The sequence below is a fragment of the Mesorhizobium escarrei genome (assembly GCF_935825525.1).
Taxonomy (GTDB): Bacteria; Pseudomonadota; Alphaproteobacteria; order Rhizobiales; family Rhizobiaceae; genus Mesorhizobium; species Mesorhizobium escarrei.
Map to the genome: position 1 here is coordinate 1 of NZ_CAKXZT010000113.1, position 111,858 is coordinate 111,858.

The window sequence follows — 111,858 nt, forward strand, 5'->3', positions numbered from 1 at the left end:
CAAAGCCCTCACAGGGGGAGAAGGCAAGAGGCGCCAGACTAGCCCCTTACGTATTCATCGAATCGAAGAAATCCGCGTTGGTCTTGGTCTGCTTGAGCTTGTCGATGAGGAACTCGATGGCGTCGGTGGTGCCCATCGGCGCCAGGATGCGGCGAAGCACGAAGATTTTTTGCAGGTCCTGCCGGGCGACCAGCAGGTCTTCCTTGCGGGTGCCGGACTTGAGGATGTCCATGGCCGGGTAGATGCGCTTGTCCGCCACCTTGCGGTCGAGCACGATTTCCGAATTGCCGGTGCCCTTGAACTCTTCGAAGATGACCTCGTCCATGCGGCTTCCGGTGTCGATCAGCGCGGTGGCGATGATGGTCAGCGAGCCGCCTTCCTCGATGTTGCGGGCGGCACCGAAGAAGCGCTTCGGCCGCTGCAACGCATTGGCGTCGACACCGCCGGTCAGCACCTTGCCGGATGACGGCACCACGGTGTTGTAGGCGCGGCCGAGGCGGGTGATCGAATCCAGCAGGATGACGACGTCACGCCCGTGCTCGACTAGGCGCTTGGCCTTCTCGATCACCATTTCGGCGACCTGGACGTGGCGCACCGCCGGCTCGTCGAAGGTCGACGAGACGACCTCGCCCTTCACCGAGCGCTGCATGTCGGTGACTTCTTCCGGCCGCTCGTCGATCAAGAGCACGATCAGGTAGCATTCGGGATGATTGGTGGTGATCGAGTGGGCGATGTTCTGCAACAGCACCGTCTTGCCGGTGCGCGGCTGCGCCACGATCAGAGCGCGCTGGCCTTTACCGAGCGGCGCCACCAGGTCGATGACGCGGGCCGAGATATCCTTCGAGGTCGGAACGTCCATTTCCATCTTCAGCCGCGAGGTCGGGTAAAGCGGCGTCAGATTGTCGAAATGGATCTTGTGGCGGATCTTTTCCGGGTCGTCGAAATTGATCGTGTTGACCTTGAGCAGCGCGAAATAGCGCTCGCCCTCCTTCGGGCTGCGGATCGGGCCTTCGACGGTGTCGCCGGTCTTCAGCGAGAACCGCCGGATCTGCGACGGCGAAATGTAGATATCGTCCGGACCCGGCAGGTAATTAGCATTGGCCGAGCGCAGGAAGCCAAAACCGTCCTGCAGCACCTCGACGACGCCGTCACCGATGATCTCGATATCCTGGGTCGCCAGCCGCTTCAGGATCGCGAACATCAGCTCCTGCTTGCGCATGACACTGGCGTTCTCGACCTCGAGCGATTCGGCATAAGCGATCAGCTCTGGCGGTTTCTTGTTCTTGAACTCGGTGAGTTTCATTTCTTGCATCATTAGACGGACTCTGAGTGAGTAAGTATGGGGAAATATCGGCGGGATGCGACAAATGCCGGGCGCGGCCGAAGCGATGAATGGGGCGGCGCATGACGGGAAGGAAGACCCGTCTTTTATCGCCGGTCGACTGAAAGAGCAAGCCGCCTTTTGTGGCCGCCAATCGCATCAGGTTTGCGCTGCCCCTCACCTGGCTGCCGGCATCCTTTCCCCGTATAGTGACGGGGAGAGGGGGCGCTCTCATTGATGGTTTCGCCAACCGTCGGCGTTACAAAATATTCGCTAAGCACGAAGCTTAAAACGGCTTCACGATTACCAGCACGACGATGACGATCATCAGCAATGTGGGGATCTCATTGACGATCCGCCAGTGCTTTGCGGGCTTTTCGTTGCGGTCCTCGGCGAATTTGCGCACCGCGCCGGCCAGATAGCCATGAACCGCCGAGAGGCCAAGCACCGCGGCGATCTTGGCATGCAGCCAGCCACCCTGAAAGCCAAAACCTTTCCAGGCCAGCCAGAGGCCGAACACCCAGGTGATGATCATGGCCGGATTGATGATGCCGCGCAGCAGCCGGCGCTCCATCAACTTGAAGGTTTCCGACTGGACCGAGCCTTTCTCGGCGTCGGCATGATAGACCAGCAGCCGCGGCAGATAGAGCATGCCCGCCATCCACGAGGTGACGGCGATGACATGGATCGCCTTTGCCCAGGGATAGAAATCATCCGGCCCGAACAGGAACAGAAGCGCCGCCAGGACGAGGAAGATGACGATGGCGATCGCTGCTCGACGCATCGCGCCCGCCCCGCTGCTGTCCGCCTTCCTGCTGGTCGTGTTCCTGTCGGTCATCGATGTGCCCGCACCAGTTTCACCATTGCCTCGACATGCGCGATCGGCGTTTCCGGCGTGATGCCGTGCCCGAGATTGAAGACCAGCGGTCGATCGCCCAGTGCCTTGAGGATCGTGTCGACACCGTCCGAAAGCGCCTTGCCGCCGGCCACCAGCCGCAACGGATCGAGATTGCCCTGCACGGCGCCGTCGCGCTGCAGTTCCTTCGCCGTCGTCAACGGCACGGTCCAGTCGAGTCCCAACCCGGTCACGCCGGTTTTCTGGCGATAGCTGCGGTAGTGGGCGCCGGCGCCCTTGGGAAAGCCGATGATCGGAATGTCGGGATGGACGGCCCGGACCTGCCTGACGATCTCCGCCACCGGCCTGACGCAAAACGCCTCGAAAGAGACTTCGTCGAGCACGCCGGACCACGAGTCAAAGATCTGCACCACATCGGCGCCGGCTTCGATCTGTCGGATCAGATAGGCAGCAGAGTGATCGGCAAGCACGTTCAGCAATTGTAAAAAAGCCGCCGGCTCACGATAGGCAAAAAGCCTGGCCGGGGCCTGGTCTGAGGTGCCGTGGCCGGCGATCATATAGGTCGCCACCGTCCAGGGCGCGCCGCAGAAGCCGATCAGCGTCGTTTCATCAGGCAGTTTTGTCCGCAATCGCCTGACCGTCTCGTAGACTGGGTCGAGATTCACGTGAAACGTTTCGCCGTCGAGAGCGGCAATCTCCGTGGCCGAGATCGGTGTCAACAGCGGTCCGCGGCCCTCCTCGAAGCGCACGTCGCGGCCCAGCGCATGCGGCACGACAAGGATATCGGAAAACAGGATCGATGCATCGAAGCCGAAGCGTTCGATCGGCTGCAGCGTCACTTCCACGGCAAGATCGGGATTATAGCAAAGATCGAGGAACGATCCGGCCCGCCGGCGTGTCTCGCGATACTCCGGCAGATAGCGGCCGGCCTGCCGCATCATCCAGAGCGGCGGCGGAGACAGAGGCTTGCCCTTCAACACGTCCAGCATGATGCGGTTTTCAGGCATTCAGCGCTCGCCTCTCCAGCCTTCTCTATAATTAAATATTCCATTTCTAGGAATCTTATGATTCTAAGAGTCTGTTGGTATCGGTGGTTGTCTCCTGTCCCGCCTTGCCCCGGAAAAGGCCAGCCAGCATATTGTCGCGTGCTTCTTCTGCCGGATAGGAGGAGTTTGGGGACAGTTGGAAATTTCCGACTGGGAACAATGTGTTACCGCCCGCCTAGAGAAAATGGCCTTGTGGATGGGGCCGAGTCGAAAAAGCCCGTCCCCGGATTTGTCCCCAGCCGCCCGACGCAGCCGACCGCGCATCGAATTGTGGACAAACTGGCATCTGATACAGTCGCCCCGAACCGGCCGATCTTTCCGACCGACCTTATCCACATCGGCCCACAGCTTGGAACGAACCCCTGTGAACAAACCCCAGAGCTTCTTTCACCTTCACCTGATTTCCGATGCCACTGGTGAGACGCTGCTGGCGGCCGGGCGCGCGGCTTCGGCGCAATACAAGGATGCGCGCGCCATCGAGCATATCTACCCGCTCATCCGCACCGAAAAGCAGGTGACGAAAGTGTTCGAGGACATCGAGGAGGAGCCGGGCATCATCCTTTATACGGTCGTCGACCAGAAGCTCGCCCGCGGCATCGACGAGCGCTGCGCCGCCATGGGCCTGCCTTGCGTCTCCGTGCTGGAACCGGTGCTGACCGTGTTCCAGTCCTATCTCGGCACGCCGGCCGGTCGCCGCGTCGGCGCCCAGCATGTGCTGGACGCCGAATATTTCCGCCGCATCGACGCGCTCAACTTCACCATGGAGCATGATGACGGCCAGCTGCCCGCCAATATGGATGATGCCGACATTGTGCTCGTCGGCATTTCGCGCACCTCGAAGACGCCGACCAGCATCTATCTCGCCAATCGCGGCATCAAGACCGCCAACATCCCGATCGTGATCGGCGTGCCGGTGCCGGAAAGCCTGGTCAACGCCACGAAGCCGCTGATCGTCGGGCTGATCGCCACCGCCGAGCGCATCTCGCAGGTCCGCCAGAACCGCATCCTCGGCAACACCAGCGCCTACGAGCCGACCGACTATGTCGACCGCGCCGCGATCAACGAGGAACTCGCCTACGCCCGCCAGATCTGCACCCGGCATGGTTGGCCGATGATCGACGTCAGCCGCCGCTCGATCGAGGAGACGGCGGCGGCGATCGTTGCCCTGCGCGGCAAGACGCGCTAGGGCGTGTGATATTCAGGTGATGCCGGCCTGCAAACGGCGGCTTCCTGCGCTTCCGGTGCTCACGTACGAAAAGTACGCTCCGCTCCGGTTCTCGGAAGCCACCATTTTCGGCTCGGCCTGACCTGAATCTCGACACACCCTAGTGAGCGTCAGAAATCGGGCGATAAAAATGACCGAAAAAATCATCCTTGCCTCGGGCAGCCCGTTTCGCAAGGCGCTGCTTGTCAATGCCGGCGTGGCGGTCGAGGCGGTTCCGGCGGAAGTCGACGAGCGCGCGCTCGAAGCACCCTTGCAGGACAGCGGTATCTCGCCCGAAGACGTCGCACTGGTGCTGGCCGAGGCCAAGGCCACCGAGGTCAGCGAGCGAAAGCCCGGCGCCCTGGTGCTCGGCTGCGACCAGACGCTGTCGCTCGGCGACGAAGTATTCCATAAGCCGGCCGACATGGAAGCCGCGCGCCGCCATCTCCTGGCGCTGTCGGGCAAGACCCATCAGCTCAACAGCGCCGTGGTGCTGGCCCGCGACGGCGCAGTTCTGTGGCGGCATGTCGGCGTTGCCAGCCTGACCATGCGAAAGCTCGCTCCGGCCTTTATCGGCCGCCATCTGGCGCGCGTCGGCGCCAAGGCGCTGTCCAGCGTCGGCGCCTACCAGATCGAAGGCGAGGGCATCCAGCTGTTCGAAAAAGTAGAAGGCGACCATTTCACCATTGTCGGTCTGCCGCTTCTGCCCGTCCTGGCCAAGCTGCGCGAGTTCGGAGCCATCGATGGCTGAGGCCGCGAAAAAGGCCTTCGTCACCGGTCACCCGGTCGCGCATTCGCGGTCGCCGAAGATCCACGCCTATTGGCTGGCGAAATACGGTATCGACGGCAGCTACCGGGCGATCGACATTGCGCCGGAGGCTTTTGCCGAATTCGTCGAAACACTCGAGGCGAATGGCTATCGTGGCGGCAACGTCACCATCCCGCACAAGGAGTCTGCCTTCGCGCTGGCGACGCGCCTGGACGCTGCGGCCGAACAGATCGGCGCCGCCAACACGCTGTGGTTTGAGGACGGAACTCTGTGGGGCGGCAACACCGACGCCTATGGCTTTGCCGCTAATCTCAACGAGCATTCGCCGGGCTGGGCCACAAACGGCCCGGCCGTGGTGCTCGGCGCCGGCGGCGCCGCCCGCGCTGTCATTCAGGCGCTCAAGCAGCGCGGGATTGACGATATCCGCGTCGTCAACCGGACGCTCGCCCGAGCCGAGGAACTGCGCCACCGCTTCGGCGCCGGGGTCTCGGCCCACGGCACGGCGGCGACCGGCGAGTTGCTTGCCGATGCCGGCCTGCTGGTCAACACGTCAGCGCTTGGCATGCATGGCAATGAAGGGCTGTCCGCCGATCCGGCCAGGCTGCCGGACCATGCCATCGTCACCGACATTGTCTATGTGCCGCTGGAAACGCCGTTGCTGGCCGCCGCCAAGGCGCGCGGCCTGAAAACCGTCGACGGGCTCGGCATGCTGCTGCACCAGGCGGTGCCCGGCTTCGAGCGCTGGTTCGGCATCAGGCCTGAGGTCACTGCCGAATTGCGGCAGATGATCGTCGCCAATCTCGGTGCCCAAGGTCTCGGTGCCCAAGGGATGACCAGGGAGTAAAAAAGCATGATCGTGCTCGGCCTCACCGGATCGATCGGCATGGGCAAGTCGACGACGGCCAGGATGTTTGCCGAAGCCGGCGTGCCTGTCCACGATTCGGACGAGGCAGTGCATCGCCTCTACGCCGGCAAGGCGGCTCCGCTGGTGGAGGCGGCGTTTCCCGGAACGACACAATCCGGCTTGGTCGATCGCACCACGCTGGCCGAGCGGGTGCTCGGCGATGCAGCCGCACTGAAACGGCTGGAAGCGATCATCCACCCGCTGGTCCGCGCCGACGCCGACGCTTTCCTGGCCAGGAACCGGGCCGCCGGCGCGTCGCTTGTCGTTCTCGATATCCCGCTGCTGTTCGAAACCGGCGGCCGCGACCGCGTCGACAAGGTCGTGGTCGTCACCGCGTCGCCCGACATCCAGCGCGCCCGCGTGCTGGCGCGGCCGGGCATGAGCGAGGAGAAACTGGCGTCGATCCTGGCTAGGCAGGTTCCCGACGCCGAAAAACGCAAGGCTGCCGATTTCGTCATCGACACCGGACAGGGTTTTGATGCGGCACGCGCGGCGGTCAATGCGATCGTCGCGAAACTGGTCGGGGATAAAGCCGGCAGGCCTGCTTAACGGCGCTTGCGTCCGGCGCAATATGTTGCCAATTTGTTCCCAAATTGATTCGGCTGGAACGACGCCGGACACAACGGACTGATTCGATGCGCGAGATCATCTTCGATACGGAAACCACAGGTCTCGATTTCCGCGATGATCGCGTCATCGAGCTCGGCTGCATCGAGCTGGTCAATCGCTTCCCGACCGGCCGCACCTTCCACCACTACATCAATCCGCAGGGACGACCGATCCATGCGGAGGCGCAGGCCGTTCATGGCATCAGCGCCGCCGACCTGATGGGCAAGCCGACCTTCAGCGACATCGCCGAGGAGTTTCTTGCCTTCATCGACGGCGCCAAGCTGGTCGCCCACAATGCGACTTTCGATATCGCTTTCCTCAATGTCGAGTTCGGCCGGCTTGGCCATCCGGTCGTTGATCCCGGTCTTGTCGTCGACACGCTGGCGCTGGCGCGCCGCAAGCATCCGATGGGCCCCAATTCGCTGGACGCACTATGCCGGCGCTACGGCATCGACAATGCCCGCCGCACCAAGCACGGCGCGCTGCTCGATTCGGAATTGCTGGCCGAGGTCTATATCGAGCTCATCGGCGGCAAGCAGGCGGCACTCATCCTCGACAGTGCCACGGCGCCGGCCGGCGGCAGGAGAAACGTCGACGACATCGACATCAGCATCGGCGCGCGGCCGATAGCGCTGCCGTCTCGCCTGACCGAGGCGGAGCGCAGCGCGCACGCGAGCATGGTCGGCACTTTGGGCGAAAAGGCGCTCTGGCTGCGCGTCGCCCGGGAAGCGAGTTCTGCGGCATAGTGATTTTGACGGGTTGAATGCCGATCGGCAGTGGCGTCGATAATTTTCAGCTGCCACTGTGGACGGTTCCTGCCGATCGGCATCCAATCGCTCAGGATCGAGCAGTTCGTCCCAAACAAAAAACCCGGCGTGAGGCCGGGTTTTTCAAGCCTACCGAGATAGCCTTCTCAGCTCACCTTGACCTTGCTGGCGGCCTGGTCCTCGGCCAGCTTCTGCTGGAACATCTGCGCGAAATCGATCGGATCGAGCATCAGCGGCGGGAAGCCGCCATTGCGGGTCGCTTCGGCGATGATCTGCCTGGCGAACGGGAACAGCAGCCGCGGGCATTCGATGAACAGCAGCGGCAGCATGTGCTCCTGCGGGAAGCCGCTGATGGCGAACACGCCGCCATAGACCAGCTCGACGTTGAACAGCACTTCCTTGTCGAAGGACGCCTTGGCGTTCAGCGTCAGATTGACGTCGAACTGTTTGTCCGAAAGCGGGTTGGCGTTGACATTGACGTTGATCGCGATGCCGGGGGCCTTGTCGCGGCCGCGCAGCGAGTTCGGCGCTCCGGGACTTTCGAAGGAAAGGTCCTTCACATATTGGGCAAGCACGTTGAGCGAAGGCTGCGTCGCGTCGCCATTGCCACTGGCCGCGCCGGTCGGCGCGTCGTCTTTGCTGGCCATAAGCCTTTGTCCTTTTGCCTCGGCAGCGTTGCTGACCGGATTGAAATCGGGCGTTCGCTACCATGGTCGGCATGACAAGACAAGGTTTGCCGGGGCAATCAAGCCGCAAGCGCGGCCGGCAGTGCATACCGACGCAAGATGACTTCGCCGGCGATCGACTGGAGAAAGGGATTGTCGTACAGCCCCGCCATGACCACCACCACCAGGTCCAAGCTTGGCACGATGTACATGCGCTGGCCGCCATATCCGACGGCGGAGATCCACCTGATCTCCTGACGATCGACAAGTGACCGACCCAAGCCACCACTGGAAACCGTAAAAGAACAGGCCTGCACCGTTCACATGAGGGCCGGTCGACTCTTCTATCCAAGCCTCCGAGATGACGGGCCCGCCCTTCCATATGCCCCGGTCGAGGACAAGCTGGCCAATTTTAGCAAGATCGCGAGGGCACATGCGAAGTCCCGACACAGCGTTGGGCGTGCCGTCTGCGTAGCGTACCCCATTCGACATCCTGAATACCGAGAGGTTCAAACAGCGCCTCCCTGGCGAGGGCATCGAGCGGGGAACCTGACCTTTTTTCCAAGATCGCGGCGAGGAGAGCGGTCAGGCCGCCATTGTAGCAATAGGCTGCACCAGGCGGCCGGATGATTGGCTGTTCAAGCACATAGCGATAGGGGTCTGGAGCATCGATCATCCGCCGTTCGCTGTTTGCCGGATTGCTGTAGGGGAGTTCCTCGTTCCATGCGAACCCTGCCGACATCGTGAGGAGGTGCCGAAGATCGATCCGCGCCTTATCTGGCGTGTTCAGATCCGCGTATTCAGGGAAGAATGAAAAGACCGGTCGTCCAGGTCGTCGATCCACCCTCGATCAACGCCAATGCCGAAGAGCAGTGACGTGATGCTCTTGGTGACCGAACGCAGATCGTGCCTGAGGCCGGCATGGTATGTGACGCGTCCGAGAGACGTTGCCCATGCCCTGTCCTCCCCGGTGAAGTAGCGCTCGCAAACCAGCTTGCCGCGGCGAACCATCAGTACGGCATGAGGGTTTGCCTCATCCCAGTTTTCAAACTGCGGAGCGAGCCCGCTGAGCATGTCGGCATCCATGGCCCCGGCATCAGGTGGAGAGATCTCCCAGCCGTCATCCCGATCATCGATGCTAGTCAATTCTTCCATCGGGGGAACCGAGCAGAGCCATCATTGGTGTTTCATCAAGACCTGTATCAATTTATTTCGATCGCGGTGAGGTCCGCCAGGGGTCGAATGCCGCTATTGAGCAGTGCAAATTCAACCAGATAAACTAGCTGCCGCTACTCGTCCTCAGGCCGACCTACTCGTCCTTGAGGCGGCGCCAGGGGGAATTGTGATCGGGGCCGTGCTCGTCGCCGCGCGAATAGTCGCTGTCGTCGAGGTCGATGGTCTTGTCGCGCGGCCTCGCCCGGAATCCGCCGGTGCCGAAACTGGTCGCCATCACGATGCGGCCTTTCAGCCGGCGCCAGGCGAGGTCACGGACCGGCGGCAGCAACAGCAGAATGCCGAAAATGTCGGTGATGAAGCCGGGGATGATGAGCAGGATCGCTGCCAGCACGACCATGGCGCCATGCGCGAGCTGGCGGCTTGGATCACGCCCGGCGTCCATTTCGGCACGGACCCGGGTCATCACGCCGAACCCCTGGTATCGCAACAACAGCGCGCCGGCGACGCTGGAAGCCAGCACCAGGCCGACCGTCGCCAGGGCGCCGACCTGGCGGCCGACAACGACGAAACCGGCGATCTCCAGCAGCGGAAGCGCCAGGATGAACAGGGGAAGCAGCGAAATGCGCAAATCTTGACCGATCGTTTCGATGTTTTGCTGGCCGGCGGGCAATCGCCGCTGGCCCTGAACCTTTTAGATAGGTATGGCTGCCTTTAATTTGAATGATTGCAGCTTGCGTTCTATATGCTTTGGATGTTGAACGCTATGCGACCGCAGCCATTGCCTGGCCGGGCGGTCCGGCCGGAGTAGGGATTGATTGGCGGAAGATATGGGATTCTTCGACTTCGGCACGATTTTCTTTCTGGTTGCGGCGGTTGTGATCTTTTTCCAGCTGCGCAATGTGCTCGGCCGCCGCACCGGCAGTGAGCGCCCGCCCTTCGATCCTTATACGGCGGGCCGCACCCGCGACGATGCCCAGAAGCCCGAGAACGTGGTCTCGCTGCCGCGTAAGCGAGCGCCGGGAGAGCCGGCAATCGACGCCTACGCGGCGATCGACGCCTTCGCCAAGCCTGACACCGATCTCAACAAGGGCTTGCGCGCGATCAAGGACAATGATCCGGGATTCGATCCCAAGACCTTCGTCGACGGCGCCAAGATGGCCTATGAGATGATCGTCATGGCCTATGCGGATGGCGACCGCAAGACGCTGAAGAACCTGTTGTCGCGCGAGGTCTATGACGGCTTCGTCGCGGCGATCGGCGACCGCGAGGCGAAATCGGAAAAGATCCAGTCCTCCTTCGTCGGCATCGACAAGGCCGACATCGTTTCCGCCGAGATGAAGGGCAGCGAGGCGCATATCACTTTGCGTATCGTCAGCGAACTGATTTCGGCAACGCGCGACAAGGCCGGCGCCGTCATCGACGGCGATCCTGAAACCGTCGCCGAGGTCAAGGATGTCTGGACCTTCGCCCGCGATACGCGCTCGCGCGACCCGAACTGGAAGCTCGTCGCCACCGAAGAAGAAGACTGAGCCCGGACTACGGCGGGGTCTGTCGTGCCGCTTTCTCAGGCGTTCCGGGAAAAATCCTTTGACGATCTGCCCGGCTGGGAGGAGGACGACCATCTGGCCGCGTTCGCGGCTTTCCGGCGTTCGGCTTTTCAGGTCTTGGCGAAACCCTATCGCTCCGGCGGGCTCGGTGTCGACTTCAATGCCTTCACCGAGGCCTATGCTGCAGCCCGCACCGTTTCGCCAACCGGCCGGCGCCAAGCCCGCGCCTTCTTCGAGCTCCATTTCATCCCGGCGCACATAGCGGCGGAAAGTGGCGGCGTCGGCCTCGTCACCGGCTTCTATGAACCGGTGGTCGACGCCTCGCCGGTGCGAACCGAACGATTTACAGTGCCGCTGCTGTCGCGTCCGGCCGATCTCGTCGACATCGACGACGCCAACCGGCCCGACGGCATGGACCCCTATCTCGCCTTCGGCCGCGCCACGTCGGATGGACCGGTCGAGTATTTCGACCGCGGCGAGATCGAGCGCGGCGCGCTCGTCGGCAAGGGGTTCGACGCCAAGGGTTTGGCGGGCAAGGGTTTGGAAATCGCCTGGCTCGCCGACAAGGTCGACGCCTTCTTTATCCACGTACAGGGTTCTGCGCGGCTCACCATGACCGATGGCCGGCTTTGCCGCGTCACCTATGCCGCCAAATCCGGCCAGCGCTTTACCGGACCGGGCAAGATCCTGAGCGAGCTGGGCGAAATCCCGCTGGAAGCGGTGACCATGCAGTCGGTCCGCGCCTGGTTCAAGGCGCATCCGCAGCGCATCGACGAGATCCTGTGGCGCAACCGCTCCTATATTTTCTTCCGCGAGATTTCCGTCAGCGAGGCGGCGGTCGACGACCCGGAACTCGGGCCGATCGCTGCCGCAAAAGTGCCGCTGACGCCGGGCCGCTCCGTTGCTGTCGACCGTCTGCTGCATACATTCGGCACGCCGTTCTACATCGACGGGCCGTCGCTGACCGCTTTCGACAACAAGCCCTTCCGGCGGCTGATGATCGCGCAGGACACCGGCTCGGCCATCACCGGCCCGGCCCGTGGCGATCTGTTCACTGGTACGGGAGATGCGGCCGGCGAGATCGCCGGCGTTGTCCGCAACCCTGCCGATTTCTACGCGCTGATCCCGCGTCGGCTTGTGCCGGGAGCCGGCCGATGACCCGGCGCATCGACAGGCTGAGCGAGGACGACCGGGTTCTGTGGAACCTGGTGGCGCGCACGGCCAAGCCGCTGAAGGGCAAGTCCGCCATCGACAACCCGGCGGACATCGGTGATGACGCCAAGCCACCGCCGCGTGCCCAGGCGATGGCTCCTGCTGCGGCCACGAAAGCCAAGACGCAGCATGTTTCGCATGCGCTCGACGAGCCGACGCTGGAAAAACTGTCGAAGGGCCGGCTGCCGATCGAAGGCCGCGTCGATCTGCATGGCCTGAGCCAGGACCAAGCCTATTCGCTTTTGTTTTCCTTCCTGCACCGGGCGCATGCCGGCGGCATCCGCTATGTGCTGGTGATCACCGGCAAGGGCTCCTCGTCGGGCGGCGACGGCATCTTGCGGCGCGCCGTGCCGGCCTGGCTGTCGACACCCGCATTCAGGCCGCTCGTCTCCAGCCACGACCACGCCGCCCGCAAGCATGGCGGCTCAGGCGCGCTCTATGTCCGCCTTCGGCGCGCGCGCTAATGCGGATGCGGGCATGAGAGTGCACCCCACGAGGATGGACTTGTGACCCCGTTCGGCGAAAAGCTTCGCGCCCTGCGGAGCGAACGCGGCGTCAGCCAAAAGGCCATGGCCAGGGCGATCGGCGTCAGCGCCGCCTATCTGTCGGCGCTGGAGCACGGCCGCCGCGGCGCGCCAACCTGGACGCTGATCCAGAAGATCATCGGCTACTTCAATGTCATCTGGGATGATGCCGAAGAACTCGCGCGGTTGGCCGAGACCTCGCACCCGCGAGTGAAGCTCGACACGTCGGGCCTCAGCCCCGCCGCCACCGAGCTTGCCAATGTCCTGGCCGAAAACATCGAAAAACTCGACGAGGCGGAGCTCCGCCGCATCACCGCATCGATCCGCGCCGCGCTGGGGCGGACGTAGGGCTTGTCCGACTCGTGTGGAGGCGATCGATTGTCGATGTTGGCGCCGCCCCTCATTGCCCTGCCGGGCAATTTCTCCCCGTAAACGGGGAGAAAGAGGCTACTGGACCGCGCCGACCAGAACCGGCTGGCCATCACGGATCGAGACCCAGCGACCGGTATTGTCGATCGCCTGCCGCTTGAGGAAGCGGTAGCCGGTCCGGTCCCATGAGCGGACCTTTCCGTCCAGATTGTCGAGGACGTAGTCGCCCTTGCTTGTGCGCACGGTCAGCACGGCATGGCCCTCGCCGTCCGGCTTGCGCACGACGGTCATCAGAAGATTGGCGTAGGACACGCCCAAGCGATTCAATTCGCGGCGCTTTTCCAGGACGTAGTCCTCACAGTCGCCGACGCCCCTGACGGGATAGGCCCAGACCTCGTCCTTGCCATAAATGTCGATGTCGCTTATCGGCTTGACGGCGGCGTTGACCCTGGCGTTGACGCCGAGCATCTTGCGCCAGAGCGCGCCGGTCATCGTGGCGGGGGCGAGATTGCCCGGGTGGATCGAGCATTCGGCCGGACTGGTCTTGCAGAAATCGTAATGGCCGATCGGCTGCGATGTCGGGCCGCCGGTTGCCATTGGTCCGGCCGCCGAAGCCGCGGTCGACCAGCCTGTCGCAAGAGCCAGCCCTAACAGGGCGCACACGCGCAGCCCTCTCGCCATTGGTGAGGAAATCATTGTCCCCCTCGTCCCTTGTTGTTAATGAAACGTTAAGGGCGATCTACAGTCCCTGTCAATTATACCAACGGCCAGATTTGCGATATGGTTACCCGCGCAGCCGAAAGCGCGGCTATTGTGCAACAGGTCGACTTGAACGGCGGCTGCCATCCGGGACATCTTTACTTTTTGGCGGTCCGAACCAGCTTCGGCCTCACCGCAACGCGGGTCTGGCGGCCATAGCTGGTGATGAAGTCGACGATGCGCGGCACGATTTCGGAGCGGAAGCGCGAGCCGTTGAAGACGCCGTAATGGCCGACCGCCGGCTGCATGTAGTGAGCGTGCCTGTCCGCGGGGATGTTGATGCAGAGGTCGTGCGCGGCCTGGGTCTGGCCGAGGCCGGAAATGTCGTCGTTCTCGCCCTCGACCGTGAACAGGGCGACATTGCGGATATCAGAGGGATCGATGACGACGCCGCGATGCGTCATTTCGCCCTTGGACAAGGCATGGCGGACAAACACGGTGTCGACCGTCTGCAGGTAGAACTCCGCCGTCAGGTCCATCACCGCCAAATATTCGTCGTAGAAATCGCGGTGTTTCTCGGCATTGTCGCCATCATTCTTCACCAGATGCATGAAGAAGTCCTTGTGGGCGATGATGTGGCGGTCGAGATTCATGCTCATGAAGCCCGAAAGCTGCAGGAAGCCGGGATAGACCTCGCGACCGAAGCCCGGTACCGGCCACGGCGCCTGCATGATGACGTTGTCGCGGAACCAGTCGACGCCCTTTTCCTCGGCCAGAAGGTTGACCGCGGTCGGATTGCGGCGGGTGTCGATCGGCCCGCCCATCAGCGTCATTGTCGAAGGAACGAACGGGTCGCCGCGCGTTTCCATCAGCGCCACCGCCGCCAGCACCGGCACCGAAGGCTGGCACACCGCCATCACGTGGGTGTCGGGGCCCAGCGCATGCAGCATGTCGACGATGTAATCGATGTAGTCGTCGAGGTCGAAGCTGCCCTCGCTGAGCGGCACCATGCGGGCGTCGACCCAATCGGTGATGTGGACGTCGGCATGGGGCAGCATCGCCTCGACCGTGCCGCGCAGCAGCGTTGCATAGTGGCCGGACATCGGCGCCACGATCAGCAGCTTCGGATCAGGCCGGCGTCCGACGGGAACCGCCCGCTCGAAACGGAGCAGATTGCAGAACGGCCGCGACCACACAGTCTTTTCGGTGACATCGACGCTTTTCCAGTCGAGCACGGTCTTGGTCAGGCCGAATTGCGGCTTGCTGTAGCGGCGCGTCGTGCGCTCGAACAATTCGGCCGTTGCCGCGATCGAGCGGCCCCAGGACGTGTGCGTGAACGGATTGAGTGGATTGGTGTAGAACATCCGCACCGCATCGGCATAGAGGCGGGCCGGCTGCACGGCGGCGTGGTTCATTTCGTAGAACTGGTAGAACATCGAAAACCCCGCTGCTGCGACCGAAGGGACGACGCAGCGCCGAGCCTTGAATCTCTCGCGCGAAGGTTAACAACAAACTGCTGCGATGCAATACGTCAAGTGAATTGATTTATACTGATACTTTCGTCTAAGGCGTTGAAAACCGACTTTGAACGGCGGCAGCCGGCTTATTGTGCAAGTGCGAAAGGTGCCGGAGAGGGCAAACTTCAGGTTGCGCCGCCCTTCATCCGCCTGCCTTCCGGGGCTGATGATTCGCGAAAGCCGAAGCGACGTCCATCGCCCCCTTGCCGGGGGATGTCCGGCAGGACAGAGGGGAAAAATCGCGGCTTCATTCCAGCTTGGGTTCCTCGCCCCCACGAAAGTGGGGGAGAGGTGGCTCGGCAAAGCCGAGACGGGGGGGAACCGCGCTCTACGAAAGCCCCCTCTCCGACCGCGGAGCCTGTCCTCGGGTTTGCCAGAGGCAAGACCCGTGGGCGGCCACCTCTCCCCCGCTTCGCGGTGGGCGAGGAACCCAGGTCTTGACAGCAGGGGCAGCGCGGCCATTCGGCCGTGAAGACATATCTCAGACGCGTGGCATCACACGCGGTCGGTGCACACAGCAGCATGGCCCGAGCTGATGAAGCCGAGCCGCCCCGCGGCGCCTTTCGACAGGTCGATCACGCGACCCTTGATAAACGGGCCGCGGTCGTTGATGCGCACGACGACGCTGCGGCCGTTGTTGCGGTTGGTGACCCTAAGCTTGGTGCCAAAAGGCAAGGTGCGGTGCGCGGCGGTCAGCGCCGACGGGTTCATGCGCTCGCCGGAAGCGGTCTTCGAGGTCAGAGCGTACCAGGAGGCGCGGCCGCATTGCGCGGCGGCAGGGGATGCGGCGACCATCAGGCCAGCCGCGATCGTCACCGCGACAAGCGCGGTCTGGTTGGGTTTGTTCATCTGTGCCAAGGGGCTCCGTTTGACAGACCCGGCCGTTACGGATCGAATATGGCACGAAATGCGGCAGTCGTCTGGCGGTTCCATGACTACAGTACACGTTTGGAGTCGGCTGGAAACAGTCTGTCATGGAATGTTGGGACTGCGCCGATGTATGTCTGGTGGTCTTCGCACCAGCATCGAGGTGTTTCCGGCAAGACCCGGCCCCACTAGGCAAGTAGATGTGAGAGCGATCGGGTCGCTTCCTTTCGCCTTGCCATTGCGGTCATGGCGGAATTGACAATCGACTTGGAAAGGGAATTCCGACGATGAGATTGATCAAGAATCTGCTGGCATTGATTGTGCTCGCCGTCGGTGCGCTGTGGTCGCTGCAGGGCATCGGCCTCGTCGGCGGAAGCTTCATGACCGGCCAGTCGCAATGGCTCTATATCGGTATCGTCACTGCGCTGGTCGGCCTGGGCGGCCTGGTGTGGGCGAACCGTTCGCTCCCCTGACACTCGATCCACCTCAGGCCTGGCGGCGTTACGGTCGACCGGCGAATGCGCGGCCCGCCGAAAGCAAGCATTTTCCTAATTCGCGCGCAGCTTCGGCAAATCAATGCTGCGAATGGCCGACGATTTGAAAACCGGTCGCTGTATTCGGGGCTAAGTATAGTAGTCTTATAGACATTGCAGGAATGAGAGAACGATGAGCGATGTCCATATCGCGGCGATCACCCGCATGAGTGTCGAGCGCTGGCTGTCCCCATTGGCGTGCCTCGTGGCTTCAGGAGGGAAGAACGTCCGGCAAATGGCCGCAGCGGCTTGAAAACGAAGCAAAATCAATGGCACCCGTCTTGTGTATCGAATTGCTAGAATGTCATACAAGCTTGGACGCGGTGGGGACGCACGCCAGGCGTTTCGCAACCGGTGGCCCTGCGCCATTGCATGACAGAGAAACGTTCGGTCTATGCTCACAAAAAAGGGCAAGTACGGCCTCAAGGCGCTCATCCATCTGGCGCGGCTGCCAGTTGGTCAGCTCGCCTTCGTTGGCGATATCGCCACCGGGAACAACATCCCGAAGAAATTTCTCGACGCCATCCTCGGCGAACTGCGCAATGCCGGTTTTGTCCAGAGCCGCAAGGGTAAGGAGGGCGGCTACCGCCTGGCGCGGCCGGCGGATGAAATCAAGATCGGCCACGTCGTGCGCGTGCTCGACGGACCGCTTGCTCCCATACCCTGCGCCAGTCGCACCCGATATCAGCGCTGCGAAGACTGCAACGAGGCGACATGCCAAGTCCGACATCTGATGCTGGAGGTCCGGCAAGCGATCGCCGAGGTGCTGGATCAGCGCAGCCTCGCCGAGATGCGCGATATCGCCGGCGACGACGACCTTTCCGCTGCGTTGAAAATCCAGGCCTGAGCCGGAACCGACGGCTCCTCAGGCAATTGGTCCGCGCATGACCGGCCGCGCAAATTCGATCGTCCCGAATTCGATCGTTATTGTCGGCGGCGGCGCCAGCGGCGTCGTCCTTGCCGCCCATCTCCTGAAGTCCCCCAATCCCGATCTCCGTGTCACGCTGATCGAAAAGCGCCCGCATTTCGGCCAGGGCATCGCCTATTCCACGCTGCTGTCGGCGCATGTGCTGAATGTCAGCGCGGCCGGCATGAGCGCCTATGCCGACGACCACGGCAATTTCTGGCGCTGGCTGCTTGAACGCGGCCTGGCAACCCCAGCGCAGGCGCCGGTCTACGCGCCGCGCAGCGTCTATGCCCGCTACCTGAAGGAATTGCTTGACGAGCTCGAGGCGCGCGAGACGGGGCGTCTTCGCCTGATCCGCGAGGAGAGCCTGTCGATCTCGCCGACCGGGTCCGGGGTCGAGGTGGCGCTGGCCAACGGCACCAGCGTTGTCGCCCACATTGCCGTGCTGGCGACCGGACATGACGAGGAGCCGGGCGCCGGCCACGGCCATGCCATCAGGATGGGATCGGACGCCGACACCGTGCTCGACCCGGAAGCCCGAGTCCTGGTGCTCGGCACGGGGTTGAGCATGGTCGATGCCTTCCTGTCGCTCGAACAGCGCGGCCATCGCGGCGAGATTATTGCGGTGTCGCGGCGCGGCCTGCTGCCTTCGCCGCATCGCAAGGGCAATCCGATCAAGCTCGACGTTGCCGACATTCCGCTCGGCACCCAGCTCTCCTATTTCGTCGGTTGGTTTCGCGACCTGATCCGGGAAAACCAGAAGGCCGGCATCGACTGGCGCGACATCGTCGACGGTCTCAGGCCGTTCAACCAGAAGATCTGGCAAAACTGGCCGTCTTCGGCCAAGCGCCGCTTCGTCGAGCACACCAAGGCGTGGTGGGACATCCACCGCCATCGTATGGCGCCGGAAGTCTATGGCCGTGTCACCGAGGCGGTCCAGTCGGGCCGCATCCGGCTTGTCGCCGGGCGCGTCGTCGGCATCAATGCGGGCGATGAATTTACGGTCGAGGTCCAGTCGCGCCACACGCAAAACATCGAGACGTTCGACGTTGCCCGCATCTACGATTGCACCGGCATCGCCAGGGACATCTCGACCACGTCGAACAGTGTGGTGCGATCGCTGGTCGATCGCGGGCTGGCCCGGCCGGATCCGCTGCGCCTTGGCCTCGACGTATCACAATTGCGAGGTGATCGCCAGCGACGGCACCGTCTCGGCCAAGATCCTGGCGGTCGGGCCGCTGACCCGCGGCACCTTCTTCGAGATCGACGCCATACCGGACATCCGCATACAGTGCGCGCGGCTGAGCCGGCGGCTGCTGGGTTAAGGTATGAGGTCGGCGCTCTACGGCGCCCCCTCTGTCCTGCCGGACATCTCCCCCTCAAGGGGGGAGATCGGCAGTTTCAACGCCCCGTGTCTCTTCAACGCTGGAGATTGGCGAAAGCCGATGTGAGATCCGATCTCCCCCCTTGAGGGAGATGCCAAGTTTTGGCAAAGAGGGCAGGCCAGAGGGGGGTGCTGTCCCGCGACCTTATCGTGATTAGCGTGACGGAGCGGCCCTACGGAATCCCATTCCCCGTCTGGCCAATGGAATGGCACGATCTATCTTCTTTCAGACTGCAAACGGCTGGAAAAGAGGATAGGCTGACAGCCTGCCCAAGGCGGTCGCTTGACCATGGAGCATCAGCATGAGCGTGCACAAGATCGCCCCCCCGGACAGGGCAATGTCCCGCCTGCGTCCGCCCTATGCATCGGTTCTCGACCTGATCGGGCAGACGCCGGTTGTCGAGCTGACCAAATTCGAGATCGGCAAGTGCCGGCTGTTCATCAAGCTCGAAAGCCAGAATCCGGGCGGCTCGATCAAGGACCGCATTGCGCTGTCGATGATCGCCGACGCCGAAAAACAGGGCAGGCTGAAGCGCGGCGGCACCATCGTCGAGGCGACCGCCGGCAACACCGGCCTTGGCCTCGCCCAGGTCGGCATCCCCAAGGGCTACCGCATCATTCTGGTCGTGCCCGACAAGATGTCGCGCGAAAAGATCCAGCATCTGCGGGCGCTTGGCGCGGAAGTCCGCATGACGCGTTCCGATGTCGGCAAGGGCCACGCCGAATACTATCAGGACATGGCCGAAAAGATCGCCGCCGAGTTGCCTGGCGCCTTCTATGCCAACCAGTTCGCCAATCCGGCCAACCCGGACGCCCATGAAACCACCACCGGTCCGGAGATCTATTCGCAGCTCGACGGCGACGTCGATGCAGTGGTCGTCGGCGTCGGCTCCGGCGGCACGCTGACCGGGCTTGGCCGCTATTTCGCAAAAATCTCGCCGAAGACCGAGATGATTCTCGCCGATCCGGTCGGCTCGGTGCTGGCACCGTTGATCAAGACCGGCAAGATGCAAGAGGCCGGAAGCTGGACCGTGGAAGGCATCGGCGAGGATTTCGTCCCGCCCAATGCCGATCTGTCGCTGGTCAGGAAGGCCTACTCGATCACCGACAAGCAGAGCATGCTGGCGGTGCGCGACCTGCTTTCCAAGGAGGGCATCCTCGCCGGCTCGTCCTCCGGCACGCTGCTTTCGACAGCGCTGCGCTATTGCCGCGAGCAGACCGTGCCGAAGCGGGTCGTCACCTTCGTCTGCGACAGCGGCAACAAATATCTGTCGAAAGTGTTTGACGATTTCTGGCTGATCGAGCAGGGCCTCGCCGAGCACGAGCAGCATGGCGATTTGCGCGACCTGGTGATGCGCACGCACCGCACCGGCGACATCGTGTCTGTCGGCCCGGACGAAAGCCTGCTCAACGCCTATGGCCGCATGCGCCGTTCGGATGTCTCGCAACTGCCGGTGCTGGACGACGGCAGACTGGTCGGCATCGTCGACGAAAGCGATATCCTCGCCCACGTCGAAGGCCCCTATGACAGCCGCTGGGACCGCTTCAAGGCCCCGGTGCGCACGGCGATGACCGCCAATCTGCACACGCTGCAGGCCAGCCAGACGCTCGATGCGCTGCTGCCGGTGTTCGACCGCAACGAAGTCGCCATCGTCTTCGACGGCGACGAATTCATCGGCCTGATAACCCGCATCGACCTGATCAACCATCTAAGGCGCCGCGCAAAATGACCATCAAAGCCACCGTATCGGGCAGCAACCGCCTGGCCTTCTCGACGCGCACGATCCATGGCGGCCAGAGCCACGACCCGACGACGGGCGCGGTGATGGTGCCGATCTATGCGACCTCGACCTACGGCCAGCAGAGCCCGGGCGTGCACAAGGGTTTTGAATATGCGCGCAGCCAGAACCCGACCCGCTTTGCCTTCGAGCGCGCGGTGGCCGATCTCGAAAGCGGCGCAGCCGCCTTCGCTTTCGCCTCGGGGCTGGCGGCGATCGCCACGATTTTCGAACTGCTCGATTCCGGTGCCCATGTCGTTGCAACCGACGATATCTATGGCGGCACGTTTCGGCTGCTGGAGCGGGTGCGCAAGCGCTCGGCCAATCTCCAGGTCGACTTCGTCGACTTCACCGATCTGGCCGCAGTCGAAGCGGCGATCCGCCCGGAAACGAAGCTGCTCTGGGTCGAGACGCCGACCAATCCGCTGCTGCGCGTCGTCGATCTCGAAGCGGTGGCCGCCCTGGCCAGGCGCAAGGGCGTGCTCTCGGTTGCCGACAACACCTTCTGCAGCCCCTATCTGCAGCGGCCGCTGGAGCTCGGCATCGACATATCGGTCCATTCGACGACCAAATACCTCAACGGCCATTCCGACATGGTCGGCGGCGTCGCCGTCGTCGGCGACAACAAGGATCTGGCCGACCGGCTGAAATTCCTGCAAAACGCCATTGGCGCTATTTCCGGGCCGTTCGACAGTTTCCTGGCGCTGCGCGGCCTCAAGACGCTGGCGCTCAGGATGGAGCGCCATTCGTCGAACGGCCAGAAGATCGCGCACTGGCTGGAAAGCCGCCCCGACATCCGCCGCGTCATCTATCCCGGTCTTCCAAGCCATCCGCAGCACGCCATCGCCAGGCGGCAGATGCACGCCTTCGGCGGCATGATCACGGTCGAGCTCGACCGTGACCTCGCCGGCACCAAGCGCTTCCTCGAGCACACGCAGCTGTTCACGCTGGCCGAAAGCCTCGGCGGCGTCGAAAGCCTGATCGAGCACCCGGCGCTGATGACGCATGGTTCGATCCCGGCCGGGAAGCGGGCTGAGATTGGGATTTCCGATTCGCTGGTGCGGTTGTCGGCTGGCATCGAGGATGGCGATGATCTGATTGCGGATCTGGACCAGGCGCTGGGGGGGTGAGGGCCCTGTGTTGGGGCGCTCGTTTCTGGCATTGAAACCGCTTACCGACGCTGAGGCGGTCAATCATCGATGCTGGCGCTGCCCCTCACCTGCCTGCCGGCATCCTCTCCCCGTAGAACGGGGAGAGGATGCTCTCGTCTATGATTTCAATTTCCAGCATTGCAGAAGAGTGCAGAAGCTGCGGCCAGCGGGCTTCTCCCCGTTTACGGGGAGAAGGTGCCGGCAGGCGGATGAGGGGCAGCGCAAACCTGAAGCGATTTGCGCTGAACCTCTGCGATAGCCGTTGACCTTCGCCGCATCCGGCGGAATTGTGGCTTCCCTATAATTGCCGACAGGCACGGTAGAAGTCATGACCACTCGAGAGCGAGACCAGCCAATAGCCGCCGCGGCCCCGCTCACCTTCGCCATCCTTGTCTTCCCCGGCTTTCCGATGATGGCTTTCAGTTCGGTGATCGAGCCGTTGCGTGCGGCCAACGTGCTGGCCAAGAAGGAATGCTACCGCTGGATCATCGTCGGCGCCGCCGAAGGTCCGGTCGCGGCTTCGAACGGCGTCGTCATCCAGCCCGGCTTTTTCGCCGGCGATGCGCCGAAGGTCGACCGCATCGTCGTTTGCTCGGGCGGCGACGCCGATCATCTTGTCGCCGACGATGCCGTGAGCTGGATCCGCAGGAGCCTGCGCGGCGGCGCCCATATCGGCGCGGTGGCGGATGCCGCTTTCTTCCTGGCGCGGGCCGGCCTGCTCGATGGTCATGCCTGCACCTTGCACTGGACCAGCCAGGCGGCCTTCACCGAAGCGTTTCCGGACATCGAGTTGAGGCGCGATCTCTACGTCATCGACCGCAAACGCTTCACCTCGGCCGGCGGCGTCGGCAGCCTCGACATGATGCTGGAGATCATCACCAAAGATTATGGCGCCGAACTCGCGGCCGGCGTCGCCGAATGGTTCGTGCACAGCCCACTGCGCTCCAGCGTCGACCGCAAGCTGATGCCGCTGCGGCTGCGCACCGGCGTCCAGAACGAGCTGGTGCTGGCGGCCATCGCCATCATGGAGGACGCGGTGGAGGAGCGGCTCGGCATGGCGGCGCTGGCCGAAAAGCTCGGCGTCTCCTCCGACAAGCTCGAACGCAACTTCCGCGCCGAGCTCAGCATCTCGCCCAACGGCTATTACCGCCGCCTGCGGCTGAAGCGCGCCGCCGATCTCCTGGCGCATTCGACGCTGATGGTGCGGGACGTGGCGCTCGCCTGCGGTTTTGCTTCGATGTCGAGCTTTGCGCGGGCGTTTCGGGAAGAGCATGGGCATGCGCCGAAGGTGATGAGGCGGCATTAGGGCTTGCGAGCGTTGGCGGGACAGCGCCCCCCTCTGGCCTGCCGGCCATCTCCCCCACGAGGGGGGAGATCGGCAGCTTCGGTGTTTCGCTTCTCCTGAGATGGTGCAGTTTGGCGAAAGCAGCGGTGACGGCCAATCTCCCCCCAAGTGGGGGAGATGTCCGGCAGGACAGAGGAGGGCGCCGTAGAGCGCTACTCCAAGCGGTATTCAGCATAACATCTGCGGTATCCCGCACAGCCTCTGAACGACGCATGGCTCATCTTCCCCGCATCCAGGAGGCCACGCCGTGAGCATCGTCGTTTTCGACCCCGACAGCACCGAGGACGTCGACTTCAAGGACCGCATGCGCCACCCGGCTGCGGCCGATCCGGCCGGCGGCATGTGGCTGTCGGATACCGAGCCGTCCTTCATCGATGCCGACGCGCTGCGCAAGGGGCGGCTGGCCAGGCTTCGCGCCTGGATGCGCGAGGCCGGCTACGGCGCCGTCGTGCTGTTCGATCCCTATAACCAGCGCTACGCCACCGGCTCGCGCAACATGTTCGGTTATTTTCTGCGCAACTCGACGCGCTACTTCTTCATCCCGACCGAAGGGCCGATCGTGCTGTTCGAATATCCGCAGAGCTATCATGTCTCGATGGTGCTCGACACGATCGACGAGGCACGGCCGTCCAGGCTGGTGTGGTCTTCGGTGTCGGGCCGCGACGACGAAACCGCAGGTCCATTCGCCGACGAGATCGGCGAACTGCTCAAGGCGCATGGCGGCGGTTCGATGAAGCTCGGCCTCGACCGCTGCGGCCATTTGCAGGCGCTGGCGCTGGAAAAGCGCGGCTGCGAGGTCCGGGATTGCCAGGGAGAAATTCTCGCCGTGCGCGCGGTCAAGACGCCCGAAGAAATAAAGTGCCTGCAGGTGTCGATGGCCGGCGCCGAAGCCGCCGTCTATGCGGTGCGCGAGGCGATCAAGCCCGGTGTGTCCGAAAACGACCTGTTCGCCATCATGTATCACGAGGTGATCCGCCAGGGCGGCGAGTTCATCGAAACCCGGCTGCTGACCTCGGGCCAGCGCACCAATCCGTGGTTCAACGAGGCGAGCGGCCGCAAGATCAGGCCGGGCGAACTCTTGGCGCTGGATACCGATACGATCGGCTGCTACGGCTATTATTCGGACTTCTCGCGCACCTTCCGCTGCGGGCCGGGCAAGCCGACGGATTATCAGAAGTCGCTCTACCGCATGGCCCACGATCAGGTTCAGCACAACATCTCGATCGTGAAGCCGGGCATGGCGTTTCGCGAGATTGCCGAAAAGGCCTGGAAGATCCCGGACCGCTTCGTCGACCAGCGCTATACATCTGTCATGCACGGCGTCGGCATGCATGGCGAGACGCCGTTCATCGCGCACGCCATGGACTACGAGACCTATGGCCGCGACGGCTTTATCGTGCCCGGCATGGTGGTGAGCGTCGAGAGCTATATCGGCGAGAAAGGCGGCCGCGAGGGCGTCAAGCTAGAGGACGAGATCCTGGTCACCGAAACCGGCACCGAGCCTCTGTCGCGCTTTCCCTATGAGGACGATTTTCTGGAGAAACAAGTGTGACGCTCGTTCCCTCGCAACGTTTTGATAGCCGGATGCGTTTGACCGGTCGCATGCTTTGGCGACTGTCGCAAACACCCTTCGCTTCGTCATCCTGGGGCGAAGCAAGGAGCGCAGCGACGCGGCGCAGACCCTTGGATCCATGCCGTGACTTAAGAGCGCTGCTGCGGTGCAGAATTCTGTTTCGCCGCATTCCTCGGCATCCCTCACTTCATGGATCCCAGGATTTCCGCGAAGGAGCTTCGCTCCTGCTTCGTTCTGGGCTGACGAAGCTGGCTTGGAGCCCTCCGAAAGGAGCAGCGTTAGCCGGGAAGCCAAGCGCGGTCGAATGAAAACTCCGGTCTCGATCAAACGCGGCACGGTGGCCGCAGTGTTCGTCGACCTCCAGGAGGAGCATCGCCAGGACAAGCGTTACCTGGTCGAGGGTTTTGGCGACATCCTCGCAAACGTCCAGCGCCTGCAGGCGGCGGCGCGGGCCAACGATGTGCTGCTCTATCATTCGGCCTATATCGTCGACCTCACCAGGGAGGCGCGGCGGTTCCATCCGGTCGATGCCAATGGCAGGTCGGCTTTCTCCGACAAGGACGATCCGCTGACGGCGATCTGTCCGGAAGTGGCGCCGGTCGCCGGCGAGATGATGCTGGTCAAGACTGAGGCCAGTGCCTTCGGTGCGGGCCCTGCCGCAGGCCGGCTCAAGGCCGAAGGGATCGAGTGGCTGGTCGTTGCCGGTGTGTGGACCGAGGCCTGCATCGACGCCACCGTCAGGGATGCGGTGTCATCAGGCTTTCGGGTGCTGCTGGTCAAGGATGCCTGCGGCAGCGGCACCACGGCAATGCACCAGACCGCTATCCTCAACCTTGCCAACCGGCTCTATGGCGGCGCCGTCACCACTACCGACGGCGCGTGCCGACTGATGGCAGGCGAGACGGTCTATGCATGGCAGGTCGTGGGTTCGGTGCCTTTGCGCTTCACCTACGAAAACGCCGCCCGGCTCTACGCCGAACTCTGACGCTTTGCCGCGCCTGGTGGTACGAGGAGCCGCGCGTCGTCCACAGTTTCCTGCGCGCCCGCAAAACCTTGCCGCGGGCCGGCGAAGCCTTCACCCGCATCGCCGCCGCCATCGCCACGCTCGGCAAGGGCGAGTGGTTGTAGGGAACCCGCGAATGCCCCCTCATCCGGCCGCTTAGGGGCCACCTTCTCCCCGAGGGGAGAAGAGATCGCCCACGCCGGTGGCAGCCTCTTCTCCCCGCCGGGGAGAGGGTGGCCCGAAGGGCCGGATGAGGGGGGCCTTTCAAGCACCCCGCTTCCACCGATGCGGAACAGCGCACAACAACTGCGGAAACCCGAACACTTTCCGGGCCACGCCCGCACTATCATTGCCTATCGCGAAAGGCGCCCGGCGGCCGCATCCGCCCCCGCGACGCGGTCGACCGGGCGCCGACAGGGAGGATTCGACGATGAAGTTGATGCTGACCGACAGAGCGTTGCATCCGCAGGCTGAGCCCGTCGCCGACGGCTTCAAGAAAGGCGGCATGAATAGGCGCGAATACCTCGCCACCATGGCCGCACTTGGCGTCAGCGCCGCCGGCGCGCTGGCGCTTGGCGGCCTTGCGCCCTCGCCGGCCAGGGCGCAGGAGCCGAAGCGCGGCGGCGTCTTGCGCGTCGCCATGAACGTCAAGGGCTGGAAGGACCCGCGCACCTTCGACGGCGTCGAAATGTCCAACATTGCCCGCCAGTGCAACGAGTATCTGGTGCGCTGGAACCGCGATTTCACCTTCGAGCCGTGGTTGCTCGAGAACTGGGAGACCAGCGACGACGCGCGCGTGCTGACGCTGCATGTCCGCAAGGGCATCACCTGGTCGAACGGCGACACCTTCAACGCCGACGATGTCGTCCACAATCTGACGCGCTGGTGCGACGCCGGCGTCGCCGGCAATTCGGTCGCCGAGCGGATGGGCGCGGTGGTCGACGCCGCCACCAAGAAGCCGATCGACGGCGGCATCGAGCGTGTCGACGACTTTACCGTCCGGCTCAATCTGCCGAAGCCCGACATTTCACTGATTGCCGGCATGACCGACTATCCGGCGCTGATCATGCATCGCAGCTACGACGGCGACGGCGATCCGCTGAAGGCGCTGGCGATCACCACTGGACCTTGCGAACTGGTGCAATGGGACGCTGAGGTTGGCGCCGAGGTCCGCCGCAAGGAGAAGCCTTGGTGGAAAGGCGACTTCTGGCTCGACGGCATCCAATGGGTCGACTACGGCTCCGATCCCAATGCGATGTTCTCGGCTTTCGAATCGGGCGAGATCGACACCAACCACGAAACCGCCGCCGATACAGTTTCGCAAACCGACGCCATGGATCTGAGCAACTCGGAGCTTGCCACCGGCTCGACCATCGTCGCGCGTTTCAACGTCGGCAATGCACCCTATGACGACATCAGGGTGCGGCGCGCCGCCCAGCTCGCCGTCGACAACGCCGCGATCCTGAAGATCGGCATGGGCGACCGCGGCAAGCCGGCCGAGAACCACCATGTCGGGCCGATGCATGCCGAATACGCCGATATCGGCCCGGCCGTTCGCAATGTCGATCAAGCCAAGGCGCTGCTTGCCGAGGCCGGCAAGTCCGACGACGAATACGAGCTCATCTCCGTCGATGTCGACTGGCAGAAGAACACCGGCGACGCCATCGCCGCGCAGATGCGCGACGCCGGACTGAAGGTCAAACGGACCGTGCTGCCGGCGGCGACGTTCTGGAACGACTGGAGCAAATATCCTTTCTCCTGCACCGAGTGGCTCGGCCGGCCGCTGGGCGTCCAGGTGCTGGCCCTGGCCTACAGATCGGGCGCCGCCTGGAACGAGACCGCCTACGCCAATCCCGAATTCGACGCCTTGCTCGACAAGGCGCTGGCCACACCTGATGCCAGTGCGCGCAAGGAGATCATGGCCAAGATCGAGCAGAACCTGCGCGACTCCGGCATCATCATCCAGCCCTATTGGCGCTCGGTCTACCGGACCTATCGCAAGGGCGTGCACGGCTGCGAGCAGCACCAGTCGCTGGAGCAGCATTTCGAGAAGGTTTGGCTCGAGGCGTGATCCGGGTGCCGTCCCTACAGCCTCTCAAGGCCTGGGTTCCTCGCCCACGCGAAGCGGGGGAGAGGTGGCCGCGAAGCGGCCGGAGAGGGGGCTTTCGTAGAGCGCGGTTCCCCCTCTCCGTCCCGGCTTCGCCGAGCCACCTCTCCCCCACTCTCGTGCGGGCGAGGAACCCAAGCTGGAATGAAGCCGCTTTCCCGCCAACCTCGGAGCATTGACGATCTTCGCGCCACACGGATCAGCGAGCGGCGCCCGATTTTAGAATCTCCTGCCCAAGCCGAACCGTCTCGCGCACCAGCAAGTCCAGATCGTCGCGCCGCGTGCGGTGGTTGTTGATCGCTACCCTGAGGCAATGCTGGCCGTGCACTGTCGTATCCGAAAGGGCGGCGATGCCTTCTTCCTGCAGCCGCAGCATGATCTCGGTGTTGAGAGCTTTCTGCCGCTCTCCCGTCAGCCCGTCGCCGCGGTAGCGAAAACAGACGATGTTGATGTTCGGCGGCGCGACCAGTTCCAGCAGCGGCTCGGCCTCGATCAGCGTGCCGAGCATGTGGCCTTGTGCGATGTTCTGGTCGATCAGGCGGCCGAATTTCTCGATGCCGTGCTGCTTCAGCGCCATCCACACTTTCAGCGCGCGAAAACCGCGTGACGTCTGCAGGCCAAAATCATGCAGCCACTGGCCCGAGGCGAGGCCGCGCGGCGTCGATTCGAGATATTCCGGCGTCACCGCGAACGTGCTGCGATGGGCCGCGGCGTCCCTAATCAGCACGCAGCCGACCTCGAAAGGAGCGTGCAGCCATTTATGCGGGTCGAGCGCGATCGAGTGGGCGTGCTCGATGCCGGCAACGCGGTGGGAATTTTCCGGCGCGATGGCGATCAGCGCGCCGATGCAGCCGTCGACATGAAACCAGAGGTCTTCCTGCGCCGCCAGCCTTGCAAGCGCCTGCAGATCGTCGATCGCGCCGGTGTTGACGGTGCCGGCCGTGCCGATCACGCAGGCCGGCCGAAAACCCGCCTGGCGGTCGTCGGCGATGGCCGACCGCAACGCATCGATGTCGATCCGCAATCCGGCATCGGTCGGGATGCGGCGCAGCGCCCGGTTGCCGAGGCCGAGCGCCTCCATCGCCTTGCGGTGGCAGGAGTGAAGCTGGTCCGAGCCATAGAAACGCAGCGGCTTGTCGATGGCGGCAACGCCATGCTCGCGCACGTCGATGCCGGCCTTGACATTGCGTGCCACGGTCAGCCCGATGATGTTGGCCATCGAGCCGCCGCTGACCAGCGTGCCGCTGGCTGATGGCGGAAAGCCCATCATCTGCTTGCACCAGTCGACGACCTGGCTGTCCATCAGCGCGGCGGCATGGTTGCCGCCGCCGAGGTTGGAGCCCTGGATCGCCGCCAGGAAATCGCCGAGCGCCCCGGTGAAATTGCTCGATCCCATATACCAGGACCAGAAGCGAGGATGGATGTTGCCCATCGGGTAGGCCATCACGTTCTCGACGACCTCGCCGTAGATTTGGGCAAGCGGTTGAGCCGATTGCGGTAGCGGTGCCGCGAAAAATTCTCTCACCTCCGCCGGCATCTCCTGCCACACCGGGCGTTCGCGGACATCGCGCAGATAGTCGACGGCGTCGTCGACGATCCGGTGCGACAACGCCTGCACATCGGCCCAGTCGACCGGATCGAGCGTTTCTTCGGCAACCATACCGGCAGTGCCGGCGGCTTTCAGCATGGCGTCCATCCGCATTGCTCCCGATGGCAATTATTCGGCCGGGAACTGGCAGCCCGGCGTTGAGCGCGACAGCGCGACCTCCTCGGCGTCCATCTCGGCTTCGATGCCGTCGAACAGCGGCGTCGTCATGTAGCGTTCGCCGGTGTCGGGAAGCATGCACAGGATCACCGAGCCGGGTGCGGCTTTTTCGGCGATCTGGCGCGCCACCGCAAAACTGGCTCCGCCGGAAATGCCGGTGAAAATCCCTTCCTTCTGCGCCAGCGCCTTGGCCCATTTGATGCCCTCGGGCCCGGCAATCGGCACCACCTCGTCGTAGAGATTGGCGTCGACCGCCTCCTGCAGGACGTTGGGAATGAAGTCCGGCGTCCAGCCCTGGATCGGGTGCGGCTCGAAGGCCGGATGGCTGGCGGCGGGTGCGCCGTCGGCGCCGCGCTCCTGTGCCTTGCCGCTGCCGATGAGCTGGGCATTGGCGGGTTCGGCCAGCACAATCCGGGTTGCGGGACGCTCGCGGCGCAGCACGCGCCCGACACCGACGACGGTGCCGCCGGTTCCGTAGCCGGTGACGAAGCAGTCGAGCCGCGATCCGGCGAAGTCGTTGATGATCTCGCGCGCCGTCGTCGCCTCGTGAATGGCGGCATTGGCCTTGGTCTCGAACTGGCGGGCCAGGAACCAGCCATTGGCCTCGGCGAGCTCGACCGCCTTATTGTACATGCCAAAACCCTTGTGGGCGCGCGGCGTCAGCACCACCTTGGCGCCCAGCATGCGCATCAGCTTGCGCCGCTCGATGGAGAAACTGTCGGCCATCGTCACCACCAGCGGATAGCCCTTCTGCGCGCAGACCATGGCTAGGCCGATGCCGGTGTTGCCGCTGGTTGCCTCGACGACGGTCTGGCCCGGTTTCAGGGCGCCGCTGCGCTCGCCCTCCTCGATTATGTTGAGCGCCAGCCGGTCCTTCACCGACGCCGCCGGATTGAAGAACTCGGCCTTCACATAGATCGTCACATGATCGGGGCCGAGATTGTTTATCCTGATCACCGGCGTGTCGCCGACCGTGTCGATAATGCTGTCGAACAGGCGGCCGCGGCCAGCCGTGGTTCTGATTTTCCGTTGCTGCAACATGTCTGCTCTCCCCTTATTGTTGTCGTCACGAGGTGTCGTCGTCACGAGCTGGTTACAAACCGGTGGCCTGGGCGGCGAGGTTTCGAGACCTTGCCGCAGTACGCTTGCTTTGCCGGCATGTGGCCCGGAAAAGGGCGATGCCAGCAGCCGGCGCGGAAATTCGTTGCCGGATGCACTCTATCGCTTTCGATGGTAGAACAGAGGACAACTGGCCAGCGTGGGAGCAAGCGTGGAAACGCACGTGGAATCCGCTCGATCGAGCCTGGACGGCGCAACGGCCGGGCTGTCCGTGCGGCTGCTCGGACCGCTGACGGTCATCCGCGACGGCGCCACCGTGCAACTGCCGGCATCGCGCAAGCTGCGCGCGCTCTTCGCCTATCTGGCGCTCGCGCCGCATGCCGTCGGCCGCAGCCGTCTGTGCCAGCTTTTGTGGGATGTGCCGAATGATCCGAGGGGCGAGCTTCGCTGGTGCCTCAGCAAGCTCAGGGGCGTCCTCGACGAACCGGATCGCCGCAGGATCGAAACGCCTGGCGATACGATCGAGCTTGATCTGAAAGGCGTTTCCGTCGACGCGATCGACATCGCCTCGGCCGCCGCTAGAGGAATCGAGACGCTCGATCTGCAGCGGCTGCAGGCCTTGTCCGGGCTGTTCCTCGGCGATTTCCTCGACGGGCTGGAGATCGACCGCAGCCCGCATTTCAACAGCTGGCTGATCGCGCAACGCCGCCGCTTCAGCTCATGGCATGCCGCCATTCTGGAACATCTCGTCAACAAGCTTCCGGCGGATGCCGACGAGATGTCCGCGCATCTGGAGAAATGGGTGGAACTCGCTCCCTTCGGCGGGCGTGCGCATCTGGCTCTTCTGACAAGGCTGGCGCAGCGCGGGCAGATCGCCGCGTGCGAGGAACATCTCGCTTCCGCGGCGCAGCTGTTTGCTTCCGAGGATCTGGATTTCGAACCCGTTCGTGAGGCATGGCGGACGATTCGCAGCGAACGCCCGACCGCGACGCTCTGGGCGCGACCGGCACTCGTGCCCGTGGTCCCGCAAGCGGAAATTATGCTTCCCGATTCCGGTGTTGCTGCATCGTGCAAGACCTCGCTCGCGATAATGCCGTTTGTCGAGGAGGCAGCTGTCGACGACCCTCGCGGCGGCCCCTTTCGCGGTGGCCCCTCTCGCGGTGGATTGGCCGACGGCCTCACCCACGACATCATCACCCGCCTGGCCAAGCTCAGGGATTTCTTCGTCATCGCCCGTGGCTCGGTCTTTGCGCTGGCGGAGAAAAACATCGCGCCGGAAGATGCCGGCCGGCGGCTCAACGTTGACTATGTCGCCACCGGGACGGTGCGCAGCCAGGTAGGCCGTGTCGTGGTCTCAGTCGAACTTGTCGAGGTGCGCACCGCCAGGATCGTCTGGGCCGAGACGTTCGAACGCAAGCCCGACGATATCTTTGCCGTCCTTGACGATATCGGCAACAGCATCGTCTCGTCGATCTCAGCCGAGATCGAGATGGTTGAGCGCAACCGCGCCATGCTGAAACCCCCCAACTCGCTGAACGCCTGGGAGGCCTACCATCGGGGTCTCTGGCACATGTATCGCTTCACCCGCACCGAAAACGAGCAGGCCCGGCATTTCTTCGGCATGGCCCTGAAGCTCGATCCGACCTTCGCCCGTGCCTATGCCGGCCTGTCCTTCACCCATTGGCAAAGCGCCTTTCAGCGCTGGGGAGACCGCGACCGGGAAAGCGCCCTCGCCCTCGAGACCGCCGGCCAAAGTCTTCTGGTCGACGATCACAATCCGGCCGCGCACTGGGCTATGGGCCGGGCTCTGTGGCTGCGCGGCGAGCACGACGGCTCTCTCATCGAGCTGGAACGGGCCGTGGACCTCAGCCCGAACTTCGCGCTCGGCCACTACGCGCTTTCGTTCGTACACTCGCAGTCGGGTGATCCGAACGCGGCGATCGGTTCATCCGACCATTCGCGTCATCTGAGCCCGTTCGATCCGCTGCTGTTCGGCATGCTCGGCGCCAGGGCGATGGCGCATGTCCGGCTCGGCCAGTTCGAAGAGGCCGCCGAATGGGCGCTGAAGGCAGCCGCCCGTCCCAACGCCCACGCCATCATCCTGGCAATCGCGGCGCACTGCCTTGCGCTGGCGGGGCGGCTTGACGAGGCCCGCACTTTCGCGGCCGCCATCCGCAAGACGTTGCCGAACTACTGTGCCGACGATTTCATCGCCACCTTCCGCTTCGAGCCGGACGCCGCAGCACTGTTCCGGCAAGGCGCCAGGCGCATCGGGTTGGGGTGATCACGCGGCCCTGACGGTGGAGAGCTTCCCTCCTCCCTTTTTGGGAGAAGGTGGATCGGCGCGCAGCGCCGAGACGGTTGAGGGGTGCTGGACGGATCGCCGTGGTGCCAAGCTGGAACACCCCTCATCCGACCGAGCTTCGCTCGGCCACCTTCTCCCACAGGGGAGAAGGGGGAGCATCTATATGCCGAGCATCGACTTGGCTTGGTTGAGCGCAGCCTCTGATCCTGCATGATCGCCGGCGGCGTGCAATTTCTCGCCCTGGGCGCGCAGTTCCTTGACTTTGGTCTTGTCCGCCTCGGCGATGGTCGCGGTCGGCAACGCCGCGTCGATCTCGGCCATGATGGTCGGGCATGAATTCGCAAAGGCTGTCGCAGGAACGACCGCCAGGAAAACCGCAAGCGAAATTGATCGTAACATGGACATTTCTCCCTTGCCGGAACACGCAATTTCGGCGACCGGCATAGGAACGGTACAGCGAATGCCCGAACGTGCCAATCACGATGATGCCGCTGGGTTGAGGCACGCTGCGGTCGGTCGGGCTTTTTCTCGCGGTTTCTGAACCTTTCACCACGGCAGGTCGCCAACTTCGTCACGTCCGAAGTCGACGCGAGGTTCGCGGCAATCGTCAGATCGCCGCGAAATCCTTCGACCAGATCGGATCAGGTGGGCTGAACGGATTTGACATTGCCGTCCGTATCGACAAGGCAGCTTGTCTTTTTGCCGCTGGCATCGAGTTCGACCTGATAGGTTTTGGAATCGATCTTGCCTGATGAAACCGGAAGTATTTTGGTGCTATCGGCGCCGCTCGCCTTGGCGACCGCGTCGGCACAAAGCAGCTGAATGTCCGCCGGGGCCGTCTCGACCTTGGTCCTGGACATCTGGTCCTGAGGCGGCGGCGGCGGCGCGCTGACGCAAGCGCTCAAGGCAGCCAAGAATCCAATTGCTATTGCCCGGATCGAAGATCTCACTGAAGATTTTGCCGACATTGCTTGTCCCTCTCCGAATGCCGCTTCACATACCCCGGCTTCACACACCCGGGCTTCACACACCCTTGTAAAGTGCCGCCCCCTGCATGAGAACGATGACCTTGGCCCCAACCTTGACGCGCGATGCCAGATCGGTGATGTCGTCGTTCCGCATCCGGATACACCCTGATGACACGTCGAGCCCGATCGTCCACGGCTCCGGCGTGCCGTGTATCCGGTAGATCGTGTCCTGGTCGCGCTCATACAGATAGAGCGCCCTGGCGCCGAGCGGGTTGTCCGGCCCCCCCGGCATGCCTCCCGCATGTTTGACCGCATTTGGATCACGAGCAATCATTTCGGCCGGAGGCGTCCAGGTCGGCCATTCCGCCATGCGGCCGACGCGCACGATGCCGGCCCATCCAAAGCCTTCCCGGCCCACCCCGATACCATAGCGCATGGCACGCTGCCCCGGCTGCACAAGGTAGAGAAAATGCTGGTTGCCGTCGATGATGATCGTACCCGGCACTTCCGCGGTGCGGAACTTGACCATCTGCGGGCGAAACGCCTCTGGCACTTCATTATGCGCGGCATAGTATTTGCGCGCCTTGGTACGGTCATAGTCCACCCATTTACGGGTTTTCGGATCGAAAACCTGTGTTCCCGCAGCCAGCGCCGCCACCGCGACAAGACCGAGCGCCATCGCGACAATTGCCGTAAGGGATTTCCGCTGGAGAGCGGCGCGTCCCGCGATCATCAGCTTTCCGTTCATGGATTTGCCCACCCGTGCACCCGAGCGCCCTGCGCGGCAACCCATTGTTTGGCGTACTCGTAAGGATCCTGACGCTCTACCTGGAGCGCATAACTCATCTTCGTGACGTCGTCGGGCTTGAAGTCGACCCGTTCCAGGAACTCGACCACCTTGGGATATTTTTTGCGCAATGAGGTGGCGAAAGCGATGTGGAAATGTGCGGTATCCCATGACACCGGCGCGCTGGACTTCGAGACCCAGAGCGGGTCCTCGGAAGGCAGCACGATCTTCCACTTTGCCGGGTCAAAAGGCGGCTCGGTAAGCCGGACAATGTCGTGCAGTTTAAACACGTGATGCGGCGCGTAGCAGGCAAACACCATCGGATGAGCCGTAGCAACCGCGGCATCGACAGCCGCCATTCCGACATCCTCCGGCGTCTCCAGCAATGTCATTGTCTTGGCGTAGCCATAGCTGTTGGCGCGTACGCGCTCGATAGCCGTCGAGGACCAACCCTCGGCGCCAATCCAGAGTTCCCCATGTCCGTCCCGATCAGTGTCCAACGCGGCGGTTTTGTGCGGGTCGGTGAGGTCCGAAATGTCACGAATGCCAAATTTGTCGGCAGTTTCGCGGGTAGCGCATATGCCTTGCCATGCCGGCACACCGATGGGACTGATGGCTACGGTGCCGGCGCCGTCGACATACTTCTTCACCAGATTGTCCAGGTTGGGCAGCCAGATTTCGGGATGAATATCCACCTCGCCCGAATCGAGGCCGGCAAAGGCAATAAGCGTCCCCATCTCGCGCACATCGGCATCGAGCCCGAAATGGTCCTTCAGGCTGACCTTGAGGATGTTCGCCGTCGCCTGGCCCGAGGGCCAGTTCGGCATTGCAATGACAAGATCAGCCGCGTGGACCGGGACCGCCAGCATCGTCAATGCCGCCAGCGAAATTTTCCGCAGGCACTGCCGAAATCGATTGTGCATTTCTCTCCCCTCGCTTCGGTGCTGAAACGAACCGGGACGGGACCAATCTGTCACGGCAAGCACCGAGTTGTGACAGCAGCCCCATCTTCTGACGGCAACTGCTGAAGGTGCGACAATGCATTCGCCAAAGAGAGCGCCGTCACGTGCCGCCCCTGCACGCTACTCGATGACATTCCGTATGGGAAGATGCTCAAACACGGCCGCCAGGCCCCGACTGGGCCGATGATCTCATCGGTCACTTTCCGATCCGAGAAGGCGCCGACAAGCGGATTGGATTGGGGTGTAATCTTTCAGCATGGAACAGCATGGAGACCTCGAACCTGGGAATCGCTCTCGCAAACGGAGAAACTGCTCCACCACGCCAATGCCGCAGTGTGGGTCCCGATTTCATGCTCCCGAAAATCGAAACTTAAGGAGACGGCCGTCTCTCCGTCGGGCACTGCACCCGTTGCCGGCCACGCGGCGTGGCGTAACGTAGAGCGTGGCGTGCCAGGAGTGGTTCATCCAAGGCGCGTGCGCGAGGCGGTACTTGCCGACGATCTGCGCCCACAGATGCAGTGCAGTACAAGTCTCAGCCCAGTCGGCGTAGGGCAGCAAGGGCCAGTCAGTCTTGTTGTCCTGGGTCATCGACCGGCTGCCTGTCCTGGCGCTTCTCCTGCGTTCCGAACCTCGGCAACGAGATGTTATCAGCACACGTCAAACTCGTTGTTTGCTTGATTTATGACGTCCGTGCGCCTTCTGATTAGCCCATCACCCGATCAAGATCTGCCGATCCCCAGGGCGGCTAGCGACCTCGGCGGCAGAACCTTGGGGCCGCGGGCGTTCTTCGCGGCCCAGTCGAGCGCGAAGTCCGCGACCTCCTCCCAGCCCGGCTGAATGCAGGTCCAGTGCGAGCGGTTGGGGTAGATTTGGAGCTCGGTGTGCGACGGCGCTTGCTTCTGCTTCTCGAACATGGCCTTGGTCATCTTAGCCTGGGCGATGAGGTCGATACCGCCGCCGATGAGCAGAAGAGGTGCGCGATCGGGGTTGTCCCAGCGGATCTTGCCTGCGGCCGAGACCAGACCGTCCCAGTAGACCTTCCCCGCCGTGGGGACGATGTAGCCGTCGTACATGGCATCGAGCTGCGCCGGCGGTACGGTCTGTGCGAAACGCGTGCTGAAGAACCTGCGCGACATGGTCATGACACGGCGCCAGCTTCCCCAGGAAAAGAACACGGGGAAGGTCGACTTGATGGTCTGCCACCCGACCAGCACGCCGGAGGTCGGCGCAGGGTCAATGACGACGCCGGCCGCGCCGAGCCCGCGGTCAAGCAGGTGCTGGGTGACCGTGCCGCCGAACGAGTGTCCAATTAGGATTGGCGGCTCCGGCAGCGCGCGGATGAGGCGATCGTAGTGATTGATGATCTCGTTGATGCCTACCGTGGAGAGAGCGGGGTTCGGGGACGCCCGTAGCTCGGCTGGAGAGCGGTCGTTGAGAGGCCAGGATGGGGCTATGACGGTGTAGCCCCTCGCTTCGTAGCGGGCCTTGAAGCCTTCCCAGCTGCGGGCATTCAGCCAGGCGCCATGGATTAGCATGATGGTCTTGGACATTGGTCACTCCATCGGGTCTGCTTAGTAGCTGGGCAGTGTCCGTTGCGTCGACATCCTGCCATCGGATCAAGCTTGCGGCCATCGTGAGGCTAATTTGACTGCCTTGCGACCTCCTGAGCTTTGCCGTAGCTCTCTACGACGGCCGCATAGTTCGGCGACACGTGGCCATAGAGTTCACCAATTTCTCTGGCTTCCGGACGATTCCAGGTGCGGTGGACTTCCGACAGCACAGCATTGGTTGTTACAGGGACGCCGCCGCCCTGGACGAGGCGCGCCAGTGTCGTCCGGTTCGCCATTTCGCTCACGTCACCCGACGCATCCATCACGGCGTAGACATTGTAACCAGCCAGTTTCGCATCCAGCGCCGGAAACGCCACGCAAACGCTGGTCCAGACCCCCGCCATGATGAGCGTCTTGCGACCCGTCGCGCGCACGGTCTTGACGAAGTCTTCGTTGTCCCAGGCGTTCACTTCGCCCTTGCGTGCGACATAGACTGCATGGGGCGCGAATTCGTGTATCTCCGGCATCAGCGGTCCGTTGGTGCCGTTCGGCTCGGACGCCGTTGTGATCACGGGGATTTTCATAAGCGTGGCGAGCTTCGCAAGCGTCACGGTATTGGACCGAAGTTCAGCGACCGTAATGTCCTTCACGGTTTGGAATAGACCCGCCTGGTGATCGAGCAGGAGAAATACAGTGTCCGACGGATCAAGGAGCGCTGCCCCACCTCCTGTGGGAAGAACGCTCGATCGAGCGCTGTCTTGAGCTTGAGCCGGCGGGACGGAAACAGGTGAAAGAACGCCGATTGATAGAATGCCGGCAAGTATCATCTTGTTGAGTGCGGATTTCTGTATTGCGAACATGGGGGAACCTCGTCCTTGGCCCTTCGACAATTGTCGATCGATTGCTATGTCGATGACACTACGGTTGAAGGATGGTTGTGGTCGATCGGATCAAGGAAGAGGGCGGTCGATACCGCGGCATAGGTTTGTCACCTCGAAGGACGCGGCGCACTGGCGTCAGCCGCGGGCCGAGCACAGCCGACCACGCCCTCCGCTGCGTCATCGCCACCGCTTTCGCCTAGAACATACCGGCGTTCACCGTCTGGACGGTAATCACCCCTCAACGGGCCTCATTCGGCTCTGGGGCTCATGGCGCACCGGTCCGCCCAGCTTGCAGGAGGGGCTTTCAGGTGATGACCTCTATGATCGTATGGATAGGTCCCCTGCACGTCACAGCCAACCAGGACGCGCTGCGGGGTGGCTGCAACTGTTTCGCTACCCCGAAGATTGGGAAGAAAGCTTCAAAGGCGCGAAAACGACCTGGTCACCGTTGCACATCGGAGGACTCTGTATAGACCGTCCTTAGCCGGTACGCGCGTCGGCACGGCTGCTTCGCCGGGTTTGCAAGACCGATGATCACGCACGTATATGTCGTAGAGCATCAATTTATCTACGCGTGCTGAGTGGTATCGAAGGATGGATCGGTGCTCCGATTGAAGGGCCCTACCGACCGCCTCGCGCGACATTTGCGACACGTTGTGCCTCTCGATTGCTGCTGCATGAGTGGCGAGAATGCTCATTGCAACAAGCATGGCTATCCGTCTCATGGATGCTTTTCCTTCCAGTCGATCTGGTCGTGCATTGTGTCGCTCAGTTCGATCGGAGCTTGCCACTAGCACGTGCTTCGCCGCTGCTGCCGGACGAGCAAGCACCCTGCACGCCACCGGTGGGAACCGTCCATTGCGCAGCGCCATCATTAGTCGTGCCTGACTGTCTGTCGGTGTGCGACATACCCGGTTCCTCATTTGCTCGATCGACCAGCATGGCGACCAGAGACCTGCGGAGAACGCTATGTTGAGGGCGCGCGTGCAGTCGACTGCGTCAAGGCCGTGGACGACTGATACCGCGGTATAGGATTGATCCCGATCCTACGCGCCGGGTCTACCGCCGGCATGCAAGAGGCACAGCCCGTTCTTCGCTGCTCAAGCGGCGTCTTCTGACGTTTGCCGCGAGATCACCCATGCTCGCAACGGGTCTGCCATAGACCTTCGTATTGCACGCCCGATGCTTCGGTTCGATGGCCGCGCAGGCTGCGGCAGCGCAACCTCCTCCCGCAGACGCCAGGTGGCCGATACGGCCGTGGGTAAGGCAGTCAACAGGAGAGAAACATGAGCTTAGCTGAGCAGCAGAAGACAAACGTGAGCTTGCACAACACCTCACAGCCATCGGTCAAATACTGCGCCGACAAGGTGAACGCGAGGCACATTCACGGTAGACCGGAGCACGAATTGGTTCCGTCGCGCTATGCGCTGAAGGTCGGCGCGATCGACGTGACGGTGATCAGCGACGGGGTGCTATCGCTGCCAGGCGCGATGTTGGGCCATAACGTCGACAAGACCGTCCGGGAGGCCTGGCTGGAGGACATGTTCCTGCCACCGGATGTGCTCGAGTGGGCGCTGAACGTGGTGCTGGTGCGTAGCGGTGACCAGACCATCCTCGTCGACGCTGGGATCGGGGCCGAGTTCCCGGACTTGAAGCGGGCCGGGCAGTTGGTCCGGCGACTGGACGACGCCGGCATCGATCTCTCATCCGTGACCGACGTGGTGCTGACCCACCTGCACATGGACCACATGGGCGGGCTGCTCGTCGACGGGGTGAAGGAAGTGCTGCGTCCGGATCTGCGGATCCACGTGGCGGCCGCCGAGGTCAAGTTCTGGGCGGAGTCGCCTGATTTCTCCCGCGTCTCCATGCCGCCGGGGTTCCCGGACGCGCTTCGGGCGTCGGCCAAGCGGTTCTTGAAGGAGTACCGCAACCAACTGCGGCCGTTCGAGGACGAGCACGAGGTGGCGCCGGGAGTGCGCGTCCAACGCACCGGCGGCCACACCCCCGGGCACAGCGTCGTTCGCCTGGCGTCCGGCGGCCAACGGCTGACGTTCGCCGGCGACGCCGTGTTCCAGGTCGGGTTCGAGCACCCCGACTGGTACAACGGCTTCGAGCACGACCCCGAGGAAGCGGCCCGAGTCCGGGTCCGTCTTCTGCGAGAGATGGCGGCGAACCGTGAGTCGCTGCTGGCCACTCACCTGTCGTTCCCAGCCGTCTGCCATGTGGCGGTCGACGGCGACGTCTTTCGTTGGGTGCCGGGCCCCTGGGAGTACTGACCGCTGGTCGGTTTGGGACCGAACGGGAGCCATCGCGCCATGATCATCTGTTCGTGCAATGTGTTGAGCGATCAGGATGTGCGCTCCGCCGTCGAGGCGGAGCGCACACGCTCGATCAGCCAGGTCTACGGCTGTCTCGGCTGCAGCGCCCAGTGCGGCCGCTGCGCACGCACCATCCGCCGCCTCATGGACGAGGCGCTCAACAGCGCCCGTGCGGCATCCTGCAACGGTTGCCCTCCGTCATCGCAATAAAGGAGAACAACGATGGAACCTGAACACATGGCAGGAACTCATGACCCAGGTCCATCGCAACTGGATGGACTTTTCGAGCCCAAAATGATCGTGCGGCGCAGGTTGCTGAAGTTCCTCGCAGCGAGCCCTCTCGTCGCGACGCCCACGGTCGCCTCCGCCATCGCCAGCTTGCTTGCCTCCGCGCCGGGCCAGGCGCTCGCGCAGAACTACGACGTGCTGCGCGGTTCTCGAAGAGCGCTTGGCCCGGACGGCATCATCACAGCGCCCGGCGACGCGCTGAACGTGTTCGAGTTCGAGCCGGCGGCGAAGAAGGCCGTCCTCAGCCAGGACGCGCCGGCGCACTGGGGGTATCTGGAGAGCGGCGTCGACGGCGACGTAACGCGCGATGCCAACCACACCGCCTACCAGCGTTACAGCCTTCGCGTTAAGCGCCTCATCGACGCGCGCAAGGTCGACGCCAGTATCAAGATCTTCGGTGAGACCTGGGGCAGCCCCATCTTCATTTGCCCGGTCAGCAGCCTTGGCGCCTACGACCCCGAGGCGGGGGTCGCTGTGGCGCGTGCGGCCGGCAAGCGCAAGCACCAGATGATCCTCTCCACCGTCGACAACGCGAGCATCGCCGACGCGAATAAGGCGCACGGCTCGCCGGCTTGGTTCCAGCTTTATCCGACCGACGACTGGGTCGTCACGCAGGCGCTGGTGAACCGCGCCGAGGCGTCGGGCACTCCGGTGATCGTCCTCACGGTGGACCGGCAAGGCGGCCGCAACACCGAGGACCTGTTCCGCGCACGACGTCTGGACGAGCGCGACTGCACGGCCTGCCACACTCCGGGCTTCACCAACGATGTCAGCCGCAAGGCCAACTTCTTCGATATCGATGTCTCGAAAGTCACCAACCTCTACGGCACCGGCATGACGTGGGAATTCGTCGATCGCCTGCGCGGGATCGTCAAGGGCAAGCTCCTACTGAAAGGTATCATGACAGGCGACGACGCCAGCCGGGCGCTGAGTCACGGCGTGGACGGCATCCTCGTTTCCAACCACGGCGGCCGTGCCGAAGAGAGCGGACAGGCGACGATCGGTGTTTTGGCTGAGGTCGTGGGGGCGGTGGACGGCCGCATCCCAGTGCTCGTCGACGGGGGCGTACGCCGCGGCACCGATGTGTTGAAAGCGCTCGCTCTGGGTGCAACTGCCGTCGGCATTGGCCGGCCCTATGTGTGGGGCCTGGCCTCATTCGGAGAAGCCGGCGTGGACCGCGTGTTGGAGATACTAGACGCGGAGTTCGTCACGATCATGCGGCAGGCGGGAGCGCTGAATATCAAGGAGATCACGCGGGGCAACGTGACCAGCGCCCTTTAGCCGTGATCGGCTGCACGCCGATGGCATGCCCGCCCAGTGAGCGGCACGCCTCTAGTGTTCTGTTCAAGCCGTGTTGACTTTGCCTCGTGGCCACAGGAACGTCCGAGCGGTTCAAAGCGCAATGGCTGTGTCTTATCCCATTCCGGGTAACGAATACGAGCGGAACGAAGCTGTTCGCTCATACCGGATCATGGATTCGCCGCCGGAGATCCTCTTTGATGAAATCGGAGAGATAGCCGGCCAGATCTGCGACTGCCCGATTGCAACAACTGTCAACAACTGGTTGGATTGCTCGAACATCGGCGGCGGGTAATCGAACTCGACGAGGCGATGCACAAACTAGACGCAGCTCATACAGCGCTCGCTGCGGAGAAGGCCAAGACGGAGAAGCTGCTTACCAGAATATTGCCTGAAACCATTGCCAACGAGCTCAAGCAGAATGGGAGGGTCGAACCGCGATTCCACGCTTCGGCGAGCGTGATCATTGCCGATGTCAAGGGCTGGCGGCCTCCAGGTCGATCGTTTAGTCTCATGGCGGAAGTTCGTCGGTTGTTGCTGGTACCGCGCACGGGGCCGCGTTTCGGGTCGCTGTGCCACGAAGGTCGCCATGACAGTGACTCAATCCCAAATAGGGCTGATCTCAAGCGCGCCGCCGAGCCGAGTGGAGAAGCGCGCGGCATTCGTCACAGCTATGGTGCTTCTGGTCGTGTTTTTTTCGGCGCTGCCGTTCGCCCATGTTCGCCTCGAACGGCTTGATGTCTTCCTTCCGATTTTCGCGACCATCCTGTTTCTTACCGACTTGATCTCCGCCACACTCCTGTATGCTCACTTCGCGATTTTGCGTTCTTGGTCTCTTCGATTGCTCGCGGGCGGCTATCTGTTCTGCGCGTTGACCATCATTCCATATGCTCTCACCTTCCCCGGAGCATTTGCACCAAACGGCTTGTTGCACGCCGGTCTGCAAACCTCGCCGTGGCTATTTACCATTTGGCAAATGGCCTTGCCGACGACCATCATCGTGTACTCGACCGCGCGGAATCTCGCGCCGCAGCGAATGGTCCGTAGCTCCGTTGCGACCGTCGTAGCCGTTGACGCTTGCATCGTGGCTGCCCTGGTGTGCGCCGTGACCTGGTTTCTCACGGCGCACGAGGACATGGTGCCACCCTTGATCGTCACCGTAACCGACACGGCTGCATTTGTGAAATTCGTCTCCGCCTTCATGCTGATGGTAAGTATAGCTGCATTGGTGTCGATTTGGCTTTCACAACGCTCGGTGCTTGACATGTGGCTGCTAATTGTCGCGCTGGCCTGGCTCTTGTCGTCGATCCTCTTGAATCTCGTCGACGTTCGCTTTGACGTCGCCTGGTATGCAAACCGCATTTTAGCGGTTGCGTCAGACAGCTTGGTCTTGCTCGTGTTGCTCGCCGAGTCGACAATGCTCTACGCAAGATTGGCCATGTCGGTGCTGGCGCGCCAAAGAGAGCGCGAAGGCCAACTGATCTCAATCAATGCGGTGTCCGCGGCAATGGCGCATGAGATCAGGCAGCCGTTGACTGCCATTGCGGCGAATGCCGGAGCCGGTTTGAACTGGATCAGAAGGACTCCGCCTAATCTCGAGAGGGCCCAACGAGCATATGAGCATATTATTTCGGATACCGGCAGGGTCGGCGAAGTCATTCAATCGGTGAGAGAAATGTTCGCCGGCCGCGAGCGACAAAGAACGCTGGTCGATGCCAACGACATCATCAGGGAGACGATCGCACTAACTAGGGGAGAACTGGAGGATGGAAACGTTGTGGTCGAGTTGGACTTGAGCGAGCCAATTCCGACGGTGCCAGGTCATCGAGGTCAGATTCGGCAAGTTTTGTTGAACCTTGTCAGCAATGCGATCGAGGCCATGCGACACGTGAGCGGTCGACGGCGAGTCCTTCGGATCAGGTCGGAACCGGATGAGCACAATGGCGTAGCGCTATCCGTGGAGGACAATGGGATCGGGGTAGCTCCGGAAAACACGGGGCAGATATTCGACGTGTTCTTCACAACCAGGTCTGATGGAATGGGCATTGGCTTGGCAGTCTGTCGATCGATTGTGGAAGCGCACGGCGGTGCATTGTACATTGCGCGGACTGGCTCTCACGGATCTGTTTTCCGGGTCGCGCTGCCGGGATCGATTGACCCGGATGCTGAGGCATCTCCAGCGCCAATTCGAACGCAGGATATGCGATGAGAGATAAGACAACATCCGGCCACCTTGGGGTCCGCTCCTGTGGCGCGTTCCGGAAGTGGCTCCGATCCAGACCGGCTTCCGGAGTTCAACCGAACCGGACTCTGGTTAGTCACCGCGCAACATGTTTATGAGTTCACGGTCTAGCTAGATCGTCCGAACGCGTTTGAACAACTGGTCGATCACTCCTCGTATGACAACGCCCGTATCTTCGCCGCTCAGGCTTAGGCTCCCACCGCAAGCAGGCCTAACATCTCGCGCCCCCGCCGCACCGGCTTGGGCTCCGGCAGCGGCGCGCAAGTTCGCGGAAGCCAGTTCGGGCCGATCCCGTTGACGTTTCCGCGATAGTCCGTCTCACCTTTGACCAATCAAGCAAGGAAAGCTCATGGCCTCAATTTCTTTCCGGCTGAAAATTGACGAAGTGGGTGAACTCCAAGTCGCTGCTCGGCCGTCCGGCGCAGCCTTTTATTCAGGAACCCATAGACCAACGTATCGGACGCACGCGTCCTCGGCACGATGGTCCGCACCCTGGAAAGGATGGCATGGTTGGGTTTCTTCGTAACCCGACCAAGGAGCATCAGAAATGAGGCTGGGACTCACTCTTTCAAGGATGCAGCAGCTCCTTCAGAGGCTCTGGGCTCTCGATAGTGCAGCGCAGCCAAGGCGCAGCAGCGGCGTCGACGAATTCGCTCGCGCGGCGGTTCGGCCGATCTACTCACGCAACGGGATCAGAGTGTCCGTCGCGTCGAGGAAGGTTCGCGACCCCGAGTGAACACGCTCATCCGTGGTGAAGGCGGCTGTCCAAGGGGCGCAAGCCGATGTCGATGCCGACAATTCGAGAACCAGAAGCAACGCGATGAGCGGTGGACATTCAACCTATGTTCCCAGGACAAGGATCGGACGCTGGTTTGACGCCCGCCTGCCGGTGCCGCGCCTGGTGCATGATCAGTTCATCGTCTATCCGGTCCCGCGCAACCTGAACTACGCCTATTCGTTCGGCGGCATACTCTCGATGATGCTGGCGGCGCAGATCGTGACCGGCGTCGTGCTGGCCATGCACTATGCGGCTGACACGACGCTGGCCTTCGACTCCGTCGATAAGATCACGCGCGACGTGAATTCCGGCTGGCTGTTGCGTTATCTGCATTCGAACGGCGCGTCGTTCTTCTTCATCGCGGTATACGTCCATGTCTCCCGCGGCCTCTATTACGGCTCGTATAAGGCGCCGCGCGAACTGCTGTGGGTTCTCGGCTGCACCAACCTTCTGTTGATGATGGCGACGGCTTTCATGGGCTATGTGCTGCCCTGGGGACAGATGTCGTTCTGGGGCGCGACCGTCATCACCGGCTTCTTCAGCGCCATCCCGCTGGTCGGCGATTGGGTACAGCAACTGCTGCTCGGCGGCTTCGCGGTCGATAATCCGACGCTCAACCGCTTCTTCGCGCTGCATTATCTGCTGCCATTCATGCTGGCGGGCGTCGTCATACTGCACATCTGGGCGCTTCACATCGTCGGCCAGAACAATCCGGCAGGCATCGATGTGAAGTCGGAAACCGACGTCGTCGACTTCACGCCCCATGCTACGATGAAGGACGGGCTCGGGGCCGTGGTGTTCCTGCTCGCCTTTGCGTATTTCGTCTTCTACATGCCGAACTATCTCGGGCATCCCGACAACTACACCGCCGCCGACCCGCTGAAGACGCCGGCGCATATCGTGCCCGAATGGTACTTCCTGCCCTTCTACGCGATCCTGCGCGCTGTCACCTTCAACATCGGGCCGATCGACTCGAAGCTCGGCGGCGTGCTCGCCATGTTCGGCGCGATCGCCGTGCTGTTCTTCGTGCCCTGGCTCGACACTTCAAAAGTGCGCTCGGCGGTCTACCGGCCCTGGTACAGGCGGTTCTTCTGGCTGTTTGTCGCCAATGCACTCTTCCTCGGGTGGCTGGGATCCAAGCCGGCGGAAGGTTGGTACATCCCCGCCATGCAGGTGTCGACCCTCTACTATTTCGCGTTTTTTCTGGTCGTCATGCCGCTGCTGGGCGTGATCGAGACGCCGCGCCGGCTGCCGAACTCGATATCCGAAGCGATCCTGGAGAAAGGCAAGGAATAACACCGAAGGATCGCTTGCCCCGATGCCCTGCTCTCGCTCAGAGGCGAGGATTGTGAGGATTATGTTGGATCCGAATCCGGTCATGAGCTGGTGGAACGCCCCCCATCTCTACATGGTGCTGGTCGGTCTCGCCGGCATAGTTGTATGGCACGTCATTCCGCAGCGGCTCTCCACCACCAGGCTGATCGTCCAGATCGCCTTCTTCCTCACCATGTCGGTCCTGCTTCTTGACGGAGCTGTGGTTCCCTACCAGCCGACAGGAGGCAATGACATAACCGCGGAAGCAATCCTCGTCGGGACCGCCAAGGTACTCTGGTGGATTCACCTCGCCTGGGCTCTGATCGGATTTGTTCGCATCTATCTCGTGTTCGAGCGAAAGCCGCGGGAGGCGCGCCTCCTGCAGGACCTCGTCGTCGGCATCGTCTACGTTGGAATGCTGCTGTCGATCTTCGCTTTCGTTTTCGGCGCACCGGTCGGAACGCTGATTGCCACCTCGGGCGTCTTTGCGATCATACTCGGGCTGGCGCTCCAGAATACGTTGAGCGACGTCTTTTCCGGCATCGCGCTCAATCTCGGCCGACCATATGTGCTTGGCGACTGGATCGTTCTCAGCGACGGCACCGAAGGCCGTGTCGTGGAGACCAACTGGCGATCTACCCACCTGCTCACTTTGGCCCACAACGTCGTGGCGCTGCCGAACAGCTTTCTCGCGAAGCTTGGGCTGACCAATGTCAGCAGCCCTGAAGAGAGCCATGGGCTGTCCGTCACGATAAGATTGGCTCCGACCAAAATGCCCGCCGTCGTCGCGGACGTCATGAACGCGGTTTTGCAAAGCAGCAACCTAATACTGAAAGAGCCGCCACCGGTGGTCGCTATCAAAGGTCTGGATGCGACAGCGATCGAGGTCGCCTTGTTTTTTCGCGTCGCAAATGTTGGCCAGCGAATTCCAGCGAGGAACGAAATCTTCGATCTCGTCTATCGTCATTCCAAGTCCGCCGGCTTGCCGCTGGCGATGCCACCCTCCTCTTCGATTTTCATGAGCAGCCTGCCGAGCGAAGAGACGGAAAATCTCCCGCGAGTCACGCCGATTAAGCTTATAAACGCCATACCGATATTCTCGGCCTTGACGGACAACGAAAAAGAGGCCCTCGCCGCGACGGCCACGGTGCGCACCTATCGCAAGGGCGACATTATAGCACGACAGGGAGAGATGCTGCCGTCCCTTATGGTCGTTCGGGCGGGCGTCATAGTCCGGGAACGCGGCGACGATGACGCCCATCCGCAGGAGATCGGCCACCTCGCTCCCGGCGACTTTTTCGGAGAGTCAGGTCTGCTAGCGGGCATCGGCGAGACCTCGACATTGCGGGCCATGAGCCACGTCGTGGTCTACGAAATTGACCAGCAAAGCTTTGCTCCCCTGCTGCTTGACCGGCCCGAAATGGCCGAAGATCTTGCGGCGATCCTGTCAGCCAGGATGTCGACCTTCGACGAAAGCGGGACAACCGGACAACAACATACGCGTTCGAAATTTGCGCTGCTCAAAGCCATGCACAAGGTTTTTCACGCCGTACCGTTCCGGCGCGTTTTGAGCGCCGACAGACAGGGCGCACAAGAAGGAAGAAAGCCATGACCATCCGACAAGGCGGCGTCATAGACATCGACACAGTCGTTTTGCCGGTGTCCAGTGAGCTGGTGAGCGGTTTCAAGGTGCGGCGCGTATTGCCCTCCAAGTATGGGCGAATGGTCGGGCCCTTTGTTCTCTTCGACCAAATGGGTCCTGCGGTGTTTAATACCGGTCAGGGTTTCGACGTGGGGCCGCATCCCCATATCGGCCTCGCGGCCGTAACCTACCTGATCGATGGGGAGATCGTTCACCGGGACAGTCTCGGGAAGGTGCAGGCTCTCCGCCCCGGTGAAGTCAGCTGGATGACGGCGGGTTCGGGGATCGTCCATTCCGAACGGACGCCGCCGGAGGCTCGGGCGTCCGGGAGCAATTTTTTCGGCATTCAGGCCTGGGTTGCCCTTCCTTGCAGGCATGAGGAAGTCGCTGCCGATTTTGCCCACTACAGTGAGCCGGAGATACCGAGGACGTGTGCAAGAGGAGTTGAGTTCACCTTGATCGCCGGAGCCTCGGACGGTTTTGTCTCGCCGGTAAGAACTTTCTCCGACATGGTGTTCGCCGAAATCGTCCTCACCAGCGGCGCGCGATACCAGGTCAGGCCCGAACATCACGAGCGGGCGGTCTATGTCGTCGCCGGCGAAGTTGAGATCGTCGGCCGGCCGGGCTCGTTCCGCGCGGCCGAACTGATTCTGCTGGAACCCGGCGCCGAGATCGTGCTCAAGGCGCCGGCCTTTCATTCATCACGACTGATGCTGATGGGAGGAGAGCCCTTTCCCGAACCCAGGCACGTCTACTGGAACTTCGTCTCCTCCTCCGCTGAACGGATCGAGCAGGCCAAGACCGATTGGCGTGAACGCCGGTTCCCGGAAGTGCCTGGGGAGGAAGAATTCGCCCCTCTGCCGAAGGATCTGGATCAGAACGCAAATGGCTTACCCTGATCTCCCTTGGCCGGCATGCGACCGCACGCGGCACGGCGGAATGTCCAGCTTGGCCAGACCGTCGAGAAAGCTGATGGGCGCGAAGCTTTCTGCCTCTTCGAGGGTGCGAGGCAACCGGCGATAAAGCGGATTCGCGTCATGGTGTCCTCGTCGAGCAAACCGTTGAACCAGACGTCGAACATGGTTTCGAACAGGAACTCGTCATAGCTGGCTTCGGAGAACAGCGTCAGCGACGCCTGCAGTTTGCGTGCATCGACATCGCCAAAGACGGTGCGGACGCTGACGTCGATCAGCCGCTGTAGCGTGCGGACGCTTTCGCGATTGCGTCCTACAGCAGCGGCGAGGAGACATAGGCATTGGCCTCGTCGAGCGATCTGATCGCGTAAGGCTCGAGCGTACAGTCGCTTCTGCGAGAGGCCAGCCCGGGGGAACATGAACTCCATGCAGGGAGTACACATCATTCCACGACGCAGGATGCGAATGGCATCTTCGTAACCGGATCCTGCGCGTGGACGAATCTCTGCAGGTTGTATTCGTCATCCATGACGGCTCACCCGATCTTCCCCGAAGCAGCAAATTGCGTCCAATCATCCAGCAAGAACGTCTGAATATTGCGGGTTCTTGACGAGGAACCGGTCCATGAACGGGCATTTCGGGATTGCTTTGCGGCCGGTTTTGCGCAGCAGCTCGAAAGTGCCGTGCGCCAACTGCGACGCGATCCCTGTCCGGAGAATTCCAACGGAATCTCCGTATGGATCAGGACAACCCGCCCGTTCTCGAGCCTGTAGTAGGCCGCAGCGAGCGCTTCATCTGCAATCGGCAGCTCGAACCGATGTTGTTGCGTATTTTCCGTGACCTTCATTTAAATGTCCTCGACTGTGTGCCGGATATGTCTCAGACGGGCGGTTGCAGGCGTCATTGTCGCTTGGTGAGAATGTCTGGGGCGCTGTGAGCGCCGGCGGATCAGGTCGGCCAGCGCCCGGAAGACGGTCATGCCATAGTCCTTCCGAGAATCGCTTGAACCCGACGAGGCTCGACACAAGAATACCTCTTAAGTTGATATCCGGGGTTCTTGTTGATGAAGTCGGCAGCCTTGGTTTGCCCCGTCATGAGGCACTCCGTAAACTGCATCTGTTCTCCTATCATCGGCTGGCATTGCTGCCCCGACGAGAGACATACCCATAATACGAGGATGCTGGTCATCGAACTCTCCTATCGGTTTGCAGTTAGTCATGCCAAGCCTGCATTGCGGGCAGCCGCAATATCACTGTCGTGCCCGACCCAAGGGTGCTCTCAATGTCTACACTTCCGCCAGTTTCCTCCGCGAAGCGTTTCACCATCGGCAAGCCGACGCCGCCCAGGCCTGCGCCCTTGGTGGTGAAAAAGGGATCGAAGGCCCGGAGCATGGTCTCCCGCGTCATTCCGATGCCGCTGTCCTCAATCCGCAGCTCGACGACGGTGGCCGGACCATGAACGACCGCAGCGGCGTTTATTGCGATCAACCCGCCGTCCGGCATTGCGTCGCGCGCGTTGAATACGAGATTCAAGACCGCGTTTTGCAAACCCAGGGGATCACATTTCGCAGCGGGTAGATCGCGCCCAACGCGAACCTCGAGACGGACGTTGGTGTCCCATGCGCTTCGGATGAGGTTTTCGACCGCGGCTAGGCAGGCGCTCACGCTTGTCTGTTCAAGCGTGTAATAGTTCTCTGCGGCACCGCCTACCGTCTGCTGGACGAGCACGCCGGCTCGCTGCAGGGCAGCCTTGGCGCTGGCAATCACGGGATCGAGAGTTGGGGCCGTCGAGACACTCGGGTCGCGAGCAATCCGATTTAGCGCGGATAACGCGACCTGAATAAGATTGCCCAGATCATGAACAATGCCGGCGGTGGACTGCTCTACAGGCGCGTCGGGCAGGGAAACATCGCTAGTCCGGGCAAAGACATAGTTGCCGGCCGTTCCTGATCTTGTTTCCGCGCCTGACATTTTCATGCCCCCTTCTGTTCGGTCGACACTTGGCGGCTTGGTCGTACGGGGACGCTATATTGAGGAGCATTCGCGGGTCGATTGGATCGAGGATGAGGACAGGCCATACCGCGGTATATGTCCCGCTGCAGTTTTCGCTGGATTGCTCGTCATAGCGCCCATGACGAGCGATGGAGCCAGATACCAGGGGGCGTCAGTCAGGGGCGCGACCAAACCTGCCAGCCCCGGTGCGCTGCCCGCGGAATGTCGACGCCTCCTTATTCCAGCGGTGCGGTCGATCGATGCCGTGAACCTCGTCCTCCGCCGACTACTGGCTACGCCTGCCAATCCCCGGGTGCAGCAGTCCTAGACTTTCGGATCACGTGACCGCGCCGTCCGTCGAATATTTTCGCGCGCCAAGTGGGCGCATTCTCCTCGGCATCGGACGACCGCCGCACAGGAGAAGACGCGTGCACACGATCATCAGAGTTCTGGCCCTTGTTTATGCATGTTGCGTGTCGGACAGCGCGACGGCGCAGGCCGCGTCTATCGTCGTCGAGGGCGGATCGCACGCGCTGATGGTCTCGCATCCCGGCGGGGTCGCCTCGCTCATCGAGGAAGCCGCATCGGCACCGTGACGAAACCGGCCGCCTTGCGCCGGCTGCGTTCGGCAAGTGCAAGCTCAGGAGACATTAACATGAAAATCGTGGTCATTGGTGGCACCCGGTACATCCGGTCAGCGACCGTCGAGAGGCTGCGCAGCCAGGGTCACGAAGTCGTGGCTGCGTCCCCTAGACCTCGTGTCAGCACAATAACCATAACCGCGGCGCCCCGCGACCCGGGCTACGCTGGTCGGCCGTTCAGGGAGTTCCTCGAGAAGCTATGGCTCGGCCGCTTCCAACCTCGCATCGGGGTCGTGAGTTCATGGCCCAGCGGAGGGGAGGCCGAGAAGACGGCATTTTGATGAGGCATGACCCGCGCCTCGACCGTCCAGCGCGCGACCGAGGCGTCGGCAGCATCCCAAGCAAATCATTTCTCAAGATCAGAATAGGAGAGTGACATGAAGATCGTGGTTATCGGGGGCACCGGCCTCATCGGCTCGAAGACGGTCGAGAGGCTGAGCGTAAAAGGTCATGACGTCATCGCGGCCTCGCCTAACACGGGCGTCAATACCATCACAGGCCAAGGCCTGACGGAGGCGCTTGCGGGAGCGCAGGTCGTCATCGACCTGGCGAACTCGCCCTCTTTTGAGGAAAGTGCCGTCCTGGAGTTTTTCGAGACCTCGGGCCGCAACCTTCTCGCCGTCGGGAAGGCTGCGGGAGTGAAGCACCACATCGCGCTGTCGGTCGTTGGCGCCGAGCGCTTGCCAAAGAGCGCCTATCTCCGCGCCAAAATGGTGCAGGAGCGACTGATCAGAGAATCCGGAATCCCCTACACGATTGTCCACTCCACCCAGTTCTTCGAGTTCCTTGGTGGCATCGCGCAATCCGGGACGGTCGGAGACACCGTCACGGTATCGTCGGCCTATTTCCAGCCCATCGCATCGGATGACGTCGCAGACTTCATGGCCGACGTGGCCCTTTCTCCGCCGATCAACAGCGTGACGGAGATTGCTGGGCCCGAGCCTGTCCGCATGAACGAGCTCGTCGCACGTTTTCTAATGGAAGCCAACGATCCGCGAAAAGTTCTCGGCGATCCGCATGCGCTCTACTTCGGCACGGAGCTCGACGACAGATCTCTCGTGCCGGGCAATCACCCGCGAATCGGCGCAATACGCTTCGAAGACTGGTTCAGCCACGCTTCGCCGCAGCGACACTGATCCGCATCCCCCGCGGCTCGGGCGTCGCCCCGATGCCGCGACCGCCTCACTCAAAGGATCGACACGATGATAGACGACTTCCTTTCTCCCGCAGGACCATCGCGGCGTGATGTCTTGCTAGGCGGACTAGCCGCCACTGTTGCAGCCGGTCTGCCCATAGCTGCGCAGGCGCAAACCCCTTCCTCCCCCAGCTCAACCAAAGGAGCAATGACCATGAGCACGATCACCACCAAGGATGGCACAGAAATCTATTACAAGGACTGGGGCACGGGTCCGGTCATAACCTTCTCGCACGGCTGGCCGTTGAATTCTGACGCCTGGGATGGCCAGATGCTCTTCCTCGCGCAGAACGGTTTCCGCGTGGTCGCACACGACCGCCGTGGTCACGGCCGGTCGAGCCAGGCATCCTCCGGGAACGACATGGACGGCTATGCCGAGGATCTCGCGGCCGTCATCGAGGCGCTCGATCTCAAGGACGCCACGTTGGTGGGTCACTCAACGGGCGGCGGCGAGGTCGCTCGTTACATAGGTCGGCACGGATCCAAGCGGGTCGCCAAGGCGGTTCTCATTGCTGCCGTTCCGCCGATCATGCTCAAGACCGAGGCCAATCCGGAAGGCTTGCCGATCGAAGTATTCGACGGCATTCGTGCCGGCGTCGCCGGCGATCGGTCGCAATACTACAAGGAGCTGGCCGTCGCCTTTTACGGCGCCAACCGGCCGGGCGCGAAAGTCTCGCAAGGCACGCTGGACCAGTTCTGGCTGTGGAGCATGCAGGCTGGAGCGAAGAACGCCTATGAGAGCGTCAAGGCATTTTCCGAGACGGACTTCACAGAGGATCTCAAGAAATTCGATGTCCCGACGCTGGTCCTGCACGGGGAAGACGATCAGATCGTCCCGGTCAAGGATTCGGCGCGGAAATCGGCGAAGCTGATCAAAGGCGCCAAGGATATCTACTACCCAGGCGCACCGCACGGCATCACCGCCACGCATCAGGATCAGGTCAACGCCGACCTGCTCGCCTTCATCAGGTCATAGGCTCACGCTGCACCCCCCTCAAGCGAGAGCCCGACCGCCGGCCGCCTCCCCTCCGGCCGGCGGTCACCCATCCTCAACCGCAAACCGGAGCTAAGACAATGATCAGGACCATACTCTACAGCACCGCCGCTCTCGCGACCCTCGTCGCCACCGCGGCGCTTGCCGAAGATTCGGCGGGCGTGCCCTTCAAGGGCGTGAAGCTCGTCTACGACCACCCGCTTCCGAACGTACCCGGCAAGAGCATGAGAGGCGTGCTTGTCGAATATGAGCCGGGCGGCACGTCGCCCGCGCATCTCCATCCCAAATCCGCCTTCATCTACGCCACGGTCCTTGAAGGGGCGATCAAGAGCCAGGTCAATGATGGCCCGGTAACCACCTATCGCGCCGGCGAAAGCTGGTCCGAGTATCCTGGCGATCGTCACAGCGTCAGCCAGAATGCCAGCGCAACCGAATCCGCCCGGCTGCTGGCCGTGTTCGTCGTCGACACCGACGAGACGGAACTGGTTATCCCGTACGACGAATAAACTAGGGGATTTCATCGCCTGTTTGAACGGGAGGAGCGCCGCGCCGTCGGAGCGTTTGAAGAATTCGGCGGCACGGCTAATCAACCAAGGACGGCAGCAATGCTTATCGAGAAACTGCATGCCTTCACGTCGTCGCGTCTTGCGGTGATCGACTTCAATGCAACTGTGCAAGCGGCCGCCCTTTCGCTTTCCAGGCCCGGCATCGGCCTCGTTGTCGTGTGCAATGCCGGCGGAAGCGCTGAAGGCGTGCTCACCAAATCCGACCTCGTGCGCCATCTCACCGGGCCAACGTCCTCAACACCGCCGGTGTCCGACCTGATGTGCAGATCCATCGTCTCGTGCAGTCTGCAGGACGATGTTCATGACGTATGGCAGACCATGGCCGCGCGACGCCTGCAGAACATTCCGGTGATCGACGTTGGCGTCAGGCCTCTCGGCATATTGGACATCCGGGACGCCATGAAAGTCCTGTTCGAGCAGGAAGAAATGCAGGAGAGGATGCTCTTCAACTACGTCACCGGCCTCGGCTACCGCTAGCTGTTTCCTGCAGCGGTGCCGCGCCTCCTCCAGGAATCCTCCCCGAAAGGATTGTGAACATGAAACTATACTACAGTCCGCTCGCGTGCAGTCTTGCCGATCACATAGCCTTGCTCGAGGCGGGCGCGCCATTCGAACGGGAGAGCGTCAATCTGAAGACGAAGCGAACGGCGTCGGGCGCCGATTTCAACGATGTGGCGTGCAAGGGCTACGTTCCGGCGCTGGTGCTGGACAGCGGAGAAGTCCTCACCGAGAACATCGCCGTCCTGGATTGGCTGGCTATGGAGTATCCGGCGCTCGGCGTTCCGGAAAATCTCGGCCGTACCCGCGTGCTGGAAGCGCTGGCTTTCATCTCGACCGAGGTGCACCGCAGCTTCAAGCCGATGTGGCATGCGAGCAGCGACGGTCAAAAGGCACAGGCAAGAGCGACGATTTCCAGGCTGCTGGACATCCTTTCGGGCAATCTTGCGGGCGACTACCTGTTTGGCGCAAAACCCAGCGTGGCCGACTTCTATCTTTTCGTGATGCTGCTGTGGGCCGAGCGCTTCGATGTCACCGTTCCCGCGCCATTGATTGCGTTGCGTAAGCGTATGGCGAGCCGTCCGGCCGTACAGGAGGCAATGCGGCACGAGGGCCTCATCTCGTTGATAGACAATGACCAAGCGTCTCGGGTTCGTGAGGCAAAGCCGCCGGTCGAAACTCGCTAAGGAGATTATGGACATGAACCGAACCAGCAGTCGGATGCTTGCGGAAATTTCGGTTCCCGATACGCCGCTCGTGGAACAGGCCCTCGACTATGCCCGCCGGGAAAGCGAGCCTTATCTGTTCAATCATGTTGTCCGCTCCTGGTTGTTTGCGGCACGGATCGGACAGCTTCGCAACATTGAGCACGACGCGGAAGTCGTCGCCCTAGGGACGCTGCTGCACGACATCACGCTCAACGAGCGGTTTGACGGTCCGCGCCGCTTCGAAGTCGAAGGCGCTGATCTGGCTCGGATCTTCGCCCGGCAAGGCGGGGTCGACGAGCGCCGAGCCCAACTGATCTGGGACAGCGTCGCCCTCAACTCCACACCATCCATCGGCCTCTACGAGGAGGCGGAGGTGGCGCTCTGTACTGCCGGCATCTGCCTGGATGTGATCGGCCTGCAATACGAGCTTATCCCCGCAGCAGAGATAGCGAGGATCGTTGAGGAATTCCCGCGGCTCGAAATGAAGCGGCGGATGAGCCGGTGCTTCTGTCACATCGCCGAGGCCAGACCGGAAACGACCTACGACAATTTCGTCCGGGATTTCGGTGAACGCTATGTATCTGGGTATCGAGTTCCTTCCTCCGTCGACCTTGTGTCGAACGCACCCTTCGAAGGGTGAACACGGCTAACAGCCAGATCGTCCGACAGTTCCGCGCATGGAACACAACATCGGGAACTCGTACGTTGCTGTAAGCTTGACTCAGGGCTATCGCATATGAACTGGTGGCAGGCTTACCTGTCCGCCTTAGTCCTGCCCTCATGCGATAGCCCTGGCCTTGACCCGACAAGTCCGCTGCCTTCAAGCCAACCTCCTCGTAAAGCACGAGAAGGAATTCCCTGCGCGCTAGGTGATCCTTTCGGACGGAAGCATCTATCCTGGCTTATGCCAAAGTCTTGTTCGCGCCGGCCTCGCGCATCGGCGCCGGCAGCGTCTCCCATGCCCGGATCAACTCGCCGATGGAAGCAGCCTCCATCTTGCGCATGACGTTGCCGCGGTGCAGCTTCACCGTAACCTCGCTGATGCCGAGATCGAAGGCGATCTGTTTGTTTAGACGTCCCCACGCGACCTGACAAAGAACCTCGCGCTCGCGTGGCGTCAGTGTCTCGAGACGTTCGAGGTTGCGTTTGACGACCGCGGACGCCGCCCGCCGCGCGGCATCCGCGGCAACACCGGCGATTACCGCATCAAGCAGCGTCTGGTCCCGCACCGGCTTCGTGAGGAAGTCCACCGCTCCGGCCTTCATTGCCTGCACGGTCATTGGAATGTCGCCGTGCCCGGTCAGGAAGATGATCGGCTTGGGGTTGCCCGTTTGGGCCAGATGAAGCTGCAGGTCGAGGCCGCTCGCTCCCGGCATGCGCACATCGAGGATCAGGCAACCGGAACTGTCCAGTACGTCGGCATTGAGCAATTCGCGCGTCGAGCTAAAACAGACGGGCTGAAACCCGGCAGAAAGTATCAATTCGGACAGCCCCTCGCGGACAGCCGCATCGTCATCCACAATGATGACGAGTGGCTGCTCCGCTTCGTTGCTCCGCTGCGATGACAACGGCGCCGATCTCCGTAAGTGCGGCTGCTCAAGTCTCATGCTAACCTCCATTTTTCGATTTGCGTAAGACATCGCCGATGGCTGCCAGCATGACCTGCGCATCGAAGGGCTTGCGGAAGCATCCGCTGACGCCCTGGGTTCGGTCCGCCTCGGCAATCTGGTAGCGCCCGGTGATCAGGAACACCGGCAGGTCCGGACGCACCTTCTTCACCAGGTCACAAAGTTCGAAGCCGTTCATGCCGGGCATCCCGATGTCGGTGATGAGCACGTCCATACCGGACAGCCCGCTGACGAGCAACGATCGCGCCGACGAGAAGCTGCGGGCCGCATAGCCTGCGGACTCCAGTAAATCCGCCAGGGACTCGAGCAGCCTTGGATCATCGTCGACAACCGCAACAACTGGTCTTCCCTTGGTCACGCCCGGTTTCCTTCCGCTCGGCGTGAGTGGGTGATCGGTATCTCCAATCGCTCAGCGATCCGCACGAGATCGGCGAGCGATGCCGCCGCCATTTTCTGCATCACGTTCCTTCTATGGATTTCCAGCGTGACTTCGCTGATCCCCAACTCGGCTGCGGCCTGCTTGTTGAGCAGACCGCTCACCACAAGCGGCAGCACCTCGCGTTCGCGCGGCGTCAGCTCAAGATAGCGTCGCTTCAGCACGCCCAGGTCGGCACGCGCGGACCTTTTTTCCCGATCCTCGGCGAGCGCTGCCTGGATTGCCGCCATGAGATCAGCGTCGCTGAAGGGCTTGGTCAGAAAGTCCACGGCGCCATGCTTGATCGCCCGAACGGATGACGGGATGTCGCCGTGCCCTGTTATGAAAACGATCGGCGGATGATCTCCCTTTGCGATCTGCCTCTGCAGATCGAGGCCGTTGATATCGGGCAGCTCGACGTCGAGGATGAGGCAAGCCGGGGTGTCCGGCTTGTCCGCGCTAATGTATTCGCCGGCCGATCCGAAGGCTTCGGTACGGATGCTGTGTGAAGCCAGCAGTTCGCTCAACGCCTCCCGGATGCGCGCATCGTCATCAACGATGAAGACGACATGTTCATCCATGGTCATGGCACCGCTTTCACTTCAACCGGCAAGGTGAAGACGAACGTCGCTCCCTGCGGTTCGTTCTTCTCCGCCCACAGGCGTCCGCCGTGCGATTCGACGATCGAACGGCAGATCGCGAGCCCCATACCCATTCCGGTTCCCTTCGTCGTGAAGAATGGCTCAAATATTTTGTCGGGAAATTCGATCCCCGCGCCGCGATCGCTGATTTCCGTCTGGACAACATCTCCCATGCGGCGCGCCCGCACCAAAAGAACTCGGTCGCCCTGGACGGAGTCCATCGCATCCATGCCGTTGCGCATCAGGTTGATCAACACCTGCTGAACCTGGACACGATCGAGCGCCACGAGCGGCAGGTCGTCTTCGATGCCCGTATCGATGCGGACACGCCGCCGCGCCGCCTCCTCGGCTGTAAGATCCAGCGCTTCGGCCATGGCGCTGTTGAGCGCCGTGCAGCTTCCGGTCTGTGTGGATTGCTTGAACACGGCACGGATGCGGCTCACGACATCGGCGGCGGAGTTTGCGTCACGGATAATGCGCTCGGCCGTGGTCTTCGCGCGCTCGAGGTTCGGAGGTTCCGCGGACAGCCAACGGTGGCATGCGTGGGAGTTGGCGACGATCGCGGCCAGCGGCTGGTTGACCTCGTGGGCGATCGAAGCCGAGAGCTCCGCGAGGCTAGTGGCCTGTGTCGCCTTGGCGAGCTCGTCGGCGGCTTGTCGCAGCGCCTCTTCGGCGCGCATCTGTGCCGCTTCCGCACGCTTGCGTTCGGTCAAGTCGAGAATGTAGGCGACTCCTTGCCTAGACTGCCCCTCAAAGCAGGCAGCTCCGATCAGTACGGGCACCCGGCTGCCATCCTTCCGGAAATACTCCTTCTCGCGAGCTTGCATCTTGCCCGTCGCCTTGAGCTCTTCAGCTTCCTCGCGGGCGTGCACGTCTTGCCATTCCGGAGGCGTCATATCAAACCATCGAAGCCCGGCCTCCACATCCTCACGCCCGTACTGGACCATGCGGAGAAATGCGTCATTGGCGTCGATAACCCGTCCGTCCAAGTCCCAGATAACGATCCCGATAATATCTGAATCGACCAGTCGCCGAATCTTCGCTTCTCGTTCCTCAAGGTCGCGGTAAAGGCGCATCTGATCGTCTATGTCGATGGAAATTGCGTACCAATGCACGATCGCTCCACTCTGATCTCGCAGCGGCTCCCCGCGGCCGTCGACCCATCGGTAGACGCCGTCCGCACGGAGCATGCGGTACTTCATGGCGTAGGGCTCGCCGGTGGCGAGGGAGTGCCGGACCGTCTCTAGCAGGCGGGTTGCATCTTCGGGATGGACGAGGGTCTTTATGGCTGCCGCCAGCCTGCTCATGCCGTGCTTGTCCAATTGCGCTACGTCGGACAGACCGAAGAAATCAAGCAGGCGCTTGTTGAAGAAGGTTGGCTCGCCGTCGGGCGTCAGACGTCTGATGTGGACCGGGACCATGTTCACGATCTGCGAGAGCTCCCGCTCACGCTCTCGCAGCGCCTCCTGCGCGCGCACTTCTTCATCGATGTCGAGAGACACGCCGTACCATTGCGCAATCGCTCCGGCTTGATCACGCCAGGGCTCCACCCTGCACTCCGCCCAGCGATAGACACCATCCTTTTCGCGCCAACGAAACCGCATAGAGGAACCGCCGCCGGTTTCGAAACAATTCTGTAGCGTGCGCTGCACCTCGGGAGCGTCTTCGGGATGGATCAGCTCCTGCAGCAATTCTTCGATGCGTGGCTCTTCGATGGCTTCGAAATTGGCGATAACGGAGCGGAAATGGTCCTGGTATCGCTTGTTGAAGTAGACCGGTCCGCCCGTAGGCGTGGCGCTCCAAATCCGGACCGGCACGGCGTCGATCATCTGCTGAAGTTGCTGCTCACTCCGCCGGAGCGCCTCTTCGGCGTGCACCTGATTGTCGATGTCGTGACAGAGACCGAACCACTGGACAATGCGCCCGTCCTGATCCCGCAAGGGCTCGGCGCGGCTCGACATCCAGCGATAGACACCATCGGCGCGGCGCAGACGGTATCGCAGCGCAAAGCTCTCGCCGATGGCGAGGCTGCGACGGAGCGCGTCGCCGAACCCTGCTGCGTCGTCCGGATGGACAGTTTCTATGACCGCCTCCAGCCGACTCATGCCGGGTTTGTCCAAATCCGCTACGTCCAGGCCTATGAAATCGGTCATGCGCTTGTTGAAGAAGATGGGCTCGCCGTCGGGCCTCAGACGCCAGACGTGGCTCGGAACCATGTCGACAAGCTGCGAGAGCTCCCGCTCGCTGTCGCGCAGCGTGAGCAGCGCCTGCTGGTGCTGCCGGGAAACGGCGGCCACGGTGAGCACGGAAAATGCCGAGATGGCCAGAAAAAGCTGCAGCGCAAACTGCATCTGCTTCTGGAACTCGGGATCGCCGACGAATTGGCTTGTGCCGGATATCGTAAATACCACCGTGATCAGGGCGAGAAGGGTCAAGGCGACGGCGGCGCCTTTGAACTCGAAGCGCACCGCGGCCCAAAGAAGCGGCGGCATGACGATGTAGGCTGAGGGCAGGTGACCGCTCAAGGAAAGGGCGGCGACACCGAGAAAGATCAGCCCCAGGACGCAGGCTTCCATCCAACGCGCGGCCGAGAGCTGGGTCCTGCCGCCACAGTTTTGCAACACGGCCAGCGCCAGTGGCGCCACAATCAAGACCCCGGTGGCGTCTCCGAGCCAAAATAGAGGCCAAGCGGCCGCGAAGGTTTGCATGCCAAACCACGCAAGCGTCGCGCTACCCACCGTCGCGCTTGCGACTGGCGCAATTCCCGCGCCCAATACGACCAGTGTAAGAACTTCCTGCAAGGTTTCCAGCCGAAACGGCCGTCTGCAGGCCCAGGTCACGAGCCATGCGCCGGCCACCGCTTCAAGAACGTTGCCGGTATAGATCAGCAAGGCAACGGACAGTGGATTATGGAACCACAAGGCGTTGCTGAACAGTTCAGCCAGGCAGCCCCCCAACACCCACCACGGCCAGCTGTGCCTGGAGGCGAGGATAAGCGTAGCCATGAAAAGCCCGCTGGGAGGCCAAATGGAAATACCTGTTCCAGGCACGATTGCGAGCGCCTGAGCGAATCCGCAGCCCAATACATATGCTGCAATGAAGAGCCCCAGGTGCAGGAAGTGGGGGCGGCGCGACCAGACTGACATCATCGACTTCTCCTGCCGGGCAAAGAAAGGCTGGGAACTGTCAGCGCTTGATGTAGCACTTCTCCTCGATGTCTGGGTCGGCAAATTCATACCTGCACTCTAGTCCCGCCATCCTGCGGCCGCACCTCATGGAAATCCATGAGCCGACGCGTATTTCTTAGCCGTCGGGATGGTGCTGCCTGGGTCATGAACTCATAAAATGGATTGAACGAAGCCACTGACGCGGCAGATGGGTGGCCGGTCCCATACGCATCTCAGGATTGATCCGAGACCTCACCCAGGACGTGGCCGGACCATGCCTGCCTGGTCGCCCCTGTTCTTTCCTTCGCGCGGACCAGGCTCCGTTCCGATGCCGGCTCATTGTCCTCGAGCCCTGCCGCCACCGGAGAATATTTCCAGAAGGTCTGTCAGGCTGGCAACCGCGCCTCTTCCACTTGCCTCGGATTCCCGTCGACGGGGACGTTCGAGGCCAAGTTTGGAGACGGCCAGCTTGGGGTCATATCGGGCGTCGGCGCGATCAGCATCGGGACCGCGGTCAGCTCCAGGGACGACTGTTCCGTGCGCTTTCTCATGTATCGGGAGAGGCCGATCTTGATCGCGACCAGCACGGGCGCGGCGATCACAAACAGCAGCGCGACTGCGTTGAACGCTGTGTCGAAGGCGATCACAGTGGACTGACCGGCGACCGCTCTGCCCAGCAGGCTCGTCGCTGCCAGGCCGGCTGCCACGGGATCCATTCCTTTTCCCGCGAGCATAGTTGTCGTCGTCGCCAGACGCTCGCTGACCGCGGGAATGCCAGCCGTGACGTTGGCGCCAAGCACCGCGACATTCGCGGCGACGTTATTCTCGATCAACGTCTGCAGCCAGGCGACACCCATGAGGCCGCCAAACTGGCGACCCGTGTTGAAGAGGCCTATGCCGGATGCGAGGTTTTGGTCGTTGAGCTTGCTGAAGGCGATGAGGGTGATAGACAGGAACAGGAAGCCGAGGCCCAGGCCACGCAACAGGATGGCCGGCATCATGTCGTCCGCGCCGCTCTCGATCGTCGAGCCGGACAGCATCCACATCGCGACCATGATCATCAGGATTCCAAACGGCACCGTGGCGATCGGAGGAACACGGCGGACCTGCATGAGGAAAGCAGCGATGAGAAGCGCGCCGATGAAAAGCGCGCCGCTCGGCAATAGGAGCAGGCCGGCGTCGGTTGGCGTCAATGCAAGGACGGACACGGCGAACGACGGAATCAGGAACGCGCTCCCGAACAAGGCGGCGCCGGCGACGAAACTGACGATGAACGCGAAGGAGAAATCCTCCGACCGGAACAAGGTGAAATCCAGCAGGCCCTGGCCTTTGGCCATCGCCTGTTGGCCGATAAACGCCAGCAGCGCGGCCGTGCCGATCACTGTCAGCCACAGGATGCGGGATTCCTCGAACCAGTCCCATCGGCTGCCTTGGCTGAACACATAGGTGAAGCAGTAGAGTGTGGCAGACACGAGCGAGAAGCCGAGCCAGTCGAACGGTCGGCGTGCGACTTTGACGGGCGCTGGGCAGTCCGCGAGCAGCAGGAGACCGGCGGCCGCTAGCGCCACCGGGACGGCACTGAAGAAGATCCACGTCCACGACTGGCTGTCGAGCAACCAGCCCTGAAGGGCGGGGGCAATCGTCGCGGGGGCAACGACTGCACCCATTGCGAACAGGGCCTGGAGGATCGGTTGGTGGCGTCGCGGATAGGCAAGAAAAATGATCGCCTGCCCCGCCACGAGCAGGATGCCTCCAGAGAAGCCTTGCATCACGCGGAGCAGGACCAACAGGTCCAATCGAGCCGTGATCGCGGCAATGGCGCAGGCTGCGCCCATGACCAGGGCCGAGCCGACGATCAGGCTCCGTGGGTTCATACGGTTCATCAGCCAGGCCGCGGCCATGAACCCGATCAGCTTCGGGGCGGTATATCCAACATCCAGCCAGGCGAACTCATCGGGTGTTGCATAGGTGTCGCCGATGATGTCGCCGCGCCCGAGCGACAGGGCCGTGCTGGCGATCGCCTCCGTCAGGGTGGCGAGCACTATGCCCGCGACGAGAAGCGTTCCTGTCGCGGGTCGATCGAGGCACGGCGTGGCGACAAGCGCCGCGGTCACGAGCCGCTCCCGTCATCGATATCGACACGCGCGGACAGGCCCGGGACGAGGCGGCCAGGCAGTGGATTGCCGACAAGCCGGATCTTCACCGGAACGCGCTGGACGACGCGCACGAAATTCCCTGTCGCATTGTCTGCGGGAAGCAAGCTGAAAGCAGACCCGCTGCCGGGTGCAAAGCTGTCCACCACGCCTTCAAATGTCGCATTCGGATAGCCATCGACGGTAACACGCACATGCTGACCGGCCCGGATATGTTCGATCTGCGTTTCTTTGAAGTTCGCCACGACCCACAGATCGTTGACCGGAACGATATCGAGCAAGGAGGCGCCCGGCGCCACAAGTCGGCCGATGCGAACCTGGCGGTTGCCGACGACGCCGCTGACCGGGGCACGTACCACTGTGTTGTCGAGGTCGATTTGAGCGAGTTCCTCTGCGGCCCGGGCTTGCGCTACGGCGGCTACGGCGGCTTCGCGTTGGGCGTCGAGAACAGCGATACGCTGCCGCTGTGCTTCCAGTGCTGCTGATGCTGCCTCCACGGCCGCTTCGGCCCTCGAGCGCGCGGCATCGCTTTCATCAACCTGGGCCTGGCTCACTGCGCTGCTGCGGATAAGTTCGCGGCGGCGGTCGGACGCCTTTGTCGCTAGGTTCAGCTCGGCCTCGGCCGCACGCATCTGGGCTTCGGCCTGCCTGATTAGGGCACGCTGAAGCAGGACTTCGGCATCGACATTACCGAGGCGCGCCTGGGCGGCTTCGACATTGGCCACGGCTTGTGCGAGCCACGCGCGATAGTCCCGATCGTCGATCTGGAACAGGACGTCACCGGCTTGGACGGCTTGGTTGTCCCTGACCTCTACCGCAGTGACGTAGCCCGCAATCTTCGGCGCGAGCCCGGTCACGTCCCCGCGGACGTAAGCGTTGTCGGTTGACGTCTCGTCTGAACGTGCCCAAGCCCATCCTGCACCTAGGACGACCACGGCTGAGAGGCACAGCAGCAAGCCGATCGTCTTTTTCCTGCTATGTTGCGCCATGACGGCCTCCGGTAATAGACGTTACCATTGACGTTTACGGTAATAAGCGTTACCAGTCAAGTGATGCATTGGAGCGAATGAATGGCTGCGGCTGTAAAGACCACGCGGCGCAAGGGCCGACGGGAGGCCCTTCTTCAAGCGGCCGCCGAGGTCTTTTTTGAACAGGGCTACGCCGCGACAAGCATCGACGCGATCATCGAGCGCGCCGGCGGATCGAAACGCAACATCTACGATGAGTTCGGCAACAAGGAGGGCCTGTTCTCCGCTATCGTCAAGGAAAGCGCAGACAAGGTGCTGTCGCCCCTGGTGATCGAGGAAATAGAAGGCCACGACCTGCGGGCGACGCTGACGGCGTTCGGCCGGTATTCCATGGACGCCTACATGTCGCCCACCTTGATCGGTATCTACCGAATTGCCGTCACCGAGGCCAACCGCTTCCCCGATCTCGTGAAGTCGTTCTACGAACAAGGGCCGGGTCGGACCACGGTCCGGCTCGCCGAGGTCCTCGAAGCCGCCAGGGAACGAGGGGAAATCCACGCGGATGATTGCTTGCGCCTGGCCGGGCACTTTGTAGGCATGATCCGCGACAACCTTCATCTGCAGGTCGTTCTCGGCCTCCGGCCACCGCCGTCGGACAAAGAAGCGCAGGAGGCGGTCGCTTCCGCCGTGGAAGTCTTTCTGGACGGTGTTCGGCGCGGTCAGAAGTAGAAGGGCAATCGTCATCGTTAGCACCGAGCTGTTTGCCGAGAGGTCGGGCGGTGTGCCGCGTTCGACCAACAAGCCTCGACGCCGAAGTGCCTCGCGGGCCTCGTGAACGATCCGCCTCACATCGTCGGCGCAGACGTTGTCGTGCCGCATCAGCAGCTGGACGATAGGATCGCCCAGCATCTCTTCGAGTGTTGGTTCGGGGCTCACGGGGTCCATAATCTCTTTCCTTGCCGGCTCGGGCTTGCGGCGCGGGTTTCCACTCGCAACCCGCTGAAGCATCCCAGGGGGCGGTCGCAAAAACAGCTCGCGCGCCCCGTCCACTGGTGTGGCCTTCAATGACATCATCTGGCGTTGGACTTGGAAGGTATCTGCGCCTTGCGGCCGCTCGAAAGCTGCATGATGGCAATCGTCGCCACGCAAAGCCCAACCAAGACGTGCGTCCACATTTCCGCCTCCGCCGATCCGAAGCCGAGCAGAAACGGGGCGGCTACTGCCCAACACCCCAAGGCAAGATTGGACCACTCGGCCCAGGCTCCGTAGCGGTAGAGCGCCACGGCAGAGCAGCAAACAATCAGCAGGCCGACGATCCCCGCATTCCAAGCCGCGGCAGGCAGCTCGGTGAGCGCGAAGGCAGCGCAGGTCAGACCTGCGCCCAGAACGAGGTTGGTCCACTCCAACCCCTTGCTCGGTACTTCACTTGTCATTTTAATCTCCTTTTCCAGTCCGGCTCCGTACCCAGGCCATAAATGTTGGGGCGGCGGGGTGCGAGGAGAATGAGGCGGTCCCGCGCAGCAGCCTAGTCTACGCAGGCATCTGTCGGGCGATGCTAAGGTCTAGTGCGGCTGAGCGCGGTGCTGGCGGATAATATCGAAGCGCCTGGGGTCACAGCTTCTTGGGCGTAGGAAAATTCGCCTTTCTCTCTGTCGAGCAATGCTCCTGCTCACAGCCGTCGGTCGGCGAAATCAGGGCGGTCTTTCCACAGGTTGCCAGCCAGAAAGCGGGCGTAGCCGAGCCCATAGATCGCCCGCATATAGCTGGCGTTGAAGGGATCGAGCATCGAATAGGGGACTTGAGCGTCAATGGTCGCGAGATGGAAACGTGCCCCCGTCAATTTGGCGTAATTGTAGAGGATAGCCAGTTCGCTCTGTGTCTGGGACTTGAGAAGGATGGTGTATGCCCTTGCGATCACAGACAGCGTACTATTCCGCGTGGTGGCGAACTCCGGAATGAGTGCGTTGTTCACGATCACATGGAAATCGACGCTCTGGCGTTTCGCAGGCACGAGAGGGTTCGTGCTTGCCAGAATTGCCTGTGGAAGTATTAAGACCTGCGACGTGGACCCCCCATCGGAATGCATTTCCTGGAAGTAACGCCCGCCTGACTCGGCCTCGATCATGACCGCCGGGTAAACGCCCGGGATGCTTGCCGACGCTATCATTACGTCCTGGAACAGCTTCAGCGCGTCCGGTCGGCTGGTGTTTTGGCGATGGCGCCCATGTTCCACACGACTGCACGTTGGGTATCAAGATTGGTTGTGAGGACTAGAAGGCGACGGCCCTTGCGATGTTGGGCTGCAACCTGCTGCAGGACCGCTTGCGTGATAAAGTCCTCGACCATCCGCCTCATTGGCGTGGTTCTCAGCAAGCTCGATCCGATCAAACCCACGGGAAATTTGGTTGCGACAAGGTCGTCGGCGACGCCGCTCGTAAAGAGATGCACCAGCGTGTCGTCATGAGCCGATCCGAGGAACGCGAATGGCGCGATCAGGGCGCCAGTGCTCACGCCGGTGACTACATCGAATTGCGGGCGGGTCCCGGCCGCACTCCACGCCGAAAGCACGCCGACACTGAAGGCGCCTCCCCACACCGCCGCCGGAGATCATGAGGACATCGAGGCCATCCGGCTCGGTTGCCGGCGTCCAGTCGCGGACGCCTCCTGCAGCGATCCGAGCGTCGCGATACATCCTAATCTCGCCATAGCCGGCGATCGAAGCCTTCTCGGCTTCCGTGGCGTCATAAGGTCTGTCTGTCTCGGCGATCCGGGGATCGCAACCCTGGAACCAAACGAAGCTCGCAACCAGTGCCGCCATCCCAACGAGCACCGATATTTTCACAGAGCGCAAAACCGGATCTCCAACGTGCTCGGCTTCGTCAACGCGGAGCAGTTCGCATATCCGATGGCCGCAGGTCTCCAACGCCTCGGTCGACGAGTGCTTCCGGCAAGAGCCTCGATCTCCGTCCGGCATGCGTAACGCTGGCAGCGTGACATACCCAACGCATCACGCGCATGATGTGCTCATCGCTCTACAAGATGACGTCGGTGATGAGCCACTGGAGCAGCCTATGTGGAAGGCGTGGTTGTGGTCGATTGGTTTAAGGATAAAGGCGGGCAATACCAAGGTGTAGGTCGCCGCTTGCGGTGATGTCGGCAAACCGCCACGGATCTACCCCCTGTGATGGCTCCGGGCGCGTTTCCATCGTCTGAAGGGCGCGCCTGACCCCCGACGTCCCTGACGATTCCAGCCCGCCGGATTGCACCGCGAAGCAGGCGCTGAGCGCGAGGAGATGGACTGCCGATGCGGCTTTCCTGGCTGGTTCGATCGCCATGGCCGGCCGCCTAATATCCCTTTGGCGGAACGAAGAGGCAGATCGTCTTGCCGTCGTTGCCGCCGGCCACCGAGCACCAGTGATAGACACCGTCGGGCGAGTTCTTCACCCGACTGTCGCTGTAGGCGACGACCTCGCAGGTCCCGTTAATGACATAGCCCTCAGGTCGCTCGCTGATGGCCCTGTTGCTGACCTGGCGGCAGTCAATGCCGGAGCAGCACGAGTGCGGATAGCTCCAGCCCAAGGGCTTGGCGGCTGTGGGCAGCGCTTCATGCGCACTGACCTGACATGCCAGGAGGATTGGTGCGGAGAATATGGCGGCGGCAAGGGAGGTGCGGTACGGCGGCATTACGTTCGAATTGTGCATTGTTTCCTCCATGAAGGCTTGTAGCCAGTACAGAGGAGGATGCGCCGGACCGTCACGCCAACCTATTCTACAGGAGTCTTTGTGATGCGATGCAAAGGTACAGGATACCTGCACCCGCCGCTCGTGAAACCAACCAGGATAGGCACTGTACAGCGGCTTATGGCGCAGCCGCCGCTCACCGCGATGGCGATGCCCTGCTCCGAATGTGAATGACATAGGGGCCGGAACCGACGGTCCGCACACCTATACCGAGGTTTAGGTCAGCCATTCAACTCGCTAGGTCCGATCACCCTTTGTCGTGTTGCGTTGCCCGCCGCGATACAGGTACGCAAGACCTGACGTAGAGATTGCGCATTTGCGGGGCATAGCTGGCTATCGGTCGCCCGACCAGTTTTCCGGCGGCGTCGCGTGAGGCGCAGGTCCCGGTTGACGTGTGACGGAAGCGGGGTTGATACTAACCACGTGAACGCCAATTCGTGTCCAGCAGATCTCCGAGGCGAGAGTAATGGGCGTGGCAACTTCAGGTATTGCAGAAAGTCCCGTAGCAATTCTGATCGACGATGACGCAGCGGTCCGCGAAGCGTTGGAGGAGTTGCTGAATTCGGTCGGCATCGACACCATATCGTTTTCCTCGGGTCAGGAAGTGCTGGACGCAGAACTGCCGGACCGCCCAGGCTGCCTCGTTCTCGATGTGCGAATGCCAGGTCTGAGCGGCCTCGATCTTCAGCATCTCCTTGCGACCAAAGGCATATTAACGCCGATCGTGTTCTTGACGGGTCATGGCGACATCGCCATGAGCGTGCAGGCGATGAAAGCGGGGGCCGTGGATTTCCTGACCAAGCCGGTCCGCGACCAGACGTTCCTTGACGCGGTGTCCACCGCTATCGCCAACGACGTCGCGCGAAGAGCGGCATCGACCGTATCGCGCAAGAACGAGGCCCTTTATGAGACCCTTACGCCCCGCGAGCGGGAAGTGCTGAGGCTGGTGGTCTCCGGTGCGATGAACAAACAGATCGCATCAGATCTCGGTATCAGCGAGATCACCGTTAAGCTTCATCGGAGCAACATGATGAAGAAGATGAACGCAAGGTCCATATCACATCTCTTCAACGTCTGGCAGTCGCTTCCAGCCGACGTCCGCTGAGCGCCTCCGGTTGCAGGAGAAGACGGGTGTACAATCAGGGCGCAGGGGCTCCGTAACTGACTTGGATTACGGCCGCGACAGGGAGTGGGACGCGGAAGCGGTCTCGAGAGGTCTCAAATGAAGCTGACGTCAACGAAACAACGCCGCGCCGTGGCATTGGCGATCGGCGCTGCGAGCGTCTTGCTGGCACTATTCGTCAATGAGCCATACGTTCTGCTGGTCGCCGTTGCAGTCATATGCATCTGCATCGGCTGGGAGGCTGGCTTGGTGGCCGTTGCCGCGGCCGGCCTGCTTTCATCCGTGATCCTGTTTTCGCTGGAATCCGGAGCCCCAGGCGGCGCGGTCCGGTTGGTGGTGTTCGTCGTTGCGGCGTTAGCCCTGTGGCTCGTGATCAAGATTTTCAGGACCATGAGCTTCTATGACCGGGTCTACCAGGGCACCGAACTTAGCGTTGCCGATATTCCGGGCCTCGGATGGTCGGCCCATCCGGATGGCCGCTTTCGCTTCGTCAATCCGGCGGCGCTCGAGTATGTGGGTGTGACAGCCGATGAGATGCGCCGGATCATGGATGGCGATGATTATCATTGGACACAGTTTATCCATCCGGACGATGTCGAGACGAGCATGGCGCGCTGGCGTCACAGCCTAGAGACGGGCGAGCCTGTGATCGACGAGCAACGTGTGCGCCGGTTCGATGGGACTTATCGATGGTTTCGCAACACAGCGGTTGCTTCGCGCGACGAGCACGGAAGGATTACCGGGTGGTATGGCCAGATGGAGGACATCGACGACCAGAAGAAAGCCGAAGCAGCATTGCGCGAGCGTGAACGTGAGCTGCGCCTGCTGGTCGATACGGTTCCTACCATGATCTGGCTGATGACGCCGGCGGGGTTGCCGTACTATTTCAACAAACGGTTCGTCGACTGGGCGGGCATCGACTTGGCCAAGGAGGAACCGCGAGGCACGCGGCAATTCGCCTCGCATGTGGAGTTGTTCCATCCCGATGACCGGGCAGCCGTCAAGGCCGTGTTCAAGAAGTCCTTTGCCCGTGGAGAGCCACTCCAGCACAAAGGTCGGCTGTGCCGGAAGGATGGCGAATATCGCTGGATTGATTCGCGCTTCGAACCGCTACGCGACGAAGACGGCACGATCCTTCGCTGGTACGGCGTCAACTTCGACATCGACGACGAGGTCCGCGCGCAGGAATGCCTGCGTCTGGCGGACGAACGCCTCGCGCGCGCCTTGCGCGCCGCCAGCCTGTCCGAACTGTCGGTGTCCATTGCGCACGAACTCAACCAGCCGCTACAGGCGGTCGTGGCAAACGCCGGCGCGTTCCAGCGATGGCTGAACGCCGATCCGCCAAACTTTAATCACGCCAGCCGGGTCGCCCAGAAAATCATCAGGAACGCCGACGCGGCGGCGCAGGTGATCAGCCGCATCCGGGCGCTGTTCAGCAAGACCGAAGGCGAACCGCACGCGATCGATCTGAACGCCGTGATCCGCGAAGTGTGTGATCTCCTGGGTGACAGGCTCGCATCGAGCACCGTCAAGCTGGACCTTAACCTCGATCCTGGCCTTCCTGCGACGACTGCCGATCAGGTTCAGATGGAGCAGGTCGTCCTCAATCTCGTCCGCAACGGCATCGAAGCGATGCAGGACGTCAGCATCAACGTGCGAAGCCTGCGGATCGTGTCGCGGCATCAGAATGATGGAACAGTCGAGGTCGAAGTGCGAGATCGCGGCCGCGGGTTTAGCAATCCGGAACGGATTTTCGAGGCGTTCTACACAACCAAGCCGGATGGAATGGGAATGGGCCTGGCAATCTGCCGCTCGATTGTCGAGGCACACAGCGGACGGCTCTGGGCGGAAAATGTCGAGACAGGGGGGGCATCCATAACCTTCAGCCTCCCATCCGCGCTGCCGACTCGACCAAGACACCCACTGCCGCAACAGTAAGCGCCTGAGTGGGCGCTTTCAGAGGTTGATCCGGGGATCGGCCATCGACTGCCCGATCTCGATGAGCGTGTTGACCAGGATGTACAAGATTCCGAAGACGATGGCGACGCCCAGCACTGCCGGGAGATCGGCGCTGGCAAAAGCCTGGACCGTGTAAAGGCCCAGACCAGGCCACCCGAAAACGCGCTCGACGACAAGCAAATTGCCGAAGAGAAGGCGGACCTGCAGGCCGAGCATGGACAATGGGGCCGTGGCGGCATTGCGCAAACCGTGGCGCAACAGCACCTTTGTCTCGCTGAGACCCTTGCCGCGTGCTGTCCGAACATATGCCTGACTCATAACGTCGTGAAGCGCACCGTTCAGGCTTCGCCCAACCGCGACGCCGATGGGCTGCGCCAGCGCAAGCGCCGGCAAGATCATGTGCAGCAGCGCGTCGACGCTGACTTCGGGCCGGCCGACCAGTATTCCATCGATGACGTTGAGTCCCGTAGGGCCTGCGAAGTCGCGGTAGGTAAGCCGACCCGCTCCGGGAAGCCAGTCGAGTTGGAACCAGAAAAAGTAGCTGAGAAGTAAGGCCGACAGAAAGATCGGCGTGGAGCCCACTCCCACCATAGCGAGCCTTATGCCAGCCGATCCCGGAATCAGGAACTGAAGCGCTGCCATCACGCCGGCGAGCGCCACTCCCAAGGCGATCGACGCCAGTCCGAGTTCAAGCGTAGCGGGAAGAAATTGCTGTATGTCGTCAGACACCGGCTGCCGGGTCCTTACCGACGTCCCCAGATCCGCATGTGCGAGGCGCAATAGAAAGCGCCCGTACTGAACGACAGCCGGGTCGTCCAGTCCGAGCTGCTCGCGCATCGCTTCGACCGTTTCCGGCGGAGCGTTCGGCCCGGCAATGGCCCGCGCTGGATCGGCGGGGATAATGCTTTGGAGACCGAAAACGATGAAGCTCATCACCAGGAGAACGACGACGGCGCCGACGATGCTTTTGGTGAGATATGTCAGCATCTACGCCCCCCTCAGTGCGGCGCGAATGCCGTCACCCGCAAGGTTGGCGAGGAGGCAGAGGAGAAAGATGATCGCGGCCGGCAGGATCGGCAGCCACCAATGGACGGTGAGACTGTCGAGGGTGCGCGACGTCATCGAGCCGAGTTCAGGCGCCGGTGCAGGCAGTCCAAGGCCAAGGAACGACATCAGCGACAACGTCATGATGACGTTGGCGACATCCAGTGACGCCCCGATGAGCAAGGCCGGGACCACTCCCGGCAACAAGTAACGCAACAGCAGGCGCGGACCGCCGACCCCGGCGATACGCGCCGCCTCGACATGAGGACGGGCCTTGAGGCGACGAATTTCGTCACGCGAGATGCGCGCGTACCAGGGCCACCAAAAAATGGCCATCGCGATCATCGTGTTGGCAAGCCCGGGGCCAAGCGAAGCCACGACCGCGAGCGCGATGAGCGTTCCTGGAAGGACTAAGAACAAGTCGACGATCCGCTCGATGACCAGATCGACCTTGGCGCCCATCAGACCCGAAATCAGTCCGACGAGGGAGCCCACAGTGAGACTGAAGCCAATAACGGCAAGCCCTGGCAGCCACGTATATTGAACGCCGAGGATGACGCGCGAGAACAGGTCGCGGCCGATCTCGTCGGTGCCGAACCAATGTCCGGCCGAAGGCGGCAGGTAGGCCCCGGCGACGCGCAGTTGTGGGTCGAACGGCGTGATCCATGGCGCCAGCACGGCCACAACGGTGACGACAGGCACGCCGACAATGCCGACGCTTTCAAGCCAACCGGCACGCCGGAAGAAATCGCGCCAGTTGAACCGAGGCCGCGCAGGCAGCGTGTCCGGGCTTGGCCGGCTGGTCATCGTCCGCCTCCCGCCTGCAGGCTCGGCATCGCCGCGATGAGAGACCGCGTGTAGGCGGACTGCGGTGCGGCGATGATGGCATCTGGATCGGCAATCTCAACCAACTCACCATCCTTCAGCACCGCGATACGGTCGGCGATGATCCTGGCGGCCGCCAGATCGTGGGTGACGAACAGCATGGCCATGTCGAGCCGCCGTCGAAGGTCGCTAAGAAGGTTCAAGGTGGTGGCCGCCAGCGACACGTCCATGGCGCTGATTGGCTCATCGCACAGCAGAAGCCTTGGGGGGACGATCACCGCGCGAGCCAAAACCGCGCGCTGGCACTGCCCGACCGACATCTCGGCCGGCAGCGCGTCCATCAGGACCGGATCGAGGCCGACCAGCTTTATTGCCTCTCCGACGCGACGGCGACCGTAATCACTGTCCGGCGAAACGGCACGCAGGCGCTCACCGATCTGCTCGCCGATCGTGAGCCACGGAGTCAGCGACGCCACGGGGTCTTGAAACACGACTTGCGGAGGAAGCTTGTCAAAGCGTGTAACGGTGCCGCTCTCGGGTACCACGAGCCCGGCAGCAATCCTCAGAAGGGTAGACTTGCCGGCGCCGCTCTCGCCCACCAGGGCCACGCACTCGCCAAGCTTGATCGAGAGGTTGATCGACCTAAGAATGGGCTGCGGTTGACGCCGCCCCCAAAACGACCGGGCGCCTGTCGGATATGTTTTTCCGACGTTGGACAGCCTCAAGGCGGCGGTTTCCTGGATCGCCTGGGCCGGCCATGGTTTCGCATCAGCGCGCTGCGCTGAGAGAAATGGCGTTTGTTCGTGGTGAAGGCAGGCGACTGCGCCACCGTGGACGGAAGCGGGCTCCAGCGGTGGGCGGATTGCCGTGCAATCTGGCTGGGCGATCGGGCAACGTGTTGCGTAAGCGCATGCGTTCTCAACCCTGATGGAGGGCGTGTGCTCGGACGGGAGCGTGGGAAGCGGGCGCCGTCGATCAGAGTCCAGATCGAATCGAGCGGCGAGAAGGCCGGCGGAATAGGGGTGCGCGGCATTGCGGGCCACGTCCTGCATGCGGCCCATTTCAACGATGCGTCCGGCGTAGAGAACCAGGATGCGGTCGGCCAGTGAGGCCGCCACAGTCAGATCGTGGGTGACGAACAGAATTGCCGTCTGCTGATCGCGGGCGAGAACGCGCAACAGGTCGAGGATCTGCGCCTGCATGGTGACGTCGAGCGCGGTGGTCGGTTCATCGGCGATGAGCAGCTTCGGTCTTGCCATCATCGCCAGGGCAATAAGCACTCGCTGACGCTGCCCTCCCGACAGCCGATGCGGAAGCGCATCGGCGATGCGGTCCGGGTCAGGTAGGCCGGTTCGGCTGAGCCAGTCTTCGATCGATCCCTCGGACCTCCCATTGGATTCTCGCATCTGGCGGCGGATCGTCATCGTGGGGTTGAGCGCGCCCATCGGATCTTGCGAGATGGCGCGGACGAGGTGGCGGCGGGCCGACTGCCAGGTGCGCCTTCCCGCGCCGACAAGCTCGATCCCCGCTAGCCGGATCGAGCCTGCAATCTGCGGCAGGTATTCGTGCGGCAAGAGCCCCTGAAGCGTCAGCCCGATGCTTGTCTTGCCGGAACCGCTTTCGCCGACCAGCGCGATGATCTCGCCCGGAAACATGTCGAAACTAATGCCATCGAGGACGCGGGAGGGACGGCCTTCGCGGCTGAGAATGACCGAGAGGTCTTTGACGGAGAGGACGGATTCGGTCACGGGTTCGGACGTTCGGTGCGAAAGCTTGACCATCTGCGATACGAGCCTGACCAGCTTCCGGAATGAACCGGATGGCCGGAGTTTAGGGTCCCCAGCGAACGGTGGCGAAGTCGATGTTGCCGGGTGGGTACACGGGGCGGAGTCCAAGGTCCTTCAGACCTTTGGCGTGGACAACCACATCGTTGACGTCGACAAGCGGGATGACGATGCCGGCATCGAAATACATCTGCCCCGCTCTCTCGTAGAGAGCGTCGCGTTCTTTGACGTCGGTCACCTGCCCGGCCTGGTCCACGATGGCATCGGCTTGCGCCAGCGCCCGCCCAAAAAAGTTGAGGGGAGCGTCTTTTGTGAAGAACGCCTTGGCCTGGCTATCCGGGTGAGCGGCGTCCGGGCCCGCGATCGTGAGCAGCAAATCGGGAGGTTTTGGGTCGTCCTTCAAGGTGTAAGCAGCGCCGGAAGGCAGCACGTAAGCCGTTGCCTTTACGCCGATCAACGCCAGTTGCGCTATCATCAGGTCGGCGATGCGGCTGTAGCTCGGGGCCGCGCTATGGAGGCCAATGACCAAATTGACTGCGCCATGTTTGGCGATCGCGGCTTTCGCTGCCTCGAAGTCGGTCGGGAACCGGATCGGATTCACTGGGTCGAGCATCACGTTCGGATAAACCGACTTCGACGGGCTTGCGAACTCTCTAAAGGCGTCTTTGACCCACAGCGCCGGGTTGATGGCTGTCAAAACGGCCTTGCGGACCTCCGCGTCGTCGAGCGGCGAGTTCGGCCTGACGAAGAGATCGTACGGTATCATGCTCGGGGCGGCAGTGATCTCCAGCCCCCACGGCAGGCTGGCGAGTTGCGCGAACGGATAGTTGATCGGCACGGCATCGATCGCACCCGCCTGCAATTGAAGTATCTGTTGGCTGATATCGGGCACGACCGAAATCTGGATCTGCCGGAAGAACGGTTTGTCGCCCCAATAGTCGTCGTTGCGTTCGAGCACATAGCGCTGACCGCGTCTGAATTCAGCCAGTTTGAATGGACCCGTGCCGACCGCATGCTCATTGAGCCAGGTCGTCGCGAAGTCGCCGTTGTCATGCTCGGCGAGCGCTGTGGGGCTGACGACCTTGGGTCCCCACGGACTGGAAAGGGCATCGAGGAGCGAAGCCTGAGGGTGGCCCAGCGTGAGCACGACCGTCGAATCGTCGGGCGCCCTCATGTCCTTCACGTTGGCCAGGAAGTAGCTCAGGATCAGTCCACGATCGCGGCGGCGTTCGAACGACTTTATGACCGCCGCCGCATCGAATGGCGTGCCATCATGGAACTTGACACCGTCGACCAGGTGAAAGGTGTAAGTCAGCCCGTCGTCCGAGATCTCCCAGCTCTTGGCGAGCAGACCAACGATCCTGGTCGAATACGGCTCGTATTCGACCAGACCCTCGTAGACATTGTTGATTGCGCTCATCGCGCCGGTCTCAAATCCGTTGTCCGGATCGAATGTGCCGATGTCGGCCACATACGGTGTGCGCAGCACCTCTTGCGCGTAGACCGGCGCAATCCAGACCAGCAAACCGAGAGCGAGTCCTAGCATGCGCGGCCCGAAGCTGAGCTTGTAAGATCGTTCGGTCCGGTGCGCATAAATCTGCATGAAGGATTCCCGTTGGCCTGGTACTTCACTAGGGACTGCAGGAAGGCCACCCGCAGTCAATTCTTGGCCAACGAGGCATTTAACACTCTTGTCCAACCCAGCGTCCCACCGATGCCGTCAAGATCTTCACGCTGCGCTCGGCATAGATGCAGACACCCAGACATTATGGCCATGATACGTCAGTCTGACGATCGCGGTCTACGAGCATCAAGCAGAGGTTACCCTATCCCCAAGGTATAGATCATGGCCGCGCCGGATAGGCATGTGGACCTTGCAGGCGCGGATTCACACAGAACGCGTTGCAACTGCAATATCGATCCGGCAGGACGGCAAAACGATTGGCGGGCAAGTGCCCGTCCGACCCGCAACTTCTCGCGGCCGTGATCCGCCCGCGCGCACCGGCAGGAGGCTCACAGCCACAACGAGATCTCGCATAGAACGAAGACGGGAAAATCGGAGCCGGACGCCACATCTGCCGCTACATGTTCGGCGTCAGCGCCAATCAACGCCAGGCCTGCTGGACGTCCAATATTCGCCAGAAAGGGCGTTTGATTTCGACGAGTTGGCGACGGGGATCGCCGGCCTTCACTCTGTCGCGGATGAGCGCAACCAAGTCCGCCTTGACAGCCGGATCCGACAAGAAATAGCTATGGCCGATGAAGCCGCCGCCGCCAGAAAACTCGATGAAATCGACCAGCCCTCCCATCTGAGACCCTGCCCATTTGGACGCCGCCTCGCTTCTGTCCTCGGCGCGACACTCGTCATGGCAGGTATTTTCTATGCAATCCGGGATAGGGCCGGATGACATACCCTCCGCGCGCAGCCTGAGCGCACCGTACGTCCGCTTCCGCACTTCGACGGCCGAAAGCTGTCAGTCCGAAATCGGCCCACTATGCTCTCGAGCAGCAATGCGCCGCATGTCGGCCGCAATGACGTTGATTGCGGTTTCCCAAAAGCAGACATCTGAATGCGGCATCGCGTTGGACGCGTTGCCCCAGGACCGGACCTTGCCAATCATGTCATGCCGCGCACGTCGCGTCTCGACCCTGCCGACCTCCCTAGGGCCTGAGCACGGGCAAATGCTGAACCCAAACGGTTTTCCGGATACGCATCGTAACCTCCGTTGGCGCGGACAAAGGCAGCATGAACCATGTCCAGCCCTCGGTTGCTCCAAACTCCGACCCTGCTATTGTGTGCGAGTTCGACTCCAGACAGAGCCGTTACCCATCAGAGGGGGTCACCCGAAATGACTGAGGAGGCAGTGCAGCGTCGTTTGACCGCCATCCTCGCTGCCGATGTGGTCGGGCACAGCCGGCTCATGGGTTTCGATGTGGGCGGATGAGAGGTATCTGCTATGGCGCAAGCGTCCATCAAAGTCGGCATAATCGCGGAAGAGACAGGGGCACTTTCGTTCATGGGCCGCGCCAACGCCAACGTGGCAAGGATGGTGATTGACGAGATCAACGCCAACGGCGGCCTGCTGGGGCGGAAGATCGAGCTCTATCTCGAGGACGGCGCAACGACCGACGCTGTCGCGGAGGCCAAGGCGGCCAAGCTTGTGGCGCAGGACAAGGTGGATGTGATCTTCGGCGGCATCTACAGCTCCACGCGGCAGGCCATCAAAGGCCCCGCCGTCGTGAAGGGCAGGACGCTTTACATCTACCCCGAGCAATACGAAGGCCAGGAATGCGACCCACTGATTTTCTGCACCGGCCCAGTGCCGGCGCAGCAGCTCGACCCGCTCATTCCCTGGCTGATGCGCAAGACCGGGGCCAGGACATTCTACCTACCGTCCGCAGACTACATCTGGCCGCACGTGATGAACGAGAGGGTCCGCCAGCTCGTCAACGCCGAAGGTGGCAGCATCGTCGGCGAGGAATACCATCCGCTCGATCACATGGAATACGGCGAAACGGTTGAGAGGATCATGTCCAGCGGAGCCGAGGTGGTGTTCAATACCATCGTTCCGCCTGGGGTCGTGCCATTTTTCGCGCAACTCCATGACGCTGGCTTCCAGAGCCGCGGCGGGCGGCTAATCTGCACCTATTTCGACGAAAACCTGCTCGGCCTGCTGCCGCCGCCGCATGTGGAAGGCCTCTATGGCTGCCTCGACTACTACCAGAACGTCAGCGATCCCTTCAGCAAGACGCTGCTTCGCGCGTACGACGACCACTATCGCGGCAACGAGCAGTTCACGGGCGGCAGCGCTTGCTCGGGCCTCTACAGAGGGATGAAGCTCTGGGCGGCGGCCGTGAACGAGGCCAACTCGCTCCGCCAGGAGGACGTCATCGCGGCCCTCGATCACGCAAGGATCGTCGAAGGGCCGGGCGGTCCCGCAGAAATGGTTCCTGGCCAGCACCACGTCCGCATGAACATGTATATCGCCCAGGCGCAGAACGGCCGTTTCGAGATCGTCGAGAGCCTGGGGGCCATCGACCCGGACGAGGCGACGGTACCGTCCGCCACGGAGTTCGGCCGGGGGCCGATAGCGTAGTCAGTCCGTCAGGTAGGGTGCATGAGATGAGTGTCCTGTCTCCGGTGAACGATAGTGTCCTGAGTGAGCGCCTCCGCGCACTCGGATCGGCAAGAGACTGGGTACCAAACGCTCTGCCGGAGCTCGAACGCTTCATCCGCACTGCCGATGATTATGATCTCTTTCGCGTCAACCCAATCCAATACGGCAGCGCTGTCGACCTTTCCGAGGCGGGCGCAATAGAGTTGTTCGTGCATGCCGCCAAGGCGGGCCTGTTCGAGATGGACTGGCTCCTCATCTGCGCATATTGCCCACAAGTCGCCGGGAGCTTTCGCGAACTGGACCAGGTCCATCCGCGCTTTCAGTGCGCGTTTTGCAACGCGATCAACGATGTCGCGCTGGACGACTACATTCAGGTCACCTTTACGATCTCGAGCGGCGTGCGGGACATCAGGTTCCGACATCCCGAAATGCTGTCTGTCGAGGATTTTTACCTGCGCTACAACTTTTCCAAGGGCTTCATCGCGCCGCATGGGATGACGCACCAGCAACTGGTCGCCGTGCTCTCGCGGGGCTTCGCCGATATAGAGCCCCACGAGGACCGAAGCTTCGACTTCGACGTCACAGCAGGCCGTTTCGAGGTACTGGATCTGAGCCACAAACTCCTTCTGGTCTTCTTCGCAGACGGGGAGCCGGCGGAACCTCAACGGACACTGGTCCAGCTCGAGTCGGGCCGCTTCCTCCTGCCTGACCGGTCCACAGCACCAAGAGACATGGTTCTCGGTGGCGGAAGATTCTCGTTTCGGCAGACAGCCGATCTCAGTCCAGGCAAGCACACAATCCAGATCGAGAACCGGACCGACGATCGCGGTCGCTTCTGGTTCGTCCAGTATCCCTTCGGTTTCGAGCCTCATCTGGTCGAGTATGAACCGCTTCTCACCGGCAAGCGGTTGCTGCTTACCCCGAGCTTCAGCGAACTCTACAAGGCGCAGCTTGTGGACGAAGGCGAGAGCCTTCAAGTCTCCGACGTGACTTTTCTTTTCACCGATCTGAAGCAGTCGACTCCCCTGTATGAAGCCGCGGGCGACGTGAACGCATATTTCCTTGTTCGCCAGCACTTCGAGATACTGAACAAAATCATTCGGGAACGATCCGGCACCATCGTCAAGACGATCGGCGACGCGGTCATGGCCGGTTTCGAGCGTCCCCAGGACGCCGTCCGCGCCTCCATCGAGATGATCGAAGAACTGTCGCAATTCAACCGGACCGCTTCGCGTCCGCTCGGCCTCAAGGTTGGTGTCCACAGGGGGCGGGCGATTGCAGTGACGCTAAACGACCGCATCGACTATTTCGGACACGACGTGAATATCGCGGCACGAGTGCAAGGCCTAGCCGACGTGAACGAAGTTTGCATCAGTGCAGCGGTGATGGAGGTGCCGGGCGTCGCTGACATCGTCCAATCACGTCCGGTGTCGCGCAACTACGAGAACCTCAGGGGCATCGGCCAAAAGATGGAAGTCCATCGCATAGCGATCATGCCGACGCAGACATGACCGCGATGCTAAGGCGGATGCTGGCGAAGCTCACGATAGGCGATGACAAGGAAATTGCCACAGCCGCACGCAGGGTCGATAAAGGTGAGATTTCTTAGGCGGCGACGAAAGGCTTCGAGTTCGCCGCGGCGGCGGTTGTCCTTGCGGGCTTCGATACGGGTGAATTCTGCTTTGAGGCTATCGAGAAACAGCGGCCCGATAACCTTCATGATGTTCTTTTCGGTTGTGTAGTGCGCGCCTTTTTTGCGCCGCTCCTCTGCGTTCATCACCGATTGGAAGAGGGAACCGAAGATCGCCGGCGATACGGCCGACCAGTTAAAGCGACACGCTTCGATCAGCGTTTCGCGCATTTTGGAGTTGAAGTCGGCAGTCGGCAGGCGGTCGGAAAAGAGATCGCCGTTGACATAGGGAAACTTTTGCAGATCCTCATCGAGGTTCCTCTGCCGACCCTCTTCCGGAGTGTTTAGAACCTCAAAAAGCCGGTTGAGCCAGGGGCCGACGTCCGAACCATCTTCACTGGTGCGGCTTTCGATGAAATCAAGCAGGATGTCGCGCGGCTCAAAAATGCCGGTGTCGTCGGCAAACAGCATTCGGCTGCAGCAAGTCACCAACTGCAGAGTTAAGGGTGCTGAGGGCCGCCTGCCAATTAGGGACAGGGTCAAGCTCTTGAGCACAATCGATCTTGTCGTCGTTCAGCCTGCAGTCCACCCCGATGACAACGACGCCTCCGGCCGGTTGCTGAACGCTGAAAGCGCCTTGGCTATGGCAGCCTTTCCGCTCGTTGTCAGCTTTCCCTCGTTCGTGAACAGCGCGCCTAGTTTCCCGATCGCGGCGGTTTTGAAGTCGAGCTTCAGGCCTTCCTGCATTCTCCAAGAAGACTGCCTCCTGCAAGAACGCCTCGCCTCCACGAACTACGTCGTCAAAATCCATTCTGTCCTCCCGCTATCGATGCTGGGCGACTCATTGTGCGCGTCACTCGCTAAAGTATGAAAGCCAGTCCGGCACGACCGATCTGTACGCAATTGATTTTTCGTCACGGTTCCCGGTTGCCGGCGGCAAATGGGCGTCCAGCGACGATCTAATTGCATATTGAAGTGTGTAAAGCGCCCCTGCAGAAAGCGCTAAGGCGTTGATTATACCCGATTTTTCGGGATAAAATGGTGCCCAGAAGAGGACTCGAACCTCCACTCCTTGCGGAACACGGACCTGAACCGTGCGCGTCTACCAATTCCGCCATCTGGGCTGGTGCGGGCTCTTTAGGCGGGCAAGGGGTGAGTGTCAACGCGCTTTTTTGCTCAATCAAGAAACACGCCCGCGCGCCGGCTCACCCCTCCAGCACTTCCTTCGAAGCCACGGTCGAATCGGCGTTGAGCTTGTAGATGACCGGCACGCCGGTGCCGAGCTCCAGCCTGACGATCTCCTCGCCCGACTTGCCGTCCAGCGCCATGATCAGCGCGCGCAGCGAATTGCCGTGCGCCGCCACCAGGACTGTGCCGCCGCGGAGCACATGCGGCTGCAGGTCGTGCAGATAATAGGGCCAGACGCGCGCGCCGGTGTCCTTCAGGCTTTCGCCGCCGGGCGGCGGCACGTCGTAGGAGCGGCGCCAGACATGCACCTGCTCCTCGCCCCATTTCTGGCGCGCGTCGTCCTTGTTGAGGCCGGAGAGGTCGCCATAGTCGCGCTCGTTCAGCGCCTGGTCGCGGATGGTCTCGAGATCGCTCTGGCCGACGGCGTCGAGAATGTGCTGGCAGGTCTTCTGAGCCCGGATCAGCGACGAGGTGAAGGCAATGTCGAATTTCATGCCGCGCGCCTTCAGTTTGGCGCCCGCCTCCCTGGCCTCGGCGTGGCCCAATTCGGTCAGGTCGACATCGCGCCAGCCGGTGAAAAGGTTCTTCAGGTTCCATTCGCTCTGGCCATGGCGCACGAGCACGAGAGTTCCCGACATTTTTGCTCCTTCAGTTGGTGAATCAGATCGTCTCAGGCGAGTCCGAGCACGTCGCGCATCGAATACAGACCCGGCTTCCTGCCGCGCGCCCACAGTGCGGCCTTGACCGCGCCACGGGCGAAGATCGCCCGGTCCTCGGCGTGATGGGCAAGCGTGATGCGCTCGCCGGTGCCGGCCAGCACGACACTGTGGTCGCCGACCACCGAGCCGCCGCGCAGCGTGGCGAAGCCGATCCAGCCGGTCTTGCGCACGCCGGTATGGCCGTCGCGCGACCGCACGCTGTTGCCGTCAAGATCGATGCCGCGCCCAGCGGCGGCGGCTTCGCCGAGCAGCAGCGCCGTGCCCGACGGCGCGTCGACCTTGTGCCGGTGATGCATTTCCAGGATCTCGATGTCGAAATCGTCGGCATCGAGCGCACGCGCCGCCTGCTCCACCAGAACCGCCAGCAGATTGACGCCGAGGCTCATATTGTCTGATTTGACGATCGCCGCGTGGCGCGCCGCAGCAGTGATCCTGGCATTGTCGTCGTCCGAGCAGCCGGTGGTGCCGATGATATGGGCGATGCGCGCCTGCGCCGAATAGCCGGCGAATTCGACGGTCGCCGCCGGGCTGGTGAAATCGAGCACGCCGTCGGCCTTGGCGAAGGCCGGCAGCGGATCGTCGCCGATCGCCACGCCGATAGTGCCGATGCCGGCAAGCTCGCCGGCATCCTTGCCGAGATGGGGCGAGCCGGGCCGCTCAATCGCGCCGGCGACGCGTGCCCCCGGAATGGTGTGGATGGCGCGGATCAGCGCCTGGCCCATCCTTCCGGCCGCGCCGACCACCACGAGGCCCATTTCATTGACGTCCTTTGTGGGTGTGCCGCTCATAAAGTTCTCCCGACCGCCTTCTTCGCGCGTCGCAGCGGATTTTGGATTGGCTTGCCGTCGTCGACAAGCCCCAGCCCCTTGTTGCCCTGCACCCGGTGGAACCGGGCATATACGCTGTGCGGGTCGGCCATCAGCGAGGCATGCGTGCCATGTTCGACCAGCCGGCCCTGGTCCAGCATGATGATGTGGTCGGCATTGACCACCGTCGACAGCCGGTGCGCGATGACGATGGTCGTGCACCCTTTCATAACCTGGGTCAGCGCCTGCTGGACGCGCGCTTCCGCTTCGTTGTCGACTGCTGAGGTTGCCTCGTCGAGCAGCAGGATCGGCGCCTGCCGCACGATGGCGCGGGCGATCGACAGGCGCTGGCGCTGGCCGCCCGACAGCGTCAGGCCGCCCTCGCCGACAGGGGTGTCATAGCCCTGCGGCTGCTGGCGGATGAAGCCATCGGCCTCGGCCTGTTGCGCGGCCAGCTCGATCTCGGCGTCGCTGGCGCTCAGCCGCCCGTAGCGGATGTTGTCCCGAATGGTGCCTTCGAACAGATAGGGCTGCTGCGAGACATAGGCGATGGAGCGGCGCAGCGACTGCTTGGTGACTTTCGAAATGTCCTGGCCGTCGACCTCGATGCTGCCTGCGTCGACATCGTGGAAACGCTGCAACAGCGCGACCAGCGTCGACTTGCCGGCGCCCGAGGCGCCGACGATGGCCGTCATCTTGCCGGCGGCGGCAACGAAGCTGAGATCCTGCAGCACCGGAGCGTCGGCGACATAGCCGAACGACACATTGTTGAAGCGCACCTCGCCCCGGGTGATCTTCGCTTCGGCCGCTCCAGGCGCATCGCCCTGCTGCGGCTCGAGGTCGAGCAACTCGTAGATCATGCGCGCATTGACCAGCGCCCGTTCCATGCCGACCTGCATGCGCGCCAGCCGCCGGGCCGGGTCGTAGGCAAGCAGCAGTGCGGTGATGAAGGAAAAAACCGCGCCAGGCGGCTGGCCGCCGACGGCTGCCCGGTAGCCGGAATAGGCGATGACGCCGGCGACGGCGAAACCGGCCAGCATGTCGGAGATCGGCGATAACCGTTCCGAGACGCGGGCGATGCGGTTTGCCCGCTGCTCGGCGCCGGTGACAAGATCGCTGATGCGCCGCGACAGCTCGTCCTCCAGCGTAAACGCCTTGACGATGGCGATGCCTTGCGTTGCTTCCTGCATGGCGCTGATCAGCCGCGAATTTATCTGCACGGCTTCGCGCGTGGCGCGCCTTATTCTGCGGGTGAGATAGACGACGGTGTAGATCAGCGGCGGCCCGATCAGCAGCGACATCAAGGACAGCATCGGATCCTGCCAGATCATGACGCCGATCAGCGCGATGAGCGATACGGCGTCGCGTGCCACTGATGTCAGCGTCATCGACAGCAGGTCGCGGATGCCGTTGACGTTCTCATTGATCTGGGCGGCCAGCCGTCCCGAGCGCGTGTCGTTGAAGAAACCGATGCCGAGCTTCATCAGGTGAGCGAAGATGCGGCGTTGGTATCGGGCCACCAGATTGTTGCCGATCCTGGCCAGCGTCACCGCCTGGCCGTAGGTGGCCAGCCCGCGCAGCATGAAGGCGCCCAGGATCGATAGACAGATCAGCGCGATGAGATCGCCGCGCTGCTCATAGAAGATCTGGTCAACGACATCCTTCATGATCCAGGCGGTGAAGGCGGTCGTGGCCGCAACCGTCACCAGGCACAGAACGGCCAGAACATAATACCAGCGATAGTCGCGGCTGTTCTCGGCGATGATGCGGCGGATCACCGCTACGATCTCGCCGGGCCGGGCTTTGGCTTGGTGGTTTGGCGACTGGTTCAAGTCGGGATCGTTCCGTGATGTCGGTTCGGCTCCGCGGCCGGGCCAATTAGGCAATCCTCTTAGCGCCCCGGCGGCGGCTTGCCTATGGCAGAGGCCGGCAAACTTCGCCGCGGCTTCGGTCGTCATCTAGGCCCGCCAGCGCCGCCCCGCGGTCTGGACGCCGAATAGCGACGGGTTTCTGGCATAGGCGGCAAGGCCGGAAAGCGCTGCCAGCGGATGGGTGATCACATAGACGGGCATGGTGCGCATCAGCTCGCTGTGCGGCGCCTTGTCCTCGAAGGCGGCGCGGAAATTGCCGGATTTCAGCGCCGGCAGGATTTTCTGCGCGATGCCGCCGGTCAGGAAGACGCCGCCGCGGCTCATGAACACCAGCGCAAGGTCGCCGGCGGTGCGCCCGAGGCAGGTGACGAACAGCGACAGCGCCTCCTCGGCCACCGGATCTGACTTGGCCAATGCCGCGGCGGTGACCTCGGCCGGCGTGGTGAAGGGCGTCGGCTTGCCGTCCGCCTTGGCCACCGCCCGGTAGGCATTGACCAGGCCGCGTCCGGACAGGATCTGTTCGCCGGAAATTCTGCCCTCGAGCTTCTCGATATGCGCAAAGACCTGGAAATCGCGCGGCGAGCGCGGCCCGATATCCATGTGACCGCCCTCGCCGGGCACCGGTATCCAGTGGTTCAGCGCGTGGACCAGGCCGGCGACGCCAAGCCCGGTCCCGGGACCGAGCACCACGCGCCCCGCATTGGGCTCCGGCGCATCGCCGCCGATCTTTTCCATATGCTCTTCGCCGAGCGCCACGACGGCCAGCGCCTGCGCCTCGAAATCATTGAGCACCACGACGTCGCTGAGGCCGAGGCTGGCAAACATTTTTTTTGGCTTGACGATCCACGGGCAGTTGGTGAGCGGGATCTCGTCGCTGTCGACCGGGCCGGCCACCGCCAGCACGGCGGAGTTGGGCCGGGCCGACGAGCGGTCGAACACCGCCGCCTGGATCGCCGCGTCGATCGTGTTGAAATTGGCGGTCTGGACGATCTGCGGTTCGGTTGGTTCCGAATTCGCGTCGAGCACGATCGAAAAGCGTGCATTGGTGCCGCCAATGTCGCCGATCAGGACCGGAAACTGCAGCACTGTGTCGTCGTCGCCTGGCATTCTCTCGTCCGTCCCGGTTCCCAGTGGCGTTCCGCCGTTCTTTCGTTGACTAGCGCATGACCCGGGAAAGGGAAAGTCGCTTCAGAGTCAGTTCCGGTGCAATCACTTCAGGTCCGAATTTGGCCCTAGCCCATTCAGCGTTGGCGCTGCCCCTCACCTGCCTGCCGGCATCCTCTCCCCGTATAGTGACGGGGAGAGGGCGCTCATCGGTGATTTCGCCAATCGCCGGCGTTCAAAGAAGGGGTGTCGAGGCTGCGGCCAGCCCCTTTCTCCCCGTCACTATACGGGGAGAAATGCCCGGCAGGGCAATGAGGGGCGGCGCCGACCCCAACAAGTTGGTCGTCCCCTGACCTCAGCCTCCCGGCCGGGGTCGCGGCAGCGGAATGCCGATCTCGGGCGTTTCGGCGTAGGCGTTGGCCGTGGCCGGGAGCGCTGCCGCGCCGCTTGCCGATGCCCGCGCCGGCGACGGAGCCTTTGTGAGAACGGGTGCAGCCGCGACCGGCACGCCGTCGCCATAATAGGTGACCGCCTCCGCCGAAGCCGGATCTGGCCCGTCGAGCACGGCCTGGCATGCTGCGGGCAGGCTCGCCATCGTCATCAGGTCGCGCGCTTTCGGCCTGTCCGGGTTCTTGTTGGGGCGCCATGGCTCCTCGGTGAACCACCATGCCAGCGACTGGTCGCAGCCGTCGCCTGGCGCCGTGTTTTCCTGCGCTTTGCATTTGGGCGAGCCGGGCTGGCAGCCGATGCGGATGTGGAAGTGATAGTCGTGGCCCCAGAACGGCCTGACCTTGCGCAGCCATCCACGGTCGCCTTTCACCGTGTCGCAGAGCTTCTTCTTGATGCCGGGATTGACCAGGATTCGCTCGACTTCCGCATAGCTTGCTGCGCGCTTCAGCAGCCGTGTATGCGCCGGTGCCCAGAGCGCATCTTTCACCAAATGGGTCTTTTCATCGACAAGCAAGGTGGCGCTCATGTTTTCGCGCTGCTCGAGCGAAAGCTTGCGGTCGGGCATTGGCGTCAGCCAGATGTCGGCGTCGAGGCCGATCTGGTGCGAGGCATGGCCGGTCAGCATCGGGCCGCCGCGCGGCTGCGAAATGTCGCCGACCAGCAGGCCGGGCCAGCCGTCGGCCGCGGCGTCGCGCGACAGTTTCTCGATCAGCGCGATCATCGTCGGATGGCCCCAGCGACGGTTGCGCGAAGGCCGCATCACCTCCCATTTCGGGCCGTTCAGGGGTATGGCGACGCCGCCGGCAAAGCAGCCCTTGGAATAAAAACCGATCGACTGCGGCGCAGCCACGGCCGGCAGCTTTTGGGCGCCGAACAGGTTTTTCGCCAGTTCCTCGGCCGCCGCAGGTCGGGCTGCAAGCCCCGCCAGGGCAAGGACGGCGAGCGCTGCTGTCAGCAGCAGCCTTTTGCCGGGCAATGACTGCGGCAACGTGTTCATGAGGCAGAACCCCTCTGCGAATTAAGTCGAATCATACCACGCCTGGCGCGCGATTTCGATCACGACCGCTTCATTGGGCTGCGCGCCTCGCCGTCGCGCCAGTTGCCCTCAGCCCACATATGGTCGAATGCGCTGCGGTAGTCGGGAAAGCGGAAGCGATAGCCGGCCGCCTTGATCGCCGAGTTGGCGACCCGCTTGTTCTCGCCATAGAAGGACCGCGCCATGGGCGAAAGTTGGGCGGTCTCGAACGGAATTTCCGGTGGCGGTGTGACGCCCATCAGCCTTGCGGCATAGGTGACGACGTCCTGCGGCGGCGCCGGCAGGTCGTCGGTGACGTTGAAGATGCCGCCGCTGATGTCCTTGAGCAGATGCCAAAGCGCCCCCGCAATGTCGTCGCAATGGATGCGGTTGAACACCTGGCCCGGCTTGATCAGCCGCCGCGCGGTGCCGTTTTCCAGATTGACCAGCGCATTGCGGCCCGGCCCGTAAATGCCGGAAAGCCGCAGGATCGCCACCGGCCGCCCGATGTCCCGACCCAGCTTCAGCCAGTCCTGCTCGGCGGCGACACGCATCATCGAGCGCTTCGACACCGGCCTGCATTCGGCGGTCTCGTCGACCCAGTCGCCGCCATGGTCGCCGTAGACGCCGACGGTGGAGAGATAGGCGATCCATTCGAGCGCCGGCATTTCCGCGATTGTCTCGCGCGCCGCATTCAGCACCGGGTCGCCGGCCTCATCCGGCGCCACAGAGACGACGAGATGGGTTGTTTTCTCGAGCGCGTCGCTGATTTCAAGCGTCAGCGCGCCATCGAAAAGCAGCGGCTGGATTCCAGCTTGCCGCAGCGCTTCGAATTTCTCCGCTGCGCGTGTCGTGCCAAGGATGGTGCAGGCATCCTTGCTGGCGCGGGCAAATGCCTTGCCCGAATAGCCGGCGCCGAAAATGAGGATCTGCTTCTCGCTCATGCATGCGCCTCGATCTGGTCTGCCAGCGCCAGGCGCCATTCGCGTCGCACGGCCTCGTCGCCTTCTGCTTTCACCGCAGCGGTGGCCCATTTGGAAAATTCAGAAGCCGGCACAAGTCGTGACAGCGCCCATACCGCCGCGCCGCGCACCAGCGGCGAGGCGTCGCCGAGCAGCGCACGCACGGCGTTGCCGAGCGAGGGTTGGCGGGAATTGCCGGCGGCGATCAGCACATTGCGGACAAAGCGGTCGCGACCGATGCGCTTGACCGGCGAACCGCTAAAGAACGACCGGAAAGCAGCGTCGTCGAGCGCCAGGAGATCGGCGAGCGGCGGCTCGCGCAAATCGTCGCGGGCGGCAAGTTTTGCCTCGGACGCCGCCCGGGCAAACTTGTTCCACGGACAGGCGGCCAGGCAATCGTCGCAGCCATAGATGCGGTTGCCGATTTTTTCGCGGAACTCGTGCGGGATCGGCCCCTTGTTCTCGATGGTGAGGTAGGAGATGCAGCGGCGCGCATCGAGCCGGTAGGGAGCCGGAAAGGCGTCGGTCGGGCAGACGTCGAGACAGGCGCGGCAGGAGCCGCAATGGTCGTCCTCGGGCGAATCGGGCGCAAGCTCGGCCGTCGTGAAGATGGTGCCGAGGAACAGCCAGGAGCCGTGCTCCCGGCTGACCAGATTGGTGTGCTTGCCTTGCCAGCCGAGGCCGGCGGCTTCTGCCAGCGGCTTCTCCATCACCGGGGCGGTGTCGACGAACACTTTTACGTCGCTTCCCGAGCGCGCCATTATCTTGCCGGCGATCTCTTTCAGCCGGCCTTTCATCACGTCGTGATAGTCGCGGTTCTGCGCATAGACGGAGATCGCTCCGCGCTCGCGCTTGCCCAGCACCGCGCCCGGGTCGTGGTCGGGGCCGTAGTTCATGGCCAGCACGATGATCGAGCGAACTTCGGGCCAAAGCGCTGTCGGCTCGCCGCGGCGCTCGAGCGTCTCGGCGATCCAGCCCATCGAGCCGTGGAAGCCGTCGGCGACGAATGCGGCCAGCCGGGCCGGCGCCTGCGGGATGGCGTTTGGCGTGGTGACGGCAACGGCATCGAAACCGGCGCGCCGCGCATCGCGGTCGATCAGCGCGCGCAGGTTTTGCGCTCTAGAAATCGAGGTCCGCATAATGTGACACCGGCGACAGGCCGCGCACCCGGTCGGACAACAGCGGCCGGAACGATGGCCGTGATTTCACCCGTGCATACCATTCGCGCGCAGCTGCGTGTTCGCGCCAGTCGATCTCGCCGAGATAGTCGAGCACGGACAGCGCAGCCGCAGCCGCGAGGTCGGCATAGGTGACCTTGTTGCCGGCCAGCCAATGGCGGGTGCCGGCCAGCCAGTTGGTGTATTTCATATGCTGGCGGATGTTGGCGCGCGCGGCACGGATCGCCGCCGAATCGGGCGAGCCGCCGCCCGCCGTTTCCGGCATGATCGGCTTCAGCACGCGCTCGCGCACCAGGTGCCGCGTCACCTCGCTATCGGCCTTGTTGAGATACCAGTCGGTCAGCCGGCGGATTTCGGCGCGCCCCATCGGGTCCTCGGCGAACAGCCGCTTGTCGCGCTTGAGCACACCGCGCGTCTCGTCGAGATATTCGCCGATGACCATGGCGCCGACGATAGGCACGTCGCCCTCGGCAAGCAGGATTGGCAGCGTGCCGGCCGGGTTCAGCGCCAGGAACTCCTTGCGCCGCATCCACGGCTTTTCCTCGATCAGCGCCAACTCCTCGCCATACTCGCCGAAAGCGAGGCGAACGAAGCGGCAGGTGGCGAACATCGGGTGGTGGAAAAGCGTCAGCATGGTCCCGCGATAATAGAGCGCACTGGCAAATCGCCGGCTGCGCCGGTAAGTCTTGGTCGCCCCGATTCAGGGGGCCGCCCCGATTCAAAGGGCCGTCAGGGTGCTGCGACCTATAGGAGGAGTTCTGCGCCATGACAAGCAAGCCGTTCTTCAAAGCCCTCACTCGAACGCCGAGGTTTCCATGGAAAGCCAGACCATTGTCGAAGCGCTGCTGCTCGGCATGATCGAGGGCATGACGGAGTTCATTCCGGTCTCGTCAACCGGCCATATCCTGCTTGCCGGCCATTTTCTCGGCTTCCATTCGACCGGCAAGGCCTTCGAGATCCTGATCCAGCTCGGCGCCATACTGGCGATCCTCAGCGTCTACTTCCATCGCCTGTGGCAGATGCTGGTCGATCTGCCGCGTGATCGGGTGACGCGGCATTTCGTTCTCGGCATCCTCGTCGCCTTTCTGCCGGCGGCCGTCATCGGCGCGCTGGCGCATGGCTTCATCAAGGCGGTGCTGTTTGAATCGCCGAGGCTGATCTGCATTATGCTGATCATCGGCGGCTTGGTCCTGCTGTGGGTGGATCGCTTCAAGCCGAAGCCGCTCTATCACGACGTCGAGCGGTTTCCGCTCCGGCTCTATCTGCAGATCGGACTGTTCCAGTGCCTTTCGCTGATCCCCGGGACGTCGCGCTCCGGCTCGACGATCGTCGGCGCGCTGCTCCTAGGCGTCGACAAACGGGCGGCTGCGGAATTCTCCTTCTTCCTCGCCATGCCAACGATGGTCGGCGCCTTCGCCTTCGACTTGTTCAAGAACCGCAATGTGCTGACCAGCGCCGATCTGCCGATCATCGCCGCCGGTTTCATCGCCGCTTTCGTCGCAGCACTTATCGTCGTGCGCTTCCTGCTCAACTACGTCTCGCGCCACGGCTATTCGCTGTTCGGCTGGTGGCGGCTGGTCATCGGCACCGTCGGCCTGGCGGCGCTGTTCGTCTGGGGGTAATTGCGGAGACTGTTTCCCACTACTCCGTCGAGTTCCTTCGCGCCCCCTCTGTCCTGCCGGACATCTCCCCCACGAGGGGGGAGATTGGCAGTTTTCGCGACAGCGCCTCTTTTTCAACGTTCGAAGTTGGCGAAGACGGCGCAACTCCCGATCTCCCCCCTCGTGGGGGAGATGGCCGGCAGGCCAGAGGGGGGCGCTGTCCCGCTGACGTCTCGCAAGATTCGGATGGCGACCTACCTCAACTCCGCCCGTAAAAAACGTTCTCGACATGCACCGGCCAGCGCCACGGCAGCACCGCGACCATGTCGAAGCGCACCGACAATCTGCCATAGTCGGGCTGGCGCGACAGCCAGAGATCGGCGGCGCTTTCGATGCGGCGCTCCGATTCGTAGCGAACAGCCTCCATCGCTTCCATCAGCGTGCGGCGCGCCTTCACCTCGACGATCAGCACCAGGTCGCCGCGCCGCGCGATCAGGTCGATCTCGCCGAACCGCGTGCGGTGGCGGCGGGCCAGGATCCGATAGCCCATCACCATCAAGGCCGCAGCCGCCAGCCACTCACTGCGGTGGCCGCGCCGATAGGCCCGCTGGCGGCTGGCGACCGGGCGTTCAGCCATCGCCGTCTTTCCCGGTGTCGCTCTCTTTGCCAGTATCGTCCTCTTTCCCAGTATCGCCCTCTTTCCCAGTATCCTTGAGTTCGAGCAGCCGCCGGTAGAGCGCCTGCTTCTGGCCGCCGGTCATCTTGGCGGCTTCCGCCGCCGCCTTGGAGGCCGGCATCTCGGCTGCAAGCGAAAGCAGAAGCCGGTCGATGTCCGCCGGCTCGTCGGCCGTTGCGTCCGACGGGCCGACGCAGATGACGATCTCGCCCTTCGGCGTATCGGCCACCGCGTAATGATCGGCGAGCGACTGCAAGGTGCCGGTCCGGATCTCCTCGAAGGTCTTGGTCAACTCGCGGCCGATCGCGGCCTTGCGGGCGCCACCCAGCGCCTCGACCATGGCACCGAGCGTCTCGGCCAGCCGGCGCGGCGATTCGAAGAAGATCAGCGTCGCCGGCACCGCCCGCAGCGCTTCCAGCCGCGTCAGCCGCTGGCCGGTCTTCACTGGCAGGAAGCCGGCGAACAGGAAGGCGTCGGAGGGTAGGCCGGAGGCCGTCAGCGCCGCGAGTGGCGCCGACGGGCCGGGGATCGGCACGACGCGAATGCCCTGGTCGAGCGCTTCGCCGACCAGTCGGTAGCCCGGATCGGAGATGAGCGGCGTGCCGGCGTCCGAGATCAGCGCCACGCTCTGCCCGGCCAGCAAGGCTGCGATCAGTTTTGGGCCGGCCTCGCCGGCATTGTGCTCGTGATAGGCGGACGTGCGGCGGCGGATGCCGTAGCGGTCGAGCAGCACGCGGCTGACACGCGTGTCCTCGCAGGCGACGATATCGGCGGCGGCGAGCGTTTCAAGCGCGCGTAATGTGATGTCGGCGAGATTGCCGATCGGCGTCGCCACCAGATAGAGCGCCGGCTCGAGCGGCCGGGCCGATATCTCTGTCTGGCCGATCACGTAGCTGCGTTTTGCCAACTCGCCGGTCACCGGTATCCCCGTCAGGCTCTGACCTTGAATGCATTGGGCCCTGTTTGGCACGGCTCACGCCGGGTTGCAAAACCCATGCCGAAGTGACGCGGCGGTCATGCCTTTGCCACACTACGGAACGAAACCGTGCCCGGCGGATTTATGCCTGATCTCGGGAGGAGCAGGATGGACAGCCTCAAGATACAAGACGTTTTCGAACCCTACTATGCAGGCCGCAAGCGCTTTGCCGTGCGAAAGGACAAGAGCCTGCCTGCCAAAGCCGGCGCCCGCCTGGCTAAAAAGCCGCGAAAGCGTCGTCCGTCAAAGGCAACCAAGCTGGAAATCGAGCCCTCGACCGGCACCGGCAGCACGATGGAGCACTGACCAGACGATGCCCAATCGCTTCGACATTTTCATCACCCGCCTTGAAACCAAAAGCTCCCGCAATGGAGCGCCCCCACATCCGACAAGCGATCGATACCGCGCACGCCGCGACAAGGGCGACGCCAAGCCGGCTCGCGACGGTGAGGCGGACGCCGAGAAAGACCACGCCAAGCGCCGCCCCAAGCACGACGCCTGACTACCGCAACCTTCGCGATTGGCCGAGACACTTCTCTCTAAAGCGCGGGGGAAACGCTCGGGTACATCATTCAACCCAGATACTTCGAGACGCGCGCTTCCAGCAGACGCACCAGACCCGGGTCCATGAACTCGTAGTCGTCTGGACTGTCGAGGCAGATCACACGAGCCTTCTTCAGGCTGGCCTTGAATTTCTGCTGCAGTTTGGCGCGGTGCGCCTTTTCCATCACGAGGATGATGTCGGCCCAGGAGACGAGGTCGTGCGTCAACGGTGTCGGCATCGTGGCTGGTGCCTTCGATATCCCTTCTGGAAAACACGGCGGAGGTTCAAACTTTGTTCGCCTGAAAGGCTCGGCGCTCCCCATGTAACTCGGGCCGCAATTCCGCTCGCTAAGCCTTTTGTATGATGGGCCGCCAGCCTCTGTTCGTAACGTGCTAATATTGGAGCTGCGTGTGCGCTTGGGCGTACGGGAGAGGATTATGTCGGCAACTTTAACCGCACTGAGTAACAGAGAGGCCTATAAGCTGGGAGATTTCAACCTGATTGGTCGTGGTGACCATGCCACCATATGCTTGGCAGACGGGGAAGTTTCGCGCCAGCATGCAACGATCCGGCGCGACGGCGCGAACTACTGGGTTGTTGATGTCGGCAGTGCCAATGGCAGTTATGTGAATGACGTGGCGCTCACAACCGCGCGTGTGCTGCACACCGGCGATCGCGTCCAGTTCGGCAGATCGATTTTTCTTTTCGAACAGGGCACGACTGCCCCCGATCTGGATTCGCAAGTGGCGAACACAAAAACTCAATGGGGCAACCCGGCAGCCCCTAAGAGCCGGCCGGCCACCCTGTTCGTTGCTGATTTGAAGGAGTTTACCGGAATTAGCGCAAGGCTATCCCCGGAACAGGTGGCGGCCCTCTTGGCCGAGTGGTATTTGGACTGCAATGCGATTTTGAAGCACTACGGGGCCTCGATCGACAAATTCATCGGTGATTGTGTATTTGCTTATTGGCACGGGACCGGAGCGGATGTCTGTGTCTCTGCGGTTCAGGCTGCCCAGGCGCTCCGCGCTGCGGAAGACGCGGCTACGTCGCCAACCCGAGTCCTGGTCAGGGAACAACAAGACATCGTACTCGACTGCCGCATTGGCCTTCATGTGGGTGAAGTTGCTATCGGCGCTATGGGCAAAGGCATCAACACCGCGCTGGGCGATGCCGTGAATTTGGCCTTTCGTATTGAGGGATTGACGCGAAAACTGAACAAGCCGCTGTTGGTCAGCGCCCAATTCGTCGAGCACTGGCCTGAAGGTAGACAATATTTCAAGTCCTGCGGCTATCACGAAGTCAAAGGGCGCGCCGAGATGATCGAGGTATTCAGCCTAGAATAGGCGCGCCAGCAGTGGGATTTTCGAACGCAGCTCACACGCCTAACACCTATTCCCATGTTGATACCAATGCTTTTCCTGCCCAGGCTTTGCTAGGGCAGAGAGGCAGCCATGGGCCTCAGAAATCTTCCGACATTTTTATTTTTTCTGCTTCTGATGGTGCTGGGCTTTCAGCGCCGGGGCGGGGTCCCTCCGGCAGCGAAGGTTCGCTCCTGCCGCCCAGAATGACCAAGGCATGTTACTCTACCGCGCCAGATCCGCCACCACCGCATCGAGCACGATCATGCCGGCCGGCGTGGCGCGCACGCGGGCATTGCCGATCGGCGCCACCAGCCCCTCGCCCTGCAGCATCGACAGCCGCGCCGTCGACAGGCCACGGCCGGAAAACGCTTCGTAGCGGGAGAGGTCGATGCCCTCGGCCAGCCTCAGCCCCATCAAGAGGAACTCGTCGGCCTCTTCCGAGCGCGTCAGGATCTCGCCGCCGGTGACGCCATGGCCCTTGGCCTCGACCAGATTGGCCCAGGTTTCCGGCATTTTTTCGGCGATCGTCACCACCCGGCGGCCGTTTTCGACGAAGCGGCCATGCGCGCCGGGACCGACGCCGACATATTCGCCATAGCGCCAATAGGTGAGATTGTGCCGGCTTTCGGCGCCTGATCTGGCGTGGTTGGAAATCTCGTAGGCCGGCAGCCCATGCGCGGCGGTGATCTCCTGCGTCAAAGCGTAGAGATCGGCGGCATGGTCGTTGTCGGGAATGGCGAATTTCCTGGCCGCATGCAGCGCGTGGAACGGCGTGCCTTCCTCGATGGTCAGTTGGTAGAGCGACAAATGGTCGGCGGCGTGGCCGATCGCCTGCTCGAGCTCCGCCTGCCACGCTTCCGGCGTCTGGCCGGGCCGTGCGTAGATCAGGTCGAACGACAGCCGCGGAAAAATCTCACGCGCCAGGCCAATCGCATGCAGCGCTTCATCGACATTGTGCAGCCGGCCGAGAAAGCGCAGATCCTTGTCGTTCAGCGCCTGCACGCCGAGCGAGACGCGGTTGACGCCTGCCGCCCGGTAGCCGCGAAAGCGCTCGGCCTCGACCGAAGACGGGTTGGCTTCCAGCGTCACCTCGATGCCGGCAGGCACTGTCCAGTTCTTCGCCACCGCGTCCAGCACCGTCGCCACCGTTTGCGGCTTCATCAGCGATGGCGTGCCGCCGCCGAGAAAAATGCTGGTCACCTCGCGCGGTCCGGTGCGGTTGCGCATCGTCGCAAGCTCGGTCTCGAAGGCGCGCGCAAAACGCTCCTGGTCGACCGGCTGGTGGCGGACATGGCTGTTGAAGTCGCAATAGGGGCACTTGGCCGCGCAGAACGGCCAGTGAACGTAGACGCCGAAACCGGGGGTGCGGTCGAGCAGCATGGTCATTTCACGGCCGATCGCGCCAAATCCAGTCTGGCCAGCGCGAATTTCTGGAAGGCGCGAGCCCGATGCGACAATGCTGTCGGCTGGCCGGGCTTCCAGCCATGTTTCTCCTCTGCGGTCATCTCGCCGAAGGTCTTTTCGAAACCGTCCGGCACGAACACCGGGTCGTAGCCGAAGCCGAGTTCGCCGCGCGGCGGCCACACCAGCGTGCCCCCGACTTCGCCACGGAAATACTCGGCCGCGCCGTCGGGAAAGGCCAGGCAGATGACGGCGACAAAGCGGCCCTTGCGCTGCGCTGGATCAACCGCGCCGACTTCCTGCAACGCCACTTCCGCCCTCTGCATCGCCATGCCGAAGTCGCGGGCCCCGTCCGGCGCCTCGGCCCAATTGGCGGTGTAAACGCCGGGCGCTCCGCCCAGCGCATCGACACACAGGCCGGAATCGTCCGACAATGCCGGCAGGCCTGTCGCCGTGGCGGCGGCAAATGCCTTGATATAGGCGTTCTCCTCGAAGGTGGTGCCGGTCTCGTCCGGCTCCGGCAGGCCATATTCCTCGGCCGACTTCGCTTCTATGCCGAACGGCGCCATCAGATCGGCGAATTCGCGCAATTTGCCGGCATTGTGGCTGGCGACGACGATCTCATGTCCATCAAGCGAATGCATCAGATGCCCCAAATTCTTGGCTCGGCGAATTCGATCGAATTGCCGGAGGGGTCGCGAATATAGATAGAGCGGCCGCTTTGCGGCCATTCGAAGTCGCTTTCGATGGCGATTTTCTTGCACTCAAGATGTGCTCTCCAGCGCACGATCTCGTCCGCGCTCGCCGCAAAGCAGAGATGGCCGTCGCCGACCGTGCCGTGCGGCGGCACTTTCAGTCTGGCGTCGGGCGCCGGCGGCACCTTGGTCGCCTCGGCGTTGAAGATGAGCAGCACTCCGTTCCCGCAACGGAAGAAAAGATGCCTGCCGTCGACCTTGCCCAGCAGATCGAGCCCAAGCACGCCGGAATAGAATTCTTCCGCGGCATCGAGATCGGTCACGTAGAGGGCTGATTCGAGGATGGCGGAGGGTTGCATCAGGCACCCCCCTCTGGCCTGCCGGCCATCTCCCCCTCAAGGGGGGAGATTGGCAGCCTCTGCGCTGCTGTGCATCTTGTGGCTTTGGAGATTGGCGAAGGCCGAAATGACATCCGATCTCCCCCCTTGAGGGGGAGGCCGGCAGGCCAGAGGGGGGCGGACAAGCTCGGCATTTTCAGGACTACGCCACGGCCATCTGCTGCAGGCTGACCAGTCGCGTAATACCTTTCCTGGCCAATTCCATCAGCGCCGCAAATTGCTCTTCCGAGAAAGGCTCGCCCTCGGCCGTGCCTTGTATCTCGACGATGCCGCCCTTGCCGGTCATGACGAAATTGGCGTCGGTGCCGGCCGATGAATCCTCAAGATAGTCGAGGTCGATGACCGGCTGGCCGTCGTGGATGCCGCAGGAGATAGCCGCGACATGGTCCTTCAGCACCTTGGCGACGCTGGCCATCTGCCGGGCTTCCATCCAGCGCAGGCAGTCGTAAAGCGCCACCCAGCCGCCGGTGATCGAGGCGGTGCGCGTGCCGCCATCGGCCTGGATCACGTCGCAGTCGACGGTGATCTGCTGCTCACCCAGCGCCTGCAGATCGACCACTGCGCGCAGCGAACGGCCGATCAGCCTCTGGATTTCCAGTGTGCGGCCGCCTTGCTTGCCAGCCGAAGCCTCGCGGCGCATGCGCTCGCCGGTCGAGCGCGGCAGCATGCCGTATTCCGCCGTCACCCAGCCCTTGCCGGAATTGCGCATCCAGCCCGGCACCTTTTCCTCGAGGCTGGCGGTGCAAAGCACGTGGGTGTCGCCGAACTTCACCAGGCACGACCCTTCCGCGTGCTTAGAGACGCCGCGCTCAAAGGAGATGGCGCGCATTTCGTCGAATTGGCGTTTGGAAGGGCGCATTCAGGCTTCTTTCTTGTCGTTTTAGGATTCGTGGCCGGCTTGTAGCCGCACGCGACGAGAGGCGCAAAGGAAAATGGACCAGTTGCGCGGGCGCGGCCGAAGTCTATATCTTTGGGCCGGAGGTATTTGGCTCGAAATGACCAAGGCAGTCGATCCCAGTTCGCAGTCGGCGGCAGCGCTCCAATCGCCCGCGCTTCAATCGCCCGCCCTTCAATCACTCGACATGCGCTCGCGAGACATCTTTCGGCGCATTATCGATTCCTATCTGAAGGACGGCGAGCCGGTCGGCTCGCGCAGCCTGTCGCGTATCCTGCCGTCTTCGCTGTCGCCGGCCACCATCCGCAATGTCATGAGCGATCTCGAGCATCTCGGCCTGATCTACGCGCCACATATCTCAGCCGGCCGATTGCCGACCCAGGCCGGCCTGCGCTTCTTTGTCGATGCCTTCATGGAGCTTGGCGATCTCTCCGACGAGGAGCGCCGCACCATCGAGGCGCAGGTGCGCGCCTCCGGCTCTGGTGCGACGCTGGAGCACATGCTCACCGAGGCCAGCCAGATGCTGTCCGGCATGTCGCGCGGCGCCGGGCTCGTGCTTGCCGCCAAGAACGAGGTGGCGCTCAAGCATATCGAATTCATCCAGCTCGAGCCGAACAAGGCGCTGGCCGTTCTGGTGTCGCAGAACGGCGACGTCGAAAATCGCGTCGTCGACCTGCCCGCCGGCATCACCGTCTCGCAACTGCACGAAGCCTCGAATTTCCTCAACGCCCATATCCGCGGTCGCACGCTGGCCGAGGCGCGGGTCGAGATCGCCCGCATCAAGGAAGAAACCAAGGCCGCCCTCGACACGCTGTCGCAGGATTTGGTCGAGAAGGGCCTTGCGGTCTGGGCAGGCGCCGAGAGCGGCTTGCCGGCGCGTCTCATCGTGCGCGGCCGCGCCAATCTGCTGGAAAATGTCACCGCCCAGGCCGACATCGAGTTGCTGCGGCATTTGTTCGAGGATCTGGAGACGCAGGACGGACTGATCCAGCTTCTCGACCTTGCCGAGGAAGGCTCCGGCGTGCGCATCTTCATCGGCTCGGAAAACAAGCTGTTTTCGCTGTCGGGCTCGTCGCTGGTCGTGGCGCCCTATCGCGACAAGGACGCCCGCGTCATCGGCGCGCTCGGCGTCATCGGCCCGACCCGGCTGAACTATGCACGCATCGTGCCAATGGTCGACTATACCGCGCAGCTTATTTCCCGCATGCTGCGATAATGCATGTCGCCCAAAAAACCGAAGCGCGTCGCACCAATCGCTTCAAACGCGATACGCTTAAAGGAACCTCAAGGAGAAAAAAATGGCGCTGGAATCATTCAAGGCTCAGATCAGCCTGTTGCTCGAGCAGATGATCAACCAGCCCGAGGATCAGCATGAAGTGCAGGAGCAGTTGCGCGAAAAGCTGGGGGAGATGCGCGCCATGGGCCTGCCGCTGCCGGCCGATCTCGTCGCGCTGGAAAAGCGCCTCGACGACGATTTCTACGCCGCCGGAAACTGAGCCCGAAAACCATACGGTCGATTTGCTTCTTGAAACGCTTTTCCGAGGTGTTCGCCATGCGACCCGTCGGATATTTTCAAACGGCAGACTAGCTTGCACGGCCGAAGGCTTTATCCTGCCCTGACTCACTTAGTTGCCTGACTCTTGCCCATTTGACTCTTGGGAGCGAAAACCAATGAACAAGCCCGCCACCACCGCGCACTTGCCCGGCCGCGGCCGCATCTACAATTCGATCACCGAGACGATCGGCGACACGCCTCTGGTGCGGCTCGACAAGTTCGCCGGGGAAAAGGGCATCGTTGCCAATCTGCTCGCCAAGCTTGAATTCTTCAACCCGATCGGCTCGGTCAAGGATCGCATCGGCGTCTCGATGATCGAGGCGCTGGAGGCATCGGGCAGGATTGCGCCCGGCAGGACCACGCTGATCGAGCCGACCTCGGGCAACACCGGCATAGCGCTCGCCTTCGCCGCCGCCGCCAAGGGCTACAAGCTGATCCTGACCATGCCGGAAACCATGTCGGTCGAACGCCGCAAGATGCTGGCGCTGCTCGGCGCCGAGCTGGTGCTGACCGAAGGGCCGAAAGGCATGAAAGGCGCCATCGCCAAGGCCGACGAGTTGGCCGCGACGCTGCCCGACGCCATCATTCCGCAGCAGTTCGAAAATCCCGCCAATCCGGAAATTCACCGCCGCACCACTGCCGAGGAAATCTGGAACGACACTCATGGCGAGGTCGATATCTTTGTCGCCGGCATCGGTACCGGCGGCACCATCACCGGCGTCGGCCAGGTGCTGAAGCAGCGCAAGCCCTCCGTGCATGTCGTCGCCGTCGAGCCGGAAGCCTCGCCGGTGCTGTCGGGCGGCCAGCCCGGCCCGCACAAGATCCAGGGCATCGGCCCCGGCTTCGCGCCAAAGATCCTCGACACGACGATCTATGACGAGATCGTCAAGGTCTCCAATGAGGATTCGGTCGCCAATGCACGGCTCGTCGCCCGCCTCGAAGGCGTGCCGGTCGGCATCTCGTCGGGCGCTGCCCTGCAGGCGGCGATCGTCGTCGGCTCACGGCCGGAGAATGAGGGCAAGAACCTGGTGGTCGTTATTCCATCCTTCGCCGAACGCTATCTGTCGACGATCCTGTTCGAAGGGCTGGGGGCTTAGGTCCTCGACACGGTAGCGATCCTTCGCGCCCCCTCTGCCCGGCAGGGCAGAGGGGGGCGCTGTCCCGCCGGCATCAACAAAGTTCTGCATCGTCTCTGCGGCACGAACCACTGGCCTGGTGGGATTGCGCGGGTTAGGTCTTCGCCGTCCTTTCGCCGAGCCGCGCCCGTCGGTCCTGCAGGAACCGGCGCACGGCCGGGTCGCGTTCGAGGCCGATGGCCCGGTCATAGGCTGCGGCCGCTTCCCGGGTTTTGCCGAGCCTGGCCAGAAGACCGGCAAGTGCGGCCCAATAGGGCTGGTAGTCGGCAAGCCGCTTGTCTCCACCAAGCTCATCAAGTGCATTCAATCCCGCCTCGGCGCCGTCTGCCTCGGCAATGGCCACCGCGCGGTTGATCGACATCACCGGCGAGCCGGCAATCGCCCACAGCGCGTCGTAGAGATGTCTGATCGCGACCCAGTCGGTCCGCCCGGTCAGCCGCCTGGTCGTATGGGCGGATTGCACGGCTGCCTCGAGCTGGTAGCGGCCGACGACGCCCTTGGTCGCGGCGCGTCTGAGCAGCGTCTCGGCTTCGTCGATCAAGCCACCGTCCCACAGCGCAAGCTCCTGCTCGGCCAATGGTACATAGTCGCCGGCGGCGTTGCGCCGCGCCGCACGCCGCGCCTCGGCAAACAGCATCAGCGCCAGCAGGCCGAGCGCTTCCGGCTCATCCGGCATCAGCGACGCCACCAGCCGACCGAGCCAGATGCCTTCAGTCGCCAGATTGCGGCGCCGGGTTTCGGTGCCGTCCGGGTCGGCCCAGCCTTCGGCGAACGCGGCGTAGATCGCTTCCAGCACCGCATCCAGCCGCTCACCAAGCTCTGCCCGCTCCGGCACGCGGAACGGAATGCCGGTCTCGCGTATGCGGCTTTTGGCGCGCACCAGGCGCTGGCCCATCGTTGCCGGCGACACTAGGAAGGCGGAGGCGATCGTCGCTGCGTCGAAGCCCAGAATGGTCTGCAGGATCAGTGGCGCGCGCACGCCGGCCTCGATCGCCGGATGGGCGCAAGCAAACATCAGCCGCAGCCGCTCGTCGGGCAGGTCTTCGTCGCCCATGCGTGCCTCGATCTCCTCGGCGATCAGCCTGAGATGGTCGCGGCCAGCCTCGCTGGTCAGCCGCCGCCGGATCGCATCGACGCGACGTCGGCGCGCCACCGCCAGCAGCCAGGCTTCCGGCTTCTCGGGCACGCCGGTTTGCGGCCAGCGCTCCAGCGCCGCCGCAAAGGCGTCGGCCAGTGCGTCCTCGGCGCCGGCCACGTCACGCATGCGCGCTGCGAGATAGGCGACCAGCTTGCCGTAGCTTTGCCGGGCGGCCGCTTCCGCCGCCGCCCGCGCGATCTCCGGGCGACTGTCCATCACATGATCATTTCTCAGATAAGTACTCCGTCATTTCCCAGATCGGTCGCACCTCGACCGTGCCGGTGCTGGCTGCCGGACAGCGCGCAGCCCATTCGATGGCCGTGTCGATGTCCGTCGCCTCGATCATGTAGAAGCCGGCGAGTTGCTCCTTGGTGTCGGCATACGGGCCGTCGAGCACGTTGGTCTTGCCGTTAGCCATCCGCACAGCGGTGGCCGCCTGGGTCGGGCGCAGCCGGTCGCCGGCCAGCCATGCGCCGGATTTCTTCAACGCTTCGGTATAAGCGCCGTAGGCCGCGAGGGTCTGCTCGGTGCTCTCGCGCGGCGCATTCGCCATTGCGGCTTCGTCATTGTAGATCAAAAGCATGTATCGCATGGTCTTCTCCCGTGGTTTCGAAGGCCGCGTCGTTGCCGGCCGATCCAAAGTCGCGCGTCCTCGCCCGATTTCGACAGGCGCTGCAAAAATCTTTCGGCTCGAATGGCATCTCGCGCAAGCCTGCATGTCCAGCGGCGTCGACCGTTGGTCTAATCGGCGCAATTGCGGGTTGGCATTTCCTGCCCGCTGTCTAAACTCGCCTCGGGTCGTGCGGTGGCAGATATTTCAGGGAGGAGATCACATGCATAATTTCAGGACGAAGTTTATTGCCGCCGGCGCGCTGGCGCTGTCGCTGGGCCTTGGCGCGGCGTCGGCCAAGGCGCAGGAATTCATCAACGTGCTGACCGGCGGCACCTCGGGCGTCTATTATCCGCTCGGCGTCGCACTGTCGGAAATCTACGGCAAGGGCATTGAGGGCGCCCGCACCCAGGTGCAGGCGACGAAAGCTTCGGTCGAGAACCTCAATTTGTTGCAGCAGGGCAAGGGCGAGATCGCTTTCGCGCTCGGCGATGCCGTCAAACTGGCCGCCGAGGGCAACACCGAAGCCGGCTTCCCGGGCAAGCTCGACAAGCTGCGCGGCGTCGCCGCCATCTATCCCAACTATATCCAGATCGTTGCCAGCAAGGAGTCCGGCATCAAGACGCTTGCCGACCTCAAGGGCAAGAGCCTGTCGGTCGGCGCGCCGGCTTCCGGCACCGAGCTCAACGCCCGCGCCATCTTCGCCGCCGCCGGGCTGAAATATGAGGATCTCGGACGGGTCGAGTATCTGCCCTTCGCCGAATCGGTCGAACTGATCAAGAACCGCCAGCTCGACGCCACGCTGCAATCGGCCGGCCTCGGCGTCGCCTCGATCCGCGACCTCGCCACGTCGGTGCCGATCAACGTCGTCGCCGTACCGGCGCAGGACGTCGCCAAGATCGGCTCGCCCTATCTTTCGGTGACCATTCCCAAGGGCACCTATGAGGGCCAGACCGAGGACGTCGCGACCGCCGCCGTCGGCAATTTCCTCATCACCCACGCCGACGTCTCCGACGAGACCGGCTATCAGATGACCAAGCTGCTGTTCGAAAATCTCGACCAGCTCACTGCTGCCCACGCCGCCGCCAAGACGATCGACATGGCCAAGGCGCTCGACGGCATGCCGGTGCCGCTGCATCCTGGCGCCGAGCGGTATTACAAGGAAAAGGGATTAGTGAAATAGGGCCGCTCCCTCCCCCTTGAGGCGAGGGTGGCCCCGTAGGGTCGGGAGGGGTCCTCGGCGACGCGCTCCTTATTCAGGCAAAGGCCGAGGCAGTTGAGGTTACCCCACCCGTCCATCCGCCTTCGGCGGCTGTCCACCCTCCCCTCGAGGCGGAGGGGCGCCCCGCCAGGAACCCGCCAATGACCGACGCCCATCCCGAAACGCCAACCGTTCTTTCCCCCACCGCCGAAGCCCCGCTCGAAGGCCTGCCGCCGGGTTTCGGCGAAGGCATCGCGGGCAAGGCCGCCTTTCTCATCGCCATCGCCTTCTCCATCTTCCAGATCTACATTGCCGCCTATGGCAGCTTGCCGAGCCAGGTGGTGCGCGCCATGCATGTCGGCTTCTTGCTGCTGCTCGGCTTCGGCCTGGTCGCCAACCTGCGCGCCACAAGCATACCGGCCAAAGCAACGTTCTGGACGCTCGGCCTGCTCGGCTTTGCCACCGGCCTCTACAATTGGGTGTTCTATGCCGACCTCATCCGGCGCTCCGGCTTCCTTACCACGCCGGACCTGATCATCGGCACGGTGCTGGTCGTTCTGGTCTTCGAGGCCGGGCGGCGGCTGATGGGGCTGCCGCTTGCCCTGATCGCCTTGATCTTTCTCGCCTACGCTTTCTTCGGCAATCATCTGCCGCCGCCCTTCATCCATCGCGGCTATGATTTCGCACAGCTCATTGACACCTTCGCCTTTGGCACCGAAGGCATCTACGGCACGCCGGTCTACGTCTCGGCCGCCTATATCTTCATTTTCGTCGTCTTCGCCGCCTTTCTCGAACGCGCCGGCATGATCGCACTGTTCAACGATTTCGCGCTTGGCCTGGTCGGCACGTGGCGCGGCGGCCCGGCCCAGGTCTGCGTTCTGTCCTCGGCGCTGATGGGCACCATTTCCGGCTCCGGCGTCGCCAATGTGGTGGCCAGCGGCCAGTTCACCATTCCGCTGATGAAGCGCTTCGGCTTCCGTTCGGCTTTCGCCGGCGCGGTCGAGGCGACCTCTTCGATGGGCGGCCAGATCATGCCACCGGTGATGGGCGCGGTCGCCTTCATCATGGCCGAGACGCTGAACATCCCCTATGCCGAGGTGGTCAAGGCAGCGATCATCCCGGCGCTGCTCTATTTCGGCGCCTGCTTCTGGCAGGTGTACCTGGAAGCCGGCAAGGCCGGCCTGCAGGGCATGGCCAAAGCGGACCTGCCCAATCCGTGGCACGCAGTTAGAAGGCATTGGCCGCTGGTGCTGCCGCTGGCCGCGCTCATCTATCTTCTGTTTGCCGGCTATACGCCGATCTTCGCCGGCACCATGGGGCTGGCGCTGACCATCGTGCTCATCCTTGGCACGCCGCTGGCGGCATTGATCGGGCCGCTTGCCTTCCGCATCGTCTTCTGGCTCGCGCTGGGGCTTGCCGCCGCCTCCTTCATGAAGTTCGGCGTCAGCATCCTCAGTTTTGTCATCGCCGGGCTCGTCATCGCCTGCGTCACCTTCAGGGGCGGACGCGAAACGCTGCAGATATGCATCGATTCGCTTGCCGAGGGAGCGAAGAACGCGCTGCCAGTCGGCATCGCCTGCGCCATCGTTGGCATCGTCATCGGCACTTTGACGCTCACCGGCATCGCCTCCACCTTCATCGGCTGGATCATCTCCATCGGCGAGAACAATCTGTTCCTGTCACTGGTGCTAACAATGCTCACCTGCCTGGTGCTCGGCATGGGCATCCCGACGATCCCCAACTACATCATCACCTCCTCGCTGGCCGGGCCGGCACTGCTGTCACTCGGCGTGCCGCTGGTGGTCAGCCATATGTTCGTCTTCTATTTCGGCATCATGGCCGACCTCACACCGCCGGTGGCGCTGGCCGCCTTCGCCGCCGCACCGATGGCCAAGGAAAGCGGCCTCAAGATCGGCCTCCAGGCCACCAAGCTTGCCGTCGCCGGCTTCGTCGTGCCGTTCATGGCGGTCTATACCCCGGCGCTGATGCTGCAGGATCCTGGCCCGATCGCCGCCCAGTTCGGCTATCCCGTCGAGGTCGCCTATATCGTCGCCAAGGCCTGCATGGGCATTGCCCTGTGGGGCGCAGCCGCCGTCGGGTTCCTCGCCCGGCGCATGGCCTGGTGGGAACGTCTCGTCGCCTTCGCCGCCGGCGTGTTGCTGGTAGCCGCACTGCCTGTCACCGACGAAGCCGGCTGGGCGCTCTCTGTCGCCTGGATCGGCTGGCACTGCTGGCGGGCGCGGCAAGTCACCGGCACCGCATGAGCCTCTGTATCCTCGCCGCCGGCAAGACGGTGACGCTCACGGTGGTCACCTTCACGCTCGCCTGGACGCATTCGGTGGAAAAGACGCATTGGCAGGAGAACTGGAAGGTGACGCCTTCCGGCTTGCAGATCGCCGAGGCACGGATCAAGGGCTCGGGCGCCGGCATGGAACCGCCGGAAGGCTCGGTGCTGCGGGACGGTTGGTGGGCCTATAAACCCAAGATGGCGCCGCAGCGGCGCCTCGTGCTCGCGGCCTCTGGCGCGACGGGTGAAGGCTGGACGCTGTGCACGGTTCAGGGCTGCCGCGAACTGGGCAAGGCGGCAGGCGACACGACCGTGCTGGAGCCGTGCGAAGGTTCGAGCCAGCCGCGGTAGCGGACGATCGGCAAGGGGATGCGGGACCTCATCCTCCAGGGCTTTGTCGGATGTCGAGTGCCGGGCACATCACATCCCGCGGGCCGAAGACGCTCCATCGTTAGCCGCCAAACCCGGATTCCGACTGAGCAAGCCAACGCTCTTCCTTGCGGAAGAATGCTTTGAAAAACAGAATGTCGGAAGCCGAACTGATTGCCCGTGCGATCAACGCGGTTGCGAGCACGGCAAAGATCAGGCGAACGAAAAACACACTGGTGAAGTCTGCACCCAGAGCGATGACAACCAGTGTGTCCTCTATGAGACTGTGGGCAAAGCCCATAAACACGCAAGCGAGGAAGATCTGGCGCGGCTCTACGCTGGTCGTGCGCGCCTCGCGGATCAGCAGTCCCGCGCCATAGGAAATTCCAAGAAGCAGACCGACCCCAGTGAACGGTATCGCTTGTGACTGGATGCCGGCAAGACGAAAGAGCGGTGCAAGCCCCTTGTTCAGCCAACCCAGGATACCCGACACCTTGAGTAGCTCGATCAGCCAGCTCAGCGCGATGAGAATGACAAGCATGGTTGCCAGGGTTTTGAGCATGCTTAGAAAAAATCTGCTCCAGTCAGTGCCTTCGCTCATTGGTATCCACGCCGGCTTCAGGGGCTCGGATAGCCATCCGGTTGCTGCGAATATCTGGTGCAGGAGCATGGCAAGGATCAATCCACCGCCAATACGAAGCGCCGCAGTGACCACGAAGCTTGGCCCAACCTTCTGAATGATGCGTTGTTCAATCGGAATGGCATGCGCAAATAGCAAAAGGGTTGAAAGAACGGTCATGTCGGCAGTGCTCAGCGTTGAAACCGGAGCCAGCGTGAACACGGTCACCGCCGCGCCCCAAATTCCCACCAGCAATCCTGTCAGCCAGGCAAGGGCGAGCTCGGGCGGCAGTCCAACCAGCGTCATGAGAGGCGCGAAGAACGGAGAGATCGCCCGGATGACACCAAGATCCTGCAGGATCTGTGTGACTATCGTGACCGGAACGATGATGCGGACCAATTCCCAATAGATTTCAAGCGTTTCCAGCGTCTTCCGATAGAGGGCGGCCTGCACTGCCATGGCGATGTCTCCGTAATTTGACGCCAAATGACTAGCGTGAGACGATTCGCATTTGTGGTCAAAATTTGCAGATTTGTGCAATAAAATTGCATACCGGCAGACGACGACGGAGGACCGGAATGGACCGGATCGACAGCAAGCTTCTCACGCTTTTGCAAGAAGACGCTTCGCGAACCAATGCCGACCTGGCGGCGGAGGTCGGGCTTTCGCCGTCCAGCTGCTTGCGCCGTATACGGCGGCTTAAGTCAGCCGGTGTCATCGACCGCGTTGTCGCGCTACTTAATCCAGCCAAGGCCGGCAGGGGGATGAAGGCTATCGTCACGGTCGAGCTGGAGCGCCACGGCGAGCAACACATGCGCCGCTTCCTCGAGCTTGCCGTCATGGAACCAGCGGTGATCCAGGCCTACAGTGTAAGCGGCTCGACCGACGCTGTCCTTATGCTGCGCCTGATGGATATGGACGAGTTTGACACTTTTTGTGAGCGGCTGTTCCGAGATCGGACGAATGTGGCGCGGTATTACACCATGTTTGTAATTCGAACCGCCAAGGAGACGACCGTAATCCCGCTCTAGATTTTTGGAGGCCAACTCGGCGGAAGGATCTCGGGGGCGGTCACGCCAGTCCCGGCTGCTGGTGTCAAACGGCGCTAAGCTTGCCGGAGGCGAGATCAAAGCCCCAGAAAACTCGAAGCCCTGGAATCTCAGAACCTTGGCGTTATCGCACGCCGCCTCTCGGCTAGCGCAGGACGTTCCGTGCGATAGGTGGTCGCACGGTGATCGGCGGCCGGCCTGCATATCCGGCTGTCGTGACGGCTTTCCATGGTCATCATCAGTGCGCGCTGATGCCGAGCGTGTGGCCGCGGCGTGCGCATGCGGGGCCTGGGCCGCGCATGTAATAGCGCTCCGGCCGATAGGTCGGCGCGACGAATTCGCGGATGGCGGCAGCGTAGCCGATGAGGCGCGTCAAGAAGTTCATTTTCCCTGTCCCTGTCCCGATTTCGGATGTCCCTTCCGATTGTGTGGGATCATAGCGTCGAGGCGTGAATACTCGGTGAACACGATGTTAATCTTTGGTCAAAAAGGCCTTGGTTCGTGGCTGGAATGCGGCTGATTCGGGGTCTTTCCATGCAGTTCGTCGGCATTCCGGCTAGTGTGACTTTTGCATCACATATGTTTCGTTTGGATGTCGCTCCGACGCGCTTGTGTTTCAACTTTGGCCGGTTCCGCGAAATTTTCGTGCTTGGTCAAATTTCCCTGCTTATTCGGAAAGCCAGGAACCCGTCCGATAGAAGCACGTTGACGCTGAGGGCCGGGACCAACCCGGCCCAGCGGCTTCCGAGCGGAACCGCCGCCGGAACCCCCAACACAGCAAGAACAATGGAAAGGCAAAGCCATGGGTTTCTTTTCGAAAGACATCAAGACGCTGGACGACCTCTTCGTCCACACGCTGCGCGACATCTATTACGCCGAGAAACAGATCGAGAAGTCGCTGCCGAAGATGATCGACAAGGCGACCGATCCGCAGTTGAAAGCCGGCCTGGAGAAGCATCTCGGCCAGACCAAAGGTCATATCGAGCGGGTCGAGAAGGTGTTCGAACTGCATGGCGTGAAGGCCAAGACGGTCAACTGTCCGGCCATCGACGGCATTCTCGAGGAAGCCGATGAAGTCAGCGGCGACATCGACGACAAGGACGTCCTCGACGCCGCCCTGATCGCCTCCGCGCAGGCGGTCGAGCACTACGAGATAACCCGCTACGGCACGTTGATCGCCTGGGCCAAGCAGCTTGGCCGCACCGACTGCGCCAATGTCCTGGCCAACAACATCAAGGAAGAGCAGGCGACCGACCGCAAGCTCACCGAGATTGCGGAAGCCAAGGTCAACCTTCAGGCCGCCGAGTAGACTCGCGATCGAGGCAACGCCGGACAACCGGCTTTGCCTCACTTTCCGTACCTGGACGTCGACCGTATGATGCGCCACGCTCGTTCGAGGGATTGCGCGAGGAAAAACCGGCGGAGGAAGTCGTGCAGGAAAAGCCGAAAGCACCCGCAGGCAAGGCCGACACCAAGGCAAAGCCTGCCGGCGGAAAGGCAAAGCTTGCCAGCGGCAACGGCGAGATATCCACCTCTGTCAAATCCGCCGCGGCGGCAGACAGCGTCGTAAAGCTTTCTAATCCCGACAAGCTTCTGTGGCCGCGGGAGAAAGTATCGAAGCAGGGCCTGCTCGATCATTACGCTATAGTCTGGCCGCGCATGCACCAATTCGTCGTTAATCGGCCGCTCAGCCTGGTGCGCGCGCCGGACGGCGTCGGCGGTCAACGCTTCTTCCAGAAGCATGCGTCGGCCGGCATGCACGAAAAAATCGCCAGGATGAAGGATCCGACGGACGGCGAGGAGATGTTGTTTATCCGTGATTTCGACGGTGTCGCTGCCTTGGTCCAGCTCGGCGTGGTCGAGATCCACATCTGGGGCTGCACCGTCGACGAACTGGACAAGCCGGACCAGATCATCTTCGATCTCGATCCCGACGAAGGCGTCGACGTGAAAGCGGTGCGCGCGGCGGCGCTTGAAATTCACGGCCGGCTCGATGCGCTGTCATTGCCGAATTTCGTCAAGACGTCGGGCGGCAAGGGTTACCATATCGTGGTTCCGCTGAAACCATCGGCGGATTGGGATGAGGTGAAGGACTTCGCCCATGATTTCGCCCGTGCCCTCGAGCAGGCCGCTCCTGATCGGTATACCGCGACGCTGTCGAAGAAGGCGCGTACCGGCAAGATCTTCGTGGACTATCTGCGCAATGGCCGCGGCTCGACCACGGTGGCACCCTATTCGTCGCGGGCCAAGAAAGGCGCTACGGTATCGATGCCGGCGACCTGGGCGGAAATTGAAGCCGGATTGGCGCCGAACGCATTTCCGATCGTCGACAAGACGACGCTAAAACTGTTGGCGAAAGCCGATCCCTGGGTGGATTTTTTCCAGCAGGGCAAGCCGCTCAAGCGCGGGTAATTCATTGGCTTCTTCCCAAGGCTGAGTGAACGCGAGAACGAGCGCCGGCGATCCTTCGCGCCCCCGTCTGTCCTGCCGGACATCTCCCCCACGAGTGGGGAGATTGGCCGTCATCCCCGCTTTCGCTAACCTCTAACGCTGAAAAAAGAGCTGGACGGCGAAGCTGCTGATCTCCCCCCTTGTGGGGGAGATGCCCGGCAGGGCAGAGGGGGCGCTGTCCCGCCGATGTCTCGCTCGCCAGGGGCGTCGCGAAACCAGCGCCCGGCAAACCATCAGGCCAGAAACACCTTCTCGAACGCCTGCTTGCCCATCGGCGAGAAGATTACCGCGCGGCTGCCTTTTTCGCGTCGCCCCCATTTTTCCAAGAGAATCTTATCGAGGATGGCAGCGCCCAGCGTGCCGGCCAGATGCGAGCGCCGCACGCTCCAGTCGAGGCAGGCCCGGCACACCGGTCGTCGCGCCTTGCTCTCGACATCGATGCCGATCGCGGCGAAATGCGAGGCGGCTGACGGCCCGAGCCGGATTTCCTTGTCGTGGCGCAGGAGCACTTGTCGAGCGACAAGACGGTCGAGCATCGCCACGGCCTGCTCGCCGGCGAGGTGGTCGTAGCAAACCCGCGCCACGCGCATGGCCGCATCACGCGGACCCGGCCGCACCCGCTGCGGCCCGACCGCAGCGGCGACGCCGGTGATCGCCTCGATCATCCCAGCCACCTGCGGCCCGGCGAGCCCGTAGTAGCGATGCCGCCCCTGGCTTGCCAGCGTCAGCAGCCCGCCCTCCATCAGTTTCGACAGATGCGAGCTGGCGGTCGGCAGCGACACGCCGGCCTCGAGCGCCAGTTCGCTCGCTGTCAGTGCCGTGCCACCCATCAGCGCGGTCAGCATGTTTGCCCGCGCCGGATCGCCGACCAGGCTGGCGATGCGGGCTATGTCTGGTCCTTCACGCATAG

Annotated in this window: 106 protein-coding genes, 1 tRNA gene and 8 pseudogenes; 55 read left to right on the top strand and 60 right to left on the bottom strand. The window is 62.6% G+C overall.

Annotation, left to right across the window (positions count from 1 at the left end; translation table 11 throughout):
- Window positions 1–46 precede the first annotated feature (46 nt).
- From rho to hemE, 3 genes are all read right to left on the bottom strand, one after another.
- Entirely contained in the window at window positions 47–1,312 is a 1,266-nt protein-coding gene (gene rho / locus NMG80_RS07605) for a transcription termination factor Rho (protein WP_027153631.1), read from the bottom strand.
- A 295-nt stretch (window positions 1,313–1,607) separates the two neighbouring features.
- Window positions 1,608–2,159: a protoporphyrinogen oxidase HemJ gene (hemJ, locus tag NMG80_RS07610; protein WP_254017549.1), complete on the bottom strand. Its 552-nt coding sequence runs from the start codon at window positions 2,157–2,159 to the stop codon at window positions 1,608–1,610.
- Window positions 2,156–3,184: a uroporphyrinogen decarboxylase gene (gene hemE, locus NMG80_RS07615; RefSeq protein ID WP_254017550.1), complete on the bottom strand. Its 1,029-nt coding sequence runs from the start codon at window positions 3,182–3,184 to the stop codon at window positions 2,156–2,158. The genes hemJ and hemE overlap by 4 nt, the downstream gene beginning before the upstream one ends.
- Before the next feature lie 403 nt (window positions 3,185–3,587).
- On the opposite strand from hemE, the gene NMG80_RS07620 reads away from it, so the two are divergent.
- From NMG80_RS07620 to dnaQ, 5 genes are all read left to right on the top strand, one after another.
- On the top strand, window positions 3,588–4,409 hold the full coding sequence (locus tag NMG80_RS07620) for a pyruvate, water dikinase regulatory protein (RefSeq protein ID WP_254017551.1): 822 nt from the start codon (window positions 3,588–3,590) through the stop codon (window positions 4,407–4,409).
- A 169-nt stretch (window positions 4,410–4,578) separates the two neighbouring features.
- Complete coding sequence (locus tag NMG80_RS07625) at window positions 4,579–5,178, top strand: Maf-like protein (RefSeq protein WP_254017552.1); 600 nt, start codon at window positions 4,579–4,581, stop codon at window positions 5,176–5,178.
- Window positions 5,171–6,040: a shikimate dehydrogenase gene (locus tag NMG80_RS07630; RefSeq protein ID WP_254017553.1), complete on the top strand. Its 870-nt coding sequence runs from the start codon at window positions 5,171–5,173 to the stop codon at window positions 6,038–6,040. Before NMG80_RS07625 ends, NMG80_RS07630 begins: the two co-directional genes overlap by 8 nt.
- Before the next feature lie 6 nt (window positions 6,041–6,046).
- Entirely contained in the window at window positions 6,047–6,649 is a 603-nt protein-coding gene (gene coaE / locus NMG80_RS07635) for a dephospho-CoA kinase (protein WP_254017554.1), read from the top strand.
- Window positions 6,650–6,735: 86 nt separating this feature from the next.
- The gene (gene dnaQ, locus NMG80_RS07640; protein WP_254017555.1) at window positions 6,736–7,455 is read left to right on the top strand and encodes a DNA polymerase III subunit epsilon; all 720 of its coding nucleotides are present in this window, start codon (window positions 6,736–6,738) and stop codon (window positions 7,453–7,455) included.
- 167 nt (window positions 7,456–7,622) lie between these two features.
- Here the strand turns inward: dnaQ and secB are convergent, their stop codons facing one another.
- From secB to NMG80_RS07655, 5 genes are all read right to left on the bottom strand, one after another.
- On the bottom strand, window positions 7,623–8,123 hold the full coding sequence (gene secB, locus NMG80_RS07645) for a protein-export chaperone SecB (protein WP_027153623.1): 501 nt from the start codon (window positions 8,121–8,123) through the stop codon (window positions 7,623–7,625).
- Between the two features lie 98 nt (window positions 8,124–8,221).
- A complete protein-coding gene (locus NMG80_RS37015) occupies window positions 8,222–8,353 on the bottom strand; it encodes a hypothetical protein (protein WP_301942994.1) in 132 nt (43 codons plus the stop codon).
- A 200-nt stretch (window positions 8,354–8,553) separates the two neighbouring features.
- The gene (locus NMG80_RS37255; RefSeq protein WP_367185936.1) at window positions 8,554–8,985 is read right to left on the bottom strand and encodes a serine hydrolase domain-containing protein; all 432 of its coding nucleotides are present in this window, start codon (window positions 8,983–8,985) and stop codon (window positions 8,554–8,556) included.
- A complete protein-coding gene (locus NMG80_RS07650) occupies window positions 8,928–9,296 on the bottom strand; it encodes a beta-lactamase family protein (RefSeq protein ID WP_254017556.1) in 369 nt (122 codons plus the stop codon). The genes NMG80_RS37255 and NMG80_RS07650 overlap by 58 nt, the downstream gene beginning before the upstream one ends.
- A 154-nt stretch (window positions 9,297–9,450) precedes the next feature.
- Complete coding sequence (locus tag NMG80_RS07655) at window positions 9,451–9,945, bottom strand: FxsA family protein (protein WP_254017557.1); 495 nt, start codon at window positions 9,943–9,945, stop codon at window positions 9,451–9,453.
- Window positions 9,946–10,144: 199 nt separating this feature from the next.
- On the opposite strand from NMG80_RS07655, the gene NMG80_RS07660 reads away from it, so the two are divergent.
- Genes NMG80_RS07660 through NMG80_RS07675 form a run of 4 tightly spaced genes read left to right on the top strand, consistent with a single transcriptional unit; the run spans window position 10,145 to window position 12,948 of the window.
- A complete protein-coding gene (locus tag NMG80_RS07660; RefSeq protein ID WP_254017558.1) occupies window positions 10,145–10,846 on the top strand; it encodes a Tim44/TimA family putative adaptor protein in 702 nt (233 codons plus the stop codon).
- 24 nt (window positions 10,847–10,870) lie between these two features.
- Window positions 10,871–12,022 (top strand): murein transglycosylase A, encoded by a 1,152-nt coding sequence (gene mltA / locus NMG80_RS07665; protein ID WP_254017559.1) that lies wholly within the window; start codon window positions 10,871–10,873, stop codon window positions 12,020–12,022.
- Window positions 12,019–12,540, top strand: a complete 522-nt coding sequence (locus NMG80_RS07670; RefSeq protein WP_254017560.1) for a Smr/MutS family protein — start codon at window positions 12,019–12,021, stop codon at window positions 12,538–12,540. Before mltA ends, NMG80_RS07670 begins: the two co-directional genes overlap by 4 nt.
- A 42-nt stretch (window positions 12,541–12,582) precedes the next feature.
- Window positions 12,583–12,948 (top strand): helix-turn-helix domain-containing protein, encoded by a 366-nt coding sequence (locus tag NMG80_RS07675; RefSeq protein WP_023802676.1) that lies wholly within the window; start codon window positions 12,583–12,585, stop codon window positions 12,946–12,948.
- 99 nt (window positions 12,949–13,047) lie between these two features.
- On the opposite strand, the gene NMG80_RS07680 is transcribed toward NMG80_RS07675, so the two are convergent.
- From NMG80_RS07680 to NMG80_RS07690, 3 genes are all read right to left on the bottom strand, one after another.
- Window positions 13,048–13,665 carry a transglutaminase-like cysteine peptidase gene (locus NMG80_RS07680; protein ID WP_254017561.1) on the bottom strand — a complete coding sequence of 206 codons (618 nt, stop codon included), beginning with the start codon at window positions 13,663–13,665 and terminating at the stop codon, window positions 13,048–13,050.
- Window positions 13,666–13,826: 161 nt separating this feature from the next.
- Window positions 13,827–15,104: a polyhydroxyalkanoate depolymerase gene (locus NMG80_RS07685; RefSeq protein ID WP_254017562.1), complete on the bottom strand. Its 1,278-nt coding sequence runs from the start codon at window positions 15,102–15,104 to the stop codon at window positions 13,827–13,829.
- A 576-nt stretch (window positions 15,105–15,680) separates the two neighbouring features.
- The gene (locus NMG80_RS07690; protein WP_254017563.1) at window positions 15,681–16,034 is read right to left on the bottom strand and encodes a septal ring lytic transglycosylase RlpA family protein; all 354 of its coding nucleotides are present in this window, start codon (window positions 16,032–16,034) and stop codon (window positions 15,681–15,683) included.
- 305 nt (window positions 16,035–16,339) lie between these two features.
- Here NMG80_RS07690 and NMG80_RS07695 point away from each other — a divergent pair, with 305 nt between their 5' ends.
- The 10 genes and pseudogenes from NMG80_RS07695 (at window position 16,340) to NMG80_RS07740 (ending at window position 27,797) form a co-directional block, all read left to right on the top strand.
- On the top strand, window positions 16,340–16,525 hold the full coding sequence (locus NMG80_RS07695) for a hypothetical protein (protein ID WP_254017564.1): 186 nt from the start codon (window positions 16,340–16,342) through the stop codon (window positions 16,523–16,525).
- 454 nt (window positions 16,526–16,979) lie between these two features.
- A complete protein-coding gene (locus tag NMG80_RS07700; protein ID WP_254017565.1) occupies window positions 16,980–17,432 on the top strand; it encodes an RrF2 family transcriptional regulator in 453 nt (150 codons plus the stop codon).
- 37 nt (window positions 17,433–17,469) lie between these two features.
- Window positions 17,470–18,817, top strand: a pseudogene (locus NMG80_RS07705) (FAD/NAD(P)-binding protein).
- 361 nt (window positions 18,818–19,178) lie between these two features.
- On the top strand, window positions 19,179–20,606 hold the full coding sequence (locus NMG80_RS07710; protein ID WP_254017566.1) for a pyridoxal-phosphate dependent enzyme: 1,428 nt from the start codon (window positions 19,179–19,181) through the stop codon (window positions 20,604–20,606).
- Window positions 20,603–21,784 carry a cystathionine gamma-synthase gene (locus NMG80_RS07715; protein ID WP_254017567.1) on the top strand — a complete coding sequence of 394 codons (1,182 nt, stop codon included), beginning with the start codon at window positions 20,603–20,605 and terminating at the stop codon, window positions 21,782–21,784. Before NMG80_RS07710 ends, NMG80_RS07715 begins: the two co-directional genes overlap by 4 nt.
- Window positions 21,785–22,133: 349 nt before the next feature.
- Window positions 22,134–23,111, top strand: coding sequence for a GlxA family transcriptional regulator (locus tag NMG80_RS07720; protein WP_254017568.1), 978 nt, complete (start codon window positions 22,134–22,136; stop codon window positions 23,109–23,111).
- Between the two features lie 286 nt (window positions 23,112–23,397).
- Complete coding sequence (locus NMG80_RS07725) at window positions 23,398–24,702, top strand: M24 family metallopeptidase (RefSeq protein WP_254017569.1); 1,305 nt, start codon at window positions 23,398–23,400, stop codon at window positions 24,700–24,702.
- Window positions 24,703–25,027: 325 nt separating this feature from the next.
- Window positions 25,028–25,708: an isochorismatase family protein gene (locus tag NMG80_RS07730; protein ID WP_254017570.1), complete on the top strand. Its 681-nt coding sequence runs from the start codon at window positions 25,028–25,030 to the stop codon at window positions 25,706–25,708.
- Window positions 25,709–25,716: 8 nt separating this feature from the next.
- Window positions 25,717–25,851: pseudogene (locus NMG80_RS07735) on the top strand (esterase); the annotation flags it as partial.
- Window positions 25,852–26,156: 305 nt separating this feature from the next.
- A complete protein-coding gene (locus NMG80_RS07740) occupies window positions 26,157–27,797 on the top strand; it encodes an ABC transporter substrate-binding protein (RefSeq protein WP_254017571.1) in 1,641 nt (546 codons plus the stop codon).
- A gap of 235 nt (window positions 27,798–28,032) precedes the next feature.
- On the opposite strand, the gene NMG80_RS07745 is transcribed toward NMG80_RS07740, so the two are convergent.
- Together NMG80_RS07745 and NMG80_RS07750 are read right to left on the bottom strand one after the other, a co-directional pair.
- Window positions 28,033–29,529, bottom strand: a complete 1,497-nt coding sequence (locus NMG80_RS07745) for a pyridoxal phosphate-dependent decarboxylase family protein (RefSeq protein WP_254017572.1) — start codon at window positions 29,527–29,529, stop codon at window positions 28,033–28,035.
- 21 nt (window positions 29,530–29,550) lie between these two features.
- Window positions 29,551–30,639, bottom strand: a complete 1,089-nt coding sequence (locus tag NMG80_RS07750) for a PLP-dependent cysteine synthase family protein (RefSeq protein WP_254017573.1) — start codon at window positions 30,637–30,639, stop codon at window positions 29,551–29,553.
- Window positions 30,640–30,868: 229 nt separating this feature from the next.
- Between NMG80_RS07750 and NMG80_RS07755 the strand changes: the two genes are divergently transcribed.
- Window positions 30,869–32,941 (top strand): transcriptional regulator, encoded by a 2,073-nt coding sequence (locus NMG80_RS07755; protein ID WP_254017574.1) that lies wholly within the window; start codon window positions 30,869–30,871, stop codon window positions 32,939–32,941.
- 180 nt (window positions 32,942–33,121) lie between these two features.
- Here the strand turns inward: NMG80_RS07755 and NMG80_RS07760 are convergent, their stop codons facing one another.
- From NMG80_RS07760 to NMG80_RS07790, 7 genes are all read right to left on the bottom strand, one after another.
- A complete protein-coding gene (locus tag NMG80_RS07760) occupies window positions 33,122–33,361 on the bottom strand; it encodes a PA2433 domain-containing protein (protein ID WP_254017575.1) in 240 nt (79 codons plus the stop codon).
- 242 nt (window positions 33,362–33,603) lie between these two features.
- A complete protein-coding gene (locus tag NMG80_RS07765) occupies window positions 33,604–33,822 on the bottom strand; it encodes a hypothetical protein (protein WP_254017576.1) in 219 nt (72 codons plus the stop codon).
- Between the two features lie 163 nt (window positions 33,823–33,985).
- Entirely contained in the window at window positions 33,986–34,609 is a 624-nt protein-coding gene (locus tag NMG80_RS07770) for a L,D-transpeptidase (protein WP_436798567.1), read from the bottom strand.
- 65 nt (window positions 34,610–34,674) lie between these two features.
- Window positions 34,675–35,640 carry an ABC transporter substrate-binding protein gene (locus tag NMG80_RS07775; protein WP_254017578.1) on the bottom strand — a complete coding sequence of 322 codons (966 nt, stop codon included), beginning with the start codon at window positions 35,638–35,640 and terminating at the stop codon, window positions 34,675–34,677.
- Between the two features lie 387 nt (window positions 35,641–36,027).
- Complete coding sequence (locus tag NMG80_RS07780) at window positions 36,028–36,267, bottom strand: DUF5996 family protein (RefSeq protein WP_254017579.1); 240 nt, start codon at window positions 36,265–36,267, stop codon at window positions 36,028–36,030.
- A 131-nt stretch (window positions 36,268–36,398) separates the two neighbouring features.
- Window positions 36,399–37,229, bottom strand: coding sequence for an alpha/beta hydrolase (locus NMG80_RS07785; protein WP_254017580.1), 831 nt, complete (start codon window positions 37,227–37,229; stop codon window positions 36,399–36,401).
- Between the two features lie 89 nt (window positions 37,230–37,318).
- Window positions 37,319–38,089 (bottom strand): isochorismatase family protein, encoded by a 771-nt coding sequence (locus NMG80_RS07790; RefSeq protein WP_254017581.1) that lies wholly within the window; start codon window positions 38,087–38,089, stop codon window positions 37,319–37,321.
- A gap of 1,307 nt (window positions 38,090–39,396) precedes the next feature.
- Here NMG80_RS07790 and NMG80_RS07795 point away from each other — a divergent pair.
- The 9 genes and pseudogenes from NMG80_RS07795 (at window position 39,397) to NMG80_RS07830 (ending at window position 48,890) form a co-directional block, all read left to right on the top strand.
- Window positions 39,397–40,386, top strand: coding sequence for an MBL fold metallo-hydrolase (locus NMG80_RS07795; RefSeq protein WP_254017582.1), 990 nt, complete (start codon window positions 39,397–39,399; stop codon window positions 40,384–40,386).
- Between the two features lie 39 nt (window positions 40,387–40,425).
- The gene (locus NMG80_RS07800) at window positions 40,426–40,638 is read left to right on the top strand and encodes a (2Fe-2S)-binding protein (RefSeq protein WP_254017583.1); all 213 of its coding nucleotides are present in this window, start codon (window positions 40,426–40,428) and stop codon (window positions 40,636–40,638) included.
- 12 nt (window positions 40,639–40,650) lie between these two features.
- Window positions 40,651–41,997: an alpha-hydroxy acid oxidase gene (locus NMG80_RS07805; protein ID WP_254017584.1), complete on the top strand. Its 1,347-nt coding sequence runs from the start codon at window positions 40,651–40,653 to the stop codon at window positions 41,995–41,997.
- Between the two features lie 121 nt (window positions 41,998–42,118).
- A complete protein-coding gene (locus NMG80_RS07810; protein WP_254017585.1) occupies window positions 42,119–42,310 on the top strand; it encodes a hypothetical protein in 192 nt (63 codons plus the stop codon).
- Window positions 42,286–42,417 (top strand): annotated as a pseudogene (locus tag NMG80_RS37260) (hypothetical protein); the annotation flags it as partial. The gene NMG80_RS07810 and the pseudogene NMG80_RS37260, both read left to right, overlap by 25 nt.
- A 187-nt stretch (window positions 42,418–42,604) precedes the next feature.
- The gene (locus NMG80_RS07815) at window positions 42,605–44,224 is read left to right on the top strand and encodes an MASE4 domain-containing protein (protein ID WP_254017586.1); all 1,620 of its coding nucleotides are present in this window, start codon (window positions 42,605–42,607) and stop codon (window positions 44,222–44,224) included.
- Window positions 44,225–45,077: 853 nt separating this feature from the next.
- The gene (locus NMG80_RS07820; protein ID WP_254017587.1) at window positions 45,078–46,331 is read left to right on the top strand and encodes a cytochrome b; all 1,254 of its coding nucleotides are present in this window, start codon (window positions 45,078–45,080) and stop codon (window positions 46,329–46,331) included.
- A 61-nt stretch (window positions 46,332–46,392) separates the two neighbouring features.
- The gene (locus tag NMG80_RS07825; RefSeq protein ID WP_254017588.1) at window positions 46,393–47,961 is read left to right on the top strand and encodes a mechanosensitive ion channel family protein; all 1,569 of its coding nucleotides are present in this window, start codon (window positions 46,393–46,395) and stop codon (window positions 47,959–47,961) included.
- Complete coding sequence (locus NMG80_RS07830) at window positions 47,958–48,890, top strand: pirin family protein (RefSeq protein WP_254017589.1); 933 nt, start codon at window positions 47,958–47,960, stop codon at window positions 48,888–48,890. The genes NMG80_RS07825 and NMG80_RS07830 overlap by 4 nt, the downstream gene beginning before the upstream one ends.
- On the opposite strand, the gene NMG80_RS07835 is transcribed toward NMG80_RS07830, so the two are convergent.
- From NMG80_RS07835 to NMG80_RS07845, 3 genes are all read right to left on the bottom strand, one after another.
- Complete coding sequence (locus tag NMG80_RS07835) at window positions 48,866–49,351, bottom strand: DUF1810 family protein (RefSeq protein ID WP_367185937.1); 486 nt, start codon at window positions 49,349–49,351, stop codon at window positions 48,866–48,868. The two genes, NMG80_RS07830 and NMG80_RS07835, sit on opposite strands and share 25 nt — an antisense overlap.
- Window positions 49,352–49,440: 89 nt before the next feature.
- Complete coding sequence (locus NMG80_RS37775) at window positions 49,441–49,752, bottom strand: GNAT family N-acetyltransferase (RefSeq protein ID WP_436798564.1); 312 nt, start codon at window positions 49,750–49,752, stop codon at window positions 49,441–49,443.
- Between the two features lie 364 nt (window positions 49,753–50,116).
- Window positions 50,117–50,881 carry a sensor histidine kinase gene (locus NMG80_RS07845; RefSeq protein WP_254017592.1) on the bottom strand — a complete coding sequence of 255 codons (765 nt, stop codon included), beginning with the start codon at window positions 50,879–50,881 and terminating at the stop codon, window positions 50,117–50,119.
- A 443-nt stretch (window positions 50,882–51,324) separates the two neighbouring features.
- On the opposite strand from NMG80_RS07845, the gene NMG80_RS07850 reads away from it, so the two are divergent.
- The 8 genes and pseudogenes from NMG80_RS07850 to NMG80_RS07885 all read left to right on the top strand — a co-directional run bounded on the left by NMG80_RS07850 (window position 51,325) and on the right by NMG80_RS07885 (window position 56,137).
- Window positions 51,325–51,492, top strand: a complete 168-nt coding sequence (locus NMG80_RS07850) for a hypothetical protein (protein ID WP_254017593.1) — start codon at window positions 51,325–51,327, stop codon at window positions 51,490–51,492.
- A 59-nt stretch (window positions 51,493–51,551) separates the two neighbouring features.
- Window positions 51,552–51,671, top strand: a pseudogene (locus NMG80_RS07855) (NmrA family transcriptional regulator); the annotation flags it as partial.
- A 243-nt stretch (window positions 51,672–51,914) separates the two neighbouring features.
- The gene (locus NMG80_RS07860) at window positions 51,915–52,673 is read left to right on the top strand and encodes an SDR family oxidoreductase (protein ID WP_254017594.1); all 759 of its coding nucleotides are present in this window, start codon (window positions 51,915–51,917) and stop codon (window positions 52,671–52,673) included.
- A gap of 66 nt (window positions 52,674–52,739) precedes the next feature.
- On the top strand, window positions 52,740–53,708 hold the full coding sequence (locus NMG80_RS07865; protein WP_254017595.1) for an alpha/beta fold hydrolase: 969 nt from the start codon (window positions 52,740–52,742) through the stop codon (window positions 53,706–53,708).
- A 98-nt stretch (window positions 53,709–53,806) separates the two neighbouring features.
- The gene (locus tag NMG80_RS07870; RefSeq protein ID WP_254017596.1) at window positions 53,807–54,232 is read left to right on the top strand and encodes a cupin domain-containing protein; all 426 of its coding nucleotides are present in this window, start codon (window positions 53,807–53,809) and stop codon (window positions 54,230–54,232) included.
- 99 nt (window positions 54,233–54,331) lie between these two features.
- Window positions 54,332–54,769, top strand: coding sequence for a CBS domain-containing protein (locus NMG80_RS07875; protein WP_254017597.1), 438 nt, complete (start codon window positions 54,332–54,334; stop codon window positions 54,767–54,769).
- 59 nt (window positions 54,770–54,828) lie between these two features.
- Window positions 54,829–55,476: a glutathione S-transferase C-terminal domain-containing protein gene (locus NMG80_RS07880; protein WP_301943128.1), complete on the top strand. Its 648-nt coding sequence runs from the start codon at window positions 54,829–54,831 to the stop codon at window positions 55,474–55,476.
- A gap of 13 nt (window positions 55,477–55,489) precedes the next feature.
- Window positions 55,490–56,137, top strand: a complete 648-nt coding sequence (locus NMG80_RS07885) for an HD domain-containing protein (RefSeq protein WP_254017599.1) — start codon at window positions 55,490–55,492, stop codon at window positions 56,135–56,137.
- 262 nt (window positions 56,138–56,399) lie between these two features.
- Here the strand turns inward: NMG80_RS07885 and NMG80_RS07890 are convergent, their stop codons facing one another.
- The 6 genes from NMG80_RS07890 to NMG80_RS07915 form a co-directional block, all read right to left on the bottom strand.
- Entirely contained in the window at window positions 56,400–57,104 is a 705-nt protein-coding gene (locus NMG80_RS07890; RefSeq protein ID WP_254017600.1) for a response regulator transcription factor, read from the bottom strand.
- A 1-nt stretch (window position 57,105) separates the two neighbouring features.
- Window positions 57,106–57,483 carry a response regulator transcription factor gene (locus NMG80_RS07895; protein WP_254017601.1) on the bottom strand — a complete coding sequence of 126 codons (378 nt, stop codon included), beginning with the start codon at window positions 57,481–57,483 and terminating at the stop codon, window positions 57,106–57,108.
- Complete coding sequence (locus NMG80_RS07900; protein ID WP_254017602.1) at window positions 57,480–58,127, bottom strand: response regulator transcription factor; 648 nt, start codon at window positions 58,125–58,127, stop codon at window positions 57,480–57,482. Before NMG80_RS07900 ends, NMG80_RS07895 begins: the two co-directional genes overlap by 4 nt.
- A complete protein-coding gene (locus tag NMG80_RS07905) occupies window positions 58,124–61,330 on the bottom strand; it encodes an MASE1 domain-containing protein (protein WP_254017603.1) in 3,207 nt (1,068 codons plus the stop codon). Before NMG80_RS07905 ends, NMG80_RS07900 begins: the two co-directional genes overlap by 4 nt.
- A 404-nt stretch (window positions 61,331–61,734) precedes the next feature.
- Window positions 61,735–63,462 carry a DHA2 family efflux MFS transporter permease subunit gene (locus NMG80_RS07910; protein ID WP_254017604.1) on the bottom strand — a complete coding sequence of 576 codons (1,728 nt, stop codon included), beginning with the start codon at window positions 63,460–63,462 and terminating at the stop codon, window positions 61,735–61,737.
- Complete coding sequence (locus tag NMG80_RS07915; RefSeq protein ID WP_254017605.1) at window positions 63,459–64,490, bottom strand: HlyD family secretion protein; 1,032 nt, start codon at window positions 64,488–64,490, stop codon at window positions 63,459–63,461. Before NMG80_RS07915 ends, NMG80_RS07910 begins: the two co-directional genes overlap by 4 nt.
- Window positions 64,491–64,571: 81 nt before the next feature.
- Here NMG80_RS07915 and NMG80_RS07920 point away from each other — a divergent pair, with 81 nt between their 5' ends.
- Complete coding sequence (locus NMG80_RS07920; RefSeq protein ID WP_254017606.1) at window positions 64,572–65,198, top strand: TetR/AcrR family transcriptional regulator; 627 nt, start codon at window positions 64,572–64,574, stop codon at window positions 65,196–65,198.
- A 341-nt stretch (window positions 65,199–65,539) separates the two neighbouring features.
- Here NMG80_RS07920 and NMG80_RS07925 read toward each other — a convergent pair whose 3' ends face one another.
- The 3 genes and pseudogenes from NMG80_RS07925 to NMG80_RS07935 form a co-directional block, all read right to left on the bottom strand.
- Window positions 65,540–65,902 carry an SPW repeat protein gene (locus NMG80_RS07925; protein ID WP_254017607.1) on the bottom strand — a complete coding sequence of 121 codons (363 nt, stop codon included), beginning with the start codon at window positions 65,900–65,902 and terminating at the stop codon, window positions 65,540–65,542.
- Window positions 65,903–66,138: 236 nt separating this feature from the next.
- Window positions 66,139–67,287 (bottom strand): annotated as a pseudogene (locus NMG80_RS07930) (patatin-like phospholipase family protein).
- 527 nt (window positions 67,288–67,814) lie between these two features.
- Entirely contained in the window at window positions 67,815–68,171 is a 357-nt protein-coding gene (locus NMG80_RS07935) for a hypothetical protein (protein WP_254017608.1), read from the bottom strand.
- Window positions 68,172–68,676: 505 nt separating this feature from the next.
- On the opposite strand from NMG80_RS07935, the gene NMG80_RS07940 reads away from it, so the two are divergent.
- Window positions 68,677–69,315, top strand: coding sequence for a response regulator transcription factor (locus tag NMG80_RS07940; RefSeq protein ID WP_254017609.1), 639 nt, complete (start codon window positions 68,677–68,679; stop codon window positions 69,313–69,315).
- Between the two features lie 117 nt (window positions 69,316–69,432).
- Window positions 69,433–71,271, top strand: a complete 1,839-nt coding sequence (locus NMG80_RS07945) for a PAS domain-containing sensor histidine kinase (protein WP_254017610.1) — start codon at window positions 69,433–69,435, stop codon at window positions 71,269–71,271.
- A gap of 18 nt (window positions 71,272–71,289) precedes the next feature.
- On the opposite strand, the gene NMG80_RS07950 is transcribed toward NMG80_RS07945, so the two are convergent.
- The 5 genes and pseudogenes from NMG80_RS07950 to NMG80_RS07970 all read right to left on the bottom strand — a co-directional run.
- Complete coding sequence (locus NMG80_RS07950; protein WP_254017611.1) at window positions 71,290–72,279, bottom strand: ABC transporter permease; 990 nt, start codon at window positions 72,277–72,279, stop codon at window positions 71,290–71,292.
- A complete protein-coding gene (locus NMG80_RS07955) occupies window positions 72,280–73,143 on the bottom strand; it encodes an ABC transporter permease (protein ID WP_254017612.1) in 864 nt (287 codons plus the stop codon).
- Entirely contained in the window at window positions 73,140–74,942 is a 1,803-nt protein-coding gene (locus NMG80_RS07960; RefSeq protein WP_254017613.1) for an oligopeptide/dipeptide ABC transporter ATP-binding protein, read from the bottom strand. Before NMG80_RS07960 ends, NMG80_RS07955 begins: the two co-directional genes overlap by 4 nt.
- 49 nt (window positions 74,943–74,991) lie before the next feature.
- Window positions 74,992–76,548, bottom strand: coding sequence for an ABC transporter substrate-binding protein (locus NMG80_RS07965; protein ID WP_254017614.1), 1,557 nt, complete (start codon window positions 76,546–76,548; stop codon window positions 74,992–74,994).
- Window positions 76,549–77,050: 502 nt separating this feature from the next.
- A pseudogene (locus NMG80_RS07970) lies at window positions 77,051–77,296 on the bottom strand (alpha/beta hydrolase); the annotation flags it as partial.
- 606 nt (window positions 77,297–77,902) lie between these two features.
- Here NMG80_RS07970 and NMG80_RS07975 point away from each other — a divergent pair.
- Window positions 77,903–79,042, top strand: coding sequence for a substrate-binding protein (locus tag NMG80_RS07975; RefSeq protein ID WP_254017615.1), 1,140 nt, complete (start codon window positions 77,903–77,905; stop codon window positions 79,040–79,042).
- Window positions 79,043–79,068: 26 nt separating this feature from the next.
- Complete coding sequence (locus NMG80_RS07980; RefSeq protein ID WP_254017616.1) at window positions 79,069–80,574, top strand: adenylate/guanylate cyclase domain-containing protein; 1,506 nt, start codon at window positions 79,069–79,071, stop codon at window positions 80,572–80,574.
- An 8-nt stretch (window positions 80,575–80,582) separates the two neighbouring features.
- Here the strand turns inward: NMG80_RS07980 and NMG80_RS07985 are convergent, their stop codons facing one another.
- The 11 genes from NMG80_RS07985 to NMG80_RS08035 all read right to left on the bottom strand — a co-directional run bounded on the left by NMG80_RS07985 (window position 80,583) and on the right by NMG80_RS08035 (window position 90,620).
- Window positions 80,583–81,164 carry a type IIL restriction-modification enzyme MmeI gene (locus tag NMG80_RS07985; protein WP_254017617.1) on the bottom strand — a complete coding sequence of 194 codons (582 nt, stop codon included), beginning with the start codon at window positions 81,162–81,164 and terminating at the stop codon, window positions 80,583–80,585.
- Between the two features lie 102 nt (window positions 81,165–81,266).
- The gene (locus NMG80_RS07990) at window positions 81,267–81,440 is read right to left on the bottom strand and encodes a hypothetical protein (RefSeq protein WP_254017618.1); all 174 of its coding nucleotides are present in this window, start codon (window positions 81,438–81,440) and stop codon (window positions 81,267–81,269) included.
- Between the two features lie 292 nt (window positions 81,441–81,732).
- A tRNA-Leu gene (locus NMG80_RS07995) sits at window positions 81,733–81,817 on the bottom strand.
- A gap of 81 nt (window positions 81,818–81,898) precedes the next feature.
- A complete protein-coding gene (locus tag NMG80_RS08000) occupies window positions 81,899–82,519 on the bottom strand; it encodes a 2,3-bisphosphoglycerate-dependent phosphoglycerate mutase (protein ID WP_029347970.1) in 621 nt (206 codons plus the stop codon).
- 32 nt (window positions 82,520–82,551) lie between these two features.
- Window positions 82,552–83,388: a 4-hydroxy-tetrahydrodipicolinate reductase gene (dapB, locus tag NMG80_RS08005; RefSeq protein ID WP_254017619.1), complete on the bottom strand. Its 837-nt coding sequence runs from the start codon at window positions 83,386–83,388 to the stop codon at window positions 82,552–82,554.
- Window positions 83,385–85,238, bottom strand: a complete 1,854-nt coding sequence (locus tag NMG80_RS08010) for an ABC transporter ATP-binding protein (protein ID WP_254017620.1) — start codon at window positions 85,236–85,238, stop codon at window positions 83,385–83,387. Before NMG80_RS08010 ends, dapB begins: the two co-directional genes overlap by 4 nt.
- 126 nt (window positions 85,239–85,364) lie before the next feature.
- Window positions 85,365–86,384: a glucokinase gene (locus NMG80_RS08015; RefSeq protein WP_254017621.1), complete on the bottom strand. Its 1,020-nt coding sequence runs from the start codon at window positions 86,382–86,384 to the stop codon at window positions 85,365–85,367.
- 352 nt (window positions 86,385–86,736) lie between these two features.
- Window positions 86,737–87,828, bottom strand: a complete 1,092-nt coding sequence (gene mepA, locus NMG80_RS08020) for a penicillin-insensitive murein endopeptidase (RefSeq protein WP_254017622.1) — start codon at window positions 87,826–87,828, stop codon at window positions 86,737–86,739.
- A 59-nt stretch (window positions 87,829–87,887) separates the two neighbouring features.
- Window positions 87,888–88,790, bottom strand: a complete 903-nt coding sequence (locus tag NMG80_RS08025; protein ID WP_254017623.1) for an SDR family oxidoreductase — start codon at window positions 88,788–88,790, stop codon at window positions 87,888–87,890.
- Window positions 88,787–89,947 carry a tRNA epoxyqueuosine(34) reductase QueG gene (gene queG / locus NMG80_RS08030; RefSeq protein WP_254017624.1) on the bottom strand — a complete coding sequence of 387 codons (1,161 nt, stop codon included), beginning with the start codon at window positions 89,945–89,947 and terminating at the stop codon, window positions 88,787–88,789. The genes NMG80_RS08025 and queG overlap by 4 nt, the downstream gene beginning before the upstream one ends.
- Entirely contained in the window at window positions 89,928–90,620 is a 693-nt protein-coding gene (locus tag NMG80_RS08035; RefSeq protein WP_254017625.1) for a glutathione S-transferase family protein, read from the bottom strand. Before NMG80_RS08035 ends, queG begins: the two co-directional genes overlap by 20 nt.
- Before the next feature lie 181 nt (window positions 90,621–90,801).
- On the opposite strand from NMG80_RS08035, the gene NMG80_RS08040 reads away from it, so the two are divergent.
- On the top strand, window positions 90,802–91,608 hold the full coding sequence (locus NMG80_RS08040) for an undecaprenyl-diphosphate phosphatase (protein WP_254017626.1): 807 nt from the start codon (window positions 90,802–90,804) through the stop codon (window positions 91,606–91,608).
- Window positions 91,609–91,846: 238 nt separating this feature from the next.
- On the opposite strand, the gene NMG80_RS08045 is transcribed toward NMG80_RS08040, so the two are convergent.
- A complete protein-coding gene (locus NMG80_RS08045; protein WP_254017627.1) occupies window positions 91,847–92,224 on the bottom strand; it encodes a YraN family protein in 378 nt (125 codons plus the stop codon).
- Window positions 92,217–93,182 (bottom strand): 16S rRNA (cytidine(1402)-2'-O)-methyltransferase, encoded by a 966-nt coding sequence (rsmI, locus tag NMG80_RS08050; RefSeq protein ID WP_254017711.1) that lies wholly within the window; start codon window positions 93,180–93,182, stop codon window positions 92,217–92,219. The genes NMG80_RS08045 and rsmI overlap by 8 nt, the downstream gene beginning before the upstream one ends.
- A 165-nt stretch (window positions 93,183–93,347) precedes the next feature.
- On the opposite strand from rsmI, the gene NMG80_RS08055 reads away from it, so the two are divergent.
- The gene (locus tag NMG80_RS08055; protein WP_254017628.1) at window positions 93,348–93,545 is read left to right on the top strand and encodes a hypothetical protein; all 198 of its coding nucleotides are present in this window, start codon (window positions 93,348–93,350) and stop codon (window positions 93,543–93,545) included.
- Between the two features lie 7 nt (window positions 93,546–93,552).
- Entirely contained in the window at window positions 93,553–93,741 is a 189-nt protein-coding gene (locus NMG80_RS08060) for a hypothetical protein (protein WP_254017629.1), read from the top strand.
- Between the two features lie 70 nt (window positions 93,742–93,811).
- Here NMG80_RS08060 and NMG80_RS08065 read toward each other — a convergent pair.
- Window positions 93,812–94,058, bottom strand: a pseudogene (locus tag NMG80_RS08065) (low molecular weight protein tyrosine phosphatase family protein).
- Window positions 94,059–94,220: 162 nt separating this feature from the next.
- Between NMG80_RS08065 and NMG80_RS08070 the strand changes: the two are divergent.
- Entirely contained in the window at window positions 94,221–95,126 is a 906-nt protein-coding gene (locus NMG80_RS08070; protein ID WP_254017630.1) for an adenylate/guanylate cyclase domain-containing protein, read from the top strand.
- A 240-nt stretch (window positions 95,127–95,366) separates the two neighbouring features.
- Here NMG80_RS08070 and hemW read toward each other — a convergent pair whose 3' ends face one another.
- The 4 genes from hemW to rph all read right to left on the bottom strand — a co-directional run bounded on the left by hemW (window position 95,367) and on the right by rph (window position 98,497).
- Complete coding sequence (gene hemW / locus NMG80_RS08075; RefSeq protein WP_254017631.1) at window positions 95,367–96,530, bottom strand: radical SAM family heme chaperone HemW; 1,164 nt, start codon at window positions 96,528–96,530, stop codon at window positions 95,367–95,369.
- Window positions 96,527–97,189, bottom strand: coding sequence for an RdgB/HAM1 family non-canonical purine NTP pyrophosphatase (gene rdgB, locus NMG80_RS08080; protein ID WP_254017632.1), 663 nt, complete (start codon window positions 97,187–97,189; stop codon window positions 96,527–96,529). Before rdgB ends, hemW begins: the two co-directional genes overlap by 4 nt.
- On the bottom strand, window positions 97,189–97,599 hold the full coding sequence (locus NMG80_RS08085; RefSeq protein WP_254017633.1) for a VOC family protein: 411 nt from the start codon (window positions 97,597–97,599) through the stop codon (window positions 97,189–97,191). Before NMG80_RS08085 ends, rdgB begins: the two co-directional genes overlap by 1 nt.
- A gap of 181 nt (window positions 97,600–97,780) precedes the next feature.
- Window positions 97,781–98,497 carry a ribonuclease PH gene (gene rph / locus NMG80_RS08090; protein WP_254017634.1) on the bottom strand — a complete coding sequence of 239 codons (717 nt, stop codon included), beginning with the start codon at window positions 98,495–98,497 and terminating at the stop codon, window positions 97,781–97,783.
- Window positions 98,498–98,633: 136 nt separating this feature from the next.
- Here rph and hrcA point away from each other — a divergent pair, with 136 nt between their 5' ends.
- The 3 genes from hrcA to cysK all read left to right on the top strand — a co-directional run bounded on the left by hrcA (window position 98,634) and on the right by cysK (window position 101,185).
- Window positions 98,634–99,749: a heat-inducible transcriptional repressor HrcA gene (gene hrcA, locus NMG80_RS08095; protein ID WP_436798565.1), complete on the top strand. Its 1,116-nt coding sequence runs from the start codon at window positions 98,634–98,636 to the stop codon at window positions 99,747–99,749.
- Between the two features lie 82 nt (window positions 99,750–99,831).
- The gene (locus NMG80_RS08100; RefSeq protein WP_023803672.1) at window positions 99,832–100,029 is read left to right on the top strand and encodes a hypothetical protein; all 198 of its coding nucleotides are present in this window, start codon (window positions 99,832–99,834) and stop codon (window positions 100,027–100,029) included.
- Between the two features lie 175 nt (window positions 100,030–100,204).
- Window positions 100,205–101,185 (top strand): cysteine synthase A, encoded by a 981-nt coding sequence (gene cysK, locus NMG80_RS08105; RefSeq protein WP_254017635.1) that lies wholly within the window; start codon window positions 100,205–100,207, stop codon window positions 101,183–101,185.
- A 133-nt stretch (window positions 101,186–101,318) separates the two neighbouring features.
- Here cysK and NMG80_RS08110 read toward each other — a convergent pair whose 3' ends face one another.
- Entirely contained in the window at window positions 101,319–102,578 is a 1,260-nt protein-coding gene (locus NMG80_RS08110) for an RNA polymerase sigma factor (protein ID WP_254017636.1), read from the bottom strand.
- A gap of 7 nt (window positions 102,579–102,585) precedes the next feature.
- Window positions 102,586–102,954, bottom strand: coding sequence for a YciI family protein (locus NMG80_RS08115; RefSeq protein WP_254017637.1), 369 nt, complete (start codon window positions 102,952–102,954; stop codon window positions 102,586–102,588).
- Between the two features lie 241 nt (window positions 102,955–103,195).
- On the opposite strand from NMG80_RS08115, the gene NMG80_RS08120 reads away from it, so the two are divergent.
- From NMG80_RS08120 to NMG80_RS08130, 3 genes are all read left to right on the top strand, one after another.
- Entirely contained in the window at window positions 103,196–104,155 is a 960-nt protein-coding gene (locus tag NMG80_RS08120) for a TAXI family TRAP transporter solute-binding subunit (protein WP_254017638.1), read from the top strand.
- Between the two features lie 179 nt (window positions 104,156–104,334).
- Entirely contained in the window at window positions 104,335–106,437 is a 2,103-nt protein-coding gene (locus NMG80_RS08125; protein ID WP_254017639.1) for a TRAP transporter permease, read from the top strand.
- Window positions 106,434–106,811: a DUF1850 domain-containing protein gene (locus tag NMG80_RS08130; RefSeq protein WP_254017640.1), complete on the top strand. Its 378-nt coding sequence runs from the start codon at window positions 106,434–106,436 to the stop codon at window positions 106,809–106,811. Before NMG80_RS08125 ends, NMG80_RS08130 begins: the two co-directional genes overlap by 4 nt.
- 100 nt (window positions 106,812–106,911) lie before the next feature.
- Here NMG80_RS08130 and NMG80_RS08135 read toward each other — a convergent pair whose 3' ends face one another.
- Complete coding sequence (locus NMG80_RS08135) at window positions 106,912–107,907, bottom strand: nucleoside recognition domain-containing protein (RefSeq protein ID WP_254017641.1); 996 nt, start codon at window positions 107,905–107,907, stop codon at window positions 106,912–106,914.
- Window positions 107,908–108,026: 119 nt separating this feature from the next.
- Here NMG80_RS08135 and NMG80_RS08140 point away from each other — a divergent pair, with 119 nt between their 5' ends.
- Window positions 108,027–108,479: an Lrp/AsnC family transcriptional regulator gene (locus tag NMG80_RS08140; protein WP_254017642.1), complete on the top strand. Its 453-nt coding sequence runs from the start codon at window positions 108,027–108,029 to the stop codon at window positions 108,477–108,479.
- A gap of 256 nt (window positions 108,480–108,735) precedes the next feature.
- Here NMG80_RS08140 and NMG80_RS08145 read toward each other — a convergent pair whose 3' ends face one another.
- Window positions 108,736–108,882 carry a hypothetical protein gene (locus NMG80_RS08145; protein ID WP_254017643.1) on the bottom strand — a complete coding sequence of 49 codons (147 nt, stop codon included), beginning with the start codon at window positions 108,880–108,882 and terminating at the stop codon, window positions 108,736–108,738.
- A gap of 417 nt (window positions 108,883–109,299) precedes the next feature.
- Here NMG80_RS08145 and NMG80_RS08150 point away from each other — a divergent pair, with 417 nt between their 5' ends.
- Both NMG80_RS08150 and ligD read left to right on the top strand, forming a co-directional pair.
- The gene (locus tag NMG80_RS08150; protein WP_027154740.1) at window positions 109,300–109,806 is read left to right on the top strand and encodes a YciE/YciF ferroxidase family protein; all 507 of its coding nucleotides are present in this window, start codon (window positions 109,300–109,302) and stop codon (window positions 109,804–109,806) included.
- Between the two features lie 43 nt (window positions 109,807–109,849).
- A pseudogene (gene ligD, locus NMG80_RS08155) lies at window positions 109,850–110,909 on the top strand (DNA ligase D); the annotation flags it as partial.
- Between the two features lie 272 nt (window positions 110,910–111,181).
- On the opposite strand, the gene NMG80_RS08160 reads toward ligD, so the two are convergent.
- The gene (locus NMG80_RS08160; protein ID WP_254017644.1) at window positions 111,182–111,856 is read right to left on the bottom strand and encodes an ArsR/SmtB family transcription factor; all 675 of its coding nucleotides are present in this window, start codon (window positions 111,854–111,856) and stop codon (window positions 111,182–111,184) included.
- Between the last annotated feature and the right edge of the window lie 2 nt (window positions 111,857–111,858).

What these genes read in the sequence shown, in the direction of transcription:
- NMG80_RS07920 (WP_254017606.1), top strand. Translation starts at nt 64,572, where the DNA reads ATGGCTGCGGCTGTAAAGACCACGCGGCGCAAGGGCCGACGGGAGGCC.
- NMG80_RS07685 (WP_254017562.1), bottom strand. Translation starts at nt 15,104, where the DNA reads ATGTTCTACCAGTTCTACGAAATGAACCACGCCGCCGTGCAGCCGGCC.
- NMG80_RS07985 (WP_254017617.1), bottom strand. Translation starts at nt 81,164, where the DNA reads ATGCTGTTTGCCGACGACACCGGCATTTTTGAGCCGCGCGACATCCTG.
- NMG80_RS07650 (WP_254017556.1), bottom strand. Translation starts at nt 9,296, where the DNA reads ATGGAAGAATTGACTAGCATCGATGATCGGGATGACGGCTGGGAGATC.
- rdgB (WP_254017632.1), bottom strand. Translation starts at nt 97,189, where the DNA reads ATGCATTCGCTTGATGGACATGAGATCGTCGTCGCCAGCCACAATGCC.
- NMG80_RS07695 (WP_254017564.1), top strand. Translation starts at nt 16,340, where the DNA reads ATGAGATTGATCAAGAATCTGCTGGCATTGATTGTGCTCGCCGTCGGT.
- NMG80_RS07990 (WP_254017618.1), bottom strand. Translation starts at nt 81,440, where the DNA reads ATGCAGGAAGGCCTGAAGCTCGACTTCAAAACCGCCGCGATCGGGAAA.
- NMG80_RS07750 (WP_254017573.1), bottom strand. Translation starts at nt 30,639, where the DNA reads ATGTTGCAGCAACGGAAAATCAGAACCACGGCTGGCCGCGGCCGCCTG.
- NMG80_RS08060 (WP_254017629.1), top strand. Translation starts at nt 93,553, where the DNA reads ATGCCCAATCGCTTCGACATTTTCATCACCCGCCTTGAAACCAAAAGC.
- rph (WP_254017634.1), bottom strand. Translation starts at nt 98,497, where the DNA reads ATGCGCCCTTCCAAACGCCAATTCGACGAAATGCGCGCCATCTCCTTT.
- cysK (WP_254017635.1), top strand. Translation starts at nt 100,205, where the DNA reads ATGAACAAGCCCGCCACCACCGCGCACTTGCCCGGCCGCGGCCGCATC.
- NMG80_RS08035 (WP_254017625.1), bottom strand. Translation starts at nt 90,620, where the DNA reads ATGCTGACGCTTTTCCACCACCCGATGTTCGCCACCTGCCGCTTCGTT.
- NMG80_RS07975 (WP_254017615.1), top strand. Translation starts at nt 77,903, where the DNA reads ATGGCGCAAGCGTCCATCAAAGTCGGCATAATCGCGGAAGAGACAGGG.
- NMG80_RS07935 (WP_254017608.1), bottom strand. Translation starts at nt 68,171, where the DNA reads ATGCACAATTCGAACGTAATGCCGCCGTACCGCACCTCCCTTGCCGCC.
- NMG80_RS07865 (WP_254017595.1), top strand. Translation starts at nt 52,740, where the DNA reads ATGATAGACGACTTCCTTTCTCCCGCAGGACCATCGCGGCGTGATGTC.
- hemJ (WP_254017549.1), bottom strand. Translation starts at nt 2,159, where the DNA reads ATGACCGACAGGAACACGACCAGCAGGAAGGCGGACAGCAGCGGGGCG.
- NMG80_RS07825 (WP_254017588.1), top strand. Translation starts at nt 46,393, where the DNA reads ATGTTGGATCCGAATCCGGTCATGAGCTGGTGGAACGCCCCCCATCTC.
- NMG80_RS07785 (WP_254017580.1), bottom strand. Translation starts at nt 37,229, where the DNA reads ATGTCCAAGACCATCATGCTAATCCATGGCGCCTGGCTGAATGCCCGC.
- NMG80_RS07790 (WP_254017581.1), bottom strand. Translation starts at nt 38,089, where the DNA reads ATGTTCGCAATACAGAAATCCGCACTCAACAAGATGATACTTGCCGGC.
- NMG80_RS08015 (WP_254017621.1), bottom strand. Translation starts at nt 86,384, where the DNA reads ATGCCAGGCGACGACGACACAGTGCTGCAGTTTCCGGTCCTGATCGGC.
- NMG80_RS08145 (WP_254017643.1), bottom strand. Translation starts at nt 108,882, where the DNA reads ATGAACTTCTTGACGCGCCTCATCGGCTACGCTGCCGCCATCCGCGAA.
- NMG80_RS07660 (WP_254017558.1), top strand. Translation starts at nt 10,145, where the DNA reads ATGGGATTCTTCGACTTCGGCACGATTTTCTTTCTGGTTGCGGCGGTT.
- NMG80_RS08115 (WP_254017637.1), bottom strand. Translation starts at nt 102,954, where the DNA reads ATGCGATACATGCTTTTGATCTACAATGACGAAGCCGCAATGGCGAAT.
- NMG80_RS08045 (WP_254017627.1), bottom strand. Translation starts at nt 92,224, where the DNA reads ATGGCTGAACGCCCGGTCGCCAGCCGCCAGCGGGCCTATCGGCGCGGC.
- NMG80_RS07950 (WP_254017611.1), bottom strand. Translation starts at nt 72,279, where the DNA reads ATGCTGACATATCTCACCAAAAGCATCGTCGGCGCCGTCGTCGTTCTC.
- NMG80_RS07715 (WP_254017567.1), top strand. Translation starts at nt 20,603, where the DNA reads ATGACCATCAAAGCCACCGTATCGGGCAGCAACCGCCTGGCCTTCTCG.
- NMG80_RS07940 (WP_254017609.1), top strand. Translation starts at nt 68,677, where the DNA reads ATGGGCGTGGCAACTTCAGGTATTGCAGAAAGTCCCGTAGCAATTCTG.
- NMG80_RS08085 (WP_254017633.1), bottom strand. Translation starts at nt 97,599, where the DNA reads ATGCAACCCTCCGCCATCCTCGAATCAGCCCTCTACGTGACCGATCTC.
- hrcA (WP_436798565.1), top strand. Translation starts at nt 98,634, where the DNA reads ATGACCAAGGCAGTCGATCCCAGTTCGCAGTCGGCGGCAGCGCTCCAA.
- NMG80_RS07890 (WP_254017600.1), bottom strand. Translation starts at nt 57,104, where the DNA reads ATGAGACTTGAGCAGCCGCACTTACGGAGATCGGCGCCGTTGTCATCG.
- NMG80_RS07925 (WP_254017607.1), bottom strand. Translation starts at nt 65,902, where the DNA reads ATGACAAGTGAAGTACCGAGCAAGGGGTTGGAGTGGACCAACCTCGTT.
- dnaQ (WP_254017555.1), top strand. Translation starts at nt 6,736, where the DNA reads ATGCGCGAGATCATCTTCGATACGGAAACCACAGGTCTCGATTTCCGC.
- NMG80_RS07835 (WP_367185937.1), bottom strand. Translation starts at nt 49,351, where the DNA reads ATGATGTGTACTCCCTGCATGGAGTTCATGTTCCCCCGGGCTGGCCTC.
- NMG80_RS08040 (WP_254017626.1), top strand. Translation starts at nt 90,802, where the DNA reads ATGGAAAGCCAGACCATTGTCGAAGCGCTGCTGCTCGGCATGATCGAG.
- NMG80_RS07805 (WP_254017584.1), top strand. Translation starts at nt 40,651, where the DNA reads ATGGAACCTGAACACATGGCAGGAACTCATGACCCAGGTCCATCGCAA.
- coaE (WP_254017554.1), top strand. Translation starts at nt 6,047, where the DNA reads ATGATCGTGCTCGGCCTCACCGGATCGATCGGCATGGGCAAGTCGACG.
- NMG80_RS07630 (WP_254017553.1), top strand. Translation starts at nt 5,171, where the DNA reads ATGGCTGAGGCCGCGAAAAAGGCCTTCGTCACCGGTCACCCGGTCGCG.
- NMG80_RS07965 (WP_254017614.1), bottom strand. Translation starts at nt 76,548, where the DNA reads ATGCAGATTTATGCGCACCGGACCGAACGATCTTACAAGCTCAGCTTC.
- NMG80_RS07815 (WP_254017586.1), top strand. Translation starts at nt 42,605, where the DNA reads ATGACAGTGACTCAATCCCAAATAGGGCTGATCTCAAGCGCGCCGCCG.
- NMG80_RS07625 (WP_254017552.1), top strand. Translation starts at nt 4,579, where the DNA reads ATGACCGAAAAAATCATCCTTGCCTCGGGCAGCCCGTTTCGCAAGGCG.
- NMG80_RS07955 (WP_254017612.1), bottom strand. Translation starts at nt 73,143, where the DNA reads ATGACCAGCCGGCCAAGCCCGGACACGCTGCCTGCGCGGCCTCGGTTC.
- NMG80_RS08070 (WP_254017630.1), top strand. Translation starts at nt 94,221, where the DNA reads ATGTCGGCAACTTTAACCGCACTGAGTAACAGAGAGGCCTATAAGCTG.
- NMG80_RS07860 (WP_254017594.1), top strand. Translation starts at nt 51,915, where the DNA reads ATGAAGATCGTGGTTATCGGGGGCACCGGCCTCATCGGCTCGAAGACG.
- NMG80_RS37775 (WP_436798564.1), bottom strand. Translation starts at nt 49,752, where the DNA reads ATGAAGGTCACGGAAAATACGCAACAACATCGGTTCGAGCTGCCGATT.
- hemE (WP_254017550.1), bottom strand. Translation starts at nt 3,184, where the DNA reads ATGCCTGAAAACCGCATCATGCTGGACGTGTTGAAGGGCAAGCCTCTG.
- NMG80_RS07900 (WP_254017602.1), bottom strand. Translation starts at nt 58,127, where the DNA reads ATGACCATGGATGAACATGTCGTCTTCATCGTTGATGACGATGCGCGC.
- NMG80_RS07830 (WP_254017589.1), top strand. Translation starts at nt 47,958, where the DNA reads ATGACCATCCGACAAGGCGGCGTCATAGACATCGACACAGTCGTTTTG.
- NMG80_RS07905 (WP_254017603.1), bottom strand. Translation starts at nt 61,330, where the DNA reads ATGATGTCAGTCTGGTCGCGCCGCCCCCACTTCCTGCACCTGGGGCTC.
- NMG80_RS08125 (WP_254017639.1), top strand. Translation starts at nt 104,335, where the DNA reads ATGACCGACGCCCATCCCGAAACGCCAACCGTTCTTTCCCCCACCGCC.
- NMG80_RS08135 (WP_254017641.1), bottom strand. Translation starts at nt 107,907, where the DNA reads ATGGCAGTGCAGGCCGCCCTCTATCGGAAGACGCTGGAAACGCTTGAA.
- NMG80_RS08120 (WP_254017638.1), top strand. Translation starts at nt 103,196, where the DNA reads ATGCATAATTTCAGGACGAAGTTTATTGCCGCCGGCGCGCTGGCGCTG.
- NMG80_RS07915 (WP_254017605.1), bottom strand. Translation starts at nt 64,490, where the DNA reads ATGGCGCAACATAGCAGGAAAAAGACGATCGGCTTGCTGCTGTGCCTC.
- hemW (WP_254017631.1), bottom strand. Translation starts at nt 96,530, where the DNA reads ATGACCATGCTGCTCGACCGCACCCCCGGTTTCGGCGTCTACGTTCAC.
- NMG80_RS07810 (WP_254017585.1), top strand. Translation starts at nt 42,119, where the DNA reads ATGGCTGTGTCTTATCCCATTCCGGGTAACGAATACGAGCGGAACGAA.
- NMG80_RS07730 (WP_254017570.1), top strand. Translation starts at nt 25,028, where the DNA reads ATGAAAACTCCGGTCTCGATCAAACGCGGCACGGTGGCCGCAGTGTTC.
- NMG80_RS08000 (WP_029347970.1), bottom strand. Translation starts at nt 82,519, where the DNA reads ATGTCGGGAACTCTCGTGCTCGTGCGCCATGGCCAGAGCGAATGGAAC.
- queG (WP_254017624.1), bottom strand. Translation starts at nt 89,947, where the DNA reads ATGCGGACCTCGATTTCTAGAGCGCAAAACCTGCGCGCGCTGATCGAC.
- NMG80_RS07680 (WP_254017561.1), bottom strand. Translation starts at nt 13,665, where the DNA reads ATGATTTCCTCACCAATGGCGAGAGGGCTGCGCGTGTGCGCCCTGTTA.
- NMG80_RS07720 (WP_254017568.1), top strand. Translation starts at nt 22,134, where the DNA reads ATGACCACTCGAGAGCGAGACCAGCCAATAGCCGCCGCGGCCCCGCTC.
- NMG80_RS07800 (WP_254017583.1), top strand. Translation starts at nt 40,426, where the DNA reads ATGATCATCTGTTCGTGCAATGTGTTGAGCGATCAGGATGTGCGCTCC.
- NMG80_RS08130 (WP_254017640.1), top strand. Translation starts at nt 106,434, where the DNA reads ATGAGCCTCTGTATCCTCGCCGCCGGCAAGACGGTGACGCTCACGGTG.
- NMG80_RS07795 (WP_254017582.1), top strand. Translation starts at nt 39,397, where the DNA reads ATGAGCTTAGCTGAGCAGCAGAAGACAAACGTGAGCTTGCACAACACC.
- NMG80_RS08140 (WP_254017642.1), top strand. Translation starts at nt 108,027, where the DNA reads ATGGACCGGATCGACAGCAAGCTTCTCACGCTTTTGCAAGAAGACGCT.
- NMG80_RS37015 (WP_301942994.1), bottom strand. Translation starts at nt 8,353, where the DNA reads ATGTACATCGTGCCAAGCTTGGACCTGGTGGTGGTGGTCATGGCGGGG.
- NMG80_RS07760 (WP_254017575.1), bottom strand. Translation starts at nt 33,361, where the DNA reads ATGTTACGATCAATTTCGCTTGCGGTTTTCCTGGCGGTCGTTCCTGCG.
- NMG80_RS08160 (WP_254017644.1), bottom strand. Translation starts at nt 111,856, where the DNA reads ATGCGTGAAGGACCAGACATAGCCCGCATCGCCAGCCTGGTCGGCGAT.
- NMG80_RS07980 (WP_254017616.1), top strand. Translation starts at nt 79,069, where the DNA reads ATGAGTGTCCTGTCTCCGGTGAACGATAGTGTCCTGAGTGAGCGCCTC.
- NMG80_RS07880 (WP_301943128.1), top strand. Translation starts at nt 54,829, where the DNA reads ATGAAACTATACTACAGTCCGCTCGCGTGCAGTCTTGCCGATCACATA.
- NMG80_RS07690 (WP_254017563.1), bottom strand. Translation starts at nt 16,034, where the DNA reads ATGAACAAACCCAACCAGACCGCGCTTGTCGCGGTGACGATCGCGGCT.
- NMG80_RS07770 (WP_436798567.1), bottom strand. Translation starts at nt 34,609, where the DNA reads ATGGCGCTCGGTCTTGTCGCGGTGGCGGCGCTGGCTGCGGGAACACAG.
- NMG80_RS07670 (WP_254017560.1), top strand. Translation starts at nt 12,019, where the DNA reads ATGACCCGGCGCATCGACAGGCTGAGCGAGGACGACCGGGTTCTGTGG.
- NMG80_RS07740 (WP_254017571.1), top strand. Translation starts at nt 26,157, where the DNA reads ATGAAGTTGATGCTGACCGACAGAGCGTTGCATCCGCAGGCTGAGCCC.
- NMG80_RS07820 (WP_254017587.1), top strand. Translation starts at nt 45,078, where the DNA reads ATGAGCGGTGGACATTCAACCTATGTTCCCAGGACAAGGATCGGACGC.
- NMG80_RS07775 (WP_254017578.1), bottom strand. Translation starts at nt 35,640, where the DNA reads ATGCACAATCGATTTCGGCAGTGCCTGCGGAAAATTTCGCTGGCGGCA.
- NMG80_RS07710 (WP_254017566.1), top strand. Translation starts at nt 19,179, where the DNA reads ATGAGCGTGCACAAGATCGCCCCCCCGGACAGGGCAATGTCCCGCCTG.
- rho (WP_027153631.1), bottom strand. Translation starts at nt 1,312, where the DNA reads ATGCAAGAAATGAAACTCACCGAGTTCAAGAACAAGAAACCGCCAGAG.
- NMG80_RS07885 (WP_254017599.1), top strand. Translation starts at nt 55,490, where the DNA reads ATGAACCGAACCAGCAGTCGGATGCTTGCGGAAATTTCGGTTCCCGAT.
- NMG80_RS08100 (WP_023803672.1), top strand. Translation starts at nt 99,832, where the DNA reads ATGGCGCTGGAATCATTCAAGGCTCAGATCAGCCTGTTGCTCGAGCAG.
- NMG80_RS07875 (WP_254017597.1), top strand. Translation starts at nt 54,332, where the DNA reads ATGCTTATCGAGAAACTGCATGCCTTCACGTCGTCGCGTCTTGCGGTG.
- NMG80_RS07765 (WP_254017576.1), bottom strand. Translation starts at nt 33,822, where the DNA reads ATGTCCAGGACCAAGGTCGAGACGGCCCCGGCGGACATTCAGCTGCTT.
- NMG80_RS08025 (WP_254017623.1), bottom strand. Translation starts at nt 88,790, where the DNA reads ATGAGCGAGAAGCAGATCCTCATTTTCGGCGCCGGCTATTCGGGCAAG.
- NMG80_RS08110 (WP_254017636.1), bottom strand. Translation starts at nt 102,578, where the DNA reads ATGGACAGTCGCCCGGAGATCGCGCGGGCGGCGGCGGAAGCGGCCGCC.
- dapB (WP_254017619.1), bottom strand. Translation starts at nt 83,388, where the DNA reads ATGAGCGGCACACCCACAAAGGACGTCAATGAAATGGGCCTCGTGGTG.
- NMG80_RS07870 (WP_254017596.1), top strand. Translation starts at nt 53,807, where the DNA reads ATGATCAGGACCATACTCTACAGCACCGCCGCTCTCGCGACCCTCGTC.
- NMG80_RS07780 (WP_254017579.1), bottom strand. Translation starts at nt 36,267, where the DNA reads ATGACCCAGGACAACAAGACTGACTGGCCCTTGCTGCCCTACGCCGAC.
- NMG80_RS07745 (WP_254017572.1), bottom strand. Translation starts at nt 29,529, where the DNA reads ATGGACGCCATGCTGAAAGCCGCCGGCACTGCCGGTATGGTTGCCGAA.
- NMG80_RS07845 (WP_254017592.1), bottom strand. Translation starts at nt 50,881, where the DNA reads ATGAAAATGTCAGGCGCGGAAACAAGATCAGGAACGGCCGGCAACTAT.
- NMG80_RS07960 (WP_254017613.1), bottom strand. Translation starts at nt 74,942, where the DNA reads ATGGTCAAGCTTTCGCACCGAACGTCCGAACCCGTGACCGAATCCGTC.
- NMG80_RS08055 (WP_254017628.1), top strand. Translation starts at nt 93,348, where the DNA reads ATGGACAGCCTCAAGATACAAGACGTTTTCGAACCCTACTATGCAGGC.
- mepA (WP_254017622.1), bottom strand. Translation starts at nt 87,828, where the DNA reads ATGAACACGTTGCCGCAGTCATTGCCCGGCAAAAGGCTGCTGCTGACA.
- NMG80_RS07945 (WP_254017610.1), top strand. Translation starts at nt 69,433, where the DNA reads ATGAAGCTGACGTCAACGAAACAACGCCGCGCCGTGGCATTGGCGATC.
- NMG80_RS07700 (WP_254017565.1), top strand. Translation starts at nt 16,980, where the DNA reads ATGCTCACAAAAAAGGGCAAGTACGGCCTCAAGGCGCTCATCCATCTG.
- NMG80_RS08150 (WP_027154740.1), top strand. Translation starts at nt 109,300, where the DNA reads ATGGGTTTCTTTTCGAAAGACATCAAGACGCTGGACGACCTCTTCGTC.
- secB (WP_027153623.1), bottom strand. Translation starts at nt 8,123, where the DNA reads ATGGCCAGCAAAGACGACGCGCCGACCGGCGCGGCCAGTGGCAATGGC.